General features: G+C 66.4%; 96 protein-coding genes and 1 tRNA gene (1 of these 97 cut by a window edge). 39 read left to right on the top strand and 58 right to left on the bottom strand.

Annotated features, from left to right (window positions below; all coding sequences use genetic code 11):
• On the top strand, positions 1-203 hold a 203-nt coding region (locus AC4JJG_RS17215), incomplete at its 5' end, for a hypothetical protein (protein WP_495405795.1).
• A 138-nt stretch (positions 204-341) separates the two neighbouring features.
• On the opposite strand, the gene tyrS is transcribed toward AC4JJG_RS17215, so the two are convergent.
• The 11 genes from tyrS to argC form a co-directional block, all read right to left on the bottom strand.
• Positions 342-1640, bottom strand: coding sequence for a tyrosine--tRNA ligase (gene tyrS / locus AC4JJG_RS17210; RefSeq protein ID WP_495400526.1), 1299 nt, complete (start codon positions 1638-1640; stop codon positions 342-344).
• Between the two features lie 64 nt (positions 1641-1704).
• Complete coding sequence (locus tag AC4JJG_RS17205; RefSeq protein ID WP_495400465.1) at positions 1705-1929, bottom strand: Trm112 family protein; 225 nt, start codon at positions 1927-1929, stop codon at positions 1705-1707.
• Between the two features lie 82 nt (positions 1930-2011).
• Positions 2012-4996, bottom strand: coding sequence for an AMP-binding protein (locus AC4JJG_RS17200; RefSeq protein WP_495400464.1), 2985 nt, complete (start codon positions 4994-4996; stop codon positions 2012-2014).
• Positions 4997-5067: 71 nt separating this feature from the next.
• On the bottom strand, positions 5068-6507 hold the full coding sequence (argH, locus tag AC4JJG_RS17195; RefSeq protein ID WP_495400463.1) for an argininosuccinate lyase: 1440 nt from the start codon (positions 6505-6507) through the stop codon (positions 5068-5070).
• Positions 6504-7703 (bottom strand): argininosuccinate synthase, encoded by a 1200-nt coding sequence (locus AC4JJG_RS17190; protein WP_495400462.1) that lies wholly within the window; start codon positions 7701-7703, stop codon positions 6504-6506. The genes argH and AC4JJG_RS17190 overlap by 4 nt, the downstream gene beginning before the upstream one ends.
• A 115-nt stretch (positions 7704-7818) precedes the next feature.
• Positions 7819-8337 (bottom strand): arginine repressor, encoded by a 519-nt coding sequence (locus AC4JJG_RS17185; protein WP_495400461.1) that lies wholly within the window; start codon positions 8335-8337, stop codon positions 7819-7821.
• Positions 8334-9257, bottom strand: a complete 924-nt coding sequence (gene argF / locus AC4JJG_RS17180; protein ID WP_495400460.1) for an ornithine carbamoyltransferase — start codon at positions 9255-9257, stop codon at positions 8334-8336. The genes AC4JJG_RS17185 and argF overlap by 4 nt, the downstream gene beginning before the upstream one ends.
• Positions 9254-10450, bottom strand: a complete 1197-nt coding sequence (locus AC4JJG_RS17175; protein WP_495400459.1) for an acetylornithine transaminase — start codon at positions 10448-10450, stop codon at positions 9254-9256. The genes argF and AC4JJG_RS17175 overlap by 4 nt, the downstream gene beginning before the upstream one ends.
• A complete protein-coding gene (gene argB / locus AC4JJG_RS17170) occupies positions 10447-11364 on the bottom strand; it encodes an acetylglutamate kinase (protein WP_495400458.1) in 918 nt (305 codons plus the stop codon). Before argB ends, AC4JJG_RS17175 begins: the two co-directional genes overlap by 4 nt.
• Entirely contained in the window at positions 11361-12635 is a 1275-nt protein-coding gene (argJ, locus tag AC4JJG_RS17165) for a bifunctional glutamate N-acetyltransferase/amino-acid acetyltransferase ArgJ (protein WP_495400457.1), read from the bottom strand. The genes argB and argJ overlap by 4 nt, the downstream gene beginning before the upstream one ends.
• Positions 12632-13669 carry an N-acetyl-gamma-glutamyl-phosphate reductase gene (gene argC / locus AC4JJG_RS17160; protein WP_495400456.1) on the bottom strand — a complete coding sequence of 346 codons (1038 nt, stop codon included), beginning with the start codon at positions 13667-13669 and terminating at the stop codon, positions 12632-12634. The genes argJ and argC overlap by 4 nt, the downstream gene beginning before the upstream one ends.
• Before the next feature lie 242 nt (positions 13670-13911).
• On the opposite strand from argC, the gene AC4JJG_RS17155 reads away from it, so the two are divergent.
• Both AC4JJG_RS17155 and AC4JJG_RS17150 read left to right on the top strand, forming a co-directional pair.
• Complete coding sequence (locus AC4JJG_RS17155; protein ID WP_495400455.1) at positions 13912-14484, top strand: TetR/AcrR family transcriptional regulator; 573 nt, start codon at positions 13912-13914, stop codon at positions 14482-14484.
• Complete coding sequence (locus AC4JJG_RS17150) at positions 14477-16009, top strand: MFS transporter (protein WP_495400454.1); 1533 nt, start codon at positions 14477-14479, stop codon at positions 16007-16009. The genes AC4JJG_RS17155 and AC4JJG_RS17150 overlap by 8 nt, the downstream gene beginning before the upstream one ends.
• Before the next feature lie 14 nt (positions 16010-16023).
• On the opposite strand, the gene AC4JJG_RS17145 is transcribed toward AC4JJG_RS17150, so the two are convergent.
• The gene (locus tag AC4JJG_RS17145) at positions 16024-16374 is read right to left on the bottom strand and encodes a DUF488 domain-containing protein (protein WP_495400453.1); all 351 of its coding nucleotides are present in this window, start codon (positions 16372-16374) and stop codon (positions 16024-16026) included.
• Between the two features lie 203 nt (positions 16375-16577).
• On the opposite strand from AC4JJG_RS17145, the gene AC4JJG_RS17140 reads away from it, so the two are divergent.
• Positions 16578-16973, top strand: coding sequence for a DUF5313 domain-containing protein (locus AC4JJG_RS17140; protein ID WP_495400452.1), 396 nt, complete (start codon positions 16578-16580; stop codon positions 16971-16973).
• A 9-nt stretch (positions 16974-16982) separates the two neighbouring features.
• Positions 16983-18182 carry a PucR family transcriptional regulator gene (locus tag AC4JJG_RS17135; protein ID WP_495400451.1) on the top strand — a complete coding sequence of 400 codons (1200 nt, stop codon included), beginning with the start codon at positions 16983-16985 and terminating at the stop codon, positions 18180-18182.
• A gap of 15 nt (positions 18183-18197) precedes the next feature.
• Here AC4JJG_RS17135 and AC4JJG_RS17130 read toward each other — a convergent pair whose 3' ends face one another.
• Complete coding sequence (locus AC4JJG_RS17130; RefSeq protein ID WP_495400450.1) at positions 18198-18812, bottom strand: DUF1269 domain-containing protein; 615 nt, start codon at positions 18810-18812, stop codon at positions 18198-18200.
• 199 nt (positions 18813-19011) lie between these two features.
• Here AC4JJG_RS17130 and AC4JJG_RS17125 point away from each other — a divergent pair, with 199 nt between their 5' ends.
• Entirely contained in the window at positions 19012-20199 is a 1188-nt protein-coding gene (locus AC4JJG_RS17125) for a PucR family transcriptional regulator (RefSeq protein WP_495400449.1), read from the top strand.
• 11 nt (positions 20200-20210) lie between these two features.
• On the opposite strand, the gene pheT is transcribed toward AC4JJG_RS17125, so the two are convergent.
• The 4 genes from pheT to AC4JJG_RS17105 form a co-directional block, all read right to left on the bottom strand.
• Positions 20211-22685: a phenylalanine--tRNA ligase subunit beta gene (pheT, locus tag AC4JJG_RS17120; RefSeq protein WP_495400448.1), complete on the bottom strand. Its 2475-nt coding sequence runs from the start codon at positions 22683-22685 to the stop codon at positions 20211-20213.
• Positions 22686-22739: 54 nt separating this feature from the next.
• On the bottom strand, positions 22740-23804 hold the full coding sequence (pheS, locus tag AC4JJG_RS17115) for a phenylalanine--tRNA ligase subunit alpha (protein WP_495400447.1): 1065 nt from the start codon (positions 23802-23804) through the stop codon (positions 22740-22742).
• A gap of 182 nt (positions 23805-23986) precedes the next feature.
• Positions 23987-24583: a cysteine hydrolase family protein gene (locus AC4JJG_RS17110; protein ID WP_495400446.1), complete on the bottom strand. Its 597-nt coding sequence runs from the start codon at positions 24581-24583 to the stop codon at positions 23987-23989.
• Positions 24584-24602: 19 nt separating this feature from the next.
• Positions 24603-25943, bottom strand: coding sequence for an acyltransferase family protein (locus tag AC4JJG_RS17105; protein ID WP_495400445.1), 1341 nt, complete (start codon positions 25941-25943; stop codon positions 24603-24605).
• Positions 25944-26143: 200 nt separating this feature from the next.
• Between AC4JJG_RS17105 and AC4JJG_RS17100 the strand changes: the two genes are divergently transcribed.
• Both AC4JJG_RS17100 and AC4JJG_RS17095 read left to right on the top strand, forming a co-directional pair.
• Positions 26144-27268, top strand: a complete 1125-nt coding sequence (locus AC4JJG_RS17100; protein WP_495400525.1) for an LLM class flavin-dependent oxidoreductase — start codon at positions 26144-26146, stop codon at positions 27266-27268.
• Positions 27265-27909, top strand: a complete 645-nt coding sequence (locus AC4JJG_RS17095; RefSeq protein WP_495400444.1) for a CE1759 family FMN reductase — start codon at positions 27265-27267, stop codon at positions 27907-27909. Before AC4JJG_RS17100 ends, AC4JJG_RS17095 begins: the two co-directional genes overlap by 4 nt.
• On the opposite strand, the gene AC4JJG_RS17090 is transcribed toward AC4JJG_RS17095, so the two are convergent.
• The 6 genes from AC4JJG_RS17090 to infC form a co-directional block, all read right to left on the bottom strand.
• Complete coding sequence (locus AC4JJG_RS17090) at positions 27906-28268, bottom strand: group I truncated hemoglobin (RefSeq protein WP_495400443.1); 363 nt, start codon at positions 28266-28268, stop codon at positions 27906-27908. The genes AC4JJG_RS17095 and AC4JJG_RS17090 overlap by 4 nt on opposite strands.
• A gap of 82 nt (positions 28269-28350) precedes the next feature.
• A complete protein-coding gene (locus AC4JJG_RS17085; protein ID WP_495400442.1) occupies positions 28351-28854 on the bottom strand; it encodes a DUF3995 domain-containing protein in 504 nt (167 codons plus the stop codon).
• Positions 28855-28918: 64 nt separating this feature from the next.
• Complete coding sequence (locus tag AC4JJG_RS17080) at positions 28919-29710, bottom strand: TrmH family RNA methyltransferase (RefSeq protein ID WP_495400441.1); 792 nt, start codon at positions 29708-29710, stop codon at positions 28919-28921.
• Between the two features lie 34 nt (positions 29711-29744).
• Positions 29745-30125 carry a 50S ribosomal protein L20 gene (rplT, locus tag AC4JJG_RS17075; protein WP_495400440.1) on the bottom strand — a complete coding sequence of 127 codons (381 nt, stop codon included), beginning with the start codon at positions 30123-30125 and terminating at the stop codon, positions 29745-29747.
• 35 nt (positions 30126-30160) lie between these two features.
• Positions 30161-30355 (bottom strand): 50S ribosomal protein L35, encoded by a 195-nt coding sequence (gene rpmI, locus AC4JJG_RS17070; RefSeq protein ID WP_495400439.1) that lies wholly within the window; start codon positions 30353-30355, stop codon positions 30161-30163.
• Between the two features lie 118 nt (positions 30356-30473).
• Entirely contained in the window at positions 30474-31142 is a 669-nt protein-coding gene (infC, locus tag AC4JJG_RS17065; protein WP_495400524.1) for a translation initiation factor IF-3, read from the bottom strand.
• 244 nt (positions 31143-31386) lie between these two features.
• On the opposite strand from infC, the gene AC4JJG_RS17060 reads away from it, so the two are divergent.
• Positions 31387-31821, top strand: coding sequence for a DUF1844 domain-containing protein (locus AC4JJG_RS17060; RefSeq protein ID WP_495400438.1), 435 nt, complete (start codon positions 31387-31389; stop codon positions 31819-31821).
• 14 nt (positions 31822-31835) lie between these two features.
• Here the strand turns inward: AC4JJG_RS17060 and AC4JJG_RS17055 are convergent, their stop codons facing one another.
• Positions 31836-32903: a histidinol-phosphate transaminase gene (locus tag AC4JJG_RS17055; protein WP_495400437.1), complete on the bottom strand. Its 1068-nt coding sequence runs from the start codon at positions 32901-32903 to the stop codon at positions 31836-31838.
• Between the two features lie 203 nt (positions 32904-33106).
• On the opposite strand from AC4JJG_RS17055, the gene AC4JJG_RS17050 reads away from it, so the two are divergent.
• Positions 33107-34129: a hypothetical protein gene (locus AC4JJG_RS17050; RefSeq protein ID WP_495400436.1), complete on the top strand. Its 1023-nt coding sequence runs from the start codon at positions 33107-33109 to the stop codon at positions 34127-34129.
• Positions 34130-34161: 32 nt separating this feature from the next.
• Positions 34162-34485 (top strand): PspA domain-containing protein, encoded by a 324-nt coding sequence (locus tag AC4JJG_RS17045; RefSeq protein ID WP_495400435.1) that lies wholly within the window; start codon positions 34162-34164, stop codon positions 34483-34485.
• A gap of 1298 nt (positions 34486-35783) precedes the next feature.
• Here AC4JJG_RS17045 and AC4JJG_RS17040 read toward each other — a convergent pair.
• The 3 genes from AC4JJG_RS17040 to uvrA form a co-directional block, all read right to left on the bottom strand.
• Positions 35784-36761: a CPBP family intramembrane glutamic endopeptidase gene (locus AC4JJG_RS17040; RefSeq protein WP_495400434.1), complete on the bottom strand. Its 978-nt coding sequence runs from the start codon at positions 36759-36761 to the stop codon at positions 35784-35786.
• A 114-nt stretch (positions 36762-36875) separates the two neighbouring features.
• On the bottom strand, positions 36876-37277 hold the full coding sequence (locus AC4JJG_RS17035) for a PaaI family thioesterase (protein ID WP_495400433.1): 402 nt from the start codon (positions 37275-37277) through the stop codon (positions 36876-36878).
• A gap of 170 nt (positions 37278-37447) precedes the next feature.
• A complete protein-coding gene (uvrA, locus tag AC4JJG_RS17030; protein WP_495400432.1) occupies positions 37448-40324 on the bottom strand; it encodes an excinuclease ABC subunit UvrA in 2877 nt (958 codons plus the stop codon).
• A gap of 193 nt (positions 40325-40517) precedes the next feature.
• On the opposite strand from uvrA, the gene AC4JJG_RS17025 reads away from it, so the two are divergent.
• The 4 genes from AC4JJG_RS17025 (at position 40518) to AC4JJG_RS17010 (ending at position 45423) form a co-directional block, all read left to right on the top strand.
• The gene (locus AC4JJG_RS17025) at positions 40518-41198 is read left to right on the top strand and encodes an MBL fold metallo-hydrolase (RefSeq protein ID WP_495400431.1); all 681 of its coding nucleotides are present in this window, start codon (positions 40518-40520) and stop codon (positions 41196-41198) included.
• Positions 41199-41318: 120 nt separating this feature from the next.
• Positions 41319-41933, top strand: coding sequence for a TetR/AcrR family transcriptional regulator (locus tag AC4JJG_RS17020; RefSeq protein WP_495400430.1), 615 nt, complete (start codon positions 41319-41321; stop codon positions 41931-41933).
• A 151-nt stretch (positions 41934-42084) separates the two neighbouring features.
• On the top strand, positions 42085-43047 hold the full coding sequence (locus AC4JJG_RS17015) for a DoxX family membrane protein (protein ID WP_495400429.1): 963 nt from the start codon (positions 42085-42087) through the stop codon (positions 43045-43047).
• Positions 43048-43077: 30 nt separating this feature from the next.
• Entirely contained in the window at positions 43078-45423 is a 2346-nt protein-coding gene (locus AC4JJG_RS17010) for a HelD family protein (protein ID WP_495400428.1), read from the top strand.
• Positions 45424-45426: 3 nt separating this feature from the next.
• Here AC4JJG_RS17010 and AC4JJG_RS17005 read toward each other — a convergent pair whose 3' ends face one another.
• Positions 45427-45870 (bottom strand): universal stress protein, encoded by a 444-nt coding sequence (locus AC4JJG_RS17005; RefSeq protein ID WP_495400427.1) that lies wholly within the window; start codon positions 45868-45870, stop codon positions 45427-45429.
• Between the two features lie 145 nt (positions 45871-46015).
• Positions 46016-48178 (bottom strand): excinuclease ABC subunit UvrB, encoded by a 2163-nt coding sequence (uvrB, locus tag AC4JJG_RS17000; RefSeq protein WP_495400426.1) that lies wholly within the window; start codon positions 48176-48178, stop codon positions 46016-46018.
• Between the two features lie 79 nt (positions 48179-48257).
• Between uvrB and AC4JJG_RS16995 the strand changes: the two genes are divergently transcribed.
• Positions 48258-48806 (top strand): ribonuclease FAU-1 family protein, encoded by a 549-nt coding sequence (locus AC4JJG_RS16995; protein WP_495400425.1) that lies wholly within the window; start codon positions 48258-48260, stop codon positions 48804-48806.
• Positions 48807-48872: 66 nt separating this feature from the next.
• On the opposite strand, the gene AC4JJG_RS16990 is transcribed toward AC4JJG_RS16995, so the two are convergent.
• The 4 genes from AC4JJG_RS16990 to AC4JJG_RS16975 form a co-directional block, all read right to left on the bottom strand.
• A complete protein-coding gene (locus AC4JJG_RS16990) occupies positions 48873-49340 on the bottom strand; it encodes a hypothetical protein (RefSeq protein ID WP_495400424.1) in 468 nt (155 codons plus the stop codon).
• 117 nt (positions 49341-49457) lie between these two features.
• Positions 49458-50642, bottom strand: a complete 1185-nt coding sequence (gene coaE / locus AC4JJG_RS16985; RefSeq protein ID WP_495400423.1) for a dephospho-CoA kinase — start codon at positions 50640-50642, stop codon at positions 49458-49460.
• A gap of 102 nt (positions 50643-50744) precedes the next feature.
• Complete coding sequence (gene aztD, locus AC4JJG_RS16980; RefSeq protein ID WP_495400523.1) at positions 50745-51926, bottom strand: zinc metallochaperone AztD; 1182 nt, start codon at positions 51924-51926, stop codon at positions 50745-50747.
• Between the two features lie 112 nt (positions 51927-52038).
• Entirely contained in the window at positions 52039-52797 is a 759-nt protein-coding gene (locus AC4JJG_RS16975; RefSeq protein WP_495400422.1) for a TetR/AcrR family transcriptional regulator, read from the bottom strand.
• A 146-nt stretch (positions 52798-52943) separates the two neighbouring features.
• Between AC4JJG_RS16975 and AC4JJG_RS16970 the strand changes: the two genes are divergently transcribed.
• Both AC4JJG_RS16970 and AC4JJG_RS16965 read left to right on the top strand, forming a co-directional pair.
• Complete coding sequence (locus AC4JJG_RS16970) at positions 52944-54626, top strand: DEAD/DEAH box helicase (RefSeq protein ID WP_495400421.1); 1683 nt, start codon at positions 52944-52946, stop codon at positions 54624-54626.
• Positions 54623-55153 carry an SWIM zinc finger family protein gene (locus tag AC4JJG_RS16965; RefSeq protein WP_495400420.1) on the top strand — a complete coding sequence of 177 codons (531 nt, stop codon included), beginning with the start codon at positions 54623-54625 and terminating at the stop codon, positions 55151-55153. The genes AC4JJG_RS16970 and AC4JJG_RS16965 overlap by 4 nt, the downstream gene beginning before the upstream one ends.
• 227 nt (positions 55154-55380) lie before the next feature.
• On the opposite strand, the gene rpsA is transcribed toward AC4JJG_RS16965, so the two are convergent.
• Complete coding sequence (gene rpsA, locus AC4JJG_RS16960) at positions 55381-56868, bottom strand: 30S ribosomal protein S1 (protein ID WP_495400419.1); 1488 nt, start codon at positions 56866-56868, stop codon at positions 55381-55383.
• Positions 56869-57034: 166 nt separating this feature from the next.
• On the opposite strand from rpsA, the gene AC4JJG_RS16955 reads away from it, so the two are divergent.
• The gene (locus AC4JJG_RS16955) at positions 57035-57577 is read left to right on the top strand and encodes a 2'-5' RNA ligase family protein (RefSeq protein ID WP_495400418.1); all 543 of its coding nucleotides are present in this window, start codon (positions 57035-57037) and stop codon (positions 57575-57577) included.
• Positions 57574-58416: a class I SAM-dependent methyltransferase gene (locus tag AC4JJG_RS16950; RefSeq protein ID WP_495400417.1), complete on the top strand. Its 843-nt coding sequence runs from the start codon at positions 57574-57576 to the stop codon at positions 58414-58416. The genes AC4JJG_RS16955 and AC4JJG_RS16950 overlap by 4 nt, the downstream gene beginning before the upstream one ends.
• A gap of 54 nt (positions 58417-58470) precedes the next feature.
• On the opposite strand, the gene AC4JJG_RS16945 is transcribed toward AC4JJG_RS16950, so the two are convergent.
• The 3 genes from AC4JJG_RS16945 to AC4JJG_RS16935 are packed head-to-tail and all read right to left on the bottom strand — an operon-like array spanning position 58471 to position 61116.
• The gene (locus tag AC4JJG_RS16945; RefSeq protein ID WP_495400522.1) at positions 58471-59223 is read right to left on the bottom strand and encodes an amino acid ABC transporter ATP-binding protein; all 753 of its coding nucleotides are present in this window, start codon (positions 59221-59223) and stop codon (positions 58471-58473) included.
• A gap of 44 nt (positions 59224-59267) precedes the next feature.
• Positions 59268-60200, bottom strand: coding sequence for an amino acid ABC transporter permease (locus tag AC4JJG_RS16940; protein ID WP_495400416.1), 933 nt, complete (start codon positions 60198-60200; stop codon positions 59268-59270).
• Positions 60201-60204: 4 nt separating this feature from the next.
• Positions 60205-61116: an ABC transporter substrate-binding protein gene (locus AC4JJG_RS16935; RefSeq protein WP_495400415.1), complete on the bottom strand. Its 912-nt coding sequence runs from the start codon at positions 61114-61116 to the stop codon at positions 60205-60207.
• Positions 61117-61308: 192 nt separating this feature from the next.
• Between AC4JJG_RS16935 and AC4JJG_RS16930 the strand changes: the two genes are divergently transcribed.
• Positions 61309-62514 carry an MFS transporter gene (locus AC4JJG_RS16930; protein ID WP_495400414.1) on the top strand — a complete coding sequence of 402 codons (1206 nt, stop codon included), beginning with the start codon at positions 61309-61311 and terminating at the stop codon, positions 62512-62514.
• A 6-nt stretch (positions 62515-62520) separates the two neighbouring features.
• On the opposite strand, the gene AC4JJG_RS16925 is transcribed toward AC4JJG_RS16930, so the two are convergent.
• The 10 genes from AC4JJG_RS16925 to AC4JJG_RS16880 form a co-directional block, all read right to left on the bottom strand.
• Positions 62521-63576, bottom strand: coding sequence for an isocitrate/isopropylmalate dehydrogenase family protein (locus AC4JJG_RS16925; protein WP_495400521.1), 1056 nt, complete (start codon positions 63574-63576; stop codon positions 62521-62523).
• Entirely contained in the window at positions 63576-66257 is a 2682-nt protein-coding gene (gene polA / locus AC4JJG_RS16920; protein ID WP_495400520.1) for a DNA polymerase I, read from the bottom strand. The genes AC4JJG_RS16925 and polA overlap by 1 nt, the downstream gene beginning before the upstream one ends.
• Before the next feature lie 117 nt (positions 66258-66374).
• Entirely contained in the window at positions 66375-66938 is a 564-nt protein-coding gene (locus tag AC4JJG_RS16915) for a GNAT family N-acetyltransferase (protein ID WP_495400413.1), read from the bottom strand.
• 36 nt (positions 66939-66974) lie between these two features.
• A complete protein-coding gene (locus AC4JJG_RS16910; RefSeq protein WP_495400412.1) occupies positions 66975-67748 on the bottom strand; it encodes an ABC transporter ATP-binding protein in 774 nt (257 codons plus the stop codon).
• Positions 67738-68700: an ABC transporter ATP-binding protein gene (locus tag AC4JJG_RS16905; RefSeq protein ID WP_495400411.1), complete on the bottom strand. Its 963-nt coding sequence runs from the start codon at positions 68698-68700 to the stop codon at positions 67738-67740. Before AC4JJG_RS16905 ends, AC4JJG_RS16910 begins: the two co-directional genes overlap by 11 nt.
• The gene (locus AC4JJG_RS16900) at positions 68697-69914 is read right to left on the bottom strand and encodes a branched-chain amino acid ABC transporter permease (protein WP_495400410.1); all 1218 of its coding nucleotides are present in this window, start codon (positions 69912-69914) and stop codon (positions 68697-68699) included. Before AC4JJG_RS16900 ends, AC4JJG_RS16905 begins: the two co-directional genes overlap by 4 nt.
• On the bottom strand, positions 69911-70954 hold the full coding sequence (locus AC4JJG_RS16895) for a branched-chain amino acid ABC transporter permease (RefSeq protein ID WP_495400409.1): 1044 nt from the start codon (positions 70952-70954) through the stop codon (positions 69911-69913). The genes AC4JJG_RS16900 and AC4JJG_RS16895 overlap by 4 nt, the downstream gene beginning before the upstream one ends.
• Positions 70955-71033: 79 nt before the next feature.
• Positions 71034-72266 carry a branched-chain amino acid ABC transporter substrate-binding protein gene (locus AC4JJG_RS16890; protein WP_495400408.1) on the bottom strand — a complete coding sequence of 411 codons (1233 nt, stop codon included), beginning with the start codon at positions 72264-72266 and terminating at the stop codon, positions 71034-71036.
• A gap of 183 nt (positions 72267-72449) precedes the next feature.
• Positions 72450-73043: an ANTAR domain-containing response regulator gene (locus tag AC4JJG_RS16885; protein ID WP_495400407.1), complete on the bottom strand. Its 594-nt coding sequence runs from the start codon at positions 73041-73043 to the stop codon at positions 72450-72452.
• A 162-nt stretch (positions 73044-73205) separates the two neighbouring features.
• Positions 73206-73290: transfer RNA gene (locus AC4JJG_RS16880), tRNA-Leu, on the bottom strand.
• 609 nt (positions 73291-73899) lie between these two features.
• Between AC4JJG_RS16880 and AC4JJG_RS16875 the strand changes: the two genes are divergently transcribed.
• Complete coding sequence (locus AC4JJG_RS16875; protein ID WP_495400519.1) at positions 73900-75315, top strand: phospholipase D-like domain-containing protein; 1416 nt, start codon at positions 73900-73902, stop codon at positions 75313-75315.
• A gap of 45 nt (positions 75316-75360) precedes the next feature.
• Here the strand turns inward: AC4JJG_RS16875 and AC4JJG_RS16870 are convergent, their stop codons facing one another.
• Complete coding sequence (locus tag AC4JJG_RS16870; protein WP_495400406.1) at positions 75361-75594, bottom strand: dodecin; 234 nt, start codon at positions 75592-75594, stop codon at positions 75361-75363.
• A gap of 344 nt (positions 75595-75938) precedes the next feature.
• Between AC4JJG_RS16870 and AC4JJG_RS16865 the strand changes: the two genes are divergently transcribed.
• Genes AC4JJG_RS16865 through AC4JJG_RS16855 form a run of 3 tightly spaced genes read left to right on the top strand, consistent with a single transcriptional unit; the run spans position 75939 to position 79405 of the window.
• On the top strand, positions 75939-76862 hold the full coding sequence (locus AC4JJG_RS16865) for a phosphate/phosphite/phosphonate ABC transporter substrate-binding protein (protein WP_495400405.1): 924 nt from the start codon (positions 75939-75941) through the stop codon (positions 76860-76862).
• Positions 76863-76883: 21 nt separating this feature from the next.
• Positions 76884-77684 carry a phosphonate ABC transporter ATP-binding protein gene (gene phnC / locus AC4JJG_RS16860; RefSeq protein ID WP_495400404.1) on the top strand — a complete coding sequence of 267 codons (801 nt, stop codon included), beginning with the start codon at positions 76884-76886 and terminating at the stop codon, positions 77682-77684.
• The gene (locus AC4JJG_RS16855) at positions 77684-79405 is read left to right on the top strand and encodes a PhnE/PtxC family ABC transporter permease (protein ID WP_495400403.1); all 1722 of its coding nucleotides are present in this window, start codon (positions 77684-77686) and stop codon (positions 79403-79405) included. Before phnC ends, AC4JJG_RS16855 begins: the two co-directional genes overlap by 1 nt.
• 23 nt (positions 79406-79428) lie before the next feature.
• Here the strand turns inward: AC4JJG_RS16855 and phnF are convergent, their stop codons facing one another.
• Positions 79429-80157, bottom strand: coding sequence for a phosphonate metabolism transcriptional regulator PhnF (gene phnF / locus AC4JJG_RS16850; protein WP_495400402.1), 729 nt, complete (start codon positions 80155-80157; stop codon positions 79429-79431).
• A gap of 193 nt (positions 80158-80350) precedes the next feature.
• On the opposite strand from phnF, the gene phnG reads away from it, so the two are divergent.
• The 10 genes from phnG (at position 80351) to AC4JJG_RS16800 (ending at position 88439) form a co-directional block, all read left to right on the top strand.
• Complete coding sequence (gene phnG / locus AC4JJG_RS16845; protein ID WP_495400401.1) at positions 80351-80854, top strand: phosphonate C-P lyase system protein PhnG; 504 nt, start codon at positions 80351-80353, stop codon at positions 80852-80854.
• Positions 80851-81459, top strand: coding sequence for a phosphonate C-P lyase system protein PhnH (phnH, locus tag AC4JJG_RS16840; RefSeq protein ID WP_495400400.1), 609 nt, complete (start codon positions 80851-80853; stop codon positions 81457-81459). Before phnG ends, phnH begins: the two co-directional genes overlap by 4 nt.
• Entirely contained in the window at positions 81459-82556 is a 1098-nt protein-coding gene (locus AC4JJG_RS16835) for a carbon-phosphorus lyase complex subunit (protein WP_495400399.1), read from the top strand. Before phnH ends, AC4JJG_RS16835 begins: the two co-directional genes overlap by 1 nt.
• Complete coding sequence (locus AC4JJG_RS16830) at positions 82553-83410, top strand: alpha-D-ribose 1-methylphosphonate 5-phosphate C-P-lyase PhnJ (protein WP_495400398.1); 858 nt, start codon at positions 82553-82555, stop codon at positions 83408-83410. Before AC4JJG_RS16835 ends, AC4JJG_RS16830 begins: the two co-directional genes overlap by 4 nt.
• Entirely contained in the window at positions 83407-84186 is a 780-nt protein-coding gene (phnK, locus tag AC4JJG_RS16825; RefSeq protein WP_495400397.1) for a phosphonate C-P lyase system protein PhnK, read from the top strand. Before AC4JJG_RS16830 ends, phnK begins: the two co-directional genes overlap by 4 nt.
• A 2-nt stretch (positions 84187-84188) precedes the next feature.
• Positions 84189-84920 (top strand): phosphonate C-P lyase system protein PhnL, encoded by a 732-nt coding sequence (gene phnL, locus AC4JJG_RS16820; protein WP_495400396.1) that lies wholly within the window; start codon positions 84189-84191, stop codon positions 84918-84920.
• Positions 84917-85654: a DUF1045 domain-containing protein gene (locus tag AC4JJG_RS16815; protein WP_495400395.1), complete on the top strand. Its 738-nt coding sequence runs from the start codon at positions 84917-84919 to the stop codon at positions 85652-85654. Before phnL ends, AC4JJG_RS16815 begins: the two co-directional genes overlap by 4 nt.
• Entirely contained in the window at positions 85651-86829 is a 1179-nt protein-coding gene (locus AC4JJG_RS16810; RefSeq protein ID WP_495400394.1) for an alpha-D-ribose 1-methylphosphonate 5-triphosphate diphosphatase, read from the top strand. The genes AC4JJG_RS16815 and AC4JJG_RS16810 overlap by 4 nt, the downstream gene beginning before the upstream one ends.
• On the top strand, positions 86826-87371 hold the full coding sequence (phnN, locus tag AC4JJG_RS16805; RefSeq protein WP_495400393.1) for a phosphonate metabolism protein/1,5-bisphosphokinase (PRPP-forming) PhnN: 546 nt from the start codon (positions 86826-86828) through the stop codon (positions 87369-87371). Before AC4JJG_RS16810 ends, phnN begins: the two co-directional genes overlap by 4 nt.
• A gap of 333 nt (positions 87372-87704) precedes the next feature.
• Complete coding sequence (locus tag AC4JJG_RS16800; RefSeq protein ID WP_495400392.1) at positions 87705-88439, top strand: PaaX family transcriptional regulator C-terminal domain-containing protein; 735 nt, start codon at positions 87705-87707, stop codon at positions 88437-88439.
• A 13-nt stretch (positions 88440-88452) separates the two neighbouring features.
• Here AC4JJG_RS16800 and AC4JJG_RS16795 read toward each other — a convergent pair whose 3' ends face one another.
• Both AC4JJG_RS16795 and AC4JJG_RS16790 read right to left on the bottom strand, forming a co-directional pair.
• Complete coding sequence (locus AC4JJG_RS16795) at positions 88453-89295, bottom strand: hypothetical protein (protein ID WP_495400391.1); 843 nt, start codon at positions 89293-89295, stop codon at positions 88453-88455.
• Between the two features lie 47 nt (positions 89296-89342).
• The gene (locus AC4JJG_RS16790) at positions 89343-89924 is read right to left on the bottom strand and encodes an LptM family lipoprotein (RefSeq protein ID WP_495400390.1); all 582 of its coding nucleotides are present in this window, start codon (positions 89922-89924) and stop codon (positions 89343-89345) included.
• 160 nt (positions 89925-90084) lie between these two features.
• Here AC4JJG_RS16790 and AC4JJG_RS16785 point away from each other — a divergent pair, with 160 nt between their 5' ends.
• The 3 genes from AC4JJG_RS16785 (at position 90085) to AC4JJG_RS16775 (ending at position 92690) form a co-directional block, all read left to right on the top strand.
• Positions 90085-91521 (top strand): amino acid permease, encoded by a 1437-nt coding sequence (locus AC4JJG_RS16785; RefSeq protein ID WP_495400389.1) that lies wholly within the window; start codon positions 90085-90087, stop codon positions 91519-91521.
• 126 nt (positions 91522-91647) lie between these two features.
• On the top strand, positions 91648-92280 hold the full coding sequence (locus AC4JJG_RS16780; RefSeq protein ID WP_495400388.1) for a DUF2461 domain-containing protein: 633 nt from the start codon (positions 91648-91650) through the stop codon (positions 92278-92280).
• Positions 92277-92690 carry a YchJ family protein gene (locus tag AC4JJG_RS16775; RefSeq protein WP_495400387.1) on the top strand — a complete coding sequence of 138 codons (414 nt, stop codon included), beginning with the start codon at positions 92277-92279 and terminating at the stop codon, positions 92688-92690. Before AC4JJG_RS16780 ends, AC4JJG_RS16775 begins: the two co-directional genes overlap by 4 nt.
• A 22-nt stretch (positions 92691-92712) precedes the next feature.
• Here the strand turns inward: AC4JJG_RS16775 and AC4JJG_RS16770 are convergent, their stop codons facing one another.
• Positions 92713-93549 (bottom strand): SDR family NAD(P)-dependent oxidoreductase, encoded by an 837-nt coding sequence (locus AC4JJG_RS16770; RefSeq protein WP_495400518.1) that lies wholly within the window; start codon positions 93547-93549, stop codon positions 92713-92715.
• Positions 93550-93634: 85 nt separating this feature from the next.
• Between AC4JJG_RS16770 and AC4JJG_RS16765 the strand changes: the two genes are divergently transcribed.
• Positions 93635-94354 carry a DUF998 domain-containing protein gene (locus AC4JJG_RS16765; protein WP_495400517.1) on the top strand — a complete coding sequence of 240 codons (720 nt, stop codon included), beginning with the start codon at positions 93635-93637 and terminating at the stop codon, positions 94352-94354.
• On the opposite strand, the gene AC4JJG_RS16760 is transcribed toward AC4JJG_RS16765, so the two are convergent.
• The 6 genes from AC4JJG_RS16760 to lgt all read right to left on the bottom strand — a co-directional run.
• The gene (locus tag AC4JJG_RS16760) at positions 94312-96138 is read right to left on the bottom strand and encodes an AMP-dependent synthetase/ligase (protein ID WP_495400386.1); all 1827 of its coding nucleotides are present in this window, start codon (positions 96136-96138) and stop codon (positions 94312-94314) included. The genes AC4JJG_RS16765 and AC4JJG_RS16760 overlap by 43 nt on opposite strands.
• A gap of 115 nt (positions 96139-96253) precedes the next feature.
• Positions 96254-98176 carry an ABC transporter ATP-binding protein/permease gene (locus AC4JJG_RS16755; protein ID WP_495400385.1) on the bottom strand — a complete coding sequence of 641 codons (1923 nt, stop codon included), beginning with the start codon at positions 98174-98176 and terminating at the stop codon, positions 96254-96256.
• A gap of 147 nt (positions 98177-98323) precedes the next feature.
• Entirely contained in the window at positions 98324-98842 is a 519-nt protein-coding gene (locus AC4JJG_RS16750) for a hypothetical protein (RefSeq protein WP_495400384.1), read from the bottom strand.
• A 58-nt stretch (positions 98843-98900) separates the two neighbouring features.
• Positions 98901-99776, bottom strand: a complete 876-nt coding sequence (locus AC4JJG_RS16745) for an acyl-CoA thioesterase (RefSeq protein ID WP_495400383.1) — start codon at positions 99774-99776, stop codon at positions 98901-98903.
• Positions 99777-99832: 56 nt separating this feature from the next.
• Positions 99833-101266 carry a pyruvate kinase gene (pyk, locus tag AC4JJG_RS16740; protein WP_495400382.1) on the bottom strand — a complete coding sequence of 478 codons (1434 nt, stop codon included), beginning with the start codon at positions 101264-101266 and terminating at the stop codon, positions 99833-99835.
• A 130-nt stretch (positions 101267-101396) separates the two neighbouring features.
• On the bottom strand, positions 101397-101445 hold the 3' portion of the coding sequence (gene lgt / locus AC4JJG_RS16735) for a prolipoprotein diacylglyceryl transferase (protein WP_495400381.1). The gene runs 1373 nt beyond the window's last position; 49 of the gene's 1422 nt are visible here — the last part of the coding sequence; its start codon lies off the right edge, out of view; the stop codon is at positions 101397-101399.

Below are 101445 nucleotides of genomic sequence, written 5' to 3'. Positions count from 1 at the left end.
TGGCATCAAACAATCCACCAACACACTATCGAGTTCTCAAAGAACACACACCCACCAGCACCACCCCGAATTCCGGGGCGCTCACCAGCGAGCTTTACGTTCGTTTTACGTTGCAGGCCGTTTCCGGAGCAACTCTTCCAACCTACCAGGCTCGTCTGCGGCTCGCAAGCTTGTGTGTTGCGGTTCACATCGGAGTTGTTTAGATCGGAGTGCATCGCTGTGCGTTCGGTCATCGACCTGGCGCGCGTTCCGCCACCCCGTTCCTCTCGGACCGGAGGGGCATCGCTCTGCGGTGCATCGATTAAGTTACACAGGCGCGAACACAGCGTCAAATCGCCTGGTCAGAGCGACAACTTCGCTCCAGCGAAACTCTTCTTGCCGCGTCGGACGACCAACCACGACCCGTGAAGCAGGTCGTCCGGGGCCGGCGTCCAGTCCGGATCGGTGATCTTCTCGTTGTTCACGTACGCACCGCCCTCGCCGATGGCGCGACGTGCGGCCTTGTTGCTGTCCGACAGTCCGGTGTCCACAAGCAGCGAAACAAGCGTCGGTGTTTCCCCCGCGTACTCGGCGACCGTGGTCTCGCCCACCGCCGCTCCCAGCGTCGCCTCGTCCAGGTCCTTGAGATCAGCTCGACCGAACAGCGCATCGCTCGCGAGCTGCACGGCCGCGGTCTGATCCGCACCATGGATGAGCGTCGTCATCTCTGCGGCCAGACGTTTCTGACCGAGACGCAGGTGCGGGGTCTCCTCGGTGGCCGTGGCGAGTTCCTCGATCTCCTCGCGACCGAGGAACGTGAACCACTTCAGGTACCGGACGACATCGGCGTCCGCAGTGTTGACGAAGTACTGGTACCACGCATAGGGGCTGGTCAGGTCGGGATCCAGCCACAGGCTCCCGCCTCCGGTCGACTTGCCGAACTTCTTGCCGTCCGACGAGGTCACCAGGGGGACGGTCATCCCGTGCAGACTGGTGCCGTCGAGTCGGCGCGCCAGGTCCACACCTCCGACGATGTTCCCCCACTGATCCGAGCCGCCGATCTGCAGGAGGCATCCGTGCCGGCGATTGAGCTGCACGTAGTCGTTCGCCTGCAGGAGCAGATAGCTGAACTCGCTGTAGCTGATGCCGTCGGAGTCGAGACGACGACGAACCGTGTCACGGGCGAGCATCACGTTGATCGAGAAGTGCTTGCCGATGTCCCGCAACAATTCGATGGCGGTGAGCTCGCCGGTCCAGTCCATGTTGTTGACGACGAGGGCGCCGTTCGGTGTGTCATCGATCCGGACGAAACGGCGAAGCTGTCCATCGATGCGGCTCGCCCACTCGGCCACCGTGTCGGCGGTGTTCATGGTGCGCTCCCCGACATCGCGCGGGTCACCGATCAGTCCGGTCGCCCCACCGGCGAGAACGATCGGCCGATGCCCCGCTTCCTGGAAGCGACGGAGGGTGAGCAGCGGCACGAGGTGGCCGGCATGAAGGCTCGAGGCGGTCGGATCGAAACCGGCGTACAGCGTGATCGGGCCCTTCGCGATCCGGGCACGAAGTTCTTCGAGGTCCGTATGCTGCGCGATCAGCCCGCGCCACTCGAGGTCGTCGAGGATTCCGTCCGGTGCGACGGACGAGGACACGGCGGCAGACATCTCGGCACTCACGTGATCGATCCTGTCATCTCGGCGACCCGCGTCCACGCCCGGGTCGCGACCATCAACCGGCCGAATCGGCCCCGGTCAACCGTGCGTGTTCGGCATCGTCGACGCTTCGTGCCTCGTCGGCCAGCATCACCGGAATCCCGTCCGCATCGATCCGGTACGCAACACGCAGGCGGGGGTTGTACAGTTCGTCGCCCGCGTTGACCAGCGGGCCGTGATCCTGCGGGCACACCAACCGTTCCCGGGTGACCGGATCGATCGCCTCGGCACGTGACGTCACGAAATACTCCCCATCTCGAAGGTGATGCGCGATGTCCGCCACTGTAATCCACCGGTCGACGGCCGATTCGGCAGCGACACGGTCACGCCGGATCCGACCGGCGCCACGGGACATCGTCGACGACGCCGCGCGTGTAGCGACGGTAGCGGCCGTCCGCGTCTCGGTACCAGACGCGCGCACCAGGCGCCGGTAGTCCCCGCTTGGCGAGCTGTCCGACCAACGGGCGATAGGAATCCGACACCGGGATCTCGTCGACGACCCACACCAGGTGTGGACGTTCCTCGGCCGGCAATGCACCGAGCCCGATGCGCAACGCCGACACCGTGAGGGATTCGCGCTTTCCGCCGACGGTCCGCGTCGTCACCGCGGCCACCGCGAGTTGGTCGCCCGGGTCGCCGAGTCGATACACCGCCACCTGGTCGACAGCACGGATCTGCGAGAGCGCGGCCTCGATCGGCGGCCCGTAGACCGGCCCGTCGGCACTGCGGATGACCGTGTCGACCGACCCGCAGAACCACAGGTCGTCGGCGGCGTCCCGGCGGAACAGATAACCCGAGACCTCCCATCGGTCCCGGCTGGAGAACACGTCGCGGAGCACGGTCGAGGACATCTCGAAGCGATGGCGGGACTTGGCCAGCAGCAGACCGACCTCGTCGACGGCCGCCTTCCGCACGAAGCCGGAGTCGTCGACGATCAGCCGGTCCGACGCCACGTCGTATGCCGCGACCTCGACGTCGTTGGTCTCCGGCAGCGGGCGGCCCATCGACCCGATCTTGTCGCCGGACACATTGGCCAGGATCGCGGCGCCGTCCGCGGTGGCGAAGAACTCGAGCACCCTCGCCTTCGGATAGGTGTCCTGGACGTCCCGCCACAGACCGGCGGGCATACCGGAGCCCATGAACAGGCGGATCGGGTTGTAACCACCGGCCGGTGCGTCGATGTCGATGACGTCGCGCAACATCGACCAGGTGTAGGAGACGACGGTGACGCCGTAGCGACGGACCTCGGTCGCGAAGGTCTCCGGATCGATCCGGTTGGACAGGGCGATTCGCGACCGGCCGACGGCCGTCGCGCCCAGTGTGGTGAGCAGGCCCGATGCGTGATGCAGGGGCGGCAGGCAGTAGACGGTGTCACCCTCGGTGAGGCCGGCAGCCGATGCGGCGCCGAACGCCGACATCGCGAACCGGTGATTGGTGATCGGCCAGACCGCGAGATTGCCGCCGGCCCGGGTGAAGAGGATGAAGGCGAGGTCGCCGGCCAGACCGGGGTCGGGCCGGTACCACGACGGAATCGCCACCGAGTCCGGGTCGATCTGCTCCATGTCGATGACCGTCGAACCGTCGGCGCGGTCGATGACGCGGGCGTCGCCGCTGCCGCCGCCGAGCACGAGCACCCGATCGCAGTGCTTGGTGACCAGGTCGAGGTTGCTGGGATCGGTGACCACCATCGACACGTCCGCGAGGCGCTGCATCTCGGCGAGTTCGCCATCGGCCGGCAGCATGACCGAGACCGCACCGAGCCTGGACAGTGCGGCGACGACCACCAGGGCGCTGGGCCGGGTCTCCATCAGCACGCCGACATGAACTCCGGGCCGCACGCCACACTCGATGAAGCCGGCGACGACGTTGTCGATACGGGTGTTCACCTGCTCGTGGGTGAGCACACGATTCTCGAAGAGGAACAGTTCCTTGCCCGCGGCCCGCCGGTTGTTCTCCGACATCAGCTTGCCGAGGGAGATGCGCGTGCCGGGCTGGATCTGGCCGAGCCGGAACAACCGGGGCACCGTGCGAACGGACTCCTGCGCCACCGCGCGCGAGGTCCGCTGCAGCGACGACGCGGCACCGAGCAGCTCACGCGACATCCCGGCGCCCGCGTCGGCCACCGCACCGAGGCCGTGGGTGACACGGGACGAGAGACTGACTCCCGAACCCCGTGGTTCGCGGTCGGGTACGACCATCTTCTCGATGGCGGCGGGGCGTTCACCGTCGCCCTCGCGCCATTTCACCCACTCCGCCGTCGTCGGCCAGGTCTGGGCTCCGGACGTGCTGCCGACGACCAATCCGAAGTGCCCGACGGGCAGCCGGGACTCGAAGATCTGGGCACGTGGCGCCGCCTGTGCGATCCCGCGCACTGCGAGCGGCTGCCCGATGTCGTCGGCCTCCCCCACGAACGCCAGCACCGGGCAGGTGATCTCGGCCAGCGACACCAGGTCACCGTTGACGGTGAATCCGCCGGACACCATTCGGTTGTGAACAACGAACTGCCGCAACAGTTCTGCCACGGCAGGTCCCGACCAGGCGACCCAGCCGTCGGCCTCGATGAACCGACGTTGATCCTCACGCGGCAGCAGAGCGTCGCGGTCGTGCAGCTTGCGCAGGAAGTCGATGCGGCTGCGAGCGGTCTTCACCGGGTCCACGAGCTGGAATCCGGCGCGGGCCATCCAGCCCGGCACCCACAGGCGGTTGAACACCTTGTCGGCGAGGATCTCGGCACCGGGCACCACGAGTCCGGCGGGCAGGCCGAGCGGCAACGCGGCGAGCACATCAACCGGGCTGCCGAAGGTGATGAGGCTGGCGATGCCTTCCGACCTGCGATAGGCCGCGGTCTGGTAGGCGAACATGCCGCCCTGGGAGTAGCCGGCGAGGTGGACGTCCTGCCCCGTGGCTTCGATGATCAGATCGATGACGCGGCTGACGGCGACGATGTGGTCGGCGAGGTTCCGCTCCATCCCGCCCTCTTCGGAGTCCGGCGACCCGAAGTCGACGACCCACGGATTGATGCCGGCACGGTGCAGGATGGACACCGCGCCGTTCTGCTCCGTGACGTCATAGACGTTGGCGGACACCATCATCGGCGGCACCATCACGATGTGCGGGCCGTCGACCGGCTCGTCCGGGAAGTACCGCCGGAGCCGGAACATCTTCTCGGTCTCGACGACACTGAACGGTGCGGGTTTGGTACCGGTCTCCAGTCCGCCGAGTCGCCATACCTCGAGACCGTTCTGTGCCGTCGCCAGCACACGATCGACCACGCCCCCCAAATCGGGCAAAGTCGGTAACCCCACCATCTTCCCGTCCCTTCCCGTCACCCCCGACGGTGACTCAGATCACTCTACTCATGCGCTCATGGAGCGAACGGTCAGACTCGCCCATCCTCCGGCGACCAGCGCAGGCGCCGCTGCGCGATGTCGTCGCGCAGCACCGCAATCTGCCGCTCCACCTGCGATGATGCAGTACCACCGTGGGCGTTGCGGGACTCGATCGAGCCCCGGACGGTCAGCACCTCACGGACCGCGGGCGTGAGATCCGGGCTGATCGAGGCGAGCGTTTCGTCGTCGAGGTCGGCCAGGCCGATGCCGCGTTCCTCGGCCGCACGGACGCTGGCGCCCGCGACCTCATGCGCGACCCGGAATGGGACTCCTTGCCGGACAAGCCATTCCGCGATGTCGGTGGCGAGGGTGAAGCCTGCCGGCGCCAGTTCGGCCATGCGGTCCTCGTGGAATTCGAGGGTGGCCACCAGCCCGGTGATCGCGGGCAGGAGCAGTTCCAGTTGGGCGACCGAATCGAAGACCGGTTCCTTGTCCTCCTGCAGATCCCGGTTGTAGGCCAGCGGCTGCGCCTTGAGCGTGGCCAGCAACCCGGTCACGTTGCCGATCAGACGACCGGCCTTGCCACGGCTCAGTTCCGCGACATCCGGATTCTTCTTCTGCGGCATGATCGAGCTACCGGTGGACCAGGCATCGGCGAGCGTGACGTAACCGAACTCCGGTGTGCTCCAGAGAATGATCTCCTCGGACAGACGCGACAGGTCGACCGCGATCATGGCGAACACGAAGGCGGCCTCGGCGGCGAAGTCCCGCGACGAGGTGGCGTCGATCGAGTTCTCCGCGGGCCGGTCGAATCCGAGATCGGCCGCGATCGCCGCCGGGTCGAGTCCGAGCGACGAACCGGCGAGAGCCCCCGAACCGTACGGCGACACGGCCGTTCGGCGATCCGCGTCGGCCAGTCGGTCGATGTCGCGGATCAGCGGCTGCGCGTGCGCGAGCAGGTGATGACCGAGCAGAACGGGTTGTGCCGCCTGAAGATGGGTCTTGCCCGGCATCACCGCGTCCGGATGGGCCGCGGCCTGCGCGACGAGGGCATCGACGACATCGAGCAAGCCGTCGGCGACGCGTGCCATGGCGGCACGCAGCCACATCCGGAAGAGAGTGGCCACCTGGTCGTTTCGTGACCGGCCCGCTCGCAGTCGGCCGCCGAGTTCCGGTCCGACTCGCTCGATTAGGCCGCGTTCGAGGGCGCCGTGGACGTCCTCGTCACTCTCGGCCGGGCCGAACGAACCGTCGGCGACATCGGCGGCCAGACGGGTGAGTCCGTCGAGCATGGCGTCGAGGTCGCCGTCGGTGAGAAGTCCGGCGCGATTGAGTACGCGCGCATGGGCTTTCGACGCCTCGACGTCGAAGGGAGCGAGTACCCAGTCGAAGTGTGTCGACTTGCTCAGCGCGGCCATGGCCGCGGCCGGACCGTCGGCGAACCGGCCGCCCCACAGGGCGCCCTGGTTCGTCCCGTGCTGATCGGTCACTGCTTCAGATCCCGGCGGGCCGCGATCTTCGACGACAAGCCGTGCAGTTCCACGAAACCACGGGCCGCCGACTGGTCGAAGCTGTCGCCCTCGTCGTAGGTGGCGAGGTTGAAGTCGTAGAGCGACTCGTTGCTGCGGCGTCCGTTGACGATGATGGCTCCGCCGTGCAGCTGGAGGCGGATCTCGCCGCTCACGTGTTCCTGGGTGGAGTCGACGAAGGCATCCAGCGACCGTTTCAGCGGCGAGAACCAGAGACCGTCGTAGACCAGTTCGGCCCACTCGGCGTCGGTGCGCCGCTTGAAGCGGCCCAACTCGCGTTCGAGGGTCACGTGCTCGAGTTCCTCGTGCGCGGTCACCAGCACCATGGCGCCCGGGGCCTCGTAGACCTCACGGCTCTTGATCCCGACGAGACGATCCTCGACGACGTCCAGGCGGCCGACACCCTGCGCACCGGCGCGCCGGTTGAGCTCCTCGATGGCCTGCAGGACACTCACCGGCTTGCCGTCGATCGCGACCGGGCGGCCCTTGTCGAAGGTGATGGTCAGTTCGTCCGGCGACGACCAGTTGATGGTCGGGTCCTCGGTGTAGTCGTAGACGTCCTTGGTGGGCGCATTCCAGAGATCCTCGAGGAAGCCGGTCTCGACGGCACGGCCCCACACGTTCTGGTCGATGGAGAACGGCGACTTCTTGGTGACCGTGATCGGGATGTCGTTGTCCTCGGCGAAGGCGATGGCCTTCTCGCGGGTCCACGCGTAATCCCGGACCGGCGCGATGACCTGCAGGTCGGGCGCCAGCGAGGCGAAGCCCACCTCGAAGCGGACCTGATCGTTGCCCTTACCGGTGCAGCCGTGCGCGACGATCGTGCCGCCGTGATCGCGTGCCGCGGTCACGAGGTGCTTGGCGATCAGTGGCCGCGACAGCGCGGACACCAGCGGGTAGCGGTTCATGTAGAGGGCGTTGCCCTTGATGGCCGGCAGGCAGTACTCGTCGGCGAACTCGTCGCGGGCATCGACGACGACCGCTTCCACGGCACCGCAGTCGATCGCACGCTGGCGCACGACCTCCATGTCCTCGCCGCCCTGACCGAGATCCAGTGCCACCGCGACGACCTCTTTGCCGGTCTCCTTGCCGATCCAGCTGATCGCGACCGAGGTGTCCAGGCCGCCCGAGTATGCGAGTACGACGCGTTCCGCCATTGTCTGTCTCCTGTATTCGTGCGCACCGAGGCGGCCGGTCCGGCCGTGGTGCATGTTGGTGCTTGATGGTGATTGTGTCTTGTGGGTCTTCGACCGTTTCGTGCGGGCCACGCTGTTACACGAGGCCCTCGATTCGTCGCGCCAGTTCGGCACCGCTCATCGGTTCGCGGGCGACCACGAAGATCGTGTCGTCGCCGGCGATCGTGCCGACCACGTCGGCCAGGCTCGCCCGGTCCAACGCGCTGGCCAGATAGTGCGCTGCGCCCGGCGGCGTGCGCAGCACGGCGAGGTTGCCGCTGCTGTCGGTGGACACCAGCAATTCCCCCAGCAGCCGCGCCAGCCGGTCGGTGCCACCCGACACACCGCGCACCGGCGAGCCGTCCTCGGGCACGACGTAGACGCCTGCACCGCCGTCCGCGGCCCGCAGTTTGACCGCACCGAGCTCGTCGAGATCACGGGACAGGGTCGCCTGCGTGGCGTCGATACCGATCTCCGCGAGCAATTGCTGCAACTCGGATTGGCTGTGCACCCGATGCCCGGCGAGGAGTTCGATGATCCGTGCGTGGCGGCCTGCGCGGGTGGCGGCCAGTCGCGCCTCCCCGGTCGGCGGCAGGATCTTGCCCGATGCCGTCATTGCTGCCTCAACAGCCAGATCAGCAGCGCCTTCTGGGCGTGCAGACGGTTCTCCGCCTCGTCGAACACGACACTCGCCGGTCCGTCGATCACCGAGTCGGTGATCTCCTCACCGCGGTGCGCGGGCAGACAGTGCAGGACGATTGCGTCGTCGTCCGCGAGCGCCAGCAGTTCGTCGTTGATCTGATACGGCCGGAAGGGCGCCTGCCGGTCGAGGCCGTCGCCCTCCTGCCCCATCGACACCCAGGTGTCGGTGACGAGGACGTCGGCGCCGGTGGCGGCGGCGACCGGATCGGTCTCCACGCGAACCGACCCACCGGTCTGGGCGGCATGTTTCTGGGCGGTCTCGATGATCTCCGGGTCCGGCTGGAACCCGTCGGGCCCGCTGATCGTCACGTGCATGCCCGCGATCGCACCGCCGAGCGCGTAGGAGTGCGCCATGTTGTTCGCACCGTCACCGAGGTAGGTCATCGCGAGACCTGCCGTGCGGCCCTTGTGCTCGGCGATGGTCTGTAGGTCCGCGAGGATCTGGCAGGGATGGAAGGAATCCGAGAGGGCATTGACGATCGGGATCGTCGCGGTGGACGCCATGGCCTCCAAACGATCCTGCCCGAACGTCCGCCACACGACCGCGTCGACGAACCGGGACAGCACCCGACCGGTGTCCTCGATCGTCTCGTCGCGGCCCAATTGTGTTGTGGTGCCGTCGACCACGACCGCGTGCCCACCGAGTTGCGCGATGCCGACCTCGAAGGAGAAGCGTGTTCGCGTGGAGTTCTTGTCGAAGATCACGCCGACCCCGCGCGGCCCGTCCAGGGGACGGAAGGCGAACGGGTTCGCTTTGACCTCGGCGGCGATGGCGAGCACCTCGGCCTGTTCGGCGGGCGACAGGTCGTCGTCACGCAGGAAATGCCGGGTCATGATGTGGCCTCCGAATCGGTTGCGGCATCGAGGATGCCGGGAAGGGCGGCGACGAAGCTCGCCCCCTGTTCTTCGGTGAGGATGAGCGGTGGCGCGAGGCGCAGCACGTCGGGGGCAGGTGCGTTGATGAGGAATCCCGCGTCCCGTGCGGCCTGCTCGGTCCGGGCGGCTATCGCGGACGTGAGCGCCACCCCCAGGAGCAATCCGCTGCCCCGGACGCGATCGATCTGCGGGTGCCCCAGGCCCTCGATGCCGGCTGCGATCGATTTGCCCACGGACGCAACATGATCGATGAGCCCCTGTTCGTCGATGACGCGCAATACGGCCAGTGCCGCGGCCGCCGACACAGGATTGCCACCGAAGGTGGTGCCGTGCTGCCCGGGTTCGAAGAGATCCGCAGCCGCCCCCGTGGCGATACAGGCCCCGATGGGCAGACCGCCGCCGAGCCCCTTGGCCAGGGTCATCACGTCGGGCACAACCCCCGCTGCCTGATGTGCGAAAAACGTTCCGGTGCGTCCGATTCCGGTCTGCACCTCGTCGAGGATCAACAGCGCCCCACGCTCGGTGGTGATCCGTCGCGCGGCGGCCAGATAGCCTTCCGGCGGCACGACGACGCCACTCTCCCCCAGGATGGGTTCGAGGATCACCGCAGCCGTCTTCTCGCTCACCGTCGCGTCCAGAGCGTCGATGTCGCCGTAGGGCACGAAACGTACACCGGCCGGCATCGGTTCGAAGGGTTCACGTTTCGCGGGTTGCCCGGTCATCGCCAAGGCGCCCATGGTGCGTCCGTGAAAGGCCTTCTCGGCGGCAACGATCTCGGGCCGTCCGGTCCGCCGTGCGAGCTTGAACGCGGCCTCATTGGCCTCGGTTCCGGAGTTACAGAAGAACACCCGCCCCGGATGACCGAAATGATCCAGCAGTCGTTCGGCCAATTCGACCACCGGCGGACTGATGTAGAGGTTCGACACGTGGCCGAGCGTCTGCAACTGGGTGCTGACGGCCTCGACGATCGCCGGATGGGCGTGGCCGAGAGCGTTGACCGCGATACCGCCGAGCAGGTCGAGGTATTCCTTGCCGTCGGCGTCCCGGACGACGGCACCCGATCCCCCGGTGAGTGTGATCGCCGGGGTGCCGTAGTTGCGCATCAGTGCGGTGGACCACCGCTGCTGCCACTGGTCGGTCTCCGTGCTCATGCCGCACCACCTTCGTCGTCGTCGGGCACGACCGTGGTGCCGGTCGAACTCCGGGTGAGTAGTTGGGCCAGAACCGAATGCGGAATCCGGCCGTCGATGACGTCGGCCTGCTTCACACCGCCGGTGACGGCCCGCAGGCACGCCTCCATCTTGGGCACCATGCCGGCGTCCAGCGACCCGAGCAGCGCGCGCACTTCGGTCGTGTTGATCCGCGATACCAACGATGTGCGGTCGGGCCAGTCCGTGTAGAGACCTTCCACGTCGGTGAGCATGACCAGCCGGGACGCACCGAGTGCTTCGGCGAGCGCGCCGGCCGCGGTGTCGGCATTGATGTTGTGCACCACGCCGTTCCGGTCGGGGGCGATAGTCGAGACGACCGGGATGCGGCCGGCGGCGAGCATGTCGAGCACCACGGAGGTGCTGACGGACGTGATGTCACCGACGAGTCCGATGTCGGTGGCCACGCCGTCGACGAGCACCGTTCGGCGTGTGGCGGTAAACAATCGGGCATCCTCGCCGGTGAGGCCCACCGCGTAGGGACCGTGGGAATTGATGAGTCCCACCAGTTCACGGCCGACCTGACCGAACAGCACCATCCGCGCCACGTCCATGACCTCGGGGGTGGTGACCCGGAAACCTCCACGGAACTCGCCCGTCAATCCCAGCTTCTTCAGCATCGAGGAGATCTGCGGGCCGCCGCCGTGCACGACGACCGGATGGATCCCGCAGGCGCGCAGGAACACCATGTCATCGGCGAAAGCTCGCTTCAGATCGTCGTCGATCATCGCGTTTCCGCCGAATTTGATGACCACGGTCGCGCCGTGCAGCGCCTTCAGTGCCGGCAACGACTCGGCGAATACGGTTGCCTTGTCGAGTGCGGAGAGTTCACTCTCCGTCTTCTTCTCGCCCGTCATGACGAATACGCCGAGTTCTCTTCGACATAGCCGTGCGAGAGGTCCGTGGTCCGGATGCTCGCAGACGAACCGCCGAGCGCCAGGTCGATCTCGACCGTGATATCGGCGCCGGTGAGGTCGACGTCCCGAGCGCCGGGCACCCCACATCCGTTGACGCACACCGGGGTTCCGTTGAAGGACACGGTCACCCGATCGGGATCGATCGTCACGGGCGCGATGCCGGTCGCGGCGAGCACCCGACCCCAGTTGGGGTCGGAGCCGAACAGTGCGGTCTTGACGAGGGAATCCCGGGCGACGGTACGCGCCACCGCGAGCGCATCCTCCTCGCTGTCGGCATTCCGCACCGTGATGACCACGCGTTTGGTGACGCCTTCGGCATCGGCCATTAGTTGCGCGGCCAGATCGTCGCAGACCGCGCGTACGGCGGCGTCCAGATCAGCCTGCTCGACGGGAATCTGACTCGCGCCCGAACTGAGCAGCAGCACAGTGTCATTGGTGGACGTGGAACCGTCGATGTCGAGGCGGTCGAAGGTCTGCGACGTGGCCTTGCGCAAAGCCTCGTCGAGCTGACCGGCGGTGACCCGGGCATCGGTGGTGAGGACGCAGAGCATGGTCGCCAGCGACGGCGCCATCATGCCCGCACCCTTGGCCATGCCGCCCACATTCCAGCCCTGGGGGTGATGCAGCGCAGCCTGTTTCGGCACCGTGTCGGTGGTCATGATGGCGTAGGCGGCGTCGGTGCCACCGGACAGTCCCCCACCCATCTCGTGCACGATCTCGGTGACGCCCGCGAGCACCTTGTCCATCGGCAGCCGATCGCCGATGAGGCCCGTCGAACAAACGGCGACCTCTCCCGCACCGGTGCTGGTGCCCCAGTTGCTGAGTGCCTCGGCGAGAGCTTCGGCCGTCGCATGGGTGTCCTGGAATCCGCCTGGGCCGGTGCAGGCATTAGCGCCACCCGAGTTCAGGATCACCGCCCGCAGTTCACCGTCGGCGATCACCTGCTGACTCCACAGCACCGGCGCGGCCTTCACCTGATTGCGGGTGAAGACGCCGGCGGCCGCATAGTCCGGGCCCTCATTGAAGACCAGGGCGAGGTCGGAGGCGCCGGATGACTTGATACCGGCGGCGATGCCGGCGGCGCGGAAGCCCAGTGGCGCGGTCACACCCTGGTCGCGCACCAGCCGCGGCGCGTCGAGGGGCGCTCCCGGCGTGATCCGGTCGTCGTCCGGATCCGATTGGGTCCCAGGAGTATTCGATGTTGCGGTCACGGTGCGACTCCCACGGTGCTCAGCCCTTCGGTCTCGTCCCAGCCGACGGCCAGGTTCATCGATTGCACGGCGGCACCGCCGGTGCCCTTCGCCAGGTTGTCGATGGCTCCGACGGCCACCAGGGTCCCGGCTCTTTCATCCACGGTGACGGCGAGAGCCACGGCATTGCTCCCGAGTACCGAACCGGTGGTCGGGAGGCTGCCCTCGGGCAACAGGTGCACGAACGGCTCGTCCGCGTAGGCCGCCTCGTAGGCGGCACGCACCTCGGCGGCGGACGCGCGGGTCCGTGCCGTGCAGGTCGCGAGAATGCCGCGCGACATCGGTGCGAGTACCGGCGTGAACGACACCGTGATGGGCGCATCGGCCGCGGCGGACAGGGCCTGCGCGATCTCCGGCGTATGCCGGTGCGCTCCGCCGATGGCGTAAGCGCGGGCGGACCCGATGACCTCTGAGGCGAGCAGATCGACCTTCGGCGCACGGCCGGCGCCCGACGTCCCACTCACCGCGACGACGTTCACATACGGTTCGATCAGCCCGGCGGCGATGGCCGGCCGCAACGCCAGGATCGAGACGGTCGGATAGCAACCGGGAACGGCGATCCGGCTCGCATCGCGCAGGATCTCGCGGTTGCCGGGAAGTTCCGGCATGCCGTACGGCCAGGTCCCGGCGTGTTCACTGCCGTAGTAGTCCGCCCAGTCCTTGGCATCCTGCAGCCGATGATCCGCGCCGCAGTCGATGATCACGGTCGTCGGCGGAAGCGCATCCGCGATGGCCCCGGACTGACCGTGCGGAAGGCCGAGGAAGACCACGTCGTGGCCGGCGAGATTCTCCGGTGTCGTCTCCGCCAGCACCCGATCCGCCAGCGGCAGCAGATGCGGCTGTAGCGAACCCAGTGTCGAGCCCGCATTCCCGCCCGCGGTGAGCGCGCCGATCTCCAACTCTCCCGATCGCAGACGCGGGTGCCCACTCAGGAGCCGGAGAATCTCGCCTCCGGCGTAACCGCTTGCACCGGCAACCGCCACCTTGATCGTCATGCAATCATTATGCACTTCGATGCAAATCAATTCATCTCCGGGTCGTCGGCCGGATGGCCTCAAGCTGCCCGCGGCCAGTGAGCCACAGATATTTCACCTCACAGTGCCAACAGCCGGGGTTTAACCAGTCCGCCACCCTCTGCGGTGAAAGTTCTGTGGAAACCGTTGCCCAAACAGCCCCGTGACACGATGGCCAAGTTTCTGTACAAATGTACATGTACGTCTGTACAGGAAGGTTCTCCGTGGCCACACCCACACCGACCCGCCGTCGGCGCGATCCTGAGCAGCGGCGCCAGTCGATCATCGAAGCGGCAGCAGCGCTCATCACCGAGAACGGATCGTCGCGGCTGACGCACCGGCTGGTTGCCCAGCGTGCCGACGTGTCGCTCGGTTCGACGACCCAGTACTTCGCCACCCTCGACGATCTGCGCGGGGCCGCGATGAATCACTTGGCGGAGACCATCGAGGCCGGATTGCAGGACGTCGCAGCCGTTCTCGACGAGTTCGGGGCCGAGCCCGAGCCGTGTGCCCGGGCCTTTCACGAGTACCTGACCGACGGCGACATCGTGCGCGCCGACCTGGCCGTGTCGTCGGCAGCCTTGTTCGATCCGTCGCTCCGAGGACTCGCGACGCGCTGGACGGACGGCGTGACCGAACTGCTGACCCCACTCGTGGGGGCTCGTCCTGCCCGGACCCTTGCCGCCTATCTCGACGGTGTCGCCATGCATTCCGCACTCCACGACTCCCCCACGTCCATCGACGACCTCACCGAAGCATTCCGCACGCTGGCGCGCCCAGGAGCAGCCGATGACTGACACGATCCACGACAACGGCCTCTCGTTCCGGCGGCGATGGGCGTCAGCCGCGGTGCTGTCGGCCAGCCTGCTGGTGATCACCGTCGATCTGACGATCCTCAACGTCGCGATCCCCGATCTCGCTGGCGATCTGCGCCCGTCCTCGGGCCAGCTCCTGTGGATCGTCGACATCTATTCGTTGGTCCTCGCGGGGTCGCTGCTCTCGATGAGTTCGCTGGGTGATCGGTGGGGGCGAAAGCGGATGCTGCTCACCGGCTTTGCGGTCTTCGGTGGAGTCTCCGCCGTCGTGTTGTTCGCCGACTCCCCCGGTGCGGTGATCGCGCTCCGCGCATTGCTGGGCATCGGTGGCGCGATGATCATGCCCACCACATTGTCGTTGCTGCGCAGCATCTTCACGGATCCGGCGGAACGTGCCACCGCGCTGGGCCTCTGGGCCGCGGTCTCCGGTCTCGGTGCCGCGGTGGGACCGATCGTCGGTGGTGTACTGCTGGAGTACTTCTCTTGGCGTGCGGCATTCTTCGTGAATGTTCCACTCATGGTGATCGCACTGGTGGCCGGGTTCCTCATCCTGCCGGAGTCGAAACATCCGCAGCCCGGGCGCTGGGATTGGCTCGGCGCCGCGATGTCGATGGCGGGCATGTTCGCTCTGGTCTGGTCGATCAAACGTTTCGCGAAGGAGACGTCGATCGCCGCCCCAGCGGCGTGGGTGGCACTCGGTCTGGCAGTACTGATCCTCAGCGCCTTCGTGATTCGATGCCTGAAACGACCCGACCCACTCCTCGACGTCCACCTGTTCCGCCGCCGGTCGTTCAGCGCGGGCATCCTCGCCGCGCTCGGTTCGATGTTCGCCCTCGCCGCCGCGTTGCTGCTGCTCGCACAGTGGCTGCAATTGGTCGAGGGACACTCACCCATCCAGGCCGGCCTACGCCTGCTCCCTGTCGCGGGTTCCGCGATCGTGGCGTCGCTGGCCGCTGCGCCGCTCGCCCGATGGTGCGGTGCACGCATCGTCCTCGCGGGTGGCGTGGCTGTCGCCGGTGTCGGCATGGCAACGCTGTACCTCGGGTCGGGTGATCTGTCCTTCCCGCACGTCGCGGGCTCGCAGGCACTCGTGGGAGTCGGCATCGGTTCACTGGCGATCGCGTCGGCGATGATCATGTCCGGCACGCCGGACGACAAGGCGGGCAACGCGGCCGCACTCGAGGAGACCTCGTACGACCTCGGCAACGTGCTGGGAGTGGCGATCCTCGGCAGCATTGCGTCGGTGATCTACCGGTGGACCGTCGCGGACGCGCACCTTCCCGGCGTGCCGGACACCGTGCGCTCCGCCGCCGAGGAATCCCTCGGATCGGCGGTCAGTATCGCCGAGACACTTCGCGCCCCACACCTGGCGAACGCAGCCACCTCGGCGTTCACCGACAGTCTGCGCGACACGAGCCTGATCGGCGGGGTCGTGATGGTGCTCGTCGCCGTCGGAGTATTTCTGCTGACCCCGCGGGGCACGGACATCACCGCACAGCAACACTGATACCGCCATTGCAGCTAGCGGTCCGCCAGATACTCCTGCAGGACGACGGCTTCGTTGTGCTTCTCGTCGCGAGCACCGTAGAGCAGTGTGACTTTCGGGTGTGTGTCCCACGAGTCGATCAGTCCGGGAAGATCGGGGTTCGCCTCGAGTTCGGCCCGATAGCGCTTCACGAATTGCGGGAATCGTTCCGGGACATGCCCGAACCACTTGCGCAACTCGGTGCTCGGTGCGACGTCTTTGCACCACTCGTTCAGGTCAGCGCGTTCTTTGCTGACCCCGCGAGGCCACAGCCGGTCCACGAGGACCCGATATCCGTCATCGGGCGACGCCGGTTCATAGATCCGTTTGGTGACGAAGTCGGTCATCGCTAACACCTCCTGGTATCTCGAAACCCACGGTAACCGCACTCCGGCACCAGCGCCGATGTGGTGCAGCGCACCCGTCACCACTAACGAGTAGTGCTATATTTGATCGTGCGCTATTGATTACCCGGCCGGACATCGGCGACGGCGTCATGGACAATCGATGGACACCGCATAGCAGGCGATTCGGGCAAAGGACACCGACGATGAGCGATAACGAGCAGCGCCCCAAGGGGTTTCAATACATTCGCTACATCTACGGCGCTCGTCTGCCGGACTCGATGAAGCGCTGGGTGGCCAACGACCTCGCCGGGCCGGGCGCAACCATCCGCATGGTCCTCCGATGGGCGATCCCCTGCATCCTGATCCTCATCCCACTGCTCTTCTTTCCGGCGGACTGGGTCGTCCGGCTCAATATGACGATCCCGATCCTGATCCCGTATGTCTTCTTCTCGATCGCGCTGAATCGCGTGTACCGGCGCCACCGGCTCGCCCAGCACGGACTCGATCCCGATCTCGTCAACAAGGTCGAGCGCGAACGCAATGCGGACATGTACGAGGAGTATCACCGCAAGTACCGCGGTAACGCTCCCCGCCGATAGTCACGACCGATGAGCACCGTGGACGTGGGCGACATGCGCTCGAGCACCTTGCTGGCGTCCCTTCTGCTCGACGGTGCCGACACACGACGCGCGACGGCCCTGGGTGCGGTGCGCCGCACCGTCGACGCTTTCGACCTCGAACACGAGAGTTCCCGTGACCTGCTCGCGGCGTGGTTCGAACCCATCGATCAATCGCTCTGCGACGACCTACTGTCGGAACGCGCAATCGACATGACTCCGTTGACCAGCCTCGGAACGCGAAGCGCAGCAGCCGATATTCCGCTACCGGACCTTCAGATGGTGTTGTCGGTCGCCTTCGAGACGAATTGGCGCCACGTCGTCGACAAGGCCGACGAACACGATGTCGGCGATGACCAGCTGATCGAGATGTCCGGCCTGATGTGGCGAACTGCTCGTGCCATGAACTTCAGCGTGGTGGACGCGTATCGTCAGGTCACCGCGGAGCGTGCCGTCGAACGTACGGCCGAGTGTGCCAATCGGTGGAGATCACTGCTGACACAATCACTTCCGGATCCGGACACCACCTTCGCGTCGCTGGCCGCCATCGGACTCGGTCCGACGCAGGCCATCTGCGTCGTCGCGATCGACGATGAACACGGGCATCACTCGGCAGAGGACTGCGCGGATCTCCTGCAGCAGCGATCACTCCCGTCCGCCTGGCATCGGATCGGTGATGTTCTGGCCGGCATCGTCGCATTGTCCACCGAGGATGACAACAGTTCCCTGCGCGCCGCCATGACCGATCTCGGGGGCAGCGTCGGCCTGAGTCATCCGGTGTCCCCGCTCGAGATTCCCCAGGCCTGGAATCTGGCGTGGCTCGCGCTGTACGCCACGGGCGACGATCCCGTCATCAGGTTCGGCGACGACCCGATCCGGGCGGCGGCCGCTGCGACGCCACCCGATGTCCTGCGACTTCTCGCCGACACCGCGCTCCGGCGGGTTCTGCAACATCCCGAACCCGGCCGGACGCAGATCACCGACACCTTCCTCGCGTGGGTCGACTGCGACGGGTCCTCCGAGCGGACCGCGCGACGAGTAGGCCGGCACCCGAACACGGTGCGTTACCGGCTGCGGAAACTGGAAGAGCTGACCGGCCGCAGCCTTCAGAATCCCGGCGACGTCGCGGACCTGACCTTTGTGAGCCGAAGCCTCCGCGCGCGCCGGGATCTGCGTCCGCCCGAGTTGTGACCTACGCCGCGGGCTCTACTTCGAGTCGCCCTTTCGCGCGAGCCCCAGCGACGACTTCAGCTTCTCGATACGCTTCGACACGTCGCTGTCGAAGTCCTCTTTACGCTTGTCCCACATGGCCTTTCGAGCAGCTTTCGCGGCATCCTTGGCCGCCTCGTGCTGAGCTTCGAGTTCGGCGACGACATCATTGAGCGACTCACGGATGATCGTGCCGCCCGACTTTTCCACCAGGGCGTCGAGAGCAGCGGTGTCCGGTTCGGTGGTCTGCGCGACAATGGCGTTCCGGCCGACCGGGATCGCCTTCGCGAACTCGGAGATGACGTCGTCGGTGTGCTCGTCCCGATCGGCCTCGACCAGCGAGCCACCGAGGGCGCCCACGGACATCCCCAACAGCATGCCGAGCGGTCCGCCGAGGACTCCGATGAGCATGCCGATCAATGAGCCGCCCATCATGGCGCCGCCGTCGTCGGAATCGTAGGCTTCGACGATTCCCACATTCCCCTTCTCGTCCCGCTCCACCAGCGCCATGCTCACAATGCCCAGCGGACCACTGCTGTTGCGGAGGTTGCTGTAGGCCTCATAGGTGATGCTGTTCTGCGGGAAGCTGATCGTGGTGACGAACTCCGACATGTCGTTCTCCAATCTCCGTGATTCCGAACGCTTTTGAGATCGCCTGCCATGCCATCGGCAACCGATCAATTGCCACGCTATGGACACCGGTCGAGCCGGTCATCGTGCCGGTGATCAAGAAATCCGCACTTTTTTGGTCCCTCCGACAACGCCTTTCGGACGACAGGACGAACCCGGCCGTGGGCCTTATCGTCGGGGTATGGACTCCGACGATCACGATGGCGCGGCTCAACTCCTCGGAGGCCTGCTCACGATGACAGCGGATGCCCGCATCGGTGCCACCCTCTACCAGGTCGACGAGACCTTCGGTGCGCAGGCCGACTCCGCCCCGCTGGCAGATATCGTCCGCAGATGGCTGTCGGCCCCCGGTCCCGACGGCCGCGACGACGAGGTGATCGCCCGCGACGCGGCCTGGCTCGGCCGCACGACGGCCGATGCCGACATCCCGCTCGCCTCGGTGCAATCCGCGCTGTGGATCGCCTCGGACTGCGACTGGAGACACGTGGTGGACGCCGCACGAGTCGCGGGCACCGACGCCGCCTCCGTCATCGAGATTGCCGGTATTCTCTGGCGCGCGGCACGGATCACCGGCGACGCGGTCACCGAAGCACACCGCGCCCGGCGCACCGCGACCATGCTGGATCGCGGAGCCCGCGTCGCCGCAGCCGTCCGTTTGCTGGTCCGGGCGGAAAGCGCACCGCCGGGCAAATCACCCGCCGAGTCACTCGACGACACCTTGGCCGCCGTCGGACTGCGACCACCCGATCAGGTGTGTGTGGTGACAACCGCTACCACCGCCGAGGGCGCACACCCACTACCGGATATCTCCCGGCGGCTCCGCGGCCGGAATCTGCCTGCCGCATGGAATCTCGACACACATCAACTCGTCGGCGTCGTCACCGTCGACACACCCGGCGACGTCGACGACCTGCTGGATGTGCTCGCGGGCTATCCGGACGCCCGCAGCGGCGTGAGTCCGATGATTCCGGCCGCCGAGATCGCTCGCGGCTGGCGCCTGGCGTGGCTCGCGAGTTCGACGGCCACCGCCGACTCGCCTGCACGGCTTTTCGGTTCACGCATCACCGAATCCGCGGTATCCGCGATCCCGCCGGACATCATGGGACTACTCGCCGGCCGCAGCCTGAGCGGCCTCGACGATCTGGCGCCGGAGAACCGGGCGGACCTGATCGACACATTTCTCGCGTGGCTGGACAACGGCGGTTCCGTCGATCGGGCTGCCGCTGCCGTCTTCCGGCACCCGGGGACCGTCCGCTACCGCCTGAACAGGCTGGAAAGCCTCACCGGCCGATCGGTGCGCAGCCCGCGGGGTGCCACCGAACTCACGCTGGCCGCGCGATTCGACGCCGCACGCCGACGCCATCGCTGACGTCGCGACGATCAGCGCAGTCGCGCGCCGACGGCCTCACCCGCGTGCGCTACCGCCGCGAGTTTCGCCTCGCTGGCCTCGTCCTCGGTCAGAGTTCGATCGGCGGCCCGGAACCGGAGAGCGAAGGTCAGCGACTTCTGTCCGTCCCCGACCTGATCGCCGGTGAACACGTCGAACAGGTCGATACCTTCCAGCAGATCGCCTGCCCCGGACCGCAGCGCAGCCTCGACGTCGGCCGCCGGCACGGTGTCGGCCACCACGACCGCAACGTCCTGCAGCACAGCGGGATACGGGGATACCGACGGCGCGGGCAGCGACGTGTCGAGCGGGAGTCGGTCGACCTCGATCTCGACGGCGCACGTCCGCTTCGGCAGGTTCGTGCGCTCCAGCACTGCCGGGTGCAGTTCGCCCGCGTAGCCGACGGTCTCGCCGTTCACGGTCAGCCGCGCACACCGGCCGGGATGCCATGGCCGGTGATCGTCGGCGGACAGCTCGATCGTCACCCCGGCAGCGCGTCCGATGGTGCGGGCGGCCTCGAAGGCGTCCAGATAGTCGGCGGGACGGCCCTGCCCCCAGGGGCCGGCGGGCTCACGCAGTCCGGTCAGGACCACCGCGACCCGCAGCGGCTGGCGAGGCAGCGAGGCGTCGAGAGTCGCGATCTCCTCGTCCGTCGGCCTACGGGTCACGTCGAGCGCCTCGACGGATTCGACGTTGTCACCGGCGAGCACCACCTGGCCGATGGTGTACAACGCCAGGTCTCGTTGTCCCCGTGCGATATTGCGCGCGGCCATCTCGAACAGGCCGGGCAGCAGAGTCGTGTTGAGTTCCGGCCGGTCGGACTCCAACGGGTTGAGGACCGTGACCGTTTTCCGGCGCTCGTCGTCGGCAGGCAGATCGAGCTGATCGAGCGCTCCGGCGGGCATGAACGGGTACGGCAGGACCTCGACGTAGCCGTCGAGCGCGAGGGTGCGGCCGATGCTGCGGCGGCGCAACTGCGCGGCGGTGAGGCCGGTGCCGCCCGGAGCGGCCGGGACGACGGCCGGAATGTGCTCCAGCCCCTCGAGGCGCAGGACCTCCTCGACGAGGTCGGCCCGCTGGCGCAGATCCGGTCGCCACGATGCCGGCGTGACCTCGAGCGGATCGGTACCCGACACGGTGCAGCCGACCTCACGCAGACGGGCGGCCGTGGTGCCCTCCGGATAGCCGATGCCGGCGACACGGTCGGGTTCGTCGGCGGCGATGGTGATCGACGGGATCGGCGGTGTCGCGACGCGCGCCTCGCCGAGCGGGGAGGCGACGCGGCCACCGGCGATGTCGAGGATGAGTCGCGCGGCCCGATCGGAGGCGACGACCGTGATCTCGGGGTCCACGGTGCGTTCGAAACGCTTGGCGGCCTCCGACGTGAGCTTGTGGCGCTTGCCGGTCCGGAACACACGTACCGGATCGAAGGTGGCCGATTCCAGCAGCACCCGGGTCGTCGAGTCACCGACCTCCGTCGCGGCACCGCCCATCACTCCGGCGAGGGCAATCGGCCCGTTGTCGTCGGCGATTACCACGTCCTCGGCGTCGAGTGTGCGCTCGACACCGTCCAGGGTGACCAGCTTCTCGCCGGCCGTCGCGTTGCGGACCCGCACCGTCCCCGACACCTTGTCGGCGTCGAAGGCGTGCAGGGGCTGCCCGAGTTCGATCATCACGTAGTTCGTGACGTCGACGATCGCCGAGATCGGGCGGATGCCGGCGACCAGCAGTCGTTTCTGCATCCACCACGGCAACGGGGCGTCGACGTCGAATCCCTCGAGAATCCGCGCTGTGTACCGGGTGGCTCCGGAGGCCTCGTCGATGGCCACCGGCCAGGCCTCGCCGGCGTCCGCGGCGAGGGCTTCGGTGCCCGCACCGGGATCGACGAACGGCACGTCGAAACTCCCCGCCAGTTCCCGGCCGAGTCCCCGGACCGAGAAGGCGTAGCCACGGTCGGGAGTGACGTTGACGTCGATCGCCGCGTCATCGAGTCCGAGGACCTCGCGTGCGTCCGCTCCGGGCTCCGCCGTGCCCGGGGCGAGCACGAGGATCCCGCTGTGGTCGGCGCCGATGCCGAGTTCGGAGACCGAGCAGATCATGCCGTCGGAGACCCGTCCGTAGGTCTTGCGCGAGGCGATCTCGAAGGGGCCGGGCAGCACCACGCCGGGCAGTGCCGCGACGATCAGGTCACCTTCGGAGAAATTCCTTGCCCCGCAGACGATTCCGCGCGGCTCGGTCTCCCCCACCTCGACCGTGCAGAACCGAATGGGCTTCTTGAATTCGGTGAGTTCCTCGATGGTCTCGACGCGTCCGACGACCAGGGGCCCGGTGATCTCCGGGAACCGGTCGATGTCCTCGATCTCGAACCCGACCCGGACGAAGGCCGCGTCGATCTCATCGGTCGATGCCGACCACTGCGGGTCGCCCTGCCGGAGCACCTCGGTGTACCAGGACTGTGGGGCACGCATGGTGATTACTTCCTTCGGTTCGTCTCTGTGAGAGGGATGTCGGCGGGGTGAGGCTCAGGCGGCCGGGCCGAACGGCAGGCTGAAGCGGATATCACCCTCGACCATGTCGCGCATGTCAGAGATGTCATTGCGGAATTGCAGGGTGCGCTCAAGTCCCATACCGAACGCGAAACCCGAATACACCTCGGGATCGATTCCGCTGGCGCGCAACACATTCGGGTTCACCATGCCGCAACCGCCCCACTCCACCCAGCCGGCGCCGCCCTTCTTGGCAGGGAACCAGACATCGACCTCGGCGGAGGGTTCGGTGAACGGGAAGTAGCTGGCCCGCATGCGAGTGGTCGTCTCGGGTCCGAAGAGCGCCTTGGCGAACACCTCGAGCGTGCCGCGCAGGTTGGCCAGCGTCAGCCCCTTGTCCACGGCGAGCCCCTCGATCTGATGGAAGACCGGGGTGTGGGTGGCGTCGAGTTCATCGGTGCGGAAGGTGCGGCCCGGGCACGCGACATAGATCGGCACATCACGGGACAGCATCGTGCGCACCTGCACCGGTGACGTGTGTGTACGCAACACCTGCCGGGATCCCTCGGGTGCGACGTAGAACGTGTCCTGCATCGAGCGGGCCGGATGATCGGGCAGGAAGTTCAGGGCGTCGAAGTTGTGGTGTTCGGTCTCGACCTCGGGGCCCTCCGCGATCTCCCAGCCCATGCCCACGAACACGTCGGCGACCTGTTCGGAGATCACGGTGATCGGGTGACGCGCGCCGACACGCCTGCGTCCGCTGGGCAGCGTGACATCGACGGTTTCGGCCTCCAGCACCGCAGCGTCACGTTCGGCGTGCAGCGCTTCGGTGCGCGCGCCGAAAGCGGCGGTGACCCGTCCGCGTACCTCGTTGACGAGCTTGCCCGCGGCGGACCGTTCCTCCTTGGGCAGGTCTCCGAGTGCACGACGGGCCAGCGCGATGGGCGACTTGTCACCCAGGTGCGCGGTCTTCGCCGCCGCGAGGGCGTCGAGGTCGGCGGCGTCGTCGAATGCGGCGATCGCGGCCGCCGCGGCCGCGTCGAGATCCTGCGGTGCCAGTGAGGCCGGGGTCGCCGGCTGATCGTCTGAAGGGCTGGCCACGGTCGGCGTTCTCCTCGGGCGGGTCGAAGGCGGGATCGGTCGGCGCCCGAAGGACTTCAGACGCCGCCTACCAGCCTAGACGACCACGAACCCACGCTATTCCGCAGGTACGCGCCCCAATCCGGAATCGCCTGGGACGCGGCTCGTCCGCCCGAGCGGACGGAACGACGTGTTCGCTCGGCTCAGTCCGGCACCGCGGAACCATTCGGGACGACCACCGCGAACAGATCCGCCATGGCTGCGAGGCTCGCGGCCTGAACGCTCGACGACGGCACCTCGTCACCGAGTCCGGTCAGGGGCCGCGTCGCGGTTGCCGAGGCGACGACTGTCGGTGCGTATCCCAGGTTGAATGCGCCGCGTGCGGTCGAGTTCACACACATGTGGGTCATGAATCCGGTGAGGACCAGGCTGTTCAGGTTCTGCGCCTTCAGCAGATCGTCGAGCTCGGTGCCGACGAAGGAATTCGGAAAGTTCTTCACCACCACCGGCTCACCGTCGCGTGGCGCGACCCGGTCGATGATGGCCCCGATCTCCGCGGTCACGTCGTAGGGCGAGCCGACCCCCGCGTCGTGCTGAATGTGGATGACGGGGCGCCCGGCCGTGCGTGCGCGGTCGAGGATCTCGGCCGTCTCGTCGAGTGCGGCCTGCACACCGTCGAGTTCCATCACACCCTGCGTATAGGTGTTCTGGCAGTCGATGAGGATGAGGGCCGAATCCGCGAGCCCCGCGGGATCGGTGGGCAGTCCGGAGAGGGCACGCAACGTCGGATGATCGCTCATGGCTCCACGTAAGCACCGATCAGACCCGCGCACCACTGGCCATTCGGCCAGGTACGTCCACCGCGGTTGCCGCGATCGCCCGGCCCACGAGCAGAACCCCGCCGACGACGGCCAGCCAGCACCACCCCGCGCCGCTGAGCCCGCATCGCGCGACCATCAGCACGCCGATCCCGGCCACCACCACGGCACCGAACACCAACCCGTCCCGATATCGTGGCGCACGCATCGCCAGCCGGTCGTCCCACCACGCGAGCCGCCCGTTCTCCAGGCCGGACAGGACGGCGAGCACCGGAACCATCAATGCCATCACCAGTCCGGTCTGCACCACGATCGTGACGAGGTGGCCCGATGTGCCCGCACCGTCCCGGCCGAAACCGGCCTCCTGGCCGGCCACCACGACGCCCGCGAGCACGGGAAGATGCCACAGGTACAGCGTCATCGCCCCGCTGTTCCCGAAGACCGTCCACCACCAGACGCGTGGCCGGGATGCCCACCGAGTAAGCACGCGACTGCCCGCGATGACGAGCCCACACAGGACGACCGCGTGCCCGGCGAGAAGCAGACTCGGCGGCGACATGTTCGAGATCTGTTGTCCCGGAACGGTCACCAGCGATACCTCATACGGTCCGACGACCACGAGCAGCACATCGACGATCAGCGCACCCATACTCAGCGCTGCGGCGAGGCGACACCCGATCAGTCGCTTCGCGTAGGCGACACCGACTATCGCGGGCACCGCCCAGACCGTGAGAAAGTTCAGCATCCCCAGCCACTGCGGTCCGCCGTGCAGCCGGACCCCATCGATCACCGCCGTCGCCATCAGTGCGGCCGCCAGCGCTCCCAGAGCACTTCCCCGCGTCGACATCCGGTGCAGCACCGGGATCACCGACAGCACCAGCAGATAGGCGCCGAGGAACCACAGCAGCTGCACCGAGAGTCGAGCCACCACGTCCACGACGACCGGTGAGGCGAACGTGCGCAGAAGCACCAGCACACCGACGACCGCGACCAGATACCAGAACACCGGCCGGATCAACCTCTGCGCGCGCGTGAACAGCCAATGCCCCGGCGCACGCGAGGCCGCGGGATCACGCCCCAGTCCGTACACGGCTGCGGCCGCACCGGCGAAGAAGAACAGCGGCATCACCTGGAATACCCACGTCATCGCCTGCAGGGCTGGATGATTCGCGAGCAGGTTGCCCAGTTCGATGGACCCGTCGCCGACCGTGACCGTCAGCATCAGGGAATGACCGGCGATCACGACGACGAGCGACACGATGCGCACCAGGTCGATCACGCGATCGCGCTCCACGGCGAGTGCATCGAGGACGGAGGGCGGCGGAAGTGTTCTGATGGACATGCCGATGAGTGTCTGACCTCGACGGTCGTCGCGGCATGAGCAGAATTACCTGGACGGCATCGGCAATGCCACCCGAAACGCTTGATCAGTCACAGACTTTCGGGTGCGGCCATCGCACGGAAACCGGCGAGATCTCGTGCGACGATGACGTGGACGTGCTTGTGCGAGCGACAACTCAGGAGCGGACATCTATGAGCGGTATGCAATTCGGAATCTTCACGGTCGGCGACGTCACGACGGACCCGACCACCGGCCGGACACCGAGCGAACACGATCGCATCAAGGCCACCGTGGAGATCGCCAAGAAGGCCGACGAGGTGGGTCTCGACGTCTTCGCCACCGGCGAGCACCACAACCCGCCGTTCGTGCCCTCCTCGCCGACAACACTGCTCGCATTCATCGCTGCCCAGACCGAGCGTCTGCTTCTCTCCACGTCGACCACCCTGATCACCACCAACGATCCGGTGAAGATCGCCGAGGACTTCGATGTGCTGCAGCATCTCACCGATGGACGCGTCGACATCATGCTCGGCCGCGGCAACACCGGACCGGTCTATCCCTGGTTCGGCAAGGACATTCGCGCCGCGATCCCCCTGACCGTCGAGAACTACTCGCTGCTCCGTGCGGTGTGGGATGAGGATGTTGTCAACTGGAGTGGCAAATACCGGACGCCGCTCCAGGGATTCACGCTGGCCCCGCAACCGCTCGACGGTGTTCCGCCGTTCGTCTGGCACGGTTCGATTCGCTCTCCCGAGATCGCCGAACTCGCCGCGTTCTACGGCGACGGCTTCTTCGCCAACCACATCTTCTGGCCGTCGTCGCACACCGAAAAGATGGTGAACCTCTATCGGGAGCGGTACGCGCACTACGGACACGGCACACCCGAGCAGGCCATCGTCGGGCTCGGCGGGCAGATCTTCATGCGCAAGAACAGTCAGGACGCGATCAATGAGTTCCGCCCGTACTTCGACAATGCTCCCGTCTACGGTCACGGTCCGTCGCTGGAGGACTTCATGGCGCAGACCCCGCTGACCGTGGGCTCGCCGCAGGAGATCATCGACCGCACACTGAGTTTCCGCGACTATGCCGGGAACTATCAGAGGCAACTCTTCCTCGTCGACCACGCGGGCCTGCCGCTCAAGACCGTGCTCGAACAGCTCGACCTGCTCGGTGAGGAGGTCGTTCCCGTTCTCCGCAAGGAGTTCGCGATCGGACGTCCCGCCGACGTACCCGACGCACCCACCCACGCATCGCTCGTCGCGGCGAAAGACCGTGCCGACGAACAGGCGACGGATACACCCGACACATCGGAGGCCGACTCATGACCACGATCCCGGTGATCTCCGGCGGAATCCGCGAACCGTCGTCGACCCGTCTCCTCGCGGACCGCTTGGTCGCTGCGGCACGACGTGATCTGCCCGACGCCGAGTTCCCGGTCGTCGACCTGCGTAAGCACGGCCGCGCCATCATGGACCTGATGCTCACCGGCATCCGTTCCGCCGAACTGGAATCGATCTTCGCGACCCTGTCCGAGGCGGACGGGCTGATCGCGGTGACGCCGGCGTTCAACGCGTCCTTCAGCGGCCTCTTCAAGTCGTTCTTCGACGTCCTGCCCGAGGGCACGCTGCAGGACATCCCCGTTCTGATCGGGGCGACCGGCGGCACCGAACGACACTCGCTGGTGCTCGAACATGCTCTGCGCCCGATGTTCTCCTACCTTCACGCTCTCGTGTCGCCGACCGCGGTCTACGCCGCGACGGACGACTTCGGCGGCCTCGGCGCGTCGTCGCTCAGCACACGTATCGACAAGGCGGCGGCCGACTTCACCCGTCTCATCTCCTCGTGCGGGTCGCGGGAGAAGTTCGTCGAGGGTGCGGACGAGATGTCGCAGATGCAGAGTCTGCTCGGAGGACTCACGCCGCCGAAATCGTCTGCCGGAAGCGCGATCTCCGACCGCGATCTCTAGGCGGAGAGTTCGCTGACGATCTCGCTCTTCAGTGGTGCCAGCGTTGCGCCGATCGCCGCGATCGTCGGGCCGGGCACACCGAGTTCGGTGAGTGTCGCCACCAGGTGACCGACCACCGCGTCGAAGTGTGCGGGCGTGATGCCGAGACGTGCGTGGGCCTGCCCCATCCCGCGACCGGAGTAGCCGGCCGGACCGCCGAGGGCCGCACCGATGAAGGCGCGTTGATGCCCGTACAGCTTCTTCAGGTCGACGTCACTGAAGTAGTGCGTCAGTTCCGGGTCGGCCAGGACCCGTTCATAGAAATTGTCGACGGCAGCCGCAACGGCATCCGCCCCACCGATTTCGTCATAAATGGTCATGCCATCGATGGTCGGAAGACGGTGTTACAGCGCCTCTGTTCGTCGGTTCGGTATGCGTAACCAGAGTCTCACCGTCCGCCGATCACTTCCGTGAGGTCGCACGGACTCGGAATGTCCCCGCACCCACGCCATCCCGTTCACCACGAACCACCCGCCACGCAGTCCCGATGAACAGGCCTCCGCCGAGAACGAACCACGGGTTCCACACCCAGAGACTCCAGCGCGTCTGATCCGGCCCGACCTCGGAGCGGACGCCACCGATGTCGGTGAGCAGCAGGAACTCGATCAGGAGCCCTCGCGCGATCATGACGACGCCCGCCAGACCGATGAATACTCCTGCGATCAAACGCACACGAGTACGTCTCGGCGACGTCGCAATGAGGATGACTGCCGCTGCGGCCAGCAGCAGCACGGCTACGCCCCAGAGGCCGTAGAGGACAAAAACGGTTGGCCGCCGGGTCGCCAGGTCGATCCCGGCCGACGACGACAGGCCCGCAGATCCGCCCAGCGCCCAGAACACGTGCAGCGCAGCGAACGCGACGCACCACGCGATGGCCGCAATCGCGAACCGGCTCCGCCCCCACATTTCCGGAATCCTAGGCTCGGACACAGGAAGGCGCGACAGCAGTCGTACGAACGGCGTAGCCCCGTCAGCTGTGCACGCGGGCGCTCGCGTACAGGCAAATCGCGGCTGCGGCAGCAAGATTCAGACTTTCCGCGCGGCCGCGGATCGGGATGGAGACGCGGTGGTCGGCACTCGCGACGACATCGTCGGACAGCCCGTGCGCCTCATTGCCGAAAAGCCAGGCCGTCGGCGCGGCCAGTAGCTTATCGGCATCGTCGAGGGATACCTCGCCGTCAGCGGTCGTGGCCAACAGACCTATCCCGGCTTTCCGGAGTGCGGCGAGCCCCTCGTCGATGTCGCGGACACGCACGACCGGAATGTGAAAGATGCTGCCCGCCGACGATCGCACGCTCTTACCGTTGTGCGGGTCGACCGCATCGCCCAGGAGGATCACCGCATCGGCGCCCATGGCGTCGGCACAGCGAATCAGGGTGCCGACATTGCCCGGTTCCCGCGGTTCCACGGCAACGGCCAGCAATGTCGGTGCGGCAGCGAGGATTTCAGGGAGTTCACGGTCGAGCAGCGTGCACACCGCGAAGATCCCCGGCGGCGTGGTGGCCTCCGAGAGTTTCTGCACGGCCCGTTCGGAGAGCACCTCGACGGGTACGCCGTCGGCTCGAGCGACCGACAGGAGCGCATCGTGATAGTCGAGGTCCTTCTCGCCCACCAGGATTCGTTGCGCGAATCCGCCGGCCAATGCGGCCTCCACGGAGTTCGCGCCCTCGACGAGAAAGCGCCCCTCGGTGCGCCGCACGGATGCGCGCTGCAGTTTCGAATACGACACGACCCGTGACGAGCGTTCGGAGAGAACGTCCATCACGGGTCGTGGAGTCGTACGAAGCGTGCTGCGGTCAGGCAGCGGGCGCGTTGACGTCGTCCGGCAGCGCCTTGCGCGCGACCTCGACGAGGCCGGTGAAGGCCTCCGGGTCGGTCACGGCGATGTCGGCGAGCACCTTGCGGTCCACCTCGACGCCAGCGGCCTTGAGGCCCTGGATGAAGCGGTTATAGGTGATGTCGTTCAGGCGGGCCGCGGCGTTGATGCGCGAGATCCACAGCTTGCGGAACTCACCCTTGCGGGCGCGACGGTCCCGGTAGGCGTAGGTCATCGAGTGGAGCTGCTGCTCCTTCGCCTTGCGGTACAGGCGCGACCGCTGTCCGCGGTAACCCTTGGATGCCTCCAGGGTTGTCCGACGCTTCTTCTGGGCGTTCACAGCCCTTTTCACGCGTGCCATGTCTCAGTCCTCTTTGTTCGTCAGATGTCAGGGGGTCAGCGGTTGAGCAGTCGCTTGATGCGCGGCGCGTCGGCCTCGCTCACCACGGTGACGCCGTCGAGACGACGCTTGCGGTGCGACGACTTGTGCTCCAACAGGTGGCGCTTGTTCGCCTTCTGACGGACGATCTTGCCGCTGCCGGTCACCTTGAATCGCTTCGCGGTGCCCTTGTGGGTCTTGCTCTTCGGCATGTCTTTCCTTCATTCGAGCGAGCCGAGGCCCACCCGGGTCATCGGGTGGTCTCGCCCGCTGGTCGGTCGTTGCGGGGTCCGGCGTGAGCCGGTGACGAAACCGCGGTGCGGTCGGCGGCTATTCGCCTGCCTGCGCCTCGCGCGGGGCTTCCGTCTTCGAGCCACGGTCGTCGCGCGTCTGCTGGGCCTTGACGCGGGTCTTCGCGCCCTTGTGCGGTGCCAGCACCATCGTCATGTTGCGGCCGTCCTGCTTGGCCGAGGTCTCGATGAAGCCGTAATCGGCGACATCGTTGCCCAGACGCTGCAACAGCCGGTATCCGAGTTCGGGACGCGACTGCTCGCGACCGCGGAACATGATGGTGACCTTCACCTTGGACCCGGCCTCGAGGAACCGGACGACGTGACCCTTCTTGGTCTCATAGTCGTGGTCATCGATCTTCGGGCGGAGCTTCTGCTCCTTGATGACGGTCATCTGCTGGTTGCGACGCGACTCGCGCTGCTTCTGGGCGGCTTCGTATTTGAACTTGCCGTAATCCATGATCTTGCACACGGGTGGCCGTGCGTCGGGCGCGACCTCGACCAGGTCGAGATCGGCCTCGTAGGCCAGGCGAAGCGCATCTTCAACACGCACGATGCCCACCTGCTCCGAGTTGGGTCCGACGAGTCGGACCTCAGGGACGCGGATGCGCTCGTTGATGCGGGTCTCAGTGCTGATGGGGCCTCCTTGATCAAACCTTCTGGGGAGACCACCGCGATGAACTGGGGCAGGTCGTGGAGAAGCCCTCAGCAGAAGAGCCCCGGGACTGTCGTCCGGGGGCTCCGTTACCGACCGATTCCCGTCACCGGAGCGCCTCGGAAAACCGAGCCAACTCCGGTCGGACAACGCAAAATATCGCGCTGACCTCACGGTATGAACCGGACCGTACAACGGCTACCGACCGTTGGGCCGATGCGTCGTGACGGTGGGAGCGGAACTCCACTTGCTACCCCGGCAAACACCAGGGCGGTCGTTCTGTGGAAGTCTAACAGTCATGACCGAGAACTCCTATTCGCGACCTGCACAGACACCCGACGAGGGTGCGAGCGGAAGCGGAACCGGGGCTGCCGGTGGGCCGCAGACCGCTCATGACAACGTGCGCGATCTGGCCGATATTCCGTCGATCGAGGTCATCACGAGAGCCATCGTGATGCTGATGAGTTCGGCCGCCGAGAAACTCGGCCTCGCCGAAGGTGCCGGCGAGGACGATGTCGATCTCGACGAGGCCCGCAAGTTGATCACCGCGCTCGCCGGCCTGGTGGATGCCGCCCGACCCGACCTCGGAGTTCACGCGGCGCCCATCCGGGACGGCCTCAAGCAGCTCCAGCTCGCCTTCCGGGACGCCAGCGCCTACCCGGATGAGCCGGGTGAGGGCCCGGGCGAGAAGTACACGGGCCCGGTGCGTGACCGTCGTCGCCCGACGTCGTGATCAAGTCTGCGTGATCAGTCGGCGAATCCCGACTCGGTGATCCGCCGGGTGACGTCGAGCAATGCGTCGCCTTCCTCTCGCGTGGTGACGGTCGCACGCACCCCCTCGCCGGGGAATGCCCGGACCAGCACGCCTGCTCGCGCCGCGTGGTCGGCGAACCGCACGGCCTCGTCCCCGAGTGCCATCCATACGAAATTCGCTTGCGAATCCGGTACCGCGACACCCAACTCACGCAGCGCATCGGTGACGCGAACACGCTCGGCGACGACCCCGCCGGTCCGAGCCGACAGCGCATCGACCGCCCGCAGACTGCCCAGCGCCGCACCTTGCGCCACCGTGCTCACCGAGAACGGCGTATAGACCTTTCGCAGCGCTTCGATGATCCGCGGGGATCCGATCGCATATCCGACGCGCAGTCCGGCCAATCCGAACGCTTTCGAAAAAGTGCGCAGCACAACGACATTCGGAAACTCCGACTGGAGCGCCAACGCATCGACGTCGTCGGCGTCATCACGGAATTCGACATAGGCCTCATCGACGGCCACGGTGATGCGTGGCGGCACCGAACGCACGAACTCACCGATTGCGGCCCCCGACACGATCGTGCCGGTCGGGTTGTTCGGGTTGCACACGAAGATCAGCCGCGTGCGGTCGGTGACCGCGCCGGCCATCGCGGATAGGTCATAGGAATCGTTGGGGGTCAACGGAACCCGCACCGGCACGGCTCCGGCGGCCAGCGTGAGCAAAGGGTAGGCCTCGAAGGACGGCCAGCCGAATATCACCTCGTCTCCGGGGGCGCACGTAATCGCCACCAGGTCGCGACACAGGGACACCGAACCACAGCCGACGGCGACCCGGCGGGCGGCCACCCCCACATGTGCGGCGAGCTCGTCCGTCAGAGCAGTTGCGCCGTTGTCCGGATATCTGTTCACCTCCGTCAACGCCGACGCGATGTCGTCGAGCACCCCGGGCAGAGGAGCGTGGACAGTCTCGTTTCCGTCGATTTTGATGGCGCCCACCGGTACGGGATTCGGCGTGTACACCGGGAGGCTGTCGAGACACGAACGCAATTCCGGGATCATCCGGTCACCATACGAGCCATCGGCCCACCGCGTCCGATTCGAAATGCGTTGAACACCTTCGGATACCGACCCAAAGGACGATCGCCACGGACAGCCGAACCGCCAGCACCCGGCGAAATGCTTCCCATCCCGACAGACCGCGCGATAGCGTGCGGTCACCGTTGCTCACCGGAGGAAATCCATTGCGGGCCAGAGGAGTCAAGGTGACCACACGCACCGAGCCGATCGCGACGACGCGCCCCTCCCCCTCCGTACCTGTCCCCGGTATCACCGTCCGCGACATCGTCGACGGCCAGACCGCGGGGCATCTGGTCGTCGCCGCAGACGACTATGGGTGGTGGACCGATCTGCTGTCCGGCGTTCCGGTCAATCCGGCCACCGACAACCTGGAAAGGGTTGTCGCCGATGGTCTCATCCGCGCCGGACTGCTGACGACCGGGACGAACGGCGTCGAACTCACCGACACCGGCCGGGAGGTCGCCGAAGCCCGGGGCTTTGTGCGGATGGTCACGCGGGGATGGACACCGACGTTCCGGCAACTGTCGGATCGGCGCGCCGCCCCCTACGTACCCGCCGCCACCGAACCCGACCAGGTCGCACGTGGATGTACCGACATCGCGCACCGACGTCCTGAGATCCTCCGGGCGATCGGCCAGGCCATCGGCTCCGCCACACCGGGCGTGACCATCGACCTCGGCTGTGCCGACGCGGGCCGGATCATCGCCCTCTCCGCCATGGCCACCGACGAGGACTTCATCGGCGTCGACATCGAAGCAGGGGTCATCGCACAGGCCACCGCGAATGTGCGGCAACGGGGACTCACCGGACGGGTGGACCTCCGCACCGGGTCGGTTCACCCCGGGGACGCACTCCCCGACTGGGTGCGAACCATCGACCGGGAATCAGTGACGACCGCCATGTCGTTCTTCCTTCTCCATCAGCTCGCCAGTGACGGCAATGGACTCGCCTGGGTGATCGAGCAGTGGATGTCCTGGTTCCCCCGCATCGAGCGGCTCATCATCGGCGACGGAATCAGGCTCGCCGCACCTCGATGGGAACAGCAGCCCTGGTTCTCGCCGTCCTACGAGATCTACCACGCCGTGACCGGGGTTCACCTCTGGTCCGCCGACGAGTACGACACAGCATTCGCCTCCCTCGGCTGGCGGATCGTCGACCGTCACAGCGATCACACGATCGCGGTGACGAGCGTCCTCGAACGCGCCTGATCCCGCATCGACTCGGCCGTAGACTGGATGTCGTGAACAGCGACAATCCGCATCAGCCCACTCCCGACGATCCTGCCGGCGAGGTGGTCGACGCCGAGGTCGTCGAGACGCCGGCCCCGATTCCCCCGATGAGCGGTGTGATCCCGCCGGTGCCGGATCCGAACTACACCGAGCAGGGCGTCCCGACTTTCGATTTCGTCCGCGACAAGATCGAGAACCGCATCTCGACGGCGATCGGCAGCGAGGAACTCGCGAAGGCAAGCCCCGAAGGTCAGCAGGTCGACGACATGGTTGCCAAACGCGCCGAGGCCGCCAAGAAGAAGCTGGACGAGATCCGTAAGTCGATGGGTCAGTAGGCGCCACGCCGACGGGCTTCCCGCGACTTGGCCTCGTTCCAGCGACTTCGGCCGAGGTTGCAGGAACACAGCGAGGTCGCGTGAATTCGCCGTATCACACGCTGTCGCGTGTGCCCTCGGCCGTAGTGGTTGTGCACGTCGTGATCTCACCGGGAGCCGACGAACGGGGTCCACGATGCGCACGGACGAGCATACCTATGGTTCCTCCGATCAGGAGGACCGCGATAACTACCCCCGGCAACCACAGGGTAAGGATGAGGAGCCACGGAGACGCGGGCAGCAGGATACCCAGAAGCAGGCCCCACCCCGCCTGTCGCTTCCAACCGTCGAACCACACGAGGCCAATCCCGAAGGCCAGACACAGCCCAACGCAGACGAACGGAGAAGCGATCAGCACCGTCCGAGCAGTGCCTGTGATGTCGTAGGTATCTGCAATAGGTTGTGCCGCAAAGTAATACATCGACACCAGGACCGCTACGGACACAGTGGTCACAAACCCCACGGCGCCATAGTTGCGCGCAATAGCGTGACCACTCGGCCTGGGTTTCGACCTGTTGCCAGAAGCCCGTTCCGGTGGGTCAGTCGGCATCATCGTTACGTCCGCTGCTTGATCAACAAACTCTTGCATTCGCACACTACCTGCGATGAGCGTCGCATATGCCATACCCCGGACTATCCGAAGTCCTGCTGCGTTGCATGCTTCCACTTTCCGCGATCTACGGGCTGGTCGGCCTCACTTGCCCCTCTAATGAAGTGCACATATCCGGCCAGCGCCTGGAAGTATCGGAATTTGCTGTATCCGAACGCCGGCCACATAATCGGTCTCCTGATATTCATTTGCCGACTTCACTAATGCTTCTTCCCACATCTTCATTCTGGCGTTTCGCAAACCATAATGTGCCCTACAACATCCCGAGCCCTCGACGCGCCGTAGTTCACATGTAACCCCGTGCCACCGTAATTTCCATCACGGTCGGCCAATTCTTCCACGACACCTGCATCCGCATTGGTTCGCTGGCCGGCGAATACGCCCGCCGCTGCCCTTAGTTCTTGCGCATCAACTTTCACAGACACTCCCCCGTCACAGTAGACCGCCCACGCCGTGGTGCGGCTGCAACCAACCAGCCAAACTGGAATGCCGCTACGATCCCACACGGTCGTCGGTATCACTTCGACCGTCGATCGTTCAAATGACATCGCGGTAGGTCCGACCGCCTGCGTTCCGGGGGAACGAAGTCAGCCAGCAACCCCGCTTCGTTTTCGCAACTTCGACTCAGGTCGCGAAACAGGCCTACGCATCACGACGATCGAGTCGGCTGCATTGTCGGGACGAGGGGCAGGCGTCGGAATCCGCCGAGCGCGACGATGACGGCGATGAGCCCGGCCATCACCACCCAGCTGATCCACGAGGTGGGAACGAGCACGGTGAAGCCGGGCGTCGAGTCGGACGTGCCGAGGGAGCCCGGGATCTGATTGGCCACCATGTTCGACGATCCGTGAAGGGCGACGGCAGGCCAGATGCTGTTCGCGGACAGGCGGATCCACGCCATCAGGATTCCCAATAGAACGTGCGCTGCGGTGAACATGATCGTCGCACGCAGGCCGTCGAGGCCGGGATAGCCGTAACCCTGGCCGGTCAAGGGCGCATGGAACAGTCCCCACAGCAGCCCCGCGGTCAGGATCCCCGGCCACAGTCCGAGCGGAAGCAGCCTGGGCAACAGATAGCCCCAGCCGAGTTCCTCGCCCAGCACGAGAATCGTGGCCGGCACGAGAAGCACCATCCCCGACACGGTCGCGGTGAGGAGGTCGGCCACCGGAAACGGTTCGTGTACCCGGAATCGTCCCAGCGCGACCGCGATGAGCAGAGTCACGCTCACGACAGCGAGCGGAATCACGATGCCCAGCGCGACATATCCGGCGAGCCTTCCGAACGGACGATGCGGCACCAGGCCGGTCAACTCGAGAAACGACCGGGGGCTGCGGAGCTGACCCGAATACGCGGCGGCGGCAATCATGCCCAAGGCAGGCGTCAGCATCGCGAGCCCACCGAAGCGGAGTTGATCACCGGTGTCGTCGATGTTCCCGTACAACCCCCAGGCGACAGCCACCGCAGACACTCCCGTAAAGGTGACGGCCAGGAAGACGGCGAGCTCGCGCCACGGAACCCGGTACGGTATGTCGACCGTGACGCGTCGGCGGCGAGACCTGGTGGGCAAGTCGCGGCCGGTATCGCCGAGAGCCTTGTCCTCATGCCGCACTGCATTCCCTTTCGTCACCGGCGGATGCAGTGACGATGGTGCCGATCGTGCCCGGGACCGGGCATCAGCAAATCGGCTAGCGCTGGTCCGACGAAAGTCGAAAACTCGCCGACTGGTCGACTCGATGTGTCGTCAGCGCGGCGTCAGCGCAGCCAGAAGTTGTGTGGTCCGCCCACAGTCCCTGCCCTCGCCGTCGATCACCCGTATCTCGACAGTGAGGAGCGTCTTGCCCAGTTTGAGCGGCGTCGCGACCGCCGAAGCCGGACCGTCGACGACCGGCCGGAGGAAGTAGGTGGTGGATTCCGCAGTGGTCCACCCCCAGCCGTCCGGCAGGTTCAGCCCGACGAGGACGGCACCGGCCAGATCGCAGATCGACATGATCGCGCCGCCGTGGAGACCGCCACCCAGCGTCGAATGCTGCTGGGACACATCGAGTTCCGCACGGACTTCGGCGGCGGACAGCACCGGGAAACGAACGCCGAGTGTCTTTGCGAACGGCGCCATCGCGTAGATGTCATCGATTGTGTAGCTCACGCCGACCACCCTCCCGACGTTTCGGCAGCGCTCCTCCCATAGTGGGCCCTGGGTACGACGAAGACAACCGTCAGGAGAATGGGCAACGATCACACACTCCCGCGACCTGATCTCGTCCCCGCGACTTCAGCCGAGGTCGCGGAAACGAGACGAGGTCGCGGGAAATGAACTCAGCCCGCGACGGCCTGATCCACGTCCAGGATGTCGGCGAGGAACTTGCCCGTGTGCGAATCCGGTTCCACGGCAATATCTTCCGGGGTGCCCTCGGCGACGACCTGGCCGCCACCGGTGCCACCCTCCGGCCCCATGTCGATGACCCAGTCCGCGGTCTTGATGACGTCGAGGTTGTGCTCGATGACGATCACGGTGTTGCCCTTGTCCACGAGCCCGTTGATCACGGCCAGGAGCTTCTTGATGTCCTCGAAGTGCAAGCCGGTGGTCGGCTCGTCGAGGATGTAGACGGTCCGGCCGGTGGAGCGCTTCTGCAGTTCGGCGGCCAGCTTCACGCGCTGGGCCTCACCGCCGGACAGCGTCGGAGCCGGCTGACCCAGGCGCACATAGCCGAGTCCGACATCGACGAGCGTCTTGAGGTAGCGGTGGATCGAGGTGACCGGTTCGAAGAATTCGGCGGCCTCCTCGATCGGCATGTCGAGCACCTCGGAAATGGTCTTGCCCTTGTAGTGCACCTCGAGCGTCTCGCGGTTGTAGCGGGCGCCATGACAGACCTCGCACGGCACGTACACGTCGGGCAGGAAGTTCATCTCGATCTTGATCGTGCCCTCACCGGCGCAGGCCTCGCAGCGTCCGCCCTTCACGTTGAACGAGAAGCGGCCCGGCTGATAGCCACGGACCTTGGCCTCGGTGGTCGCGGCGAACAGGGTGCGGATCTTGTCGAAGACGCCGGTGTAGGTGGCCGGGTTGGATCGCGGCGTGCGACCGATCGGCGACTGGTCGACCTGCACCAGTTTGTCGAGGTGATCGAGACCCTTGATCCGCGTGTGCCGGCCGGGTACCTGACGGGCACCGTTGAGCTTGTTCGCGAGAACGGTCGCGAGGATGTCGTTCACCAGCGTCGACTTGCCCGAGCCGGACACGCCGGTCACCGCGGTCAGGACGCCGAGCGGGAAGGACACCTCGATGCCACGCAAGTTGTGTTCCCGCGCGCCGACGACCGTCAGCTGCTTCTTACGGTTGACCGGTCGTCGAATCTCCGGCACCGGCAACACATCCCGGCCCGCGAGGTAGGCGCCGGTGAGCGATTTCTTGTTCTTCAGGAGGTCCTTGTAGCTGCCGCTGTGCACCACCTCGCCACCGTGCTCACCGGCGCGCGGACCGATGTCGACGATCCAGTCGGCCGCACGGATGGTGTCCTCGTCGTGCTCGACGACGATCAGCGTGTTGCCGAGATCGCGGAGGCGCGTGAGGGTTTCGATGAGGCGACGGTTGTCGCGCTGGTGCAGTCCGATGGACGGCTCGTCGAGCACGTAGAGGACACCGGCTAGTCCGGAGCCGATCTGCGTCGCCAACCGGATGCGCTGTGCCTCACCGCCGGACAGCGAACCCGCGGCCCGCGACAGCGACAGATATTCGAGGCCGACATCGAGCAGGAACCGGATGCGGGCCTGCACCTCCTTGAGCACACGGCCCGCGATGGCGGCCTGGCGATCGTCGAGCGTGAGGTCATTCAGATACTCGGCGCACTCCGCGACCGACAGCGCACAGACCTCGGCGATCGACTTGGGGCCCATGGTCGGATGATCCAGCGTCACCGCAAGGATCTCCGGGCGCAGGCGCGCGCCATCGCACACCGGGCAGGGCACATCGCGCATGTAGCCCTCGTACCGTTCCTTCATCTGCTCGGACTCGGTCTGATCCATCCGGCGCTCCAGGAACGCCATCACACCCTCGAACTCGGTGTAGTAGGACCGGGTGCGGCCGTACCGGTTGCGGAACTTCACGTGCACCTGATGGTCGCTGCCGTCGAGAATCGCCTTGCGCGCCTTCGCAGGCAGCTTCTTCCACGGCGTGTTGATGTCGAAGCCCATCTGGTCGGCCAGACCACCCATGAGCCGCAGGAAGTAGTCGGCGTTGTGCCCCATCGACCACGGCGCGATCGCGCCCTCGGCCAACGTCATCTCCGGGTCCGGGACGACCAGTTCCTCGTCGACGACCTTGCGCACACCCAATCCGTCGCAGGCCGGGCAGGCACCGTAGGGCGAGTTGAACGAGAACGATCGGGGTTCGAGATCGTCGATGGCAATGGGGTGGCCGTTCGGGCAGGCCATCCGTTCGGAGAACCGGCGTTCGCGATTCGGATCGTTCTCGTCGAGATCGACGAAATCGAGCACGATGATGCCGTCGGCCAGACGCAGCGCGGTCTCCACCGAGTCGGTGAGTCGCTGCTTCGCGGTCGGTTTGACGGCCAGGCGGTCGACGACCACCTCGATGTCGTGCTTCTCCTGCTTCTTGAGCTTCGGCGGATCGGTGAGCTGATGGACCACCCCGTCGATGCGCGCACGGGAGAAGCCCTGGGTCTGCAACTCGGCGAAGAGATCGACGAACTCACCCTTGCGCGTCCGGACCACCGGCGCGAGGACCTGGAACCGGACGCCCTCGTCCATGTCCAGCACCTGATCGACGATCTGCTGCGGCGTCTGCCGCGCGATCAGCGCACCGCACTCCGGACAGTGCGCCTTGCCGGCCCGGGCGTACAGCAGTCGCAGATAGTCGTAGACCTCGGTGATGGTGCCGACGGTCGAGCGCGGGTTGCGGTTTGTCGACTTCTGGTCGATCGACACCGCGGGCGAGAGTCCCTCGATGAAGTCGACGTCGGGCTTGTCCATCTGCCCCAGGAACTGCCGGGCATAGGCCGAGAGGGATTCGACATACCGGCGCTGACCTTCGGCGAAGATCGTGTCGAACGCGAGCGACGACTTTCCCGAGCCGGACAGTCCGGTGAAGACGATCAGACTGTCGCGGGGCAGGTCCACGTCGATGCCCCGCAAATTGTGTTCACGAGCTCCACGCACGATCAAACGATCAACCACTGCACATTCCTCATTCATTGCCGATTCGGGCCACGACACCGCTCCGCGAGGACCCTAGCGTCGACCCCCGACAAGATCGTGACGACCAGGGCTGATCCGCTTGTCGGCCAATTCTCCAGCGTACCCGCGTATCGCCCATCGGACATGTTGCGACCGTCACCCGGCCGGCGCCGGGGCGCGCTAGCCTACGGCCATGACCTCCCATGACACGATCAGCGACACCTACACCGGCGACCTCTCCGAAAACCCAGCCCCGCAGCGCCGTGACCTGGACACCGCGACCATCGTGAAGATGTCCGTCGGTCCGATGGACAACAACGTCTACGTCGTCACGTCGAAGAAGACGGGCGATCAGCTGATCATCGACGCGGCCAACGACGCCGACCGCATCCTCGACGTGGTCGCAGCCGTCCCGGGCACACCGCGGATGATCGTCACGACGCACCAGCATTTCGATCATGTCCAGGCCTTGCCTGCAGTGGCAGAGGCGCTCGGCGTGCCGACCGCCGCCGGCCGGGAGGACGCGCCCGAGTTGCCGGTGCCCCCCTCGCAACTCGTCGACGACGGCGACACCATCACGATTGGCGACCTGACGTTCGACGCCATTCATCTCGTCGGACACACCCCCGGATCGATCGCCCTCGCATTGCACGACGGGGACGTCGTCCACCTCTTCACCGGCGACTGCCTGTTCCCGGGCGGTGTCGGCAAGACCTGGCAGCCCGGCGACTTCGAGAAACTGCTCGGCGATGTCACCACCAAGGTCTTCGACCGCTACCCCGATTCCACCGTCGTCTATCCCGGGCACGGCAAGGACACGACACTCGGAGCGGAACGTCCGTCGCTCGATGAATGGCGCTCCCGCGGCTGGTGAACCGCATCCGGTTCACGTCGCCTGCGCCATGTCCTCGGACTGCGCCTGGAGTTCGCGTAACGAGCCGTTATCAGCCATGCGTATTATTTACGGTGATGCGATTGTGAGGTGCGGCGTCCCATGCCCAAGCAGGTCGATCATGACGAACGTCGCGAGACCATCGCCCGAGCCCTGTGGCGGGTGGTCGAACAACGCGGCATCAGTCGCCTCAGTCTTCGCGAGGTCGCGAAGGAGGCCGGGATGTCTCATGGCCAGGTGCAGCACTACTTCGATTCCCGTCGGGAACTGCTTCAATTCGCCATGGATTTCGCTGCCGAACAGACCGCGCAACGGATCACCCGCGGACTGACGACGATCGGAGACACACCGCATCCCCGCGACGTCCTGCGGCTGACGATCATGGAAATGCTTCCGTTGCACACCGATTCACGTGCCACGAGTCGAATGAGCGCGGCCTACGTCCTCGAGGCATTGCACGACGACGACATCCGGGAACGAACCCGCCACGGAATGCTGCACGGCCGGGCACAGGTCGAGCAGTTGGTCCGCCAGGCACTTGACGACGGTGAGATCGACGCGGGATGCGACCCGGCGGTCGAAACGGACCTCCTGCTCGCGCTCACCGGACTCTCTCCCCTGATCGAGCTCGGCGTCATCGATGCGAGCGAGGCGACGACGGCCGTCGACACCCATCTCGACAAGCTGTTCGGGCATCGCCCCACGGCGGCCGGATAGCGGAGAGTTCGGCGCCTCAGGGTGGACGTGGCAGCACAGGAGTCGCGTCCCACCTGCATCGCTGCGATCGTCCGTGGCTGCCGGTAATGTCGACAAAGCTCGCCGGACGCATCCCGGTGGGCCACACGCACCAGCCATCAGGAGGCAGTCAATGTTGATCCGCCGCGTTGCCCGACCCATGCTTGGATCGATTTTCATCACTGCGGGAATCGATTCAGTGCGCAATCCCGCGCCACGTGCCGAGGCCGCACACGGCTTCATCGACCAGGCAGAGAACACCCTGCCGAACTCCGTGACCGACAAGGTCCCCACCGACGCCGAGACCCTCGTGCGCATCAACGGTGCCATCCAGGTGGGCGCGGGCACTCTCCTCGCTCTCAGCAAGTACCCGCGTGCCGCGTCCCTCGTCCTGGCCGGTTCGCTGGTGCCGACCACGCTGGCCGGCCACGCGTTCTGGAACGAGACGGACCCGGCGGCCCGCGCGCAGCAGCGTCTGCAGTTCACCAAGAACCTCAGCATCCTGGGCGGCCTGCTGATCGCGTCGGTCGACACCGAGGGCAAGCCGTCCCTCGCGTGGCGGGGACGCCGGAAGGCCACCGAGGCGGGTCACGCGATCGCGGCGGCACTGCCGTCGGCTCAGGCCACCGAATCCACCTGGGACAGCATCGTGGAGCGCTCGCAGGAGGGCGCACATCTACTGGGCGAAAAGTCCACCGAGGCAGCCGAAGTCGTGCGTCAGCGCGCACCCGAGATCGCGGAGACCGCACGTAAGCGCTCGGCCGGGCTGGCCGACGAGATCCGTCACCGCGCACCCGGCATCGCCGAGACCGCACGCGAGCGCTCGGTGGAGTTGGCCGAGGCGGCCCGCGAACGTTCCGCCGACCTCGCCGACGAGATCCGCCACCGCGCACCCGGCATCGCCGATGCGGCACGTGAGCGCTCCGCCGATCTGGCCGAGGAGATCCGCCAGCGCGCACCCGAGCTGGCCGAAGCCGCGCGTGGACGCTCGGCCGACCTCGCCGACGAGGTGGCCGCACTCGCCGCGACCGCACGTGACAAGGCGTCCGAGGGCGCCGACGAGGGCCGCCGCCGCTGGCGCAAGGCCCGGTCCTAGCACTACCAGCAGTTCAGGGGTACGACCACGGTGAGCACGACGAGAACGGACACCACGCACACGGGGGTTGCGGAAAGCCGCACCGACGGCCACCCGGACGTCGACCCCCGGATCGACGAGGAGCAACAGCACCTCGACCAGGTGTACGGCCGTCTCGACCGCATGCGTGCGAACACCGAGCGGAGGCTCGCCTCCACGCTCCGGGAAACCGGGGGCACGCCGCAGGCGCGCTCGGAACGCGAGTCCTACGAGCGGCTGTACACCGACGACCTCACCAAATTCGATGCGGCCGAACATAATCTGTACTTCGGCCGCCTGGATCTGGATGATGGTGAAACCCGGCGGATCGGCCGCATCGGCGTCCTCGACGACGATGCGGCCGACACCACCCTCCTGCTGGACTGGCGGGCACCGCTGTCCCGGCCGTTCTACCTGGCGACGCCCGCCGCGCCGGAGGAGGTCGACCGGCGCCGGCACGTCCGGACCCGCAATCGTGCGGTGCGGGCGGTCAACGACGAGTACCTGACTCTGGCGGACGCATCGCCGGACGATGTCGGCCATGGTGACGTCGTGAACGAGACGGCGCTCGTCGCCGCGCTGAACGCGGCGCGCACCGGCGAAATGACCGACATCGTCGAGACGATCCAGCGCGAGCAGGATCTGATCATCCGGTCGACGCACCGCGGTGTCACGGTCATCCAGGGTGGTCCGGGCACCGGCAAGACGGCCGTCGCACTGCACCGCGCCGCCTATCTGCTGTACACCCATCGAGACACGTTGTCGCGCAGCGGCATTCTCATCATCGGACCGAATGACGACTTCCTCACCTACATCGGTCAGGTCCTTCCGTCGCTCGGCGAATCCGGTGTGCTGCTCTCGACCATCGGCGACCTGTATCCCGGTATCCACGCCCGCGCCGAGGAATCCCGGCACGCCGCGGCCGTCAAGGGCGACCTACGGATGGTCGACGTCCTCAAACGTGCGGTTCGCGCAACCGAGGCCCTTCCGTCGAAACCGGTCTCGGTGAATTTCGACACCTACCAGGTGACCATCGACTCCGCACTGATCAAGACCGCTCGCGCCAAGGCCCGTAGTTCGCGCCGAGCCCACAATCAGGCACAGCCCGTCTTCCTGCGGGCCGCCATGGACGGTCTGGCGCAGGCCCACGCGCGCACCATCGGGTCCAGCCTGCTCGACGGATCCCAACTGCTCAGCGCCTCCGATATCGCCGATATCCGCGATGAGATGAGCCAGGACGCCGATATCCGAAAGGCGCTGCTGGAGTATTGGCCGACGCTGACACCGCAGGGCCTGCTCGAATCGTTCTACGCGGATCCCGGTGCCATCCGGAAGGCCACCCCGGGCTGGCCGGAGCAGGATCGCGCGGCTCTGCACCGCATGCCCGCCGCCACCGGCGACGACGCGGTGACTCCCGCGGACGTTCCCCTCATCGATGAACTGGCGGAACTCATCGGCTACGGCACCGATGAGGCCGAGCGCGCGGAACGTGCACGGTGGCGTCAGCAACTGGCCGACGCCCAGGACGCGCTCGACATCCTGACCGGTTCTGCGCCACAGGACCTCGAGGACGAACTCGATCCCGAGATCCTGATGGCCTACGACCTGATCGACGCCGAACAACTCGCCGCGCGACAGACCGAGACCCAGCGGCTGACGACGGCCGAACGTGCGCATGGCGACCGGAATTGGGCGTTCGGTCACGTGATCGTCGACGAGGCACAGGAATTGTCTCCGATGGCGTGGCGCATGGTGATGCGGCGCATCCCCAATCGATGGATGACGATTATCGGCGACACCGCGCAGACCGGCGACCTTGCCGGCACCCGCTCGTGGGGTGAGGTGATGCAGCCGTACGTCGCGAACCGCTGGCAACTGCGCGAGCTAACCGTCAACTACCGCACGCCGGCCGAGATCATGGCGTATGCCACCCGGGTCCTCGCCGAGATCGACCCGAAGCAGTCTCCACCGACATCGTTGCGCAGCAACGGAATCGAGCCTGTCGCCATCACAGCCGCACCGACCGACCTGGCACGTACGGCTGTCACCGCGGCCACGCGGAACGCCGAGTCCGGACTGACGGCGATCATCGTTCCCGACGATCTCTATCCGGCGGTGGCCCGTGCCGCCGCCGACGTCGACGATTCTCCCCGTGTCCTCACCGTCGCCGCATGCAAAGGCCTGGAGTTCGACAACACGGTGGTGGTGGAGCCCACCGCGATCGTGAACTCCTCACCGCGCGGCTACTCCGACCTGTACGTGGCGTTGACGCGTGCGACGCAGCGACTCACCGTCGTCCACGCAGACGAACTCCCCCGGCCGTTGAGCACGATGCCGGCCGGGGGAATCGACGACTGACCGTTATGTGGTGTGGACGATGAGAACGTCGCACGCCGACTTGCGGGCGACATCCGCGGGCACCGACCCGAGCAGACGCCCGGCGATCGAATTGAGGCCCTTGTTGCCGACGACGAGCAGTTCGGCACGCACATCGGTCACCAGCTGCAGCAATGCGTCCACGGGCGCACCCTTGACCGGGCGCGCGTCGACCTTCGAAGCGCCCGCCTTGGCGGCCCGCTCCCGCGCGGTGCGCAGGATCTCGTCCGTCGGCGCCGAACCGGTGACCTGGTAGGCCTCGTCCTTCAGGACGTCGGCCGCGCCACCGGAATCTCGGTCATTCGGAAAATACGCGCAGGCGATCACCAACGTCGCCGTGTCACCGGCGAGTGCCCCCGCACGCTCGACCGCCTTCAACGATGACTCGGAGCCATCGGTGCCGACGACGATCGTCTGATACGCGTTCATCCCAACCTCCACCATTCCTTCGGATCCCCGTACATCACGGGGCAGATGTCATCCCACACTGTAAAGCCCTCGCTCCGGGACAGTAGTTGGCCGTCGCGGGGTTTGTCCGCAGATCGTGGGCATCAGCACATAGGTGCCCCGGATGTCACTTGATGCCCGCGGCGTCCATTCCGCGCAATTCCTTCTTCAGATCCGCGATCTCGTCCCGTAACCGTCCCGCCAGCTCGAATTGCAGATCGCGTGCGGCGCTCATCATCTGTTCGGTCAGGGATGCGACGAGATCGGCCAGCTCGGCACGCGGCATCGCCGACGTATCACGCTTCTCGATGACACCGGAACTCGCGCCCCGCGCCTTCGACACGTCGCCCTGGGCGCGTCGCCCACGGCTCGAATTGCGACCGGAGCCACCGACGGCGACCGCGTCGTCCTCGGCCTCGCGGTACACCTGATCCAGGATGTCGGCGATCTTCTTCCGCAGTGGTTGCGGATCGATGCCCTTCTCCTTGTTGTAGGCGACCTGCTTGGCCCGCCGACGTTCCGTCTCGTCGATGGCGTTCCGCATGGAGTCGGTGATCTTGTCGGCATACATGTGCACCTCACCCGACACGTTGCGGGCGGCGCGGCCGATGGTCTGGATCAGCGAGGTCGTGCTGCGCAGGAAGCCTTCCTTGTCGGCGTCGAGGATCGCGACCAGCGACACCTCGGGCAGGTCGAGACCCTCACGGAGCAGGTTGATGCCGACGAGGACGTCGTACTCACCGGATCGCAGTTGCCGGAGCAGTTCGACACGACGCAACGTGTCGACCTCGGAATGCAGATAACGCACCCGGATGCCGAGTTCGAGCAGATAGTCGGTGAGATCCTCGGCCATCTTCTTCGTGAGCGTGGTGACCAGGACCCGCTCGTCGCGTTCGGTGCGCTCCCGGATCTCGTGGACCAGGTCGTCGATCTGGCCCTTGGTCGGCTTGACGACCACTTCGGGATCGACCAGACCGGTCGGACGGATGACCTGCTCCACGAACTCACCGTTGGCCTGGCCGAGTTCGTACGGTCCGGGGGTCGCCGACAGGTACACCGTCTGACCGATGCGGTCGACGAACTCGTCCCAGGTCAGCGGACGGTTGTCGACTGCGGACGGGAGCCGGAAGCCGTAGTCGACGAGGTTACGTTTCCGCGACATGTCGCCCTCGTACATGCCGCCGATCTGCGGCACCGTCACATGCGACTCGTCGATGACGAGCAGGAAATCGTCGGGGAAATAGTCGATCAGTGTGGCCGGCGCGCTACCGGCGGCACGGCCGTCGATATGGCGCGAGTAGTTCTCGATACCCGAGCAGAAGCCGACCTGCCGCATCATCTCCAGGTCGTAACTCGTGCGCATACGCAGCCGCTGCGCCTCGAGCAGTTTGCCCTTGCCCTCGAGATCGGCCAGGCGCTCCTCGAGCTCCTGTTCGATGGACGCCATCGCCTTTTCCATGCGCTCGGGTCCCGCCACGTAGTGGGTGGCCGGGAAGATCCGCAGCGAATCGACCTGCCGCACAACGTCACCGGTGAGCGGGTGCAAATAGTAGAGCGCCTCGACCTCGTCGCCGAAGAACTCGATGCGGACTGCGAGTTCCTCGTACGACGGGATGATCTCGACGGTGTCGCCGCGGACCCGGAAGCTCCCGCGTGTGAACGCGGTGTCGTTGCGGGTGTACTGAACATCGACGAGCATGCGCAGCAGCGCATCGCGATCGATGTTCTCGCCGACGGCCAGCTCGACCGAGCGATCCAGGTAGGACTGCGGCGTGCCGAGACCGTAGATGCAGGACACCGATGCGACCACCACCACGTCGCGGCGCGAGAGCAGACTCGAGGTGGCCGAATGCCGGAGGCGCTCGACATCGTCGTTGATCGACGAGTCCTTCTCGATGTAGGTGTCCGTCTGCGCGATGTACGCCTCGGGTTGGTAGTAGTCGTAATACGAGACGAAGTACTCGACCGCATTGTTCGGCAACATCTCGCGCAATTCGTTGGCGAGCTGGGCGGCCAGGGTCTTGTTGGGCGCCATCACCAGCGTCGGGCGCTGGACCTTCTCGATGAGCCAGGCGGTGGTCGCCGATTTGCCGGTACCGGTGGCGCCGAGCAGGACGATGTCCTTCTCACCACTGTCGATCCGGCGTTCCAGATCGGCGATGGCGGCCGGCTGGTCACCGGCGGGCTCGTACTCACTGACCACCTCGAACGGAGCCCCGGTGCGTTCGATCTCGCCCACCGGCCGGAACTCGGAGTGCGCGAGGACGGGACGTTCTGCTGCGAAAGCCATAACGCCAGGGTAAACGCGACATACGACAACTATGTTCCGCAACCGGACACAGGGCTGCGAGCCTCGTTACAGTCGACGCATGACCGACCCGGCGCCGGCCTCACTCCACCCTCCGAAACGTGAGGTGTTCGACGTGCCCGCGATGACGAACACCGACAACAAGGGCTTCGTCCGGCCGGTCGAACGCTACGAGGTCACCGACTTCGGTCTGTACATGTCGCGCACCGCCGACCACCCGAGATTCCACCACCTCGAATCGTGGCTGCTGCCGGCGCTCGGCTTGCGCGCCAACATCTTCCACTTCACCGAGGGACACCGGACCGGCCAGCGACTCTATCTCGACGTCGGCTCCTTCGGCTTCCCGGACACCGAGGGCCGTTGGCACGCCGTCGACTGGTACCTGGATCTCGTGGATGTCCCCGGCACTCCACTCGAACTCATCGACGTCGACGAACTCTTCGACGCACACCGAGCGGGTCTACTGGACACCTCCGACTGCCAGGAGGCGGTCACGATCGCCACACGCGCCCTGGTGGGTTCCGCCGAACACGCCCACGACGTGCAGGCGTGGCTGGACGACGTGTGCGGCACACAACTGACCTGGCTCGATCGACGCGCGGAGCGATAACTCGACCTCGCCGCACGGTCGAGGTGCTACCCAGGTCCTTCCGACACCGGCACCTCGACTGTCATCTCAGCCGACGGGAAAGACGAAGCACGCTCCCCCACGAATGAACGACGGGAACTGCACGCCGGTGGCGACACGCACCGTCCGGGTCTTCGTCACGCCGTCGAGCGTGGCCGAGAGTGTCTGGCGGCCGGTGGTGACAGGGCGCCAGGTCGCCGTGACCCGCGTCGTTGACGGCTTCGCGTCGTGAAGCGTCGTGGTACGCCCGTTCGCCGTGGCGGTGATCCGCAGATTCGACCGCGCCGAGGCGGGGTCGTTCACGATGATCGACAACCGATACGCGCATCCCGCACCGTAGACGTTGTAATTGGACGAACCATCGGTCGAGCCGTATCCGGCGGGCGTGTCGACGGCAATGCCCGCCACGGCCCCCTGTGCGGGCGCGGCAAGGCCGGCACCCGCCATTCCGATGGCAGTCAAAGTTGCCGCCGCACAGAAGGATCGCCGTACGATCCGATGTTCGACAGACTTCATGTCACGCTCCTTGGCCGATGACTCACACGCACGAACAGGTACTCCCGTGCACGCTAGCAACCACCGGCGACGTCTCGCGGCATTTTGAATACATCCGCAATCAGATTGGCGAACGGGTCAGCGCGCACCCTTCCACTCCGCGATCCGCGCATAGGCCTGATCGAACCACGGCTCCTTCGCCGCGACATATCGATCACGATCCCCATCCGAGGCCGCCAGCGCGGCCTCTTTGATCTCGGCATACTCGCGCCGCGCATCCTCGTCGGCCCTGAGCCAGTCCCGGAAATCGACGGCGAAACGCCCTCCCGGCGAATCCTGCGCGCGCACATGAACATTCACCGCACGTCCCGGATCGGCCGAACCGTGCAGCCTCTTGCCCCAGCGCCCCGCATCCACCGAGCCGGTGGCCGGGTCGGGTTTCGGGTTGTCGCCGTCGACTCCCGGCACCCGCGGAAACCCGCCGTCGGCGAGGACGTCGGCGAGAGCATCGGCGGTGTCCATGTCGGCGACGGTGATCTGCACGTCGATCGTCGGCTTGGCGATCAGCCCCGGCACCGCGGTCGAACCGATGTGGTCGATCGTGGACGCCTTGTCCCCCACGATCGCCCAGAGGCGGCTCACCACGCGACTACCAGCGGCCGCCCAGTCGGGATCCGCCGCCACCAGGGTCAACTCACCCTCGACAACACGGCGTTCGCGGATATTGCGTTCGTAGGGCACGAGACGCTCGTCCCACAGCGCTGCGGCCGCTGCGGCCAGTTCGTCGGGCGTGCCGGTGTTGTCGAGCCAGACGTCGGCCACGGCTCGCCGCTGATCGTCGGTCGCCTGGGCGGCGATGCGGGCGCGAGCGTCCTCCTCCGGCATGCCACGCGACGTGGTCAACCGCTCGACCCGCAACTCCTCATCGACGTACACGATCACGACGAGGTGGAAAAACGGCGCCATATTTCCCTCGACGAGCAGCGGGATATCCTGCACCACAATGGCATCCGCCGGCGCAGCCTCCAGCATCTCCTGTGTTCGCGCTCCGACCAGAGGATGCGTGATCCCGTTCAGTTTCTGTCGCTGCTCATCGTCGACGAAGGCCTTCGCCGCCAGCGCGGGCCGATCCAGACTGCCGTCGGCGGCCAGGATGTCGTCACCAAAGGCCTCGACGAGCTTCGCCAGCCCCTCCGTCCCCGGTTCCACCACCTCGCGGGCGATCTTGTCGGCGTCGATGTGATAGCCACCGCGCTCGATGAAGGTGGTGGCCACCGTCGATTTGCCGGCCCCGATGCCGCCGGACAGTCCCAGTCTGATCACGCCATCCAGTCTCGCAAATGCGACGGCCCGGCACCCGCCGACCCGCTTCTTCGCCGCTCACCCGGTCGGGTGATCGTCGCCGAAACGGGTCGGCACGTGTGGTCAGCCGGTGACGCCGGTCAGTTCGATCGTCTCCTTCGGAAGGTCCGCACTCCGGACGGTCTTTCCGTTCGTCAGATCGACGGCGACGATCTTCTTCGCCCCCGGATCGGTCACATAGGCCACGTCGTCCTGCACGTGGACATTCGGCATCGCCGACTGCCATTCGTCGGGCTCCGTCCACGCCCCGATGGCCGGGATCACGCGGATGGGCGCGGCCGTGGCCGGGTCGTACACATGAAGTGCACCGTCGGTGCCGAGAATGACCGCCTCACCGTTCGGTCCCCGCTCGATGGAGCGGAAGCTGTAGCTCGCCGGGAACGGAACGACGCGCAGGGCGCCGGTACGAGTGTCGGTGAGCGTGAAACGGTTGGGCCGCTCGAGTTCCGCATCCTTGTCGGTCTTGTAGTCGCCGAGCACGAACGGCGAGGAGTCGGCGCCCGCCTGGTTGCCGATCCGGCCGTACGCATCCGGACTCTTCACCTTCTGAATGGTGTTGCCGCGCACGACCAGAATGCCGTCCTGGCATCCGAAGGTCAGAGCACCGCCCTGCGCGGCGGCTTCCCCGTGCACGCCCGGGCAGTCGTCGTTCGAGGCGATCTCCCGACGTTCGCCGTCCAGGATGGCGATGCCGGTCCGGGCGTCCTCGGTGCCACGCGTCACCACGACGCTGCCGTCGGCGCGCGTGACCGCCACACCGTGATGCGCGGTGTCGACCTTGAAGCCCTTGGCCGCCGCCGGGCCCCGGGTCAGTTCTGCCGGGTCGATGACGTCGACCTGGCCGGTCCCGTCACTGAACAGGGTGATCCGGTCGTCGTGCGGCACGACGTGCCCCGGCTCCTCCCCACCGAAACGGATGTCGGTCAGCTGCGGAGCGCCGGTGTAGTAGTGCTTGTGGTCGCCGTGGGGCTTGGACCACGTGCCCATGTCGAGAACCCGGAAACCCTCGCTCTCCGAGACGAATACGTGACGGCCGTCATCGGCGGAGTTCAGACGGATGAAGCCATCGGCGGGCAGTTCGGCCACCTGGTCGAGGGTCTTCGCGTCCAGAACGAGGATGCCGCCGTCGTAGCTGAGCGCCAGTCGCGGTGTCGCGCCGCCCTGTTCGGTGGCGCTCGCCGTCGCACTGGAGGAGGCGGCGGTATCGGTCGAGTCGCCACTGCCGCATGCCGTGAGCAGGCCCATGCCGCAGGCGATCAGCAGGCTCGCCGTCCGTGTCAGGTATGTCGATTGTCGATTCACGTCGGACAGCCAACCAGTTAATGAAAATTATTGTCAACAGACTATGGGTTCGGACTCACTCGCCGTAGCCGCGCTCGGCCACCAGATCCTGCACCCCCGCGATGAGTCGCGACATCGCGAAATCGAAGGACGATCCCGGATCCGAAGGCGCACCGTAGAATTCGCCGACCGCGGTGCCGACTCGTCCGGCCAGCGGGAAATCCTCGCCCGCCATGACCGATTCGAGTTCCGGCCCGGCGATCTCCCACCATTGCGCATCGGTCAACCCGCTGCGCGCGACGACACCGCCGACGTCCCGGGCGGCCCGCGCCGCCCCTGCCGCGATCGAGGAGATCGCTCCGATTAGGTGGTCGCGCTCGAGGTCGGTGAACGGGTAGCGCTCCAGCACCTCGAGTTGCCGTTCATAACGTCGGAGTCGGTGCGGCCCGAGCACATCCCGCCACATCGGTACGTCGAGCAGCCACGGATGGCGTCGGTACTCATCGAGCACAGCGTGGCCGATGACCGTCAGCGCCGCCGGCAACTCACCCATCGGGCCGAACGGCTGATCGTCCGCCGCCACCGCATCCACCATGAGGCCGAGGAGGACGTCCCGGCTCGGCACATACGTGTACAAACTCATCGGGCCGAGCCCCAGGTCCGCGGCGAGGGCACGAATGGAGAGTGCGTCCAGTCCAACGTCGTCAGCACGGCTGATCGCAGCGGCGACCACCTGATCCACCGTCAGGCGCTTGGTCGGTCCACGCCGTGCCGGAGCGGGCTCGTCGCCGGTGCGCCAGAGCAACCGGATCAGCTGCCGAACGTCGTCCACCACCCGCCGCCTCCCTTTCCCGTACACTGTACGAAGCACCTACTCCATACAGTGTACGACAAGGAGTCGATCTGTCTCTCCAAGCCACCTACCTGCCCGACCTCCATCTCTTCGCACTCTGGTCGCCGGGCGACGTCACCGATGAGCCGATGCCGTCCACGACTCCGGCGGTGACACTCGCCGTGCCACACCGAGGGGTAATGGCCGCGCATCAGGTGCCGTGTCGCCTCGTGGACACCGATCAACTTCGGTCGCCGGACACCGGCGACGACGAGACCGGCAGGTCTCTGCAGACGTGGCGGGACATCATCTCCGGCGCCGAGGCCCTCGAACTGCCGGCGGCCGCCCACGCCGAGACGGACCCGACGAGAACCGCCGTCACCTCCTCCGCCTACGCACTCGACGCATTCCGGCGCACCACGCGCATGTCCCGGGAGCTCACCGGGGTCATCGACGCCGATCTTCGCCCCTACCAGGAGCGGGGCGTCGCCTGGCTCGAGGAAACCGTCGATCGCGCGGGCGGCGCACTGCTGGCCGACGAGATGGGGCTCGGCAAGACCCTTCAGGCCATCGGTCTCCTGGTTCGCCGTGCGGACCGAGGACCGCAGCTCATCGTCTGTCCGAAGAGCCTGATCCACAACTGGATTCGCGAGATCCGACGGTTCGCACCGGGGCTGACCGCCCACGACGCGCGCGGTCTCCGACAGTCCTTGGGCGCGGGTGACGTCATCGTGGTGTCGTATCCGCAGGTCCGCACCGGGGTCGCGGCCGGAATGTCCTGGGCCACCGCCGTTTTCGACGAGGCTCAGAGCCTGAAGAATCCGCGCACACAGGTGTCACGCGCCGCCCGGGACCTCACCGCCGACGCACGCGTCGCATTGACCGGCACTCCCGTTGAGAACGACCTCGACGAACTGTGGTCCATCCTGCGCGTGGTGGTACCCGGACACTTCCCGCACCGCGCGGTGTTCCGTCGGCGTTTCACGCGTGCCGTCGCGGACGGTGACCGCGGTGCCATCGATCGACTGCGCGTCGCCGTCGCACCCGTCATGTTGGCCCGCAGCAAAAGCCATGTGGCATCGGCACTTCCACCGAAGATCGACAACCCGGTGCTCTGCGATCTCACCGACGAACAGGCCGACGTCTACGACGCCGCGCTCCGTGAGGCCGAAGACGACGGTTTCGGCTCCGGGTTCGAACGGCACGGCCGCGTGCTCGCCGTCCTCACCACGCTCAAGCAGGTGTGCAACCACCCGGGGCTGGTCACCGGCGATCTTCGCGCACTCGAGAATCGGTCCGGCAAACTGGATGTCCTGACCGAGTTGATCGAGACCAATCTGGCCACCGACTCCCCCACGCTGATCTTCACCCAGTACCGGCACACCGGAGAGCTGCTGCAGCGGCACCTCCGCGACACCTTTGATCTGGGTGTCGACTTCTACCACGGCGGTCTGTCGGATGCGGACCGATCCCGGATGATCGACGAATTCCAGAGCGGCGCAACGCCTCCCCTGATGATCCTGAGTCTCAAGGCCGGTGGTGTCGGCCTCAACCTGACGCGCGCGTGCGACGTCGTGCACTACGACCGCTGGTGGAATCCCGCCGTCGAATCACAGGCCTCCGACCGCGTCCACCGCATCGGACAGGAACGGCCCGTCACCATCACCACTCTCACCACCGCGACCACCCTGGAGGAACACATCGCGACCATGCATCAGCGCAAGGCCGCGCTCGGCACCCACGCCACCGACACCTCTGTCATCGCCGACCTGGCGCGGCTCGACGACGACCGGCTCCTCGACATCCTGCGCCGATCCCGGGAGGCACGATGACAGCCCTGCCCGAATACGGTTACACCCGATGGGGTGCCGACATCGTCCGCATCGCCGAGCCCTTGTCGACCAGCACACCGAATCAGGCTGCGCCCCTGGCACGCCGCCTGACGCGCCACGGCTCCGTCACACTCACCATGGAGGGCAGGCTGGTCAAGGCTCTGGTTCATCGAGCGGGGTCCGCATCCGTGGCACACCTGGAGTTCGCGCCGATGGCCCCGGCCACCGCCGATACCCTCCGCGAGATGCTGTCCGCCGGATCCCCCGACGACGACATGCACAGGCGCGCCACGGATGCCGGGCAGCGCCCCGGCCCCGTACTCGACAACTGTGATTGCTCCTGCAAGGCACGCAGCGCGCTCTGTGTGCACGTCCTCGCGGCGCTCTATGCAGTGGCCGCGGCCGTCGACCAGGACCCCGCAATCGCCCTGTCGCTCCAGGACTTCGGCGCTCAGCACCCGGGCACCGGCCCGCCCCCACGATGGGTACCTCTCAGCTCGGTGGACGCGGCGACGTTCTACGGCTGACGACGAGAGGCAACGGATCTCGATACGCCGCCTCGCTGCGCTCGGAGGCTACTCGATCAGCGGATTAGGCGAACAGCGGATTTGGCGCCGGTCGAACAGCGGATTTGGCGCCGGTCGAGTAGCGCCGGACGAAGTCCGCCGCATATCGAGACCATCCCGCACAAACGACGGTGGCCCCTCCCGATACGGGAGGGGCCACCGTCGTCGTTCAGGTGCTCAGCGAGCGATCAGGCGTTGCCCGACAGCTTCTCGCGGAGTGCGGCGAGCTGCTCGTCGCTGGCCAGCGAACCGCCGGCCGACGAACCGCTGCTGCTGCTGGAGCTGCTCGACGACGATCCACCGCGGGCTGCGCCCTCGGATGCCGACGAGTAATCCGACGGGGCGTTGGCGGCCTCGGCGGCGGCAGCGGCGAACTTCTCCATCTGCGCGGTGTGCATCTTGTGGCGACGCTCGGCCTCGGCGTAGCGGCCTTCCCACTCCTTCTGCTGCTTCTCGAAGCCTTCGAGCCATTCGTTGGTCTCGGCGTCGAAGCCCTCGGGGAAGATGTAGTTGCCCTGCTCGTCGTAGCTGTCCGCCATGCCGTACTTCGAGGGGTCGAACTCCTCGGTGTAGTCCTCGTTGGCCTGCTTGAGGCTCAGCGAGATCCGGCGACGCTCCAGGTCGATGTCGATGACCTTGACCATCGCGTCGTCACCGACGGCGACAACCTGATCGGGCACCTCGACGTGGCGCTCGGCCAGCTCGGAGATGTGGACCAGACCCTCGATGCCCTCGTCGACGCGGACGAACGCACCGAACGGCACCAGCTTGGTGACCTTGCCCGGCACGATCTGGCCGATGGCGTGGGTGCGGGCGAACTGACGCCACGGATCTTCCTGGGTGGCCTTGAGCGACAGCGAAACACGCTCGCGGTCCAGATCGACGTCGAGAACCTCGACGGTGACCTCGTCGCCCACCGCGACAACCTCGGACGGATGATCGATGTGCTTCCAGGACAGCTCGGAAACGTGCACCAGGCCGTCGACACCGCCGAGATCGACGAAGGCGCCGAAGTTGACGATCGAGGACACGACGCCCTTGCGGACCTGGCCCTTCTGCAGCTGGTGCAGGAACTCGCTGCGGACCTCGGACTGGGTCTGCTCGAGCCATGCGCGGCGCGACAGGACCACGTTGTTGCGGTTCTTGTCGAGCTCGATGATCTTGGCCTCGATCTCCTTGCCGATGTACGGCTGCAGATCGCGGACGCGGCGCATCTCCACGAGCGATGCCGGCAGGAAGCCACGCAGGCCGATGTCCAGGATCAGGCCGCCCTTGACGACCTCGATGACGGTGCCCTTGACGGCCTCGTCCTTCTCCTTGAGCTCCTCGATGGTGCCCCAGGCGCGCTCGTACTGAGCCCGCTTCTTGGACAGGATCAGGCGGCCTTCCTTGTCCTCCTTGGTGAGGACCAGGGCTTCGACCTCGTCGCCGACGTTGACGACCTCATTGGGGTCGACGTCGTGCTTGATCGACAGCTCGCGGGACGGGATGACGCCTTCGGTCTTGTAACCGATGTCGAGCAGAACCTCGTCGCGGTCGACCTTGACGATCGTCCCTTCCACGATGTCGCCATCGTTGAAGTACTTGATCGTGGAGTCGATGGCGGCGAGAAAGTCCTCGGCCGAGCCGATGTCATTGACGGCTACTTGCGGCGAGGAAATGGTGGGGGACGACATATGGTGAGGTGCTCCGGACAGGTTCGTAGTAGGTACAGTTCGTGTGGATCGGCGCAAACCCCCAGCTGACCGGCGGCATGCGCAGAAGCGCGCAGTAGAGCACACGCGCGTGAGCAAGCGTACTCCAGGCGCGTTGTCCTGGGCAAACCCGGATGGATGAGGGCTCGTGGCGCATTCGATCGAATTGTTGCTCGACGACGCGGGTGATCGCGCGATCCGCGCCCGGTGGGCGGCCCTCGGCGACGCCGGCCTGCCGACTCAGGGGCGGATCGATGCTCCGACGAATCGACCGCACGTGACGCTCGTTGCGGCACCGGCCCTGTCGGTCGGCGCCGCCGAACTCTCCCCCGTGGTTCATCGCCTGCCCATCAGTGCCGTGCTCGGCGCACCGGTCCTGTTCGGCTCCGGTGCCCGGTACACCCTGGCTCGTCTCGTGATCCCGTCGACGGAACTGCTGGCATGCCAGGCGACACTGACGACCATCGACATCTCCGGGGAATCGACCTGGTTCCCGCATTGCCGTCCGGGCCGGTGGACTCCGCACGTCACCCTCGCCCGACGTCTCGATCCGACTCTCGTCGACCGCGCACTCGCGGTCCTGGACTCGTTTCCGCCGGAGGATGTCGTGGCGGCTTTCGACGCGGTGCGGATCTGGAACGGCGACGATCACACCGAACAGGTGATCCGCGCTCCTATCATCGAGCCGTGACCACGAACGACGAACCGGCGACCGGCTCGGCGCGCCCTCCCCGCGTGCTGGGGTCGGTCGACTCGGCGGCCAGCGAACACGCGAGCCGCGCCTGGTGGGATTCGGATGCCGGCGCGTATCACGCCGAACACGGCGAGTTCCTCGGCACCTTCCGGGAGGGCGGCGACTTCGTCTGGTGCCCCGAAGGTCTGCGCGAAGAGGATGCCGGACTCCTCGGCGACATCGACGGGCGCACGGTCCTGGAGATCGGCTGCGGGTCCGCCCCGTGTGCCCGCTGGCTCACCGGCCGGGGCGCGCACGCCGTCGGCATCGACCTGTCGCGCCGCATGCTGGCTGTCGGTGTGGAGACGATGCGCACCGATGCGCGCGCGACCCCGTTGGTGCAGGCGAACGCCGAAGCACTCCCCTTCGCCGACGAGTCCTTCGACGCCGCGTGCTCGGCCTTCGGCGCGATCCCGTTCGTCGCCGACTCGGCCCGTGTCATGGCGGAGGTCGCCCGCGTCCTCCGGCCCGGCGGGACATGGGTTTTCGCCATCAATCATCCGATGCGCTGGATGTTCCTCGACGATCCCGGGCCACGGGGGCTGACCGTCACCATCCCGTACTTCGACCGCACGCCCTATACCGAGGCCGACGACGACGGGACGATCACCTACGTCGAGCATCACCGGACGATCGGCGACCGAGTCCGCGAAATCCGTGCGGCGGGTCTCGATCTCGACGACATCATCGAACCCGAATGGCCCGAGGGCTTCGACCGCGTATGGGGACAGTGGAGCCCGCTGCGCGGACAGTACTTCCCGGGCACCGCGATCTTCTGCTGCCGCAAGCCGGGGTGACCGGTACTCCGCAGTATACGAGCGCGACGAGTCGACGTATCGAGACCTGTTGCGTCACAGCAGTTTCGAGAGGAATCCCTGCGTCCGCTCGTGCTGCGGATTGCTCAGCACCTCGCGCGGGTCGCCCTGCTCGACGACCACCCCGCCGTCCATGAAGACCAGCTGATCGGCGACCTCACGGGCGAAACCCATCTCGTGGGTGACGACGAGCATCGTCATCCCGCTGCTCGCGAGTTCCCGCATCACGCCGAGCACCTCACCGACCAGCTCCGGGTCAAGCGCCGATGTCGGCTCGTCGAAGAGCATGAGCTTCGGGTCCATGGCCAGCGCCCGCGCGATCGCGACGCGCTGCTGCTGGCCGCCGGACAACTGGGCCGGATAGGTGTCGGCCTTGTCGGCCAGACCAACTCGGTCGAGGAGTTCGCGGCCACGCGCGACCGCGGCGTCCCGGCTCTGCTTCTTCACCTGGATCGGTGCCTCGATGACGTTCTCCAGTGCGGTGCGATGCGGGAAGAGATTGAAATGCTGGAACACCATCCCGATGTCCCGCCGCTGACGCGACGCGTCCTTCGGACTCATCTCGTACAGCTTGCCGCCCCGCTCGCGGTAACCGATGAGGTCGCCGTCGACGTAGAGGCGACCCGCGTTGACCTTCTCGAGGTGATTCACGCACCGGAGGAAGGTCGACTTGCCGGAGCCGGACGGCCCGATCAGACACAGCACCTCGCCGCGCGGCACCTCCAGCGAGATGCCTTTGAGCACCTCGAGGGAACCGAAGTTCTTGCACACGCGGTCGGCCTTGACCATCAACGGTCCCGCACCGTTTGCGTCCGGGTTCTCGATCGGATCGCTCACGCCACACCTCCCGCCGGCGGCGCCGCCTTGCCCTGCGCGTCGGCGAGGGCCTTCAACTGCCGTGCCGTCATCTGGCGGCTCGCCCCCTTGGAGTAGTAACGCTCGAGGTAATACTGGCCCACCATCAGCACGCTGGTGATCACCAGATACCAGGTGGACGCGACCATCAGCAGCGGGATCGGCTGGAAGTTCACGCCCGAGATGTCACGGGCTCGGCCGTAGAGCTCCAGACTGAACGGCACCGCCGCCACCAGGCTGGTGGTCTTGAGCATGCTGATCAGTTCGTTGCCGGTCGGCGGGATGATCACCCGCATGGCCTGCGGCAGCACGGTGCGGCGCATCGTCTGCGACCAGGACATGCCCAGTGCCACCGATGCCTCGGTCTGGCCTTCGCCCACCGACGAGACACCGGCGCGGACGATCTCGGCCATGTACGCCGCCTCGTTGAGGCCCAGGCCGATCACCGCGAACAGGAATGCGGCATTGAGCGACTGGATGTCGAAATGCGCGAACTGCACGGTGAACGGGATGCCGAGGTCGATCTTCTTGTAGATGGACGGGAACAGTCCCCAGAACACCAACTGCACGTAGACCGGCGTACCGCGGAAGATCCACAGATAGCCCCATGACGTGTAGCGGAGCACCGGATTCGGCGACAGCCGCATCACCGCGAGGATCACGCCGAGGACGATGGCGATCAGCATCGCCAGGACCGTCAGCGCCAGCGTGTACCCGACCCCGGACAGGATGCGGGTGTCGAACAGGTACTTGGCGTAGGTGTCCCACCGGTACGCCTCATTGGTGGCGGCACCCCACACGAAGAGCGCCAGGATGATGAGTACGACGGCCGCCGCGATCCATTGACCGGGGTGGCGCAGCGGGATCGCCTTGATCGGGGCGGGTCCGTCCTGCCGGTGATCGTCACTCACGATGTCAGCTGGTCGCACCGTTGATCACGGCGTTGGGAATCGTGCCCTGCGCGACGCCCCAGTGTTCTGCGATGGCCTTGTACTGACCGTTGTCGATGAGGTGCTGAACCGCCTGCCGCAGCGCCTCGGCGAGCGGGGAACCCTTCTGCACCGGGTAGCCGTACGGCGCGGAGTCGAAGACGCCGCCTGCCGGCTCGAGCTTGCCGCCCGAACGCTTGATCGCGTAGGCCGTCACCGGCGAATCCGCCGACATGGCATCGACTTTGCCGACGATCAGCGCATTGACGGCCTCGTCCTGGCTGTCGAACTTCATCTTCTCGATGGCCGGTTTGCCCGCCGCCTCGCACGCCTTGCTCTTCGCGGGCACCTCATCGGTGTCCTCGACGGTGGTCGCCTGCACGGCCACCCGCTTGCCGCAGGCGTTGTTCGGGTCGATCGATTCGCCGGTGCGCTGCGCCCACTGGACACCCGCGCTGTAATACGTGACGAAGTCGACCTGCTTCTCGCGTTCCTTGCTGTCGGTGAACGACGACATGCCGACGTTGTAGGTGCCCTGCTGGATGGCCGGGATGATCTTGTCGAAGTCGGCTTCCTTGTACTCCGGCTGCAGCCCCAGCACCTGGCCGATGGCATTCATCAGGTCGACGTCGAAACCGATGATCTTGCCGTCCTTGTCCTTGAACTCATTCGGCTGATACGGCACGTTGACGCCGACGATCAGCTTTCCCGAGTCGCGGATCGGCGCGGGCACCAGCCCGGCGATCTCGGACACCTTGGCGACTTCGACCGTGGTCGGGCTGATATCGGTGACGCCGGCTTCGGTGTCCTCGTTGGAGCAGCCCGACAACGCGAGCGCGGACACCGCGGCGAGTGCGGTGATCGCAGCACCGATCCGGGACGGTCGCAGTAAGCGCATGACAACCTCATCTGTTCGTGACGCCGACCGCATATGCGATACGACGGGCGGCCCACGCCGCATGGATTCGAACTTTACTGGTTCGTGAACCCGCGGACTGACCGGTTACCAGAGATTAACCGTCCGGCTGCCCGCCGACGACGCACACTCCCCTCTGTCGCGTGTCCTCCGGCGATGGACGACCATGTCCCCATGGGTGTTTCCGCGAGCGTCACCGTCCGTCGCCGCGACTTCTGGTCACTCGCGGCCGGATTCGCCGTCCTGATGTCCTTCACCACCGTCCCGACGACGATGTATCCGCTGTATCAGGAGATCGACGGGTTCCCGACGTCGATGATCACGGTGATCTTCGCGGCCTACGGCCTCGGTGTGATGGCGGGCCTGTACCTGGTCGGTCATCTGTCCGATCATTTCGGACGTCGCAACGTACTGCTCACCGCGATCGTCGTCGAAGTGATCAGCGCGCTCATCTTCATCTTCTCCAAAGATGTTGCCGCGCTGCTCATCGCGCGGTTCCTGTGCGGGTACGGGATCGGTGCGGTGACCTCGACGGCCACCGCCGCGCTGCTCGAGTTGCGGGCAGCGGCGGAGCCGGACGAGTCGCCCGTCCTCGCCTCCACCGTCGCCAGCGCGGTGAACCTGGGCGGACTGGCACTCGGCCCACTGGTCGGCGGCATCTTCACACAGTGGGCACCGGACCCGCTGACGTCGACCTTCGTCGTCTTCCTCGGCTTACTGCTCGCGGTGGGCGTCATCGTGGTACGCCTGCCGGAAACCGTTCCCGCGCATGATCGTCCCTTCGTCTACCGTCCGCAACGCGTGCGGGTGGAGGCGCACCATCGCCGGACGTTCGCGGCCGCGGGGATCGCGGCTGCCGGCGCGTTCTCCGTCATGGGTTTCTTCACGTCGCTCGCCGGTACCTTCGTCGGCGGCACCCTGGAGGTGTCCTCCTCGTTCCTGGTGGGCGTCATCGTGTTCGGCATGATGGGCGCGAGCGCGACGTCACAGCTGCTGCTCGCACGAATATCCTTGCGTCACAAGGTCGCCTACGGTCTCGCGGCGATGGTGGCCGGACTGATCGTCCTGGCGGTTGCCGGTGCCACACTGTCACTGGCGTTGTTCCTGTCCGCCGCCGTCATCGCCGGTAGCGGCGTGGGACTGGTCTTCAGTTCCGCCATCGGCACGGCGGGCGCGATCGCTGACCCGGCACACCGCGGCGAAACGATCGCCGGGATGTTCCTTGCCGCCTACTTCGGACTCACCGTCCCCGTCATCAGCGTCGGCATCGCCCTGACCTGGTTCACGGTCCCCTCGGTGCTGATCGTCTTCTCGATGATCGTGCTGGTGACGGTCACGGCCGCCACGACGGCGATGCTGCGTGCCACGAGGCCCCGGTGACACGCACTACGTCAGGCGCCGCACCACCGCATCGGTGAATTCTCGGGTCGTCGCGGTGCCGCCCAGGTCCGGGGTGGCGACCGAGGACGCCAGCGTGTCGGCCACCGCCGCTTCGATCCGGCCCGCCACCGCGACGATCGTGCCATCGGCGGCGACCGAACCGTGGCGGCGCAGCGCCATCGCGGCCGACGAGATCATCCCCACCGGATTCGCCAGTCCCTGGCCCGCGATGTCGGGTGCGGCGCCGTGTGCGGCCTGCGCCATGACCTTGGTATCCGACGCGTTGACCGACCCGGCGATGCCGAGGGAACCGGCGAGTTCGCCCGCGAGATCCGAGAGGATGTCGCCGAAGAGGTTCTCCGCGACGATCACGTCGAAGTCGGTGGGTCTGCGCACCAGATGCGCCGCCATGGCATCCACATGCTGTTCATCGACCCGGATGTCGCCGAATTCCGTTGCCACTTCGCGACATACGTCCCGGAACAGTCCGGTGGTCAGGCGCAGGACGTTGGCCTTGTGCACGATGGTGAGGTGTCCGCGTCGTTCCCGCGCCGCGGCACACGCGATCCGGGCGATGCGTTCGGTGGCCGCCCGGGTGATCACTCCGACGGCGAGGGCGATATCGGGCGTGGGCATCATCTCTCCGCTGCCGACCGCCATGTTGCGATCGGCATAGAGCCCCTCGGTGTTCTCACGGACGATCAGGACGTCGATGTCCGGCGCGGTCGCACGGACACCCGGATAGCCGGTGGCCGGACGCAGATTCGCGAACAGATCGAAACGCTTCCGGATGACCGCGCCCGGCGTACGCTCGCGATGGGCTTCGGGATAACCGGCCGAATCATGCGGCCCCAGCAACCACAGATCGAGTTCGTCGAGGGCCGACAGCGTCGCCTCCGGCACCGGATCGCCGTGGGAGTCGATGGCGGCACGACCGAACGGCAGCTCAACCCATTCGATGTCCAGTCCCTCGGCGGCGGCCGCGGCATCGACGATGTCCGTCGCCGCGGGCACGATCTCGGGGCCGATGCCGTCGCCGGGCAGCACGCCGATGCGCAGCATCAGTGCGCGGCCTCGTCCCACGAGCGGCCGAATCCGACCGAAACCTCCAGCGGCACCGACAATTCGATGGCACTGCCCATTTCCTCGCGTACCAGACGCTCGACTGCGTCCCGCTCGCCGGCGGACACCTCGACGACCAGTTCGTCATGCACCTGCAACAGCATGCGCGACGACAATTCCTCGTCCGCCAGCCGCTTCTGCACGTTGATCATCGCCACCTTGATGATGTCGGCGGCGGTCCCCTGGATGGGTGCATTGAGCGCCATCCGCTCGGCCGACTGGCGGCGCTGCCAATTGTCGCTGTTCAGATCCGGCAGGTACCGCCGACGACCGAACAGCGTCGCGGTGTACTCGTTGCGGCGGGCCTCGACGACCACGTCATGGAGATAGTCGCGAACCCCGCCGAACCGGGCGAAGTACGCCTCCATCTGCTCCTTCGCCTCGTCGCGGCTGATCTTGAGCTGGGCGGCGAGACCGAATGCGCTCAATCCGTAGGCCAGTCCGTACGACATCGCCTTCACCCGATGCCGCATCTCGACGGTGACGGCGTCGATCGGCACCCCGAAGGCTCGTGCGCCGACGAAATTGTGCAGGTCTTCGCCCGTGTTGAAGGCCTCGATGAGTCCGGCGTCCTCCGAGAGGTGCGCCATGATCCGCATCTCGATCTGGCTGTAGTCCGCGGTCATCAGACAATCCCGATCACGCCCGGCGGCGTCGGCGCCGGGACCCACCACGAATCCGTGGCGGATACGACGACCCGCTTCGGTGCGCACCGGGATGTTCTGCAGATTCGGTTCGGTCGACGACAGCCGGCCGGTCGCGGCGACGGTCTGGTTGAAGGTGGTGTGCACGCGACCGTCGTCGGCGACCGACTTCAGCAGCCCGTCGACCGTCACCTTGAGGCGGGTGGCGTCCCGATGTTCGAGCAGGTGAGCCAGGAAGGGATGCTCGGTCTTCTCGTAGAGGGCCTGCAGCGCGTCCGCATCGGTGGTGTAGCCGGTTTTGGTCTTCTTGGTCTTCGGCATGTCGAGTTTGTCGAACAGCACGGCTTGCAACTGCTTAGGCGATCCCAGGTTGATCTGTTCGCCGATGACCTCGTACGCGGCCTCCGCTGCCGTCCGAATCCGTTGGGAGAAGTCACTTTCCAACGTTTCGAAGTGGTCGACGTCGACCGCGATGCCCGCGGTCTCGAGTTCGGCGAGCACGAATGCCAGGGGCAGCTCCATGTCGGTGAGCAGCGACCGCGAGTCGATACGGTCGAGCTCCGTGTCCAGCACGTCCGCGAGTTCGGCGACTGCGATGGCCTCCAGCATCTGCTGTTCGGCGTGCTTGGCGTCGCCCTGATCCTCGTCGAGCAGCGACATCTGACCGTCGTCGGGTGCGTCGTCGGCACGCAGTTCACGCCGCAGATACCGCAGGGCCAGATCGTCGAGATTGAAGCTGCGCTGGCCGGGGCGCACGAGGTACGCGGCCAACGAGGTGTCGCTGGTGATCCCGGTCAGGGTCCAGCCACGCGCCCGCAGCGCGTGAATCCCCCACTTCGCCTCGTGCAACGCCTTCGGCCGGTCGGTGTCCGCCAGCCATTCACCGAATGCGAGTTCGTCGTCGGGGGTGAGCGTCGCGACGTCGAGATAGGCGGCGGTCCCGTCGGCGGCCGCGATCGCGACGCCGGTCGCGTCGGCGTGCACGACCGACTGCTCCGACGTGACGGCCAGTCCGCTGCGACCGGTCGCGGTGTGGTCTGCGAGCCAGGCCCGCAGCGCACCCGGCTCGAGCACCGTCCCATCGAGATCGAAGCCCGATTCCGCTTCCGGCTCAACGGAAGTCAGGGTGGAGAACAGCCGATCGCGCAGAACCCGGAATTCCAGGTCGTCGAACAGCTGGTGGATGCGGTCACGGTCCCAGCCGACGAGCGCGAGCTGATCGGGCCCGGCGGGCAACTCCATGTCGCGGACGAGTTCGGTCAGTTGCCGGTTGGTCTGGACCGACGCCAGATTGGCGCGCAGGGCGTCACCCACCTTGCCCTTCACCTCGTCGACATGATCCACCAGCGACGACAGCGAACCGTACTCGCGAATCCACTTGGACGCCGTCTTCTCACCGACTCCCGGGATGCCCGGCAGATTGTCGCTGGGGTCGCCGCGCAGCGCCGCGTAGTCCGGGTACTGAGTGGGTGTCAGACCGTACTTCTTCTCCACCTCCTCGGGGGTGAATCGGGTCAGTTCGGACACGCCCTTCTTCGGGTACAGAACCGTGACGAACTCATTCACCAACTGCAGTGAGTCACGGTCGCCCGTGACGACCACGACCTGGAAGCCCTGTTCCTCGGCCTGCGTCGCCAGCGTCGCGATGATGTCGTCGGCCTCGTAGCCTTCGATCGCCATGACCGGGATGCCCATGGCATCGAGCACGTCCTTGGTGAGGTCGACCTGCCCGTTGAATTCGTCGGGCGACTTCGAACGCTGCGCCTTGTACTCCGGGTACATCTCGGAGCGGAACGTCTTCCGGGACACGTCGAAGGCCGCCGCGATATGCGTGGGCTGCTCATCGCGCAGCAGGTTGATGAGCATCGACGTGAAGCCGTACACCGCGTTGGTGGTCTGCCCGGTCGCGGTCTTGAAATTCTCCGCCGGCAGGGCGAAGAACGCCCGGTACGCCAGCGAATGCCCGTCGAGGAGCATCAGCAGCGGTTTCGAGTCGGACTTCGACCCAGCGGTCTTCTTGGACTTCGTCGCGGGACTCACGCACCCGAGTCTAGTTGCGGCCCCCGACAGCGGCGGCGATGGTGCGGACCTCGGTCAACCGTCCCGCCGCATGGGCCACACGGTCGGACCGTCCGGGAGTTGTACCGGCTCGATGACCTCGAATCCGAACCGTTCGTACAGCGGCAGATTGACCTCTTTGGTGCTCTCCAGGAACACCGGGGCGTCCACGCGCTCCAGACCGTGACGGAGCAGTGCGGTTCCGGCGCCGGTACCCCGCACAACCGCTCCGACCTCGCCCAGATACCAGTGTCGTCCCGTGCGGTACTTCTTCAGGAGCGCCTCGGCCTGGGCCCCGCGACGCGTGTTCTGCCGCATGGTCCGGACGAATCCCCCGATCGACGCGAGCTGCCACCAGCCGGGGACCTCGTGGCCGGGCGGCTCCCAGGTCGCCACACCGACGGGTTCGCCATCGCGGACCGCGATGTCGAGCGGCGCCGACGCCGAGCGCGTCCACCGGAGGACGGTCTTGTGGAACAACACGTCGCGCTCCGGGTCGGACACCATCCAGCGGATCATGGGGTCGTCGGCGAAGGCCTGCGCCAGCAAGGACGCCGCGAGGTCGAGATCTCGAGTGGACTGAATGCTGATCCCCGTCATGACTCCCAGCGTACGCAGCCGACACGGGTACGGGCGTCACACGACGCCGAGGTAGGCCTCGCGTACGGCATCATCGACGAGCAGATCCGGCCCTGCACCCTCCTTGGTAATCGCACCGGTCTCGAGGATGTATCCCCGATCCGACCGGCTCAATGCCTGCTGGGCATTCTGCTCCACCAGGAGGATCGTCGTTCCCTCGGCGTTGATCTGCGCGATGATCCGGAAGATCTGCTGGATCACCATGGGCGCCAGGCCCATCGACGGTTCGTCGAGCAGCAGCAGCCGGGGCCGCGCCATCAGCGCGCGGCCGATCGCGAGCATCTGTTGTTCACCACCGGACATGGTGCCGCCGTACTGTTTGCGGCGTTCGGCCAGCCGGGGAAACAGTTCAAAGACATGATCGAGCGCTTCGGCGTACTCCGATTTGGACGCGAATTTCCTTCCGTAGCAACCCATGTCCAGATTCTCGAGCACGGTCATCCCCGGGAACACACGACGGCCTTCGGGCACCTGGATGATGCCTCGTTTGACGCGTTCGTACGGCGCGAGTCCACTGATGGATTCACCTTCGAAGAGGATGTCGCCGTCGCTGAGCTTGGCGAGACCCGAGATCCCCCGCATCGTGGTCGATTTGCCCGCACCGTTCGCACCCAACAGGGTGACGAGTTCGCCGGGTGCCACCGAGAGTGAAATGCCGTGCAGCGCACGGATTCGCCCGTAGTGGACCACCACGTCGCGCAGTTCCAGCATCGGCGCACCGTCGGTCCGAGGGGTGTCACCCGGCTGCCCGGATCTCTTGTTACTGAACATCACTGTCGGGCACCCCCAGGTAGGCGGCGATCACGGCCGGGTTGTCACGGACCTCGCGCGGTGTGCCCTCGGCGATTTTGCGGCCGAACTCGAGGACGACGATACGGTCGGTGACGCCCATGACGAGGCGCATATCGTGCTCGATGAGCAGGACGGTGTAGCCGTCGTCCCGGATCTTCTGGATCAACGCCATCAGAGCCGATTTCTCGCTCGGATTGAATCCGGCCGCCGGTTCGTCGAGGCACAGCAGCTTCGGTTCGGTCGCCAGCGCCCGGGCGATCTCGAGTCGGCGCTGATCTCCGTAGGGCAGGTTCGATGCCTTCTCCGCTGCCCGGGGGCCGATGCCCACGAACTCCAGCAGCGCCATGCCGCGGTCGACGGCATCGCGCTCCTCGCGGTAATGCCGCTTGCTGCGCAACGCCGCACCGAAGACCGACGTCCGGTGGCGGGCGTCGGTGCCGACGCAGACGTTCTCGAGCGCGGTCATCTCACCCCAGAGGCGCACGTTCTGGAATGTGCGTGCGATGCCGCGCCGGGTGATCTGATGCCTCTTGATGCGGCCCAGCGGTTGTCCGTCGAAGACCACGGTTCCCCGGGTCGGCGGGTACACGCCGGTGATGGCGTTGAAGCAGGTGGTCTTGCCCGCCCCGTTCGGGCCGATCAACCCGAGGATCTCGCCGCGCCGGATATCGAAGGTCACGTCGTCGAGGGCGGCCAGGCCGCCGAACTCGACGGTCAACCCCTCCACGCTCAGCAGCGAGTCACCTTCGGCGGTGGCGATATCACGCTGCGGTGCAACGGCTTCGGCGACGGCCTCCGGATCGGCCAGCTCCGGGTCGATCGCGGTGAGGTCGACGATGGCGGTCGCCTCCGGATCGGCGATCGCCTCGGCCATCTGTGCGTCGGCGCCCTCCGGGATGCCGGGGTCGTCGGGTGAACGGTGACGGCTCATGCTCCGGCCTCCTCTCCACGTGTCGCCGACGATCCGGGTGCGCGCCGGACCGCCGCATACACCTGTCGCCCGAAGGTGATCAGCCGCGCACGCGCCGGGAAGAGTCCCTGTGGCCGGAAGATCATCAGCACCACCAGTGCGATTCCGAAGAACAGGTATTTGTACACGCCGAGCGACGTTCCACCGACGTCGATGCCCTGCACGCGGGCCGGCAGATACACGATGATGAACGCGCCGACGATCACGCCGAGTTTGTTGCCCTGACCACCGAGCACGACGGCACACAGGAACAGCATCGAGTTGATGACGGTGAATGCCTTCGGGTCCACGAATTGCACCTGCCCGGCGTACACGGCGCCGGACAATCCGCCGATACCCGCACCGATCACGAACGCCCAGAGCTTGTATTTGAAGGTCGGCACGCCCATGATCTCGGCGGCATCCTCGTCCTCGCGAATGGCGACCCACGAGCGGCCGACCCGACTGCGTTCCAGGTTGCCGACGAAGATCAGCACCAGGATCACCAGCACGATGCCGAGCCAGTACCACCAGACGCCGTAGTTCAGCGCGCCGCTGTTGTTCGCATTGGAGAACACACCGTCGGGGTGCGCGTCCGAGCGTCCGACCTCGGGGAACAGCACGTTCTGGAGTCCGGAAGCCCCGTTGGTGATGTCGGTGAGATTGTCGGCGAGCAGTCGCACGATCTCACCGAATCCGAGCGTGACGATCGCGAGGTAGTCGCCGCGCACGCGGAGCGTCGGAGTGCCGAGGATGACACCGGTGATGCCGGTGATGACGATGGCGAGCGGAACACACGCGAGCCATGCCCACGGTCCCGAGAAGAGCCCGTGATCCTCCGATCCCCACAACGGACTCGCCGGGCTGGTGAGCAGGGCGACGACGTAGGCGCCGACCGCGTAGAAACCGACGTAGCCCAGATCGAGCAGGCCGGTCTGCCCGACCACCACGTTCAGGCCGATCGCGATGAGGGCGGTCATCGCGAAGGTCGCCATGACGACGCCGAAATCCGTTGCGGTGGTGGTGATGAGCGGCGGCTTGATCACCGGCAGCAACGCGAGGAGGACGATCGCCGGTACACCGACGAGCCACTGCGTCACACGCGGCAACCCGTCCCACCACGTACGGATGGCGTCACCGATACCGTGGCGCGGCCTGTCCTGACCGGTCGGCATCGCGGGTCGTGATGTGGTCATACCCTTGCCTTCCCGAGTTTCTCACCGAGGATTCCGGTGGGGCGGAACATCAGCACGAGGATCAACAGGGCGAACGCGACGACATCCTTCCACTGGTTGCCGAAGACCACGGAACCGTAGTTCTCCATCACCCCCAGCAGCAGCCCGCCCAGCAGTGCGCCCCGGACGTTGCCGATGCCGCCGAGGACCGCCGCACAGAACGCCTTGATACCGAGGATGAAGCCGCCGAAGTACACGATGTTCGTCGGCACGCGCAGCGTGTACAGGAGCGCGGCGGCGCCCGCGAGAAGGCCACCGATCAGGAAGGTGACCGTGATGATGCGGTCCCGGGAGACACCCATCAGCAGTGCGGCATCCGGATCCTGTGCCACCGAGCGGATTCCGCGTCCGAGGCGCGTCTTGTTGATCATCGTGTCGGTACCGATGGCGAGGATCAGCGCGGCCACGATGATGACGATGGTGACGTTGGTGACCGGCGCGCCGAAGATCTCGAACTGCTTGACCGGCTGCACGAGCCGGATCGTCGGCTGCGCGCTGTTGCCGCCCAGCGTCGGGTCGCTCGGCACCTTGGGCAGTACGTACTGGACGAATTGCTGGAGCGCGAAGGACATTCCGATCGCGGTGATGAGGAACGCCAATGGTTTCGCTCCCCGGCGGCGCAGGGGACGATAGGCGACGAACTCGAGGCCGACCGCCGCGCCACCGGACACCAGCATGCCGACCAGCGCGGCGAGAGTCAGGTACACGACGGTCATCAGCAGACCTTCGTTGTAGGCGTTGCCCGACGGTCCGAATCCCAACAGGAGCAGGCCGACATACGTACCGAACATGCCGAGCATGAAGACCTCGGAATGCGCGAAGTTGATGAGCCGCAGCACCCCGTAGACGAGGGTGTAGCCGACCGCGACGAGCGCGTAGATGGAACCGTATGCGAGACCTTCGACGGTGAGTCCCCAGAAACCGTCTGTGAGCGCGCCGAGATCGAACCCGATGGTGGAAGCCACCGCCGTCGTCGACTCGGCGAGGGAGTACACGATCATGCGTGCCTTTCAGCCGGCCTTCCCACGAGAGCAGAGAACAGTGCGCCCGGGCCGGGCCCGGGCGCACTGTCGTCGGGTGCTACTTGACCTCGTACACCCAGATGAGCGATGTGGTCAGCTCACCGGTCGGGGTCCACTCGTAGGTGCGGGCGAGACCGGGTCCCTTGTATCCCTTGACGAACGAGAGCAGTTCGGGCCGCGTCTGCTTCCCCTCGGCGATGCCCTTCATGAGGATGGTCGCCAGGTCGTAGGCCTCCACCGAATAGACGCCGGGAGCCTGATTGAACGCCGCCTCGTACTCACCCTTGAACTTGTCCGGCGCCGGACCACAGGGGCAGGACAGGATGGAGCCCTTCGCCGAATCGCCTGCCTGCGAGACGAACTGAGGATCGTTGGTGCCGTCACCGGACACGAAGACGGCCTCGGAGCCCGCCGACTTGAGCTGCTGCGCAAGCGGCGCGGCCTCCGCGTAGTAACCGCCGAAGAAGACCGCGTCGGGTTTAGCCGCGGTCACCTTCGAGATGATCGCGGAGAAGTCGCGGTCACCCTTCTTGACATCGCCCGAGCAGCTCTCGTCCAATGACGCCCCGAGGCTCTTGGACACCGCATTACCCAGTCCGACACCATAATCGGTGTCGTCCTTGATGACGCAGACCTTCTTCTTGCCCATTCCTCCGGTGAGGTAATTGGCAACCGCGGGTCCCTGGACGTCGTCGTTGGCGAGTCCGCGGAAGAAGGTCTTCCATCCGTTGTCGGTGAGGGTCGGGTTGGTGGCCGATGCGGTGAGGGACACCAGACCGGCCTGATTGAAGATGCCGCCGGTGGCCTTGGTCTCGCCCGAGAACGCCGGGCCGATCAGGCCGACGATGTTCTTGTCGTTGGCGATCTGCGGCGCGACCTGTGTCGCCTTCTGGGGATCACCTTCGGTGTCGAAGGTCTTGAGGGTGATCGTGCAGTCGGGATTGGCCTTGTTGTGCTGGTCGACGGCGAGCTGTGCGCCGTTGCGGATATTGATGCCCAGAGCGGCGTCCGGTCCGGTGAGCGCGCCCGCGGTCGCGATGGTCGTCGGGCCGCACTTGGCCTTGCCGTCACCCGCCGGGCTGGCGGCGTCGGACTCCTTGGCCGACTCGACCTTGTTGCCCTTCGTATCGATCTGTGCGAGAGGAGAAATGGTGAGCCCGGTGTTCGCCGCGGTGTTGCCACCGGTATCGGAACCGGACCCGGAATCGCTGGATTTGTCGCTACACGCGGATAGGACGAGGACACCGGTCATCGCCACCGCGAGGGCACCTGTCGTCATACGACGATGCATTCTGTTACCTCCGACTTCCACCCCACCCGACGACAGTCGTCGAGAGGCCTGCTGAGGAGACCTGACGAAGAACTTAGACCGAACCGGGGCACGGCGCGGGAGGTTTCGCAGCAAATGTGCACGATGCAGGTAATGCTGTTGCGCAGAATTAACGGGGATCGCCCACCCGTAACGTCGCGGATGTCAGGCGGGAGGCGACAGCGTCTCCACGACGACCGCCGCGACCGCCTTCATCGTGGTGCGCCGATCCATGGCCGCGCGCTGAATCCACTTGAACGCCTCGGGCTCGGTCAGCGACTGCTTCTCCATGAGAAGCCCCTTGGCGCGCTCCACCAGTTTGCGGGTCTCGAGACGGTCGGCCATCGTCTCGACTTCCTTCTCCAGAGCCGCGACCTCCGTGTAGCGGCTGACCGCCACCTCGATGGCGGGCACCAGATCGGCCTTGGTGAACGGCTTCACGAGATAGGCCATCGCGCCGGCATCCCGGGCCCTCTCGATGAACTCCCGCTGACTGAACGCGGTCAGCATGACGACCGGGGCGAGCTTCTTCGATGCGATCTCGGTTGCAGCGTCGATGCCGTCGCGCACCGGCATCTTCACATCCATGATCACCAGGTCGGGTCGCAGTTCTTCGGTGAGGTCGACGGCCACCTGACCGTTCGGCGCCTCGCCGACGACCTCGTACCCCTCTTCGGTGAGCATCTCGGTCAGATCCATCCGGATCAGCGAATCGTCCTCGGCCACCAGTACCCGACGCGCAGCCGCATCACTCGACATCGCCACATCACTCCTCACCGACTCGCCCGTGACCAGCACGAACCCTTCACACTGCTGCGTCAGCGTACCGGTTGCGTGAGCAAACGTCCGCTCATGCGGCTCATGAGGAGGAGTTTGTCGGCACCACGGAACGCGCCGATCACCAGCCGCCACTTCCAGATGTGGTAGCCCCAGACGGACTCGAACCGTCACGCCTTTCGGCACCGCATTTTGAGTGCGGCGTGTCTGCCAATTCCACCATGGGGCCCAGACCTCACAGAGTGTACGGGGTCGCGCTGCCGGATCGCGCGATCGGGTTGCTCGACCCTGTGACGGCCCGCCGTCAGACTGCCGATCGTCACGGCTGAGCCGGTTCGATCACGTAGTCCAGGCGGCGGCGCTCAGCCGTGTTCGCCGTAAATCTCCACCGGAATGGTCGCCTCGACCTCCGCGATGAGGAGGTCAACGATGCGATCGACGACCTGATTCGAGGCCGAGCGCTCATGGCGTCGCACCCACACGGATCGAACAGGGTGACCGCATGCTGGGCGGAATCGCACTTCGCCACGCGGACAACGGTTTCGGCATGTCGGCTACGGCGTACGTCCATCGCACCGCGGCCGCGGGGTCTCAATTTGGGCTCTGGACCGGATGCTGATGACCGCCCGCGAGCTCGACATCGACCCGGTGATCGCCGCTGCGCCGACGCCAGCGACGCATCAGTCCGCCACGTTCGGTCCGTCCGGGCTCGACAGGGAATCTCCTGAAACCGGACACGGTCCATGCGTCAGACTGTTAGCAATAGGCAGGACTTCAGTGACATGGGAGCAGTGTGGCGACAGAGATCGAAGCAGTGGTTCGACCGGGCGAAACCTGTATGGAGGTGGCGAGGGCGGACCAGCTGACCTGCATCATCGATGCGGCCGACTACTTCCGCTACGCGCGGTCGGCCATGTTGCAGGCGCGGCAACGGATCATCCTCATCGGCTGGGATTTCGACACGCGTATCAATCTCGATCCGCGGGACGACGATCCGGACTCCGACGCACCCGACCAGCTCGGGGATCTGTTGCGGCATCTCACCAAGACGCGCCCGGATCTCGAGATCTTCGTACTCCGTTGGAGTCTCGGCGCGCTGACCGGCCTCGCCCGCGGCATGGCGCCGCCGTTCATCCAGGATCTGCTGAGCGGCCGTCGTCTCCACTACCGGATCGACGCGGCACACCCGGTCGCATCGGCGCACCACCAGAAGATCGTGGTGATCGACGACGCCTTCGCCTTCTGCGGCGGCATCGACATGACCGTGGACCGGTGGGACACGTCGGAACACCTGCCCTCCAACGAGTTTCGGGTGACACCGACCGGCGAATCCTACGGACCGTGGCACGATGTGACGCTGGCGCTCGACGGGCCGGCAGCGGCCGTGCTCGGTGAGGTCGCGCGCGATCGCTGGGAGGCGGCGACCGGCAAAAGACTGCCGGCGATCACCGGAGCGGACAGCGTCTGGCCGGATGGCCTCGAACCACAGTTCACCGACTGTCAGGTCGGGGTCTCGCGAACCATCCCCGAGTACAAGGACCGTGCGGAGATCGACGAGATACGGCAGCTGTACCTGGCCGCGATAGCCACGGCTCGTGACACGCTCTACATCGAAAGCCAATACCTGGCCGCCCGACAGATCGCGGAAGCCCTCATCGAGAGGCTGCGTGAACCCGATGGTCCGGAGATCGTCGTGGTCATCCCCCGCCATGCGGACGGCAACATCGAACGTCGCGCAATGGACGGGGCACGCCACAAACTGCTGCGCATGTTGTGGGAGGCCGACGTACACGACCGCTTCCGCTGCTACTACCCGGTGACCTCCGACGACGAACCCATCTATGTCCACGCCAAGGTCCTCATCGCCGACGATCGCCTGTTCCGGGTCGGCTCGTCGAACCTGAACAACCGCTCCCTCGGTTTCGACACGGAATGCGATGTGACTCTCGATGCGGCCCTGAACGACGACGATGAACTCGGCGCGAAGATCCTCGCGATCCGGACACGCCTGCTCGCCGAACATCTCGACGTCGACGAGGATCAGGTCGATGCGGCCATCGCCCGGCACGGCTCGCTGGTCGCTGCCATCGACGAACTGCGTGGCACCGGGACGACGCTTCGTGAATTCGACAGGGAATCAACCGAAGACGAGGACTCCGCGCTGGCGGAGAACGATCTCGTCGATCCCGAGAACACCGATGCGACACGCCTCGAACGCATCTATCGCACGATCGTTCGCCGAGTCGCCGGCTGACTCACCAACGACCGGGGTACGGCCCCGGTCGTTGGCACCGCGCCTCTACGCCTCGCTGACGAACTTGCCCGGATCCTCCAGTTTGAAGCCGATCTTGAGCGTGACCTGATAGTGCCCGACGGCGCCGTTCTCGATGTGTCCCCGGGTGCCGACGACCTCGAACCAGTCGAGATTCGCGACGGTCTGCGCTGCTCGTGTGATGGCGTTTCGAATCGCGTCGTCAGTGCCCTCCGATGACGATCCGACGACCTCGATGACGCGATAGATGTTGTCTCCCACGACGGCCTCCTCTTTCTCTCGACGATTCCCGGCCCTGACTCCGGTCTACCAGTCGGGGTGCACACGGGGCGGCAAGTCGGCGCATAGCGCGGTCCCGCTCACCGCCCCGCTGCGATCAACCTGTCTAGTTAAGTAGACATATTCTGAGGCCCTTCATCTTCTCGATGAACTCGGGCCGCTCGGCGTTAACCTCGCCCACCGACGCTGATCCTCGTGTCCGGCGACGGGTGATTCGCATTGCGAGCGAACACCTTTCCCGGCGCATGCGGTCAGCCGACCGCGCATGCCGATTGCATTCCACACGCCTCGAAAGGCACCCCATGCGCCTCCCTCGCGTCACCAGCATGATCACTCTGGCCGCGGCAGCTTTGCTGACCGCGGGCACCCTGACCGGATGTTCGTCGGACAGTTCGGCCTCCTCCGGGTGGGCGAAGTCGGACGGCACCCTGGTCTTCGCCGCGGTTCCCGACCAGGCCGGCTCCGACTCCAACTGGAAGCCTCTGCAGGACTACATCGCCAAGGAGACCGGATACAAGGTCGAGTACTACCCGACCAGCGACTACACCGCACTCATCGCCGCACTGGTGGCGGGCAAGGCCGACATCGGCAGCATGGGTGGACTGCAGTACGTGAAGGCCGTCAACAAGGGGGCCGAGATCGAACCCGTCGCCGCCACCCTGACCTCTCCGGACGTCAAGGACGCGGGCTATTACTCGGAGGCCATCGTCCCGGCTGATTCCCCGATCAAGTCGCTCGCCGATGCCAAGGGCAAGAACGTCTGCTTCGTCGACCCCAACTCGACTTCCGGGTTCCTGTTCGGTCTCTACGCGCTGTCCAAGGCGGGCCTCGACGTCAACGCCACCGGTGAGGACGCGAACGGGCAACCCACCTTCAAGGACTTCACCCCGCACTTCGCGGGCAGCCATGACAAGTCCGAGCAGGCCGTCGCCACCAAGCAGTGCGACGTCGGTTTCGCCGAGGACACCGTCGCCGATCCGGCCGTCAAGGCGGGCAAGGTCAAGGTGGTCAACAAGGAGTACGTGCCCGGTGGGCCGTTCACCGTGTCCGCCGCGCTGCCGGCCGACGTGAAGACCAAGTTGTCCGGCGTGCTCCAGGGCGCCGACGTCGACGCGGTGAAGGCCTCCGGGGTGCCGATCACCGACGGATTCACCAAGGGGTACTTCGGCGTCCAGAAGGTCGATAAGTCGTACTTCAAGGCGATCAGCGACCTGTGCAAGAACATCTCCGCGGCCAAGTGCGCATCCTGATACCGGAAACGAGGTAACACCATGCAGACGACGACCTCACCGCTCATCGCCCTCACCGGAGTCGACAAGACCTACGGCGACACCCAGGCGTTACGCGACGTCACCATGACCGTCGACCGCGGTGAGGTCGTCGTTCTCCTCGGCCGGTCGGGGTCGGGCAAGTCGACACTGCTTCGGCATCTCGACGGTCTCGACACCCCGACCGCGGGCTCGGTCGAGGTACTGGGACGCAATCTGACCGCTTGCCGCACAAGGGAATTGCGTTCCCTTCGCGGCAACATCGGCATGATCTTCCAGAGATTCGAACTGGTCGGCCCGCTCAGCGTGCTGGAGAATGTGCTGACCGGCGCCCTCAACCGCCTGCGCGGCCCACGCCTCGGGCTCTGGATGTACCCGAAGTCCCTCCGTGTCCAGGCACTCTCTCATCTCGAGCGTGTCGGACTGCTGGACAAGGCGTATGCGCGCGCCGACGAACTCTCCGGAGGTCAGCAGCAACGCGTCGCCATCGCCCGCGCACTCATGCAGAATCCGGAGATCCTGCTGGCCGACGAGCCCGTTGCGAGCCTCGATCCGGAATCCAGCGCCCAGGTCATGGCACTGATCCGGGAGATCGCCGCGGACAACGGCCTGACCGTGGTGTGCAGCCTGCACCAGGTGGATCTCGCGCTCGGCTGGGCCGACCGGATCGTCGGATTGCGCGCGGGCGAGGTGGTCCTCGATGCGCCGACGGCGTCGCTCGACCGGTCGACCGTCATGGCCGTGTACGGGCGGGACACCGCGGTCACGGCCGAATACGATCTGCCCGTCCGGAGCGCCGTGTAGTGACTGTTCTCGAAACGGCACCACCTCCCGCCGCTCCCGCTCCCGCACGGCCGCCGCGCCGCCGCGAGCGAACCCTGGGCACGATCGTGATCGTCGCGATGCTGGCGTTCTCCGTCTACTCCCTCGCCAGTCTCGAATTCTCCTGGGGCACCGTTCTGACGAGCGTCGACAACGCCCGCAAGGTGTTCACGCTCATGGATCCGATCAGCTTCCCCGCCGCCGGGGAGTTGTTCTATCTGATCACCCTCACGCTGGGGATCGTCCTGCTCGGCACGCTGCTTGCGGCGATCATCTCGGTGCCGGTGGCCTGGGTGGCCGCGGCGAACACCACCCCGTCACCCGTGCTCCGCTGGATCGGCCGGGCGATCGGGGTCATCACCCGCTCGATACCGGATGTCGTTCTTGCCCTTGCATTTTCACTGGCCTTTGTCCTCGGCAGTCCCATTCCCGGCATCCTGGCCATCGGCATCCATTCGATCGGCATGATCTCCAAGCTCTTCGCCGACGCCATCGAGCAGATCGACGACGGCCCCCGGCTGGCCATCCGTGCGGCCGGCGGTTCGCGGACGCAGGAATTCTGGTCCGGCGTCGTCCCCCAGGTCCTGCCGTCCTGGATCGCCACCGTCCTGCACCGCTTCGACATCAATCTGCGGGGCTCGGTCATTCTCGGCTACGCCGGCGTCGGCGGTCTCGGTTATGCGATGAAGGTGGCGTTCGAACAGTTCCCCGAGGGCTACGGTCGCGGGTTGGGCATCGCCATCGTGATCTTCGTGATGTGCGTGGTCGTGGAGATCATCTCCTCGACGATCCGCCGCAACCTGCTGGGCATTCATCCCGCGGGCGGCAGTCTCGCGGACCGTATCGTGCGCGCCGCGACGCGGAATCGGCCCGCGGGCCGGAAGGGATCCACACCCGCGAGCATCGCGGTGACGGTGGACTCGATGTCCCGGCGGCCGTGGACTCGCAGGCGAATCCGTAACGCCGCGTGGACAATCGGTGCGGTGGCTCTCGTCGTCGCCAGCTTCTGGATGGCTCGCATCGACTTCTCGGACGTCAAATGGGGCTACCTGTGGCCGACGGTGCAGAGCTTCTGGCCACCGAGTGTCGGCAACCATACCGTCGGCGACTTCGCCCAAGCCCTGCTCGTCACCGTGCAGGTGGCGTTCGGTGCGGCGCTCCTGTCGCTGGTGTTCTCACTGATCATGGGATCCCCGGCAGCCCGCAACATCGCACCGAACGGCCGCGTGCGCAACACCTTCCGCGTCATCCTGGTGCTCTTCCGCGGGGTGCCGGAACTGGTGCTCGCGATCTTCCTCATCATGATCACCGGACTGGGCAACCAGGCGGCGGTCATAGCACTCGCGTTCGGCGGTATCGGCTTGCTGGGCAAGCTGATCGCGGATTCCTGCGAAGAGGTCCAACCGGGTCCGGAACGCGCCCTGACGGCCGGCGGCGCCGCTCCCGGACAGCGGTACGCGGCGGCCACGTGGCCGCAGGCGCTGCCGTCGCTCATCGGCAACACGCTGTACCTGGTGGACACCAACATCCGCGCGGCCAGCATCCTGGGCATCGTGGGCGGTAGCGGCATCGGCTTCTACCTCATGAACGCGTCGACGCTCTCCACCCTGCACGGCCAGGTCACCACGCTCGTGATCATGCTGGTGGCAACGGTTCTGATCGTGGAAGGACTCGCCGCGTGGTTGCGTCGGGTCTTCCGATGATCGCCACGGAGACGTCCCGCCGATCAGCGTCCGGAATCGATGTCGAGTTCCACCCGTTCCGCGGCGAATCGCGTGTTGGCCACCTGCAGAGGTGTCCCGTCGGGCAGGGTATCGATGCCCTGGACCGCGAGAACGACTGCCCCCTCGAGCAATTCGAGATCGGCGACCTCATCCGCGGTGGCATGACGGGCCCCGACGACCGTACTCGCGCGCACATAGTCGTCGATACCCTCACCTCGCAGCGCACGGGTCAGCGACCCCTCGTCACGGAAACGCTGCGCGAGACCGGTCACCCGGCCCGCGTCGAACCAATGGGTGCTCCGCGAGATCGGACGCCCGTCGACCGAACGCACGATCTCCAGGCGCAGAGCATCACGATCACCGAGTCCGAGTCGTTCGGCGATCGACTCGGGCGCAGGAGCGATCTCCGACTCGAGGAGCCGTCCCGTCGCACCGATCGCACGTTCGCCGAGGCTGTCACTGAGACGGGTACGCAGACCGATGCGGTGGACGAGCATCGTGTGTTCGGCGACGAATGTGCCACTGCCGCGTCGGGCAACCAGCAGGTCTTCGGCGGCGAGTGCGGCGACCGCCTGCCGTACCGTGTTGCGGTTCACCGCGAAGCGGCTGGCCAGCTTCGCTTCCGAGGGCAGTCGGGTGCCGGGCGGCAGCGCGCCGTCCACGATGTCGCGGCGCAGTTCTTCGGCGATCAGACGCCAGGTCGAGTACCCGCTCGGGGATCTGCTCTGCATGACCATGATGGTGCGGATATTACCGGTTGCACTCGGCATCGCACGGTTTGCGAACTGTTCACCACCGCGACGCGATCCGGCCATCGCGCCATTCTCACCCACGGCTCGACCAGGCGTAGAGTCGTAGTTGTCTAGAGTTCTAGACAACTACGACAACGCGAAGCCACCGCTTACCGACACCCCCGGAGGACCGATGAGTGTGACGACAGACGGCGTCACCACAGACCCCCCGTCACGCAGCGACATCGAGGCACGTCAGGCCTGGATGCGCACCCTGGCCGCGGCCGCGCCCGCCACCGTGACCGCCGCCTGGCAGGCCTGGGAACCCAAGCCCGATGTCCAGAACATCCGTGGGCCGGAAGCCGGACTGGTGATGGTCCGCGCCCGGATCGATTCGGGCGGAGCACCTTTCAACTTGGGCGAGGCAACGGTGACCCGCGCGACCGTGCGCCTGCACGGCGCTCCCCTCACCGCGGACACCGTCGGCACCGCCTACATCCTCGGCACCCACGAGGACCATGCGCATGCCGCCGCGTGTTTCGATGCCCTTCTCTCCGACGACGCACAACGTCCGCGCGTGCTGGCCGAACTCATCGAGCCGCTGAATCGCACGGCAGCCGAAGAGGACTCGGCACGGCGAGCGGATGCCCGCAGCACACTCGTCGACTTCTTCACCGTGGCCAGGGAGCACGAATGACCGAGACAAGTATTCCCGCACCGGGATTCATCGATCCCACCCGCGACGCACAGACCGTTTTCCGCGCCGTCCTCGACGCTCTGGCCAATCCCGGCACGGCCTTTCCGCTGAGCGGCGCCCCCGAGGCACCGCATCGTCTCGGCGCGGGTCTGGGCGCCCTGTCACTGACACTGCTCGACGACGACTGCACCGCCTGGCTCGATCCCGAGCTCGTCGCCGATCCCACGGTGTCGGCATGGCTCACCTTCCACACCGGTGTCCGGACGGTCGATGACGCCGGCGCCGCACGGTTCGTCATCGCGGGCGACCCCTCACTGGTACCGCCTCTCACGGTGCTCGATCCGGGATCCGACGAGGAACCGCACCTGTCGGCCACCGTGCTCGTCGCAGTACCGTCCGACGCCGCGGTCGACCGTTTCGTCATCCGGGGACCCGGGATCGAGACCTCGACGACGATCGACATCCCCACGTCGTGGGAGAGCTTCGACGCCCAGTGGCGCAGCAACACAACACGATTCCCGCGGGGAGTGGACATCGTCATGGTGACCGACGACCAGGTCACCGCGCTCCCCCGCACCAGCCGGTTCGACCAGGAGGCACGCTGATGTACGTCGCCGTCAAGGGCGGAGAACGGGCGATCGCGAACGCGCATGCCCTGCTCGCCAAGGAGGGGCGGGGCAACACCGACATCCCGGCCCTGGACTCCGCGCAGATCGCCGGACAACTCGGCGTGCTCGTCGCGCGCGTCATGTCCGAAGGATCGCTCTACGACCCCGAACTCGCGGCACGAGCCATCGTCCAGGCACAGGGCGATGTGCTCGAGGCGATCACCCTGGTGCGCTCGTACCGCACCACCCTTCCCCGCTTCGGGTACACCCGCCCGGTCGACACCGCACACCTGCCGCCGCAGCGTCGCGTGTCGGCGACGTTCAAGGATCTGCCCGGCGGCCAGCAGCTCGGCGCGACGTTCGACTACACGCACCGACTGTTCACCGACCGGGGCACCGACGGTCCCGAACACACGTGCTCCGACGACACCGATGTCGACATGCCGCGGGTCACGGATCTTCTCGACACCGGCGACCTCGTCGAACCCTGCGGAGGACGCGACAACGGACCGGACAACGACGAGGAGCCGCTCGACATCACGCGCGATCCGAGCACCTTCCCGATGTCGCGGGCCGGCCGCCTGCAGGCACTGGCGCGCGCGGACGAGGGTTTCCTGCTGTCGCTGGGCTACTCGACACAGCGTGGTTTCGGGCGGACGCATCCGTTCGCCGGGGAGATCCGCGTCGGTGAGGTCGAGGTCGAATTCGATGCTCCCGAGCTCGGATTCGCGGTACCGCTGGGCCGCATCGAGGTCACCGAATGCCAGATGATCAATCAGTTCACCGGCAACTCCGACACCCCTGCACAGTTCACCCGCGGGTACGGCCTGTCGTTCGGACGCGGTGAGCGCAAGGCGATGTCGATGTCCCTCGTCGACCGCGCATTGCGCGCCGACGAATTCGGCGAGCGGATCATCGCACCGGCCCAGGACGAGGAATTCGTCATCAGCCATGCGGACAACGTCGCGGCCACCGGATTCGTCGAACACCTGAAGCTGCCGCACTACGTGGACTTCCAGGCAGAACTGGTCCTGGTCCGCCAGTTGCACGAGGACTTTCACCGCCGCGTCCCGGCGAGCACGGAGGCATCATGAGTCGCGATCCCATCGAGTACAACGTCGGCTACCTCGACGAGCAGACCAAGCGGATGATCCGCCGCGCACTGCTGAAAGCCGTTGCGATTCCGGGCTTTCAGGTGCCGTTCGCGTCCCGCGAGGTGCCCATGCCGCGGGGCTGGGGTACCGGCGGGGTGCAGGTGACCGCCGCCATCATCGGCGGCGACGATGTCCTGAAGGTCATCGACCAGGGCGCCGACGACACCACCAACGCGGTGTCGATCCGCGGATTCTTCGCCGATGTCGCGAAGGTGCGCACCACCACCCACACCGACGAGGCAACCGTCATCCAGACCCGGCACCGAATCCCGGAGACCCCCTTGGCCTCCGGGCAGATCATGGTCTATCAGGTGCCGATCCCGGAGCCCCTGCGCTTCCTGGAGCCCCGGGAGACCGAAACCCGGAAGATGCACGCACTTTCCGACTACGGACTGATGTACGTGAAGCTCTACGAGGACATCGCGCAGCTCGGACACATCGCGACCACGTACGACTATCCGGTTCTGGTGAACGACCGGTATCTGATGTCCCCGTCGCCGATTCCGAGTTTCGATAATCCGAAGATGCACATGAACCCGGCACTGCAGTTGTTCGGCGCGGGGCGGGAGAAGCGCATCTACGCGGTTCCGCCGTTCACCGCCGTCGAGAGCCTGGGCTTCGAGGACCATCACTTCGAGCCCCAGCGATTCGACGATCCGTGTGCCATCTGCGGTTCCGTCGGCGTGTACCTCGACGAAGTCATCACCGATGACGCCGGCACCGCGATGTTCGTGTGCTCGGACACCGACCACTGCGAACGCACCGCAGCGACGACCGAGGAGGTCAGCGCATGATCGACGACGAACCGCTGCTGCACGTACGCGGCGCGGCACACCGATATGGCGACCGCTTCGGTTGCCGGGCAGTCGATTTCGATCTGTGGCCCGGCGAGGTCCTGGCCATCGTCGGCGAATCGGGTTCCGGCAAGTCGACGCTGCTCGGCACGCTGTCCCAGCGACTGTCCCTGTCCGAGGGCACCATCCGCTACCGTCCCGCCGCATCGGCGGCCGTCGACCTCGCGTCACTCAGCGAGAGCGAGGTGCGCAGGCTGTGGCGCACCGAGTGGGGATTCGTCCACCAGAATCCCGCCGACGGCCTGCGCATGCACGTCAGCGCGGGGGCCAATATCGGCGAGCCGTTGATGGCCACGGGCTGGCGGCATTACGGCGATATCCGCAACGTCGCACGCGACTGGCTCGACCGTGTCGAGATCCCCGCCGACCGCATCGACGATGCGCCCGTCGACTTCTCGGGCGGCATGCGGCAGCGACTGCAGATAGCACGCAACCTGGTCGTCTCACCGCGGCTCGTCTTCATGGACGAACCCACCAGCGGGCTCGACGTCTCGGTGCAGGCGCGGCTGCTCGATCTGCTCCGCGGCCTCGTCACCGATCTCGGTCTCGCCGTCGTGATCGTGACCCACGACCTCGCGGTGGCCCGGCTGCTCTCGCATCGCACACTCGTCATGAAGGACGGCCACGTGGTCGAAAGCGGACTCACCGACCGCGTTCTCGACGATCCGCGAGCCGCATACACCCAGCTGCTCGTCTCCTCGATTCTCCAAGGATGACCATGACCACATCAGAACCAGTGCTCGACGTCGACGGCGTCGGCAAGACCTTCACCATGCATCTGCAGGGCGGCATCCGGCTGCCGGTTCTCGCCGGCCTGACCTTCGAGGTGCGCCCGGGCGAGTGCGTCGTCCTCGACGGCGCGTCCGGCACCGGTAAGAGTTCGATTCTCAAGATGGTCTACGGCAACTACGGCGTGGACTCCGGCTCCATCCGGATGGGCGGCGGCGACCCGGTGATCGACGTTGCCGTCGCCGACGCCCGCACCGTGCTCGCCGCTCGCCGGGAGCGGGTCGGGTACGTCAGCCAGTTCCTGCAGTGCGTTCCCCGGGTACCCACGCTGCAGGTCGTCGCCGAGCCGCTGCTGGCGCGCGGCGTCGACTCCGACTCGGCACTCGCACGCGCCGCGGAACTGCTCACCCGTCTGGGCATCGACGAACGTCTGTGGGAGCTGCCGCCCGCCACCTTCTCCGGCGGAGAACAGCAGCGCGTCAACATCGCGCGGGGTTTCCTGCCGGATCTGCCACTTCTGCTGCTGGACGAGCCGACGGCGTCACTCGACGCCGCGAACCGGGATGTCGTCATCGGCCTGATCCGGGAGAAGTGCGCACGCGGCACCGGCCTGCTGGGCATCTTCCACGACGGTGATGTGCGCGCCTCCGTCGCCGACCGGCTGGTCGACGTGTCGGCGTTCACCCCCACCGCGCAGCAACTGGCGGGGACACGGGCATGACCACCCCCTGGCGCGTAGCGGTCTATGCCGCACCGGGATTCGGCTCCGACCCGCTGGCGGGTGAGTTGCGCGATCGCGCGGAGACCTGGCTCGGCCGGACCGCGGACGGACGTCCCTGTCCGGTCGAAGCACCCGGCGGGTGGTCGCGGGCCGATGTCGACGCCATCACGGTGGCCCCACGCGGCTACGGCTTCCACGGCACGCTGAAGGCCCCCTTCCACCTGGCGCCGGGGCGCACCGCCGACGATCTGGCCCGGGCGGTGGACGAGCTGGCGGCCAGGGTGCCGCCGGTCTCCATCGCGAACCTCACCCTCGCGCGTCTGGGTTCCTTTCTCGCGCTGGTACCGGGCGCGGACCACTACGGACTGCACTGCCTCGCCGACACGGTGGTCACCGAACTCGACGGTTTTCGGGCTCCACTGACCGACGCGGAGCGGGCGCGACGCAATCCGGCCGCGCTGACCAGTGGACAGCGCGAATTGCTCGAGCGGTGGGGCTATCCGTATGTCCGCGAGGAGTTCCGGTTCCACCTGACCCTCACCGACTCCCTGCCCTCCGAACATCATCCGGAGGTCGAACCGGTGCTGAGCAACTGGTTCGCCTCGCTCCTCGGCCGGGATGTCGCACTGGATGCCCTCGCGGTCTTCGTCCAGGACGTCCCCGATGCACCGTTCACACTTCACTCCGCTCACCCGCTTGCCGCGCTGCGGCGACAGGAAGGAATCCCGCGATGAGCACGGACACCGTCCTCACCAATGCCCACATCGTGCTCGACGATCAGATCCTGCACGGCGACATACTGATTCGCGACGGCCTGATCGCCGATATCCGTCCACACACCACGGCCGGCACAACCGGCGACGATCTCGACGGCGACTATCTGATGCCGGGCGTGGTGGAACTCCACACCGATCACCTCGAATACCACTTCTCCCCGCGCCCCGGAGTGATGTGGGACGCGGTGCCCGCGGTGCTCGCACATGACGCCCAGATGGCCGCGGCGGGCGCGACCACCGTCCTCGACGCCGTCCGGATCGGCTCGGAGTCAACGGATACCGATTCCACCGCGGCGAACGCACATCGTCTCGCCGACGCGGTGGAGACCGCGGCCGATGCCGGTCTGCTGCGCGCGGATCACGCGATCCATCTTCGCTGCGAGGTGTCCACGGAGGACTGCCTGACCGCGTTCGACGAGTTCGCCGACGACCCGCACCTGCGTCTCATCTCCCTCATGGATCACGCACCGGGACAGCGCCAGTACGCCGATGTGGAACAGTTCCGGCGCTACTACCTCGGCAAGGGCCGGGTTCTCGCGGAGGAGATCGACGCCCTCATCGCGGACCGTCTCGAACAATCCGCCCTGTACGCCGACGCGCATCGGCAGAAGCTCTCGGCGCTGGCCGCCGAACGCGGGATCACCCTTGCCGCACACGACGACGCCACGGTCGACCATGTCGAGGAATCGGTCGGTCTCGGCGTGCACATCTCCGAGTTCCCCACCACCGTGGTCGCCGCGCGGGCCGCCACCGAGAAGGGCCTCCAGGTGGTCATGGGTGCACCGAACATCGCGCGCGGTGGCAGCCAGTCCGGCAATGTGGCGGCCAGCGATCTGCTCGACCGTGGACTGCTGCACATCCTCTCGTCCGACTACGTGCCGGCGAGTCCGCTGCAGGCCGTCCTCCAGATGGCCGCCGACGACCTGCTGCCACTGACCGAAGGTGCACGCCTGATCAGCGGGAATCCGGCACGGGCGGTGGGTTTCGATGACCGCGGGGAGATCGCGGTCGGTAAGCGGGCGGACCTGGTGCGGGTCCGATCGCACCGGATGCCGGCCACCGACCGTCACCCGAACGGTCGTGAGGTCCCGGTGGTCCGGGGCGTCTACCGCACCGGCGTGCGCGTGTCATGACCGTTGCGCTGGGCCCCGGAGCGTTCGTCGCGGTGGTCGGGTCGAGTGGTGTCGGCAAGGACTCACTCCTCGACTACGCGCGGGGACGGACCGCCGCGTACTTCCCGCAGCGGGTGATCACGCGTCCGCCGGGCGACGGCGAACAGCATCGCCCGGTCGACGAGGCCGAGTTCGAGAAACGGCGTGTGCACGGCGAATTCGCGTTCCACTGGTCCGCGCACGGTCTCCGGTACGCCATGCCTGCTGACGTGGATCACGCCGTCGCCGCGGGAACCGCGGTGGTCGCCAACGTCTCGCGGGGCATGCTCGACGCCCTCGCGCTGCGGTACGCGCGCCTCGTCGTGGTGCGGGTGACCGTCTCGGATGCGGTACGGGACATGCGTCTTCGTGCCCGCGGACGCGAGGACGGCGAGCAGGTGGCGGGTCGCCTCGCCCGTGCGGACCCGGCTCCGGATCATCGTGCCGATCATGAGATCCGCAACGACGGCGCTCTCGCCGACGCCGGCGACGAGCTCGTCCGGGTCATCGCCGCCCTGGGGTGATCTCGATACGCGTTCTCTGCGCTCGGGGTCCACTCGGTCAGCGGGCGCCGTGATCTCGATACGCACGCTCGCTGCGCTCGCGGGCTACTCGATCAGCGAGGGCCGAGTAGCCTCGCGCCAGCGCAGGTGACGCCCCCACCGGTCGAACAGCCGCGCGCCAGCGCAGGTGACGCCCCCCACCCGTCGAACTGCCGCCCGCCAGCGCAGGTGACGCCCCCCACCGGTCGAACAGCCGCGCGCCGGCGGAGGTAGCCTCTCCCCGCTGGTCGAGTAGCTGCGGGCGAGCGCAGCGAGTCCGCAGCGTATCGAGACCGAGCAACTAGGATCACTGAGATGTCGTCCATCTCGGTCCGCCCGCTCACCGCCCGCTCCGCGGTACTGAGCGTGCTGCTCGGCGCGCATCCGCCACAGGCGCCGGTCAACGCGATCGTGCGGTTGGCCGGCGAACTCGGGGTGCAGGAGACGACCGTCCGCGCCGCGCTGACACGCATGGTGTCCGCGGGCGATCTGGAACGTACCGATTCCACCTATCGACTCCCCCCGCGGCTGGTGGCACGACAGGAACGACAGGATCGTTCGCTCGATCCCGAACTCGTGCCCTGGGACGGGCAGTGGCGCCTCATCGTCATCACCGGGAGTGGTGAGGCCGCCGATCGTGCGGCCTTGCGGGAGTCGTTGCAGGCGGCCAAGTTCGGAGAGATCCGGGAAGGTGTATGGGCGCGTCCGGACAATCTTGCGCGCACGGCGCACGAGGTCGACCATCCACGACTCATCTACATGTCGGCGCGACCGGACCAGCCTGCCGCACTGGCCGAGCAGCTCTTCGATCCACCGGCCTGGTCGGCCACCGCCGACGAACTGCTCGCCGCCTTCGCCCGGTCGACGGTGCTGCGTGACCGACTGGAAGTGGCCGCCGCCATGGTGCGCCACATCCTCCGCGACCCGATCCTGCCCGCCGAGTATCTGCCGGCCCGGTGGCCGGGTGCCGAACTCCGTTCCGCCTACCGCGAGTTCCGCACCGAATTCGGCACCTACGCACAGCAATTCGTCGGAGACCCTCAGCAGTGACCGTCCGCGGACCTCATCGCGGTGGAACCCGGGCCGCGACCTCGTCGGGTGTCATGCGCGCGCCGCTGTGCCGGTCGACGAGACAACCACTCATCAGCGCCAGAATGGCGCGTGCAGCGCGACCGTCCGCTTCCGCGGCCCTGGCCTCCTGCTCGACGAGGGCGAGCAACGGCCAGGCGAAATCGGGCAGGCTGAGACCGGCAATGAGCTCCAGACCGTAGACGTCAAGAACGTGGGCGTAGACCGGGATCCACCACCGCATCGGATACTCGTCGAGTGTGCTCAGCGACGTCCGCACTGCGGGATGGTCGGGCCACAGCGTGCGGATCGTCTCGGCGAGCCCGAAGCGAGCCGGATCCCGTTCGGCGGCAACCTCACCGGCCGCGACCGCCGAGACGATCTCGCCCAGTGGCCTGCCGATCAGCTCCGTCGCGGCGGCCACCGCGGACCTCGCATGGTCGTCGGCGCGGCCCGGACGTAGCGCGTAGGCGATCACGTCGTCGAGCCAGTCCGTCGCCGTCGCCCACCGCCGCCGGAGGTTATTGCGGCTGATGTCGAGAACATCCGGACCGAAGGTCTCCAGAGGAACCATGCGCGCGAGGAAGACGGTGTCGCGGTCGGCGCCGGTGCCGGTGCCGACCGCTCCCCGCAGCCCGTCATGCAGTTGCTTCTCCGCCGCGGCCAGAATGTATTGCGTCACCACGCCATTCGGGCCGTTCGGTCCGTCGTCCGACATCGTGTGGGTGACGACCGTCCGGAGATCCTGCACCGTGATACGTCCCCGGAAATCGCGTTCCCCGGTCGTCCGGGATGTCACCCATACATCGGCGGCGTCGCCGATCGGCTCCTCTGTCACCCACCCAGTGTCGCCCATGCGGTCCCATGAACCGTGGACAGCCGGGATCAACCGTTGATGACCTTCTCGCCGCATTCGGCGCCCACCGACCGGACCTCGCTCGAATCCTCGACGGTCACCTCATTGCTGCCTTTCGCCCACGACCGAAGCGTTGTCTCGGACACCTTCGAGCGAAGGTCGTCGAGCATGCAGTCGGCGATCTTCGCGGCCTCGGCGCGGGTGGGCTTCGCGGATTGCTTCATCAGCGCAGCTGTCAGACCCTGCTTGATCTGGGAATCGGTCGGCATCGGACCGAGAGCCTTCTTTCGCTCGTCCTTTCGCCGCTGCGATGCCGCCTCATTGCACTCCTTCGACGCGGTGAAGACGACGACGTTGTCGGAGACCTCCTCGTTGTCCTCCTTGCCGTCGGCCCATGCGTTCAAGGTCTTCTCGTGAGCACTGTCCCAGACTTTGTCGATCATGCAGTCGGCGACATCCTTCGCGAGCTGCGGGTCCGGGGTCGTCGCGCGAGAGTTGAGCAACTGGGCCAGACCGTCGCGGGCCGCTTGCTGATCGGGCTTTCCTCCCCCACATCCGGCCAGCGCGAACGCGGTGACCAGTGCGATTGCGATCAAGAACAGTCGGCGCATCAAGGTTTCCTTTGCTGATCCAAGGGTCACGTGCGCTGCCACGGTAGCCACCGGAAATCGGGCACGGCAGGGGCGAGATCCCCCCTTGCGGTGCGTTCGGCATGTCCTGCCTCTACATTCATTAGGTCAGTAAACGAACAGACTCCCAGGAGTTGCCCACGTGACATCCGAACCGACCCGGTCGATCAGTCAGCCCGAGACCGACGAGGGTTATCAGCGCGGCCTCACCACGCGAACCGTGCAGATGATCGCCATCGGTGGCGCCATCGGCACGGGCCTGTTCTACGGCGCCGGCGGTGCCATCGAGAAGGCCGGTCCCGCACTGATTCTCGCGTACGCACTGGCCGGTCTGGCGGTCTTCATCGTGATGCGCGCGCTCGGCGAGCTCCTGATCTACCGTCCGGTGTCCGGCGGCATCAGCGAGTACGCGGACGAGTTCCTCGGGCGTTTTGCCGGATTCAGCCAGGGCTGGACCTACTGGGCGGTCTGGACCACGACCTGCATGGCCGAGATCACGGTCGCGGGCAAGTACATCAACTACTGGTGGCCGTCCATCCCGGTCTGGGTCACCGCACTGGTGGCGCTGATCGTGCTGTTCGGCGCCAACCTGATCTCGGTCGGATTGTTCGGCCAGGCCGAGTTCTGGTTCTCGGCGATCAAGGTGACGGCCATCCTGGGCATGATCATCATCGGCATCTGGGTGCTGTTGCCGATCTCCGGACTCGGCCCGGAACACGGTCCGAGCGTCACCAATCTCTGGAATGACGGCGGATTCTTCGCCACCGGCTTCACCAATGCGCTGCTGAGCCTGCAGATCGTGATGTTCGCCTACGTCGGCGTCGAACTCGTCGGCGTGACCGCGGGCGAGGCACAGAATCCGCGGGTCACACTGCGCAAGGCGATCAACTCGGTGCCCTTCCGAATCGGCGTCTTCTACGTCGGATCGCTCATCGTCATCCTGTCGGTACGCAGCTGGCGCGACTATCAGGAGGGACAGAGCCCGTTCGTCTCGGTGTTCTCCTACATCGGCATTCCCGGTGCGGCCGGGATCGTCAACTTCATCCTGCTCACCGCGGCCCTGTCGTCGTGCAACTCGGGCATCTACTCGACGGGCCGCATGCTGCGTTCGCTCGCCCAGCGCGGAGACGCTCCCCGCGTGATGGAACGACTGTCCGCACGCCGGGTGCCCGCAGCGGGCATCATCCTGAGCGCCGCCATGATGGCCATCGGCGTGGTGGTCAACGTCGTCGACCCGAAGCACGCGTTCACCTACATCACGTCGGTGTCCACGGTCGGCATCATCGTGGTCTGGTCCACGATCCTGTTGTGCCAGATGGCGTATCGGCGCCGGGTGGCCCGCGGCGAACTCCCCGCCTCGGACTATCGCGTCCCCGGCGCGCCGGTGACGACCTGGCTGGCACTCGCCTTCCTCGCGCTCGTCTTCGTCCTGTTGTTCTTCAACAAGGACGGCCGGGTGGCCCTGGTCGTCGGCGCGATCTGGTTCGGCGGCGTCGTCGTCGGCTACCTGATCTGGTCCCGCTTCGGCGCCGGCGCCACGGCACACCGTCAGGCACAGTCCATCTCGTCGCACAGGTAACCGCGCTCCGCACCACCCCGCGCCGTCGTCACCACCCGTAGGAGGTTGCAGTTCGACGCGGTAGGCGCAGCAAAGCGCAACCTCTGCGCGCGGCCCCGCGGATTCACCGACCCGTATCCTGGCGTCATGTCGTTTCAGGGATTTCCGACCGCGGCACTGGACTTCTACGACGATCTGGAGATCGACAACTCGAAGGTGTTCTGGGAGGCCCACAAGGAGCAGTACCGCACCGCGGTACTGGAGCCCATGACCGCACTTGCCGACGAGTTGGCCGACGAATTCGGCGCCGCGAAGATCTTCCGGCCGTATCGGGACGTGCGGTTCGCCAAGGACAAGACGCCGTACAAGACGCACCAGGGTGCGTTCGTGGCGCTTGCTCCGGCGACCGGCTATTACGTACAGATCGGCGCCCCCGGTGTCCGCATAGCCGCGGGCTTCTATCATGCGGAGGCCGACCGGCTCGCCGCGATCCGCGCGGCCATCGACCATCGGAAACACGGCCCGACGCTCCGCCGTGTCGTCGACGCGCTGATTGAAAACGATTGGGAGATCGGTGGTTCCACACTCAAGACCGCGCCGCGTGGATACTCCGTCGATCACCCGAGGATCGATCTGCTGCGGCACAAGTCGCTGACCGCGACCAAGGACTACGGTTTCGACGAGATCATCCACACACCGTCGCTGGTCGACCGAATCCGCAGCGACTGGCGCGCGACGGTCGACCTCGTGCAGTGGGCCGTCCACCACGGTGCGACATGACCGGCCCGGCAGGCCATCCGGCGGACCAGGCCCGTTGTCCGTGTGGCACCGGCGAGGTCTTCGGCGAATGCTGCGGACCCGTTCTTCGCCGCGAACGTCGCGCCGCTACCGCGGTGGCACTGATGCGTTCGCGATATACCGCTTTCGCGGTCGGCGACACCGAATACCTGCTCGCCAGTTGGCATCCCGACACTCGCCCGCCGGACATCACCATCGATCCGGAGATGCGCTGGTATCGCCTCGACATCGGAGCGACCACCGGTGGGACGCCGTTCGACTCGACCGGCACGGTGTCGTTCACCGCCCACTACCGGGTGGGCACCACACGCGAAAGTCTGCAGGAGTCAAGCCCATTCGAACGGATCGACGGCTCATGGTTCTACCACGACGGGGACGTCGGCGGCGGATAGCGCCGCAACCCGCGGACGATCCTCAGATACCCGACTGCCGCACCAGATGATCGGCCAACCGGGGTGAGGCGGCGGATACCAGGCGCAGCAATGCGGCATACGCCGGATACAGCTCGACGGGTCGCGTCCGGATCGCGGTGAGCACCCACTCGGCGGCCTCCTCGGGAGTCAGTGCGGCCATCGAGTCGTAGTCGGCGGTCGGTGCGATCATCGGCGTGCGGACGAGCGGGAAGCCCAGGGTGGTGACTGTTATGCCCGAATCCTCTTCTTCCGCACCGAGACTGCGCCCGAAAGCGGCGAGGGCGGCCTTCGACGCGTGATAGGCGGTGAACTTCGGCATCACCCCGGCGGTCGTCCCCCAGGTGGCGATGTTGATGACGTGAGCTCCGCCGGCCTCCCGGAGAGCCGGCAGCAACGCAAGGGTGAGTCGGACCGGGCCGAAGTAGTTGATGGCCATGGTGCGCTCGTAGTCGTGGAAACGGTCCGCGGCGTCGAAGGCCGTGCGGCGGATGGACCGCCCGGCATTGTTGATCACCACATCCGGCGCACCGAAGTTCCCGATGACCGTGCCGACGAGAGCGTCGACCGCCTGGGGATCGGTCAGATCGGTGGGCACCATATGCGCTTCGGCCCCGGCCGCCACCAGGTCGTCACGGACCCGGGACAGCTCCTGCTCGCCGCGCGCCACGAGGATCAGACGTGCTCCGTGTCCGGCCAGCCGATCGGCGATGGCTTCGCCGATCCCGGACGACGCGCCGGTCAGCAGAACCGTTCGGCCCCGCAGGTCCGGACCCGACCCGACGGCCGACAGCAGCGACCGCGGCGTCGGAATCGGATTGAGCATCACCGAGCGCACCAGGTTCTTCACGCGTCCTCCCCCAACGATTGTTCGATACGGCCTGGAATATACCCATTCGCCGTCTCGCTAGGCTGATCCGGTGACCATGCGCGGAGACCGGCCGGCGATGCTGCGAGGCTGTGTGGCGGGGTTCCTCGTCGCCACGGCGGGCATCTGCTATTCGTCCTGGCTCCTCCAGTTCCTCTGGCCCCTCGAACTGGATCCGCTCCGCACTTTCCTCAGTGAGCTGGACGCGGCGCACCGGCCTCACCGCGGCGTGTATATGGCGGGCGACATCGTCACCGCGAGCAGCGCCCTGCTCGCGGGGGCGGTGCTGTTGATTCCGCGGCCCCTTGTCCGGGCATGGCCGGCAATCGTGGCGGCCATCGCCTTCGCCTGCTTCGGCGCGGCAACTCTTACCGACGTACTGTCGCCGATCGAGTGCATCCCGGGCGTCGACGCCGGCTGCCCGGCCGAACCGAGCGGGTTGTTTCCCCAGCTACATCACATCCACGCGCTGACGAGCACCCTCGCCGTTGTGTCACTGTCCGTCACGATGGTCGCCGGAACGGTTGCCGCCCAGAGGTTCTCGATCTGGCGTAGGTTACGTACCGCGGGTTTCGCACTCATCGTCGTGATCGTCATCTCGACCGTGTGGATGCTCGTCGCCGACAATCTGCACGGTGACTACCGGCTCGGCCTGGCGCAACGCATCCAGGTCGGCGGCATGTCGGCGTGGATGATCCTCTGGGCGGCGACAATCCTTCGCGACTGTCTGCCGTCTCAGCGCAGGTCGACGATCTCCGACGACGGCGATCCGTCGTAGAGTCCGGCGATCTGCTCGGCGTACTTGGCCGCGATCGGCGAGCGCTTCAATTTCATCGTCGGCGTGAGTTCGTCGCCACCCGGATCCCACGCGGTCGGGACGATGGTGAATCGTTTGACCTTCTCGACGCCGGACAGTTTGGCGTTGCCGGCCCGGACCGCCGCGGTGACCTCCTCGACGATCTCCGGCCGTGCCGCCAGAGTCGCCAGGTCGGCATCCGGAATGCCCATCTTCTTGGCGCGCACCGCGATCGCATCCGGGTCGAGGACCACCAGCGCCGAGATGAACGGCTTCGCGTCGCCGATCGCCACGATCTGACCGATCAGCGACGAGGCCGCCTTGATGGCGTTCTCGATGTTGGTGGGCGACATGTTCTTTCCGCCCTCGCTGATGATCAGTTCCTTCTTGCGGTCGACGATGGTGACATTGCCCGCGTCGTCGATGGTGGCGATGTCGCCGGTGGCCAGCCAGCCGTCGGCGTCGATGGTCTCGGCGGTCTTGTCGGGTTGCTTGCGGTACCCGCGCATCACCACCGGGCCGCGGATCAGCAACTCGCCGTCCTCGCCCAAGGACGCCTCGACCCCGGTGAGCGGCTTGCCCACGGTGCCGATCTTCAGGTTCTCGGCAGTGGTCATGGTCGAGACGCCGGTCGTCTCCGACATACCCCAGACCTCGAGGACCGGGATGCCCAGTCCGAGGAAGAACTCGAGGACCTCGGCCGGAATGGCGGCGGCACCCGAGCCAGCGAAGTTGATCTGGTCCATACCGATCGCGGAACGCACCTTGTGCAGCACCAGTTTGTCGGCCAGGCGGTGCTGGACACCGCCGTCGCCACGACCGTCGAGTTGGGCGCGAGCGGCCGCGGCACCGGCCCCCAGGGCCCAGGCCGCGAGCTTCTTCTTGACCGGACTCGTCTCCTCGGCCATCTTCGCCTCGATGCCCGCACGCAGCTTCTGCCACACGCGCGGCACACCGAAGAAGAACGTCGGATGGACGTCACCGAGAGCGACCGCGATCTCACGGGGGTCGGGCAACGTGGTGATCTGGATGCCCCGCACCATGTTTGCCGCATGCGAGGACACCCGGTCGGCGATATGCGCGGCGGGCAGGTACGAGATCACCCGGTCGTCGAAGCCCGCGTCCACATGTTCGGCGAGGCCCACGAGCTGGGCGATGATGTTGCGGTGGGTGATCTCGACACCCTTGGGCGGTCCGGTGGTGCCGGACGTGTAGATCAGTGTCGCCAGATCCTCGGGCTGCACGGCCTGCCAACTCGCGGCGAAGTCCAGCGTCGAGTCGGCGGCCCCGGCCTCGAGCTCGGCCAGCGTCATCGCACCGGTCGCCGTGCCGTCCACCACGATCGTCGTCTCGGCCTGCGTCCGCGCCGCCCGGATCGCGGGCAGGAACACCTGCTCGGTGACGACGACCCGATTCTCCGCGTTGCCGAAGAGGTACTCGATCTGTTCGGGCGAGCTCGTGTTGTAGATCGAGAACGGGACCGCGCCGAGATGGAGTGCCGCGGTGTCGACGAGATGGAATTCCGGACGGTTGGTCAGCATGATGCCGACGGTGTCGCCTCTGCCGACGCCCAGCGCAGAAAGGCCGCGTGCAATGGCCTCGACCCGCCGGGCGTATTCGCGCCAGGTGATCTCCTCGATTCCGCCGACGGTCCGCAACGCAACGGCGTCGGGCCGCACCGTGACCGTCTCCTGGAATGCCTCGACCAGTGTGGCCACTGGTCGTCCGCCCTCATGTGCGAACGTGATTCGATCTGCGTGTGTCATCCGGAGCCCCTACTCGCGACGTGGTTGCGACCACCGTAATGAGCGACCGGGCTCCCTCGGAGGGATATCCGCGAACTGGTAATGAATTCGTAAAATGGCGGGTTCGCTCCGCTGGTCAGTCCTTATCCGCCATCGCACCGAGGGTCCAGCCGCCGTCCCCGGTCAACCTCAGGACGTCGGTGTGGTGCTGATCGGTGGAGCTGCGGTGGCTCACCGACACCACGATCATGTCGGGAAGTTCCGTGCGGATCAGGGAGTAGAGGGACAGCTCGAGGCCCTCGTCCAGTGACGATGTCGCCTCGTCCATGAAGACGACATCCGGTCGGATCAGCAGGATTCGGGCGAACGCCACGCGCTGTTGCTCGCCGGGTGACAGGACCTTCGCCCAATCCCGTTCCTCGTCGAGGCGATCCGTGAGATGAGGCAGGAACACCGCCTCGAGAGCCGCACGAATCTCGTCGTCGCTCACCTCACCGGGCGCCGCCGGATACGACACCGCGGTACGGAGATCCCCGAGCGGGATGTAGGGCATCTGTGACAGGAAGAGGGTTCGGTTCCCCGGCGGACGCGCGAACTCACCGTCGACGAACGGCCACAGGCCGGCCAGGCCGCGCAGCAACGTCGTCTTGCCACTTCCGGAGCGGCCCTTGACCACCAGTGCGCGGCCCGGGTCGAGGGACAGGGTGAGGTCGTCGATCAGGGCCCGCCCGTCGGGTGTGCGGATGTCGACATCGGTGAGCCCGACCGTCCGGTCGGCATCGACGGTGGAAATGATCGGGAGGTCGCGGGCCTTGGCGTCGGCGTCGGCGAGTCCGTCGAGGCGGATGATCGAGGCGCGAAGGTCCGCGAACTGCGCGTACGACTCCCGGAAGAACGAAAGCGAATCGTGCATGTTGCCGAATGCGCTGGCGGTCTGACTGACATCACCGAGTTTGATCTGACCGCTGAAGAAGCGCGGGGCCTGCACGATGTACGGGAAAACGCCTGACGCCTGCGAGACGGAGAAGTTCCAGCCCACGAATTTGAGGTTTCGGTACACGATCTGCCAGAAGTTCGCGATGACCGCGGAGAAGCGAGCCATGAGCCCGCGATGCTCGACATTCTCGCCCCGGTAGAACGCGACGTTCTCCGCTCCGTCGCGGACTCGCACGAGCGCGTAGCGGAAGTTCGCCGTCAGGCGTTCGCGCCAGAAGTTCAACCGGATGAGGGGGTGGCCGATCCAGAACGCCACGACGGTTGCGATGAGCACATACATGAAGACCAGCCACACCATCGCACGCGGGATCTCGACGCCCAGGAGCGTCATCGGCCCCGACAGGTCCCACAGGATCTTGGTGAACGACACCACCGTGACGATGGCCGGAATGACACCGTTCGTCGACGATCCGTTGCTGCTGAAGACGAGGGTCCGCGACGAGGTGGCGACGTTGGTGATGTCGCTTTCGATGCGCTGATCGGGATTGTCCACGCCGGGCTGAATCTTCGCGTCATCGTTGGTGTCGCCGAGATCGACGAACCGGTTCCGGTAGAACGCCTGTGCGTCCAGCCAGTCGGACGTGGCACCGGCCGTCAACCAGGTACGCCACCGGACCTCGAACGCACTCCCCACCCAGATCTCGACCAGGGTCCGCACCACATGGATCGTCGCAAGGATCGCGAAGACCACCATCGCATGCCAGAATCCGGACTTTCCGGCCTCCAGGGTCTCCTGCGCCTGTGGACCGTCGCCCGCCAGGCCTGCGGCCACGGTCTGGAGAGCCGTGAAGAAATCGTTGCTGTAGTACGAGAGCAAGACGGCCAACCGGACGCCCAGCAGCGAGAGGAACAACAACAGCAGCAGGTATCCCCACGTCCCGACGCGCGTTTCCGGGCTGACGAAGAGATCTCCGCTCACCCGCCAGAACTCGCGGCCCCACCTGGTGAATCTGGCGAGGAGGAATCCGACGACGACGAAGCACACCAGCGAGATCGCCATGACGATGGCGAGCCACTTCAGCGACGCCCAGACCTCGTTGTTCCAATCGACGCTGTACTCCATCGATCACCCTTCGTCACGCGGCTCCCACCGGGAACCGTGGGAAAGATCGCCGAAGTCTAACCCGATGACGAATCACAGTCGTGGGTAACCGCCACCGTGATCGCGGAGAGATATTTCACCGGGCGCGCCGGCCACCGCTCTCCGGGCTCAGGGCACCGGGCGTAAGACGGCGCCACGCAGCAGGGCGGACTCGGACACGTTCTCCTGGAACAGATCTCCCACTCGCACCACGTAGGTGCCGTGTCCGGCGACGACCTCCGTCGCGGTGAAGCGCAGCTCGCACCGATCGTCGACCTGCTCCGGGTTGCCCAGCGCCGTGCGGGCCAGAACGTCACCGGTCTCGTCGTAGATCACCACGGGTGTGCCCGGGCCGATCGCCCGCGAGGTGGTGGTCTGCGACGGGCAGACGACCCCGCCCTTGGCCGTGAAGAACGTGGCGTTGACGCAGCCGCCGAGCAGAACGAACAGCGCGACGATCGCGAAACCGATCGAGGCGAGCACGGTCAGCAGGATGACCGGTAGCCGGCTCGATCGCTGCCATGTGCGCTTCGGCAACATCGGTCCCGGTGTCAGCCAGAGTTGCGGAGCGCCGCCCCGCTCACTCGACGACGGGGTCACGTGGCCACTGGCGGTCGATTCCGTGGATGGATCCGTGCCGTCACTCATGCTGCACAGTGTGCCACTCGGGCACCGATCGACTCGGCGTTGTTCACCCCGGCGGGCGTCATTTCGGCGGGAAGTATTTGATGAGAGCCTCCTGCACGACGGACGTCGCCAGGGTGCCGTCGCGCATCCAGAAGCGGCCCGACCCCATGCCGCGGGACCCCGTGGCCACAGGTGACCGGGTGGCGTAGAGCAGCCAGTCGTCGAAACGGAATTCGCGGTGGAACCACATCGAATGATTGACCGTCGCCGCGAAGAGCCGGTCGATCCCCCAGGACAGGCCGTGGGTGGTGATGATCGAGTCGAGGACCGTGGTGTCGGAGGCGTAACACATCGCGCCCACATGCAGGATCGGGTCGTCCGGCATCGGCCCGTCGGTCTTCATCCACACGCGGTTCTCGGTGAGCTTCGCGCCGGCGTCCCGGACCTTCCAGGTCGGATCGTTGGCGAAGCGGATGTCGATCGGGTGCATGGCGTTCACGAAGGTCGCAATGCGGTCCTCATAACCCTTGAAATGCTCACCCAGCGGCGGCAACTCCTCGGGATAGGGCACCTGCGGAATCTCCACCGCGTGCTCGAGACCCGCCGCGTTGTCCTGGAAGGCGACGAGCATCGTGAAGATCTCGGTGTCGTCCTGCACGGCCGTGACCTGGCGATTCGCGAAAGACTTGCCATCACGGAATCGGGCGACGTGGTACTCCATCGGCTTGTCGACGTCACCGCCGCGGATGAAGTGCGCGTGCAGCGCGTGGACCGGCGGATTGCCGCGCGTGAGGGTGCGGGCGGCGGCCACCACACCCTGCCCGAGCAACTGCCCTCCGAAGGTCCGCGCCGTCTTCTGCTCCGGGTGCTGACCGATGAACAGGTCGTCGCCGCGCTGCTCGACATCGAGCAGTTCGAGCAACTGTGCCAGATCCTCTGAGGGTTGCGCCGTCATGGCATCACCCTATGGCGCCCCCGGCCCGACAGCCCGACCGGGCTGTTTCCGGACGGTCAGTGATCCTGTTCGCCGATGCGGTGGACGTGGATCATGTTCGTCGAACCGACGGTTCCGGGCGGCGCGCCGGCCACGATCACCACGACGTCACCGCGATTGAGTCGACCGATCTCCATCAGCTGATGGTCGACCTGATCGATCATGTTGTCCGTCGTGTCCACTCGGTCCACGATGAAAGTCTCTGTGCCCCAACTCAATGCGAGCTGACTGCGCACCTCCTGCGTGGGGGTGAACGCCAGCAGCGGCAGCTTCGAGTGCAGGCGGGCGAGGCGCCGGACGGTATCGCCGGACTGGGTGAACGCGACGAGTGCCTTGACCTCGAGCCGTTCGCCGATGTCGCGGGCCGCGTAGGAGATGATGCCTCGTTTGGTGCGTGGCACGTGCGACAGCGGCGGCACCGCACGGGAGCCGCCCTCGACGGCCCGCGCGATCCGGTCCATGGTGCGCACGGATTCGATGGGGTGCTTGCCGATGGAGGTCTCGCCGGACAGCATGACGGCGTCGGCACCGTCGAGCACCGCGTTCGCGACATCCGACGCCTCGGCGCGCGTCGGCCGCGAGTTCTCGATCATCGAATCGAGCATCTGCGTCGCGACGATCACCGGCTTCGCGTTCTCGCGGGCCATCTGGATGGCCCGCTTCTGCACCAGCGGGACCTCTTCCAGCGGCAGCTCGACGCCGAGGTCACCGCGGGCGACCATGATCGCATCGAAGGCCAGCACGATCGCCTCGAGATTCTCGATGGCCTCGGGCTTCTCGAGTTTCGCTATCACCGGGATACGTCGGCCCACTCGATCCATGACCTCGTGCACCAGCTCGATGTCGGACGGACTGCGCACGAAGGACAGTGCGATCATGTCGACGCCGAGGCGCAGCGCGAACTCCAGGTCGGCGATGTCCTTCTCCGACAATGCGGGCACGGACACGTTCATGCCGGGCAGCGAGAGGCCCTTGTTGTTGCTGACCGGTCCGCCCTCGGTGACCCGGCACACGACGTCGTTGCCGTCGACGCCGGTGACCGTCAGTCCCACCTTGCCGTCATCGACGAGGAGGCGGTCGCCGGCTTTCGCGTCCTCGGCGAGTTGCTTATAGGTGGTCGAGACCCGATCGTGGGTGCCCTCGACATCGTCGACGGTGATACGGACTTCCTCGCCGGTGTTCCACTGGACCTCGCCGTTCAGCGCACCGTCGTCGCGGAATTTCCCGAGGCGGATCTTCGGTCCCTGGAGATCGGCGAGCACACCGACGGCCTTCTCCGCGGTGTCGCCGCACCGGCGAACCCGCTCGTACACCTCGCGGTGATCCTCATGTGTGCCGTGGCTGAAGTTCAGCCGCGCCACATCCATCCCCGCGTCGACGAGCTCCTGGAGCTTCTCCTCGGAGTTTGTCGCCGGGCCGAGCGTGCAGACAATCTTGGTTCGCCGTGTCACTGTGCTCACCTTAGTCGGCCCGCGCGACCGGCTGCCATGGATGTCGGCATTTGTCATCTGGCGGACATATCCGGTTGGTGCCGCCCGGGTCATCCCCGGAGGACCTGCGGTTCCGGAAAAGCGTTGCGGGTCAGGAACGTTCCGGACGGTCGGCGGGGTCGTCCCCGTCGACGGCCTCC

It is taken from the genome of Gordonia sp. B8661-1, from assembly GCF_059427765.1.
Note: the sequence above shows the minus strand (reverse complement) of the source record. Positions and strands in the feature narration are given on the sequence as shown.

Bases quoted from the DNA above. Each gene is read 5' to 3' on its own strand.
- AC4JJG_RS17145 (WP_495400453.1), bottom strand. From the start codon at position 16,374: ATGACCGACTTCGTCACCAAACGGATCTATGAACCGGCGTCGCCCGAT.
- AC4JJG_RS16800 (WP_495400392.1), top strand. From the start codon at position 87,705: ATGTCGTCCATCTCGGTCCGCCCGCTCACCGCCCGCTCCGCGGTACTG.
- AC4JJG_RS16830 (WP_495400398.1), top strand. From the start codon at position 82,553: ATGAGTCGCGATCCCATCGAGTACAACGTCGGCTACCTCGACGAGCAG.
- AC4JJG_RS16890 (WP_495400408.1), bottom strand. From the start codon at position 72,266: ATGCATCGTCGTATGACGACAGGTGCCCTCGCGGTGGCGATGACCGGT.
- AC4JJG_RS16895 (WP_495400409.1), bottom strand. From the start codon at position 70,954: ATGATCGTGTACTCCCTCGCCGAGTCGACGACGGCGGTGGCTTCCACC.
- AC4JJG_RS17175 (WP_495400459.1), bottom strand. From the start codon at position 10,450: ATGAGCACGGAGACCGACCAGTGGCAGCAGCGGTGGTCCACCGCACTG.
- AC4JJG_RS16875 (WP_495400519.1), top strand. From the start codon at position 73,900: ATGGAGGTGGCGAGGGCGGACCAGCTGACCTGCATCATCGATGCGGCC.
- AC4JJG_RS16790 (WP_495400390.1), bottom strand. From the start codon at position 89,924: ATGCGCCGACTGTTCTTGATCGCAATCGCACTGGTCACCGCGTTCGCG.
- AC4JJG_RS17150 (WP_495400454.1), top strand. From the start codon at position 14,477: ATGACTGACACGATCCACGACAACGGCCTCTCGTTCCGGCGGCGATGG.
- argF (WP_495400460.1), bottom strand. From the start codon at position 9,257: ATGACCCGGCATTTCCTGCGTGACGACGACCTGTCGCCCGCCGAACAG.
- AC4JJG_RS16930 (WP_495400414.1), top strand. From the start codon at position 61,309: ATGGGTGTTTCCGCGAGCGTCACCGTCCGTCGCCGCGACTTCTGGTCA.
- AC4JJG_RS16995 (WP_495400425.1), top strand. From the start codon at position 48,258: ATGACCGACCCGGCGCCGGCCTCACTCCACCCTCCGAAACGTGAGGTG.
- phnC (WP_495400404.1), top strand. From the start codon at position 76,884: ATGCAGACGACGACCTCACCGCTCATCGCCCTCACCGGAGTCGACAAG.
- AC4JJG_RS16965 (WP_495400420.1), top strand. From the start codon at position 54,623: ATGACAGCCCTGCCCGAATACGGTTACACCCGATGGGGTGCCGACATC.
- AC4JJG_RS17090 (WP_495400443.1), bottom strand. From the start codon at position 28,268: ATGACCATTTATGACGAAATCGGTGGGGCGGATGCCGTTGCGGCTGCC.
- argC (WP_495400456.1), bottom strand. From the start codon at position 13,669: ATGACGATCAAGGTGGCGGTTGCCGGTGCAAGCGGTTACGCCGGAGGC.
- AC4JJG_RS16885 (WP_495400407.1), bottom strand. From the start codon at position 73,043: ATGTCGAGTGATGCGGCTGCGCGTCGGGTACTGGTGGCCGAGGACGAT.
- AC4JJG_RS16925 (WP_495400521.1), bottom strand. From the start codon at position 63,576: ATGCTGCGCATCGGCGTGCTGCCCGGCGACGGCATCGGCCCCGAGATC.
- AC4JJG_RS16905 (WP_495400411.1), bottom strand. From the start codon at position 68,700: ATGAGCCGTCACCGTTCACCCGACGACCCCGGCATCCCGGAGGGCGCC.
- AC4JJG_RS17105 (WP_495400445.1), bottom strand. From the start codon at position 25,943: ATGTCCATCAGAACACTTCCGCCGCCCTCCGTCCTCGATGCACTCGCC.
- phnK (WP_495400397.1), top strand. From the start codon at position 83,407: ATGATCGACGACGAACCGCTGCTGCACGTACGCGGCGCGGCACACCGA.
- AC4JJG_RS16945 (WP_495400522.1), bottom strand. From the start codon at position 59,223: ATGGTCAAGGCCGACCGCGTGTGCAAGAACTTCGGTTCCCTCGAGGTG.
- AC4JJG_RS16835 (WP_495400399.1), top strand. From the start codon at position 81,459: ATGTACGTCGCCGTCAAGGGCGGAGAACGGGCGATCGCGAACGCGCAT.
- AC4JJG_RS16745 (WP_495400383.1), bottom strand. From the start codon at position 99,776: ATGACGGCGCAACCCTCAGAGGATCTGGCACAGTTGCTCGAACTGCTC.
- AC4JJG_RS17080 (WP_495400441.1), bottom strand. From the start codon at position 29,710: ATGGACGTTCTCTCCGAACGCTCGTCACGGGTCGTGTCGTATTCGAAA.
- AC4JJG_RS16900 (WP_495400410.1), bottom strand. From the start codon at position 69,914: ATGACCACATCACGACCCGCGATGCCGACCGGTCAGGACAGGCCGCGC.
- pheT (WP_495400448.1), bottom strand. From the start codon at position 22,685: ATGCGTGCCCCACAGTCCTGGTACACCGAGGTGCTCCGGCAGGGCGAC.
- AC4JJG_RS17020 (WP_495400430.1), top strand. From the start codon at position 41,319: ATGCCCAAGCAGGTCGATCATGACGAACGTCGCGAGACCATCGCCCGA.
- rpsA (WP_495400419.1), bottom strand. From the start codon at position 56,868: ATGTCGTCCCCCACCATTTCCTCGCCGCAAGTAGCCGTCAATGACATC.
- AC4JJG_RS17130 (WP_495400450.1), bottom strand. From the start codon at position 18,812: ATGTCGGAGTTCGTCACCACGATCAGCTTCCCGCAGAACAGCATCACC.
- AC4JJG_RS16755 (WP_495400385.1), bottom strand. From the start codon at position 98,176: ATGGAGTACAGCGTCGATTGGAACAACGAGGTCTGGGCGTCGCTGAAG.
- phnH (WP_495400400.1), top strand. From the start codon at position 80,851: ATGACCGAGACAAGTATTCCCGCACCGGGATTCATCGATCCCACCCGC.
- polA (WP_495400520.1), bottom strand. From the start codon at position 66,257: ATGCTCCTCGACGGGCATTCGCTGGCGTACCGGGCGTTCTTCGCCCTG.
- AC4JJG_RS16775 (WP_495400387.1), top strand. From the start codon at position 92,277: ATGACCGGCCCGGCAGGCCATCCGGCGGACCAGGCCCGTTGTCCGTGT.
- AC4JJG_RS17185 (WP_495400461.1), bottom strand. From the start codon at position 8,337: ATGACGGCATCGGGCAAGATCCTGCCGCCGACCGGGGAGGCGCGACTG.
- rpmI (WP_495400439.1), bottom strand. From the start codon at position 30,355: ATGCCGAAGAGCAAGACCCACAAGGGCACCGCGAAGCGATTCAAGGTG.
- AC4JJG_RS16780 (WP_495400388.1), top strand. From the start codon at position 91,648: ATGTCGTTTCAGGGATTTCCGACCGCGGCACTGGACTTCTACGACGAT.
- phnL (WP_495400396.1), top strand. From the start codon at position 84,189: ATGACCACATCAGAACCAGTGCTCGACGTCGACGGCGTCGGCAAGACC.
- AC4JJG_RS16910 (WP_495400412.1), bottom strand. From the start codon at position 67,748: ATGTTCAGTAACAAGAGATCCGGGCAGCCGGGTGACACCCCTCGGACC.
- AC4JJG_RS16990 (WP_495400424.1), bottom strand. From the start codon at position 49,340: ATGAAGTCTGTCGAACATCGGATCGTACGGCGATCCTTCTGTGCGGCG.
- AC4JJG_RS16815 (WP_495400395.1), top strand. From the start codon at position 84,917: ATGACCACCCCCTGGCGCGTAGCGGTCTATGCCGCACCGGGATTCGGC.
- aztD (WP_495400523.1), bottom strand. From the start codon at position 51,926: ATGGGCCTGCTCACGGCATGCGGCAGTGGCGACTCGACCGATACCGCC.
- AC4JJG_RS17135 (WP_495400451.1), top strand. From the start codon at position 16,983: ATGAGCACCGTGGACGTGGGCGACATGCGCTCGAGCACCTTGCTGGCG.
- AC4JJG_RS17190 (WP_495400462.1), bottom strand. From the start codon at position 7,703: ATGGCGGAACGCGTCGTACTCGCATACTCGGGCGGCCTGGACACCTCG.
- AC4JJG_RS16935 (WP_495400415.1), bottom strand. From the start codon at position 61,116: ATGCGCTTACTGCGACCGTCCCGGATCGGTGCTGCGATCACCGCACTC.
- AC4JJG_RS16765 (WP_495400517.1), top strand. From the start codon at position 93,635: ATGCGCGGAGACCGGCCGGCGATGCTGCGAGGCTGTGTGGCGGGGTTC.
- AC4JJG_RS17200 (WP_495400464.1), bottom strand. From the start codon at position 4,996: ATGGTGGGGTTACCGACTTTGCCCGATTTGGGGGGCGTGGTCGATCGT.
- AC4JJG_RS17110 (WP_495400446.1), bottom strand. From the start codon at position 24,583: ATGAGCGATCATCCGACGTTGCGTGCCCTCTCCGGACTGCCCACCGAT.
- AC4JJG_RS16970 (WP_495400421.1), top strand. From the start codon at position 52,944: ATGCCGTCCACGACTCCGGCGGTGACACTCGCCGTGCCACACCGAGGG.
- AC4JJG_RS16915 (WP_495400413.1), bottom strand. From the start codon at position 66,938: ATGACGGGGATCAGCATTCAGTCCACTCGAGATCTCGACCTCGCGGCG.
- uvrB (WP_495400426.1), bottom strand. From the start codon at position 48,178: ATGGCTTTCGCAGCAGAACGTCCCGTCCTCGCGCACTCCGAGTTCCGG.
- phnF (WP_495400402.1), bottom strand. From the start codon at position 80,157: ATGCAGAGCAGATCCCCGAGCGGGTACTCGACCTGGCGTCTGATCGCC.
- AC4JJG_RS17100 (WP_495400525.1), top strand. From the start codon at position 26,144: ATGCAATTCGGAATCTTCACGGTCGGCGACGTCACGACGGACCCGACC.
- AC4JJG_RS16810 (WP_495400394.1), top strand. From the start codon at position 85,651: ATGAGCACGGACACCGTCCTCACCAATGCCCACATCGTGCTCGACGAT.
- AC4JJG_RS17005 (WP_495400427.1), bottom strand. From the start codon at position 45,870: ATGAACGCGTATCAGACGATCGTCGTCGGCACCGATGGCTCCGAGTCA.
- AC4JJG_RS17085 (WP_495400442.1), bottom strand. From the start codon at position 28,854: ATGTGGGGGCGGAGCCGGTTCGCGATTGCGGCCATCGCGTGGTGCGTC.
- AC4JJG_RS16750 (WP_495400384.1), bottom strand. From the start codon at position 98,842: ATGAGTGACGGCACGGATCCATCCACGGAATCGACCGCCAGTGGCCAC.
- phnN (WP_495400393.1), top strand. From the start codon at position 86,826: ATGACCGTTGCGCTGGGCCCCGGAGCGTTCGTCGCGGTGGTCGGGTCG.
- rplT (WP_495400440.1), bottom strand. From the start codon at position 30,125: ATGGCACGCGTGAAAAGGGCTGTGAACGCCCAGAAGAAGCGTCGGACA.
- AC4JJG_RS16760 (WP_495400386.1), bottom strand. From the start codon at position 96,138: ATGACACACGCAGATCGAATCACGTTCGCACATGAGGGCGGACGACCA.
- AC4JJG_RS17025 (WP_495400431.1), top strand. From the start codon at position 40,518: ATGACCTCCCATGACACGATCAGCGACACCTACACCGGCGACCTCTCC.
- phnG (WP_495400401.1), top strand. From the start codon at position 80,351: ATGAGTGTGACGACAGACGGCGTCACCACAGACCCCCCGTCACGCAGC.
- AC4JJG_RS17060 (WP_495400438.1), top strand. From the start codon at position 31,387: ATGACCGAGAACTCCTATTCGCGACCTGCACAGACACCCGACGAGGGT.
- tyrS (WP_495400526.1), bottom strand. From the start codon at position 1,640: ATGTCTGCCGCCGTGTCCTCGTCCGTCGCACCGGACGGAATCCTCGAC.
- AC4JJG_RS17125 (WP_495400449.1), top strand. From the start codon at position 19,012: ATGGACTCCGACGATCACGATGGCGCGGCTCAACTCCTCGGAGGCCTG.
- argB (WP_495400458.1), bottom strand. From the start codon at position 11,364: ATGACGGGCGAGAAGAAGACGGAGAGTGAACTCTCCGCACTCGACAAG.
- AC4JJG_RS16865 (WP_495400405.1), top strand. From the start codon at position 75,939: ATGATCACTCTGGCCGCGGCAGCTTTGCTGACCGCGGGCACCCTGACC.
- AC4JJG_RS17095 (WP_495400444.1), top strand. From the start codon at position 27,265: ATGACCACGATCCCGGTGATCTCCGGCGGAATCCGCGAACCGTCGTCG.
- AC4JJG_RS17055 (WP_495400437.1), bottom strand. From the start codon at position 32,903: ATGATCCCGGAATTGCGTTCGTGTCTCGACAGCCTCCCGGTGTACACG.
- AC4JJG_RS17140 (WP_495400452.1), top strand. From the start codon at position 16,578: ATGAGCGATAACGAGCAGCGCCCCAAGGGGTTTCAATACATTCGCTAC.
- AC4JJG_RS17015 (WP_495400429.1), top strand. From the start codon at position 42,085: ATGTTGATCCGCCGCGTTGCCCGACCCATGCTTGGATCGATTTTCATC.